98 protein-coding genes, 2 tRNA genes, 2 rRNA genes, 2 pseudogenes, 3 riboswitches and 1 other annotated feature (2 of these 108 cut by a window edge) are annotated in these 115343 nt (G+C 46.2%); of the genes and pseudogenes, 77 read left to right on the top strand and 27 right to left on the bottom strand.

The genetic code is table 11. The annotated features are described in order from the left end of the window. Positions 1-821 carry the 5' portion of a DUF72 domain-containing protein gene (locus MKY16_RS19145; RefSeq protein WP_340956631.1) on the bottom strand. 58 nt of this gene lie to the left of the window's left edge, so only the first 821 of its 879 coding nucleotides appear in the window; it begins with the start codon at positions 819-821; its stop codon lies beyond the left edge, outside the window. 254 nt (positions 822-1075) lie between these two features. On the opposite strand from MKY16_RS19145, the gene MKY16_RS19140 reads away from it, so the two are divergent. From MKY16_RS19140 to MKY16_RS19120, 5 genes are all read left to right on the top strand, one after another. Continuing rightward, the gene (locus MKY16_RS19140; RefSeq protein ID WP_029518353.1) at positions 1076-1861 is read left to right on the top strand and encodes a class I SAM-dependent methyltransferase; all 786 of its coding nucleotides are present in this window, start codon (positions 1076-1078) and stop codon (positions 1859-1861) included. Positions 1862-1883: 22 nt separating this feature from the next. Continuing rightward, the gene (locus MKY16_RS19135) at positions 1884-2894 is read left to right on the top strand and encodes an MBL fold metallo-hydrolase (RefSeq protein WP_340886261.1); all 1011 of its coding nucleotides are present in this window, start codon (positions 1884-1886) and stop codon (positions 2892-2894) included. A 75-nt stretch (positions 2895-2969) separates the two neighbouring features. Next, positions 2970-3605, top strand: coding sequence for an NAD(P)-dependent oxidoreductase (locus tag MKY16_RS19130; RefSeq protein ID WP_340956629.1), 636 nt, complete (start codon positions 2970-2972; stop codon positions 3603-3605). Between the two features lie 245 nt (positions 3606-3850). Beyond that, a complete protein-coding gene (locus MKY16_RS19125; protein WP_029518356.1) occupies positions 3851-4489 on the top strand; it encodes a TetR/AcrR family transcriptional regulator in 639 nt (212 codons plus the stop codon). A gap of 105 nt (positions 4490-4594) precedes the next feature. Further along, on the top strand, positions 4595-5386 hold the full coding sequence (locus tag MKY16_RS19120; RefSeq protein ID WP_165148718.1) for an SDR family NAD(P)-dependent oxidoreductase: 792 nt from the start codon (positions 4595-4597) through the stop codon (positions 5384-5386). A gap of 142 nt (positions 5387-5528) precedes the next feature. Here the strand turns inward: MKY16_RS19120 and MKY16_RS19115 are convergent, their stop codons facing one another. Together MKY16_RS19115 and MKY16_RS19110 are read right to left on the bottom strand one after the other, a co-directional pair. Beyond that, complete coding sequence (locus tag MKY16_RS19115; RefSeq protein WP_069011036.1) at positions 5529-5966, bottom strand: GNAT family N-acetyltransferase; 438 nt, start codon at positions 5964-5966, stop codon at positions 5529-5531. 69 nt (positions 5967-6035) lie between these two features. Then, positions 6036-6593 carry a phosphatidylglycerophosphatase A family protein gene (locus MKY16_RS19110; RefSeq protein WP_069011037.1) on the bottom strand — a complete coding sequence of 186 codons (558 nt, stop codon included), beginning with the start codon at positions 6591-6593 and terminating at the stop codon, positions 6036-6038. Between the two features lie 152 nt (positions 6594-6745). Here MKY16_RS19110 and MKY16_RS19105 point away from each other — a divergent pair, with 152 nt between their 5' ends. The 3 genes from MKY16_RS19105 (at position 6746) to MKY16_RS19095 (ending at position 9473) form a co-directional block, all read left to right on the top strand. Next, complete coding sequence (locus MKY16_RS19105; RefSeq protein WP_069011038.1) at positions 6746-7804, top strand: GerMN domain-containing protein; 1059 nt, start codon at positions 6746-6748, stop codon at positions 7802-7804. A 275-nt stretch (positions 7805-8079) separates the two neighbouring features. Further along, entirely contained in the window at positions 8080-8841 is a 762-nt protein-coding gene (rph, locus tag MKY16_RS19100) for a ribonuclease PH (protein WP_013311675.1), read from the top strand. After that, positions 8841-9473 (top strand): XTP/dITP diphosphatase, encoded by a 633-nt coding sequence (locus MKY16_RS19095; RefSeq protein WP_165148721.1) that lies wholly within the window; start codon positions 8841-8843, stop codon positions 9471-9473. Before rph ends, MKY16_RS19095 begins: the two co-directional genes overlap by 1 nt. A 95-nt stretch (positions 9474-9568) precedes the next feature. On the opposite strand, the gene asnB is transcribed toward MKY16_RS19095, so the two are convergent. After that, positions 9569-11413, bottom strand: coding sequence for an asparagine synthase (glutamine-hydrolyzing) (gene asnB, locus MKY16_RS19090; RefSeq protein WP_340886259.1), 1845 nt, complete (start codon positions 11411-11413; stop codon positions 9569-9571). 163 nt (positions 11414-11576) lie between these two features. Here asnB and MKY16_RS19085 point away from each other — a divergent pair, with 163 nt between their 5' ends. Next, a complete protein-coding gene (locus MKY16_RS19085; protein WP_013311672.1) occupies positions 11577-11936 on the top strand; it encodes a hypothetical protein in 360 nt (119 codons plus the stop codon). A gap of 324 nt (positions 11937-12260) precedes the next feature. Here the strand turns inward: MKY16_RS19085 and MKY16_RS19080 are convergent, their stop codons facing one another. Further along, complete coding sequence (locus MKY16_RS19080; protein WP_016324668.1) at positions 12261-12554, bottom strand: DUF4870 domain-containing protein; 294 nt, start codon at positions 12552-12554, stop codon at positions 12261-12263. Between the two features lie 175 nt (positions 12555-12729). Here MKY16_RS19080 and MKY16_RS19075 point away from each other — a divergent pair. The 3 genes and pseudogenes from MKY16_RS19075 to MKY16_RS19065 all read left to right on the top strand — a co-directional run bounded on the left by MKY16_RS19075 (position 12730) and on the right by MKY16_RS19065 (position 15527). Next, a tRNA-Arg gene (locus MKY16_RS19075) sits at positions 12730-12803 on the top strand. A gap of 417 nt (positions 12804-13220) precedes the next feature. Beyond that, a pseudogene (locus MKY16_RS19070) lies at positions 13221-14356 on the top strand (IS4 family transposase); the annotation flags it as partial. Between the two features lie 268 nt (positions 14357-14624). Then, positions 14625-15527 (top strand): PhzF family isomerase, encoded by a 903-nt coding sequence (locus MKY16_RS19065; protein WP_069290241.1) that lies wholly within the window; start codon positions 14625-14627, stop codon positions 15525-15527. A 149-nt stretch (positions 15528-15676) separates the two neighbouring features. Here the strand turns inward: MKY16_RS19065 and MKY16_RS19060 are convergent, their stop codons facing one another. Further along, positions 15677-17020, bottom strand: a complete 1344-nt coding sequence (locus MKY16_RS19060) for a 6-phospho-beta-glucosidase (RefSeq protein ID WP_340956623.1) — start codon at positions 17018-17020, stop codon at positions 15677-15679. A 171-nt stretch (positions 17021-17191) separates the two neighbouring features. On the opposite strand from MKY16_RS19060, the gene MKY16_RS19055 reads away from it, so the two are divergent. From MKY16_RS19055 to MKY16_RS19045, 3 genes are all read left to right on the top strand, one after another. Then, complete coding sequence (locus tag MKY16_RS19055; RefSeq protein ID WP_340956621.1) at positions 17192-18166, top strand: LacI family DNA-binding transcriptional regulator; 975 nt, start codon at positions 17192-17194, stop codon at positions 18164-18166. A 158-nt stretch (positions 18167-18324) separates the two neighbouring features. After that, positions 18325-19749 carry a helix-turn-helix domain-containing protein gene (locus MKY16_RS19050; RefSeq protein ID WP_340956618.1) on the top strand — a complete coding sequence of 475 codons (1425 nt, stop codon included), beginning with the start codon at positions 18325-18327 and terminating at the stop codon, positions 19747-19749. 587 nt (positions 19750-20336) lie between these two features. After that, positions 20337-20504 carry an aspartyl-phosphate phosphatase Spo0E family protein gene (locus MKY16_RS19045; protein WP_071558335.1) on the top strand — a complete coding sequence of 56 codons (168 nt, stop codon included), beginning with the start codon at positions 20337-20339 and terminating at the stop codon, positions 20502-20504. Here MKY16_RS19045 and thiE read toward each other — a convergent pair. The 6 genes from thiE to MKY16_RS19015 all read right to left on the bottom strand — a co-directional run bounded on the left by thiE (position 20449) and on the right by MKY16_RS19015 (position 26759). Beyond that, entirely contained in the window at positions 20449-21162 is a 714-nt protein-coding gene (gene thiE / locus MKY16_RS19040) for a thiamine phosphate synthase (RefSeq protein ID WP_340956616.1), read from the bottom strand. The genes MKY16_RS19045 and thiE overlap by 56 nt on opposite strands. After that, positions 21159-21989 carry a bifunctional hydroxymethylpyrimidine kinase/phosphomethylpyrimidine kinase gene (thiD, locus tag MKY16_RS19035; protein ID WP_069011045.1) on the bottom strand — a complete coding sequence of 277 codons (831 nt, stop codon included), beginning with the start codon at positions 21987-21989 and terminating at the stop codon, positions 21159-21161. The genes thiE and thiD overlap by 4 nt, the downstream gene beginning before the upstream one ends. Beyond that, positions 21986-22828 carry a hydroxyethylthiazole kinase gene (gene thiM, locus MKY16_RS19030; RefSeq protein ID WP_340957597.1) on the bottom strand — a complete coding sequence of 281 codons (843 nt, stop codon included), beginning with the start codon at positions 22826-22828 and terminating at the stop codon, positions 21986-21988. The genes thiD and thiM overlap by 4 nt, the downstream gene beginning before the upstream one ends. 74 nt (positions 22829-22902) lie before the next feature. Next, on the bottom strand, positions 22903-23592 hold the full coding sequence (tenA, locus tag MKY16_RS19025; RefSeq protein ID WP_340956614.1) for a thiaminase II: 690 nt from the start codon (positions 23590-23592) through the stop codon (positions 22903-22905). A 137-nt stretch (positions 23593-23729) separates the two neighbouring features. Further along, positions 23730-23832: riboswitch (TPP riboswitch) on the bottom strand. Between the two features lie 178 nt (positions 23833-24010). Next, the gene (locus tag MKY16_RS19020; RefSeq protein WP_029518371.1) at positions 24011-24964 is read right to left on the bottom strand and encodes an AEC family transporter; all 954 of its coding nucleotides are present in this window, start codon (positions 24962-24964) and stop codon (positions 24011-24013) included. 73 nt (positions 24965-25037) lie between these two features. Then, a complete protein-coding gene (locus MKY16_RS19015; protein WP_340956612.1) occupies positions 25038-26759 on the bottom strand; it encodes an NAD-dependent malic enzyme in 1722 nt (573 codons plus the stop codon). 397 nt (positions 26760-27156) lie between these two features. On the opposite strand from MKY16_RS19015, the gene MKY16_RS19010 reads away from it, so the two are divergent. The 4 genes from MKY16_RS19010 to MKY16_RS18995 are packed head-to-tail and all read left to right on the top strand — an operon-like array spanning position 27157 to position 31629. Continuing rightward, complete coding sequence (locus tag MKY16_RS19010) at positions 27157-28278, top strand: glycosyltransferase (protein WP_340956610.1); 1122 nt, start codon at positions 27157-27159, stop codon at positions 28276-28278. A gap of 4 nt (positions 28279-28282) precedes the next feature. Beyond that, positions 28283-29548 (top strand): transporter, encoded by a 1266-nt coding sequence (locus MKY16_RS19005; RefSeq protein WP_340956608.1) that lies wholly within the window; start codon positions 28283-28285, stop codon positions 29546-29548. Further along, the gene (locus MKY16_RS19000) at positions 29532-30758 is read left to right on the top strand and encodes a glycosyltransferase family 4 protein (protein WP_029518375.1); all 1227 of its coding nucleotides are present in this window, start codon (positions 29532-29534) and stop codon (positions 30756-30758) included. Before MKY16_RS19005 ends, MKY16_RS19000 begins: the two co-directional genes overlap by 17 nt. Next, positions 30718-31629, top strand: coding sequence for a glycosyltransferase family 2 protein (locus MKY16_RS18995; protein WP_029518376.1), 912 nt, complete (start codon positions 30718-30720; stop codon positions 31627-31629). The genes MKY16_RS19000 and MKY16_RS18995 overlap by 41 nt, the downstream gene beginning before the upstream one ends. Here the strand turns inward: MKY16_RS18995 and MKY16_RS18990 are convergent. Continuing rightward, positions 31597-32304, bottom strand: a complete 708-nt coding sequence (locus MKY16_RS18990; protein WP_029518377.1) for a response regulator — start codon at positions 32302-32304, stop codon at positions 31597-31599. The two genes, MKY16_RS18995 and MKY16_RS18990, sit on opposite strands and share 33 nt — an antisense overlap. Before the next feature lie 45 nt (positions 32305-32349). Between MKY16_RS18990 and MKY16_RS18985 the strand changes: the two genes are divergently transcribed. From MKY16_RS18985 to MKY16_RS18975, 3 genes are read left to right on the top strand one after another with little or no spacing between them, the layout of a single operon-like run. Further along, a complete protein-coding gene (locus tag MKY16_RS18985; RefSeq protein ID WP_029518378.1) occupies positions 32350-32799 on the top strand; it encodes a hypothetical protein in 450 nt (149 codons plus the stop codon). Further along, positions 32796-34529 carry an ATP-binding protein gene (locus MKY16_RS18980; RefSeq protein WP_340956606.1) on the top strand — a complete coding sequence of 578 codons (1734 nt, stop codon included), beginning with the start codon at positions 32796-32798 and terminating at the stop codon, positions 34527-34529. Before MKY16_RS18985 ends, MKY16_RS18980 begins: the two co-directional genes overlap by 4 nt. A 50-nt stretch (positions 34530-34579) precedes the next feature. After that, positions 34580-39010 (top strand): hypothetical protein, encoded by a 4431-nt coding sequence (locus MKY16_RS18975; protein WP_340956604.1) that lies wholly within the window; start codon positions 34580-34582, stop codon positions 39008-39010. 42 nt (positions 39011-39052) lie between these two features. Here the strand turns inward: MKY16_RS18975 and MKY16_RS18970 are convergent, their stop codons facing one another. Beyond that, positions 39053-39748, bottom strand: coding sequence for a response regulator transcription factor (locus tag MKY16_RS18970; RefSeq protein ID WP_340956602.1), 696 nt, complete (start codon positions 39746-39748; stop codon positions 39053-39055). 160 nt (positions 39749-39908) lie between these two features. Between MKY16_RS18970 and MKY16_RS18965 the strand changes: the two genes are divergently transcribed. Beyond that, complete coding sequence (locus tag MKY16_RS18965; RefSeq protein WP_340957594.1) at positions 39909-41282, top strand: sugar phosphate nucleotidyltransferase; 1374 nt, start codon at positions 39909-39911, stop codon at positions 41280-41282. A gap of 178 nt (positions 41283-41460) precedes the next feature. Here the strand turns inward: MKY16_RS18965 and MKY16_RS18960 are convergent, their stop codons facing one another. The 4 genes from MKY16_RS18960 to MKY16_RS18945 all read right to left on the bottom strand — a co-directional run bounded on the left by MKY16_RS18960 (position 41461) and on the right by MKY16_RS18945 (position 46294). Continuing rightward, the gene (locus MKY16_RS18960) at positions 41461-41979 is read right to left on the bottom strand and encodes a thioredoxin family protein (protein ID WP_039272589.1); all 519 of its coding nucleotides are present in this window, start codon (positions 41977-41979) and stop codon (positions 41461-41463) included. A gap of 177 nt (positions 41980-42156) precedes the next feature. After that, entirely contained in the window at positions 42157-44013 is a 1857-nt protein-coding gene (locus MKY16_RS18955) for a beta-glucoside-specific PTS transporter subunit IIABC (RefSeq protein WP_340956600.1), read from the bottom strand. Between the two features lie 233 nt (positions 44014-44246). Continuing rightward, entirely contained in the window at positions 44247-45089 is an 843-nt protein-coding gene (gene licT, locus MKY16_RS18950; RefSeq protein ID WP_023990001.1) for a BglG family transcription antiterminator LicT, read from the bottom strand. A gap of 233 nt (positions 45090-45322) precedes the next feature. Beyond that, on the bottom strand, positions 45323-46294 hold the full coding sequence (locus MKY16_RS18945) for a LacI family DNA-binding transcriptional regulator (RefSeq protein WP_029518387.1): 972 nt from the start codon (positions 46292-46294) through the stop codon (positions 45323-45325). Between the two features lie 221 nt (positions 46295-46515). On the opposite strand from MKY16_RS18945, the pseudogene MKY16_RS18940 reads away from it, so the two are divergent. Together MKY16_RS18940 and MKY16_RS18935 are read left to right on the top strand one after the other, a co-directional pair. Beyond that, positions 46516-46989, top strand: a pseudogene (locus MKY16_RS18940) (family 1 glycosylhydrolase); the annotation flags it as partial. Between the two features lie 168 nt (positions 46990-47157). Beyond that, a riboswitch (glycine riboswitch) is annotated at positions 47158-47234 on the top strand. 18 nt (positions 47235-47252) lie between these two features. Next, positions 47253-47347: riboswitch (glycine riboswitch) on the top strand. Positions 47348-47507: 160 nt separating this feature from the next. After that, on the top strand, positions 47508-48926 hold the full coding sequence (locus tag MKY16_RS18935) for an alanine/glycine:cation symporter family protein (RefSeq protein ID WP_340956598.1): 1419 nt from the start codon (positions 47508-47510) through the stop codon (positions 48924-48926). Positions 48927-48983: 57 nt separating this feature from the next. Here the strand turns inward: MKY16_RS18935 and MKY16_RS18930 are convergent, their stop codons facing one another. From MKY16_RS18930 to MKY16_RS18910, 5 genes are all read right to left on the bottom strand, one after another. Beyond that, positions 48984-50156 carry an iron-containing alcohol dehydrogenase gene (locus tag MKY16_RS18930; protein ID WP_340956596.1) on the bottom strand — a complete coding sequence of 391 codons (1173 nt, stop codon included), beginning with the start codon at positions 50154-50156 and terminating at the stop codon, positions 48984-48986. A gap of 148 nt (positions 50157-50304) precedes the next feature. Then, a complete protein-coding gene (locus MKY16_RS18925; protein WP_250240135.1) occupies positions 50305-51132 on the bottom strand; it encodes a carbohydrate ABC transporter permease in 828 nt (275 codons plus the stop codon). Positions 51133-51154: 22 nt separating this feature from the next. Then, positions 51155-52030: a carbohydrate ABC transporter permease gene (locus MKY16_RS18920; RefSeq protein WP_340956590.1), complete on the bottom strand. Its 876-nt coding sequence runs from the start codon at positions 52028-52030 to the stop codon at positions 51155-51157. A 33-nt stretch (positions 52031-52063) separates the two neighbouring features. Continuing rightward, positions 52064-53347 (bottom strand): ABC transporter substrate-binding protein, encoded by a 1284-nt coding sequence (locus MKY16_RS18915; protein WP_340956588.1) that lies wholly within the window; start codon positions 53345-53347, stop codon positions 52064-52066. A 197-nt stretch (positions 53348-53544) separates the two neighbouring features. Next, positions 53545-55026, bottom strand: coding sequence for a PTS transporter subunit EIIC (locus tag MKY16_RS18910; protein ID WP_029518394.1), 1482 nt, complete (start codon positions 55024-55026; stop codon positions 53545-53547). A 318-nt stretch (positions 55027-55344) separates the two neighbouring features. Between MKY16_RS18910 and MKY16_RS18905 the strand changes: the two genes are divergently transcribed. Both MKY16_RS18905 and glpK read left to right on the top strand, forming a co-directional pair. Then, complete coding sequence (locus MKY16_RS18905; RefSeq protein ID WP_340956585.1) at positions 55345-56169, top strand: MIP/aquaporin family protein; 825 nt, start codon at positions 55345-55347, stop codon at positions 56167-56169. A 32-nt stretch (positions 56170-56201) separates the two neighbouring features. Continuing rightward, a complete protein-coding gene (glpK, locus tag MKY16_RS18900; protein ID WP_340956583.1) occupies positions 56202-57695 on the top strand; it encodes a glycerol kinase GlpK in 1494 nt (497 codons plus the stop codon). Positions 57696-57780: 85 nt separating this feature from the next. Here the strand turns inward: glpK and MKY16_RS18895 are convergent, their stop codons facing one another. After that, positions 57781-58821 carry a LacI family DNA-binding transcriptional regulator gene (locus MKY16_RS18895; protein ID WP_029518397.1) on the bottom strand — a complete coding sequence of 347 codons (1041 nt, stop codon included), beginning with the start codon at positions 58819-58821 and terminating at the stop codon, positions 57781-57783. Between the two features lie 311 nt (positions 58822-59132). On the opposite strand from MKY16_RS18895, the gene MKY16_RS18890 reads away from it, so the two are divergent. The 3 genes from MKY16_RS18890 to MKY16_RS18880 are packed head-to-tail and all read left to right on the top strand — an operon-like array spanning position 59133 to position 61126. Then, entirely contained in the window at positions 59133-60479 is a 1347-nt protein-coding gene (locus tag MKY16_RS18890; RefSeq protein WP_340956582.1) for a GH1 family beta-glucosidase, read from the top strand. A gap of 18 nt (positions 60480-60497) precedes the next feature. Further along, the gene (locus tag MKY16_RS18885) at positions 60498-60776 is read left to right on the top strand and encodes a hypothetical protein (RefSeq protein WP_029518399.1); all 279 of its coding nucleotides are present in this window, start codon (positions 60498-60500) and stop codon (positions 60774-60776) included. Between the two features lie 26 nt (positions 60777-60802). Then, positions 60803-61126 carry a hypothetical protein gene (locus tag MKY16_RS18880; RefSeq protein WP_238437838.1) on the top strand — a complete coding sequence of 108 codons (324 nt, stop codon included), beginning with the start codon at positions 60803-60805 and terminating at the stop codon, positions 61124-61126. A gap of 86 nt (positions 61127-61212) precedes the next feature. On the opposite strand, the gene MKY16_RS18875 is transcribed toward MKY16_RS18880, so the two are convergent. The 3 genes from MKY16_RS18875 to MKY16_RS18865 all read right to left on the bottom strand — a co-directional run bounded on the left by MKY16_RS18875 (position 61213) and on the right by MKY16_RS18865 (position 63458). Next, on the bottom strand, positions 61213-61977 hold the full coding sequence (locus tag MKY16_RS18875) for an exodeoxyribonuclease III (protein WP_165148785.1): 765 nt from the start codon (positions 61975-61977) through the stop codon (positions 61213-61215). Between the two features lie 16 nt (positions 61978-61993). Beyond that, the gene (locus MKY16_RS18870) at positions 61994-63073 is read right to left on the bottom strand and encodes a hypothetical protein (RefSeq protein ID WP_069011259.1); all 1080 of its coding nucleotides are present in this window, start codon (positions 63071-63073) and stop codon (positions 61994-61996) included. Positions 63074-63384: 311 nt separating this feature from the next. Further along, positions 63385-63458 (bottom strand) — tRNA-Arg (locus tag MKY16_RS18865). A 257-nt stretch (positions 63459-63715) separates the two neighbouring features. Between MKY16_RS18865 and MKY16_RS18860 the strand changes: the two genes are divergently transcribed. The 47 genes from MKY16_RS18860 to MKY16_RS18630 form a co-directional block, all read left to right on the top strand. After that, the gene (locus MKY16_RS18860; protein WP_185156363.1) at positions 63716-64624 is read left to right on the top strand and encodes a hypothetical protein; all 909 of its coding nucleotides are present in this window, start codon (positions 63716-63718) and stop codon (positions 64622-64624) included. Positions 64625-64767: 143 nt separating this feature from the next. Then, positions 64768-66081, top strand: coding sequence for a trigger factor (gene tig / locus MKY16_RS18855; protein WP_028541569.1), 1314 nt, complete (start codon positions 64768-64770; stop codon positions 66079-66081). 411 nt (positions 66082-66492) lie between these two features. Further along, positions 66493-67083, top strand: coding sequence for an ATP-dependent Clp endopeptidase proteolytic subunit ClpP (clpP, locus tag MKY16_RS18850; RefSeq protein WP_016324659.1), 591 nt, complete (start codon positions 66493-66495; stop codon positions 67081-67083). A 12-nt stretch (positions 67084-67095) separates the two neighbouring features. Then, positions 67096-68352, top strand: coding sequence for an ATP-dependent protease ATP-binding subunit ClpX (gene clpX, locus MKY16_RS18845; protein WP_013311623.1), 1257 nt, complete (start codon positions 67096-67098; stop codon positions 68350-68352). Between the two features lie 110 nt (positions 68353-68462). Further along, positions 68463-69581 carry a flavodoxin-dependent (E)-4-hydroxy-3-methylbut-2-enyl-diphosphate synthase gene (gene ispG, locus MKY16_RS18840; protein ID WP_025718670.1) on the top strand — a complete coding sequence of 373 codons (1119 nt, stop codon included), beginning with the start codon at positions 68463-68465 and terminating at the stop codon, positions 69579-69581. Between the two features lie 218 nt (positions 69582-69799). After that, positions 69800-71527 (top strand): ATP-dependent protease LonB, encoded by a 1728-nt coding sequence (lonB, locus tag MKY16_RS18835; protein ID WP_029518404.1) that lies wholly within the window; start codon positions 69800-69802, stop codon positions 71525-71527. A gap of 110 nt (positions 71528-71637) precedes the next feature. Then, a complete protein-coding gene (lon, locus tag MKY16_RS18830) occupies positions 71638-73974 on the top strand; it encodes an endopeptidase La (protein WP_023989969.1) in 2337 nt (778 codons plus the stop codon). An 18-nt stretch (positions 73975-73992) separates the two neighbouring features. Beyond that, a complete protein-coding gene (gene yihA / locus MKY16_RS18825) occupies positions 73993-74604 on the top strand; it encodes a ribosome biogenesis GTP-binding protein YihA/YsxC (protein WP_029518405.1) in 612 nt (203 codons plus the stop codon). Between the two features lie 287 nt (positions 74605-74891). Continuing rightward, positions 74892-75479, top strand: a complete 588-nt coding sequence (locus MKY16_RS18820; RefSeq protein ID WP_029518406.1) for a hypothetical protein — start codon at positions 74892-74894, stop codon at positions 75477-75479. Between the two features lie 268 nt (positions 75480-75747). Further along, positions 75748-76146, top strand: a complete 399-nt coding sequence (gene speD, locus MKY16_RS18815; RefSeq protein WP_025365654.1) for an adenosylmethionine decarboxylase — start codon at positions 75748-75750, stop codon at positions 76144-76146. A 246-nt stretch (positions 76147-76392) separates the two neighbouring features. Next, a complete protein-coding gene (gene hemA / locus MKY16_RS18810) occupies positions 76393-77787 on the top strand; it encodes a glutamyl-tRNA reductase (protein WP_029518407.1) in 1395 nt (464 codons plus the stop codon). 16 nt (positions 77788-77803) lie between these two features. After that, the gene (gene ccsA / locus MKY16_RS18805; protein WP_029518408.1) at positions 77804-78631 is read left to right on the top strand and encodes a cytochrome c biogenesis protein CcsA; all 828 of its coding nucleotides are present in this window, start codon (positions 77804-77806) and stop codon (positions 78629-78631) included. 8 nt (positions 78632-78639) lie between these two features. Beyond that, positions 78640-79287: a precorrin-2 dehydrogenase/sirohydrochlorin ferrochelatase family protein gene (locus MKY16_RS18800; protein WP_069011260.1), complete on the top strand. Its 648-nt coding sequence runs from the start codon at positions 78640-78642 to the stop codon at positions 79285-79287. A gap of 1 nt (position 79288) precedes the next feature. Further along, positions 79289-80215: a hydroxymethylbilane synthase gene (gene hemC / locus MKY16_RS18795; protein ID WP_209950328.1), complete on the top strand. Its 927-nt coding sequence runs from the start codon at positions 79289-79291 to the stop codon at positions 80213-80215. 4 nt (positions 80216-80219) lie between these two features. After that, positions 80220-81776, top strand: a complete 1557-nt coding sequence (gene cobA / locus MKY16_RS18790) for a uroporphyrinogen-III C-methyltransferase (protein WP_069011261.1) — start codon at positions 80220-80222, stop codon at positions 81774-81776. Between the two features lie 48 nt (positions 81777-81824). Beyond that, complete coding sequence (gene hemB, locus MKY16_RS18785) at positions 81825-82823, top strand: porphobilinogen synthase (RefSeq protein WP_069011262.1); 999 nt, start codon at positions 81825-81827, stop codon at positions 82821-82823. A 30-nt stretch (positions 82824-82853) separates the two neighbouring features. Beyond that, positions 82854-84158 carry a glutamate-1-semialdehyde 2,1-aminomutase gene (gene hemL / locus MKY16_RS18780; RefSeq protein WP_165148793.1) on the top strand — a complete coding sequence of 435 codons (1305 nt, stop codon included), beginning with the start codon at positions 82854-82856 and terminating at the stop codon, positions 84156-84158. Further along, positions 84155-85069 (top strand): RluA family pseudouridine synthase, encoded by a 915-nt coding sequence (locus tag MKY16_RS18775; RefSeq protein ID WP_340956578.1) that lies wholly within the window; start codon positions 84155-84157, stop codon positions 85067-85069. Before hemL ends, MKY16_RS18775 begins: the two co-directional genes overlap by 4 nt. A 126-nt stretch (positions 85070-85195) precedes the next feature. Further along, positions 85196-86521, top strand: a complete 1326-nt coding sequence (locus MKY16_RS18770; protein ID WP_069011265.1) for a LysM peptidoglycan-binding domain-containing protein — start codon at positions 85196-85198, stop codon at positions 86519-86521. 409 nt (positions 86522-86930) lie between these two features. After that, entirely contained in the window at positions 86931-89597 is a 2667-nt protein-coding gene (locus MKY16_RS18765; protein WP_340956576.1) for a valine--tRNA ligase, read from the top strand. A 36-nt stretch (positions 89598-89633) separates the two neighbouring features. Further along, positions 89634-91010, top strand: coding sequence for a bifunctional folylpolyglutamate synthase/dihydrofolate synthase (locus tag MKY16_RS18760; protein WP_029518417.1), 1377 nt, complete (start codon positions 89634-89636; stop codon positions 91008-91010). A 6-nt stretch (positions 91011-91016) separates the two neighbouring features. Beyond that, the gene (murC, locus tag MKY16_RS18755) at positions 91017-92396 is read left to right on the top strand and encodes a UDP-N-acetylmuramate--L-alanine ligase (protein ID WP_013311605.1); all 1380 of its coding nucleotides are present in this window, start codon (positions 91017-91019) and stop codon (positions 92394-92396) included. A gap of 163 nt (positions 92397-92559) precedes the next feature. Further along, positions 92560-93780 (top strand): SPOR domain-containing protein, encoded by a 1221-nt coding sequence (locus MKY16_RS18750; RefSeq protein WP_340956574.1) that lies wholly within the window; start codon positions 92560-92562, stop codon positions 93778-93780. A gap of 121 nt (positions 93781-93901) precedes the next feature. Further along, positions 93902-94144, top strand: coding sequence for a DUF4321 domain-containing protein (locus tag MKY16_RS18745; RefSeq protein ID WP_023989955.1), 243 nt, complete (start codon positions 93902-93904; stop codon positions 94142-94144). A 22-nt stretch (positions 94145-94166) separates the two neighbouring features. Next, complete coding sequence (locus MKY16_RS18740) at positions 94167-94775, top strand: Maf family protein (RefSeq protein WP_039272577.1); 609 nt, start codon at positions 94167-94169, stop codon at positions 94773-94775. 13 nt (positions 94776-94788) lie between these two features. Continuing rightward, the gene (gene radC, locus MKY16_RS18735; RefSeq protein WP_103050169.1) at positions 94789-95481 is read left to right on the top strand and encodes a RadC family protein; all 693 of its coding nucleotides are present in this window, start codon (positions 94789-94791) and stop codon (positions 95479-95481) included. Positions 95482-95587: 106 nt separating this feature from the next. Next, the gene (locus MKY16_RS18730) at positions 95588-96622 is read left to right on the top strand and encodes a rod shape-determining protein (RefSeq protein WP_013311600.1); all 1035 of its coding nucleotides are present in this window, start codon (positions 95588-95590) and stop codon (positions 96620-96622) included. A gap of 55 nt (positions 96623-96677) precedes the next feature. Further along, positions 96678-97499, top strand: coding sequence for a rod shape-determining protein MreC (gene mreC / locus MKY16_RS18725; protein ID WP_029518420.1), 822 nt, complete (start codon positions 96678-96680; stop codon positions 97497-97499). Beyond that, positions 97499-98029, top strand: coding sequence for a rod shape-determining protein MreD (mreD, locus tag MKY16_RS18720; RefSeq protein WP_029518421.1), 531 nt, complete (start codon positions 97499-97501; stop codon positions 98027-98029). Before mreC ends, mreD begins: the two co-directional genes overlap by 1 nt. An 82-nt stretch (positions 98030-98111) precedes the next feature. After that, complete coding sequence (locus tag MKY16_RS18715; protein ID WP_029518422.1) at positions 98112-98774, top strand: septum site-determining protein MinC; 663 nt, start codon at positions 98112-98114, stop codon at positions 98772-98774. Between the two features lie 3 nt (positions 98775-98777). Further along, on the top strand, positions 98778-99575 hold the full coding sequence (gene minD, locus MKY16_RS18710) for a septum site-determining protein MinD (protein WP_013311596.1): 798 nt from the start codon (positions 98778-98780) through the stop codon (positions 99573-99575). 340 nt (positions 99576-99915) lie between these two features. Next, complete coding sequence (locus tag MKY16_RS18705) at positions 99916-100761, top strand: M23 family metallopeptidase (protein WP_340956573.1); 846 nt, start codon at positions 99916-99918, stop codon at positions 100759-100761. Then, positions 100754-101632 carry a M50 family metallopeptidase gene (locus MKY16_RS18700; protein WP_029518424.1) on the top strand — a complete coding sequence of 293 codons (879 nt, stop codon included), beginning with the start codon at positions 100754-100756 and terminating at the stop codon, positions 101630-101632. The genes MKY16_RS18705 and MKY16_RS18700 overlap by 8 nt, the downstream gene beginning before the upstream one ends. Positions 101633-101679: 47 nt before the next feature. Beyond that, complete coding sequence (locus tag MKY16_RS18695) at positions 101680-102864, top strand: Rne/Rng family ribonuclease (protein ID WP_340932982.1); 1185 nt, start codon at positions 101680-101682, stop codon at positions 102862-102864. A 98-nt stretch (positions 102865-102962) separates the two neighbouring features. Next, positions 102963-103050 (top strand) — a sequence feature (ribosomal protein L21 leader region). 13 nt (positions 103051-103063) lie between these two features. Further along, positions 103064-103375, top strand: coding sequence for a 50S ribosomal protein L21 (rplU, locus tag MKY16_RS18690; RefSeq protein WP_013311592.1), 312 nt, complete (start codon positions 103064-103066; stop codon positions 103373-103375). 13 nt (positions 103376-103388) lie between these two features. Continuing rightward, entirely contained in the window at positions 103389-103727 is a 339-nt protein-coding gene (locus MKY16_RS18685) for a ribosomal-processing cysteine protease Prp (protein WP_013311591.1), read from the top strand. A 5-nt stretch (positions 103728-103732) separates the two neighbouring features. After that, the gene (gene rpmA, locus MKY16_RS18680) at positions 103733-104050 is read left to right on the top strand and encodes a 50S ribosomal protein L27 (protein ID WP_039272574.1); all 318 of its coding nucleotides are present in this window, start codon (positions 103733-103735) and stop codon (positions 104048-104050) included. Between the two features lie 146 nt (positions 104051-104196). Further along, positions 104197-104934, top strand: a complete 738-nt coding sequence (locus tag MKY16_RS18675) for a Spo0B domain-containing protein (RefSeq protein ID WP_029518427.1) — start codon at positions 104197-104199, stop codon at positions 104932-104934. Between the two features lie 13 nt (positions 104935-104947). After that, complete coding sequence (gene obgE / locus MKY16_RS18670; protein ID WP_039272573.1) at positions 104948-106258, top strand: GTPase ObgE; 1311 nt, start codon at positions 104948-104950, stop codon at positions 106256-106258. Positions 106259-106415: 157 nt separating this feature from the next. Beyond that, positions 106416-106853, top strand: a complete 438-nt coding sequence (locus MKY16_RS18665) for an ACT domain-containing protein (RefSeq protein WP_013311587.1) — start codon at positions 106416-106418, stop codon at positions 106851-106853. 43 nt (positions 106854-106896) lie between these two features. Then, positions 106897-108183, top strand: a complete 1287-nt coding sequence (locus MKY16_RS18660) for a homoserine dehydrogenase (protein WP_029518429.1) — start codon at positions 106897-106899, stop codon at positions 108181-108183. A gap of 27 nt (positions 108184-108210) precedes the next feature. Further along, positions 108211-109179 carry a homoserine kinase gene (gene thrB / locus MKY16_RS18655; protein ID WP_307353465.1) on the top strand — a complete coding sequence of 323 codons (969 nt, stop codon included), beginning with the start codon at positions 108211-108213 and terminating at the stop codon, positions 109177-109179. Then, entirely contained in the window at positions 109176-110075 is a 900-nt protein-coding gene (gene pheA / locus MKY16_RS18650; protein ID WP_340956568.1) for a prephenate dehydratase, read from the top strand. The genes thrB and pheA overlap by 4 nt, the downstream gene beginning before the upstream one ends. Positions 110076-110092: 17 nt before the next feature. Further along, entirely contained in the window at positions 110093-110977 is an 885-nt protein-coding gene (gene ilvE, locus MKY16_RS18645) for a branched-chain-amino-acid transaminase (protein WP_165148833.1), read from the top strand. A 159-nt stretch (positions 110978-111136) separates the two neighbouring features. Next, positions 111137-112735 carry a LysM peptidoglycan-binding domain-containing protein gene (locus tag MKY16_RS18640; RefSeq protein WP_340956565.1) on the top strand — a complete coding sequence of 533 codons (1599 nt, stop codon included), beginning with the start codon at positions 111137-111139 and terminating at the stop codon, positions 112733-112735. A 492-nt stretch (positions 112736-113227) separates the two neighbouring features. Next, positions 113228-114783: ribosomal RNA gene (locus MKY16_RS18635) — 16S ribosomal RNA — on the top strand. 394 nt (positions 114784-115177) lie between these two features. Then, positions 115178-115343: ribosomal RNA gene (locus MKY16_RS18630) — 23S ribosomal RNA — on the top strand (it continues 2760 nt past the right edge of the window). Together the 16S and 23S rRNA genes form the textbook arrangement of a ribosomal RNA operon.

Here is a 115343-nt window from a genome sequence, read left to right as displayed (position 1 = left end):
AAAGGTTTAGGGTCCATGCCAAGCATGGTCATGAGTTGCTTGGCATTAGCAGCGGCGTCTCCACCTGAGTTGTTGTTGAAAATAACACACACCTCGCGGCTTTGCTGCTCCAGCTCCAGCAACCTGTCTCTCCATTCGGTCAACTCTTGTTCATTGTACCGATACAGATAACGAACCTCCCGCCAATTCGGTGCAGAGCTTTGATTCCAACCGGAAATGTTCCGTCCGTGGAGACGTACGATTGTCAGATTGCTGTCTGTAGCCAACGGCACAATGGGAACCGATCCTGGTCCTGCCTGCGGCTCGTCGCATACGCTGTGTATCCAGCCTTCTTCACGCATGAATGCCAGCGTTTGTTTCCGAAAATCGGGTGTGAACCAGCTTTGATGTCTGAATTCAAGTACGGATGGGACCTCTCCCATCCTATTTTTTGTGTCTCGCAGTATGGCGACATTCTCACGTGTACAGTCGAACCAGGGTGGGTACTGAAACAGCACGGCTTTGAGCTTGCCCGCTTCGTGAAGAGGCTGTATCGATGCATGCAGTGCTTCGTACATGGCATCTATTGTTTTGAAGTAAGGCTGCTTGCCGCGGGTATGTCCAGTCATGCCTTGGTAGGCTTTGACGAGAAATGAAAAAGAGTCAGGGGTTTCCGCCGCCCAGCGTGCCATACGATCTGTGGGCTGCACCGCATAGAAAGAGCTATCCATTTCTACTACCGGAAAATGGCTTCCATAGATACTTAGTTTTTGGTTAGCTTTGGTACCCGTCGGATACAAGTCATCGTGATCGCCCCAACCCGTAAGTCCAATTTGAATCATAACTTCCCCGCTCCTTTCCTTCATGAAAACTTCTAAAGGCGTTCCCATGAATCATTTTAATGATAAAATGGGGTGAATCACATGAAGTTGGTATGAAGTTCCTATGAATATTTAAGCTCAAATACGGTTATTGTAACATGTTTCCTTATTCAGGATTTTGCAAAACCCTTATTCGTAATGCTTTTGAGTTTCCAGTTTGAAAAAGCTAATATAGTATGTAATAGAGCGAAATGAGTTCATGGAGGAGAAACGATATGGCAGAATGGTACGAGCAAAGCTTTGGGGAAGATTATTTATTGGTATACAAGCATCGCGACTTTCAGGGAGCCTATCAGGAAGTGCAAAAAATGATCTCCTGGCTCAAATTACCGCAAGGCTCCAGCGTATTAGATTTATGCTGTGGGATGGGACGTCATTCGCTTGCGCTCGCAGATGCAGGTTATCAGGTGACAGGTGTGGACCTTTCCAATGTGCTGCTGAGAGAGGCTCGTGCAGCTGATTCCGAAGGGCGGGTAAGTTGGCATCAAGGGGATATGAGAGAGGTGCCGCTGGATGAAAGCTATGACGCGGTGATGAATTTGTTCACCTCCTTTGGTTATTTTGAACAGGATGAGGAGCAGCTTAAAGTGCTAAAGGAAATATATCGGCTGTTGAAGCCGGGAGGACGCTTTATCATAGATTATTTGAACCCTGCTTACGTAGCCGCTCATTTGGTACCGCATTCGTCGCGGGAGGATGAAGGGAATTGGATTGAGGAGCATCGGGTCATTGAAGATGGATTTGTGAAAAAGCAAATTGCGATTCGGTCAGCTGCATCCGTTACGGGCACTGAGGCAGCCTCTGCTCTGGGCACGACTCCTACTGAGGGAGAACCTGCGCGCGTGTATCATGAACGAGTGAAGCTATATCCATATGAGAAGTTTCGTGGATTGCTAGAGCAAGCCGGACTATCTGTAGAGCAGGTACACGGAAGCTATAATGAAGATCAATATATTGAAGATGCTTCGCCTCGAATGATTTTTGTCGGCGTGCGGGCTTGAAACAGAAAGGCGGGTGGAAGCCATGAAAATGCCAGAGCTTACACCGTGTGAGCGAATAGACGGAGGCTTTCAGGTCAAAATATCCATGTCCTTTCCGCTGCGCTGGGTGAATAGCTATGTGCTCAAGGGAGAGCACGGTTTTACAATTGTAGACCCGGGGCCGCGCAATATGGACACCGAGGCAGAATGGGCGCATGTCTTCCACCAGCTGGGAATGTCCTTTGGGGATATTTCGGACATTGTGGTCACTCATCATCACCCCGATCATTACGGATTGGCGGGCTGGATGCAGCAGCAAAGTCAGGCTCGTGTACATATGTCAGCCCGAAGCCATAAGGAAGCGATGATGATGTGGGACGCTCCAGAATCGACGGTCGCTATGGAGAACAGGCTTCCCAGCTTTTTTGTCCAGCATGGTTTTCCTTTGGAGCAAGTGCCGGCCTTGGAATTACATATGCGGCAGGCTTATTTGCAAGTGAATCCACAGCCTGAGATTACCGTTATTCCTACCGGCATAGACGCTCGTCTGGAATGGGGTGGACGCAGTTGGCTGCCCGTCGAGACGGGAGGGCATGCGCCCGGACATATGTCCTTATATGACCCGAATAGCGGTGTTATCCTCTGCGGTGACGCAGTTTTGCCGCAGATTTCTCCTAATATCAGTCTGCTGCCGGGCAGTGATGCCCAGCCGTTGAAGTCTTATGTAGACGGCTTGCAGCGTCTAGGCGAGCTGGAGGTAGCGTGGGCATATCCGGGGCACCGCAATCCGTTTGGTTATTTTCGGGAGCGGACGCAAGCGTTGCTGGCACATCATGAAGAACGACTGGAGAAATTTCAGCAGCTGATCCAACCGGAGGGAAGCACAGCCTATGAGCTGTGCATTGCCATGTTCGGTGGCAAGCTGGGTATTCACCAGCTAAGGTTTGCCATGTCCGAGACGCTGGCTCATCTGGTGGAGCTGGTGCGCCGTGAACGGGCCTCTATGAGCGAGACGAACCCAATCACGCGCTTCTATCCCTTTTGCCGTCAATAGTCACGGAAAGTTGACCAACAAGTGACATAACGAAACAACATGACAAGCGGCATGCATGCCGGAAAAGAGGACTTTATGAATTTGCTGCTGCTGGGAGCTACCGGACGCGTAGGACGGTATATATTAGATTATGCGTTAGCGGACGGTCATACCGTTACGGTCCTTGTTCGTTCACCGGACAAGTTGGAGGATTACATACCTGGATATGGGAATCAGCTGCAAATCGTACAAGGCGATGCCACTAATGGAGAGGACGTAGCACAGGCGCTGAAGGGTGGGGCGACGACTGTGATCAGTGCGCTGAATACGGATGGAACGACTACCTTATCCGTTAATATAGCCCTGCTGATCCGGCTCATGCAGGAACAGTCCATTTCTCGGCTCATTACGGTAGGAACGGCAGGAATTTTGCAAAGCCGGACCGAACCGGACCTGTATCGTTACGATTCCTACGATACCCGACGACGCAGCACTCGTGCGGCCCAGGAACATCGGCGAGTGTACGAATTGCTGCGTGAATCGGCACTAGACTGGACAATCGTATGTCCAACCTATCTACCGGATGGAGCGCGGACAGGTATTTATCGCGTGGAAAAAGATTTTTTGCCTGAAGGTGGCTCACAAATTACCACCGCGGATACGGCTGATTTTACCTATCGGCAATGCAAGAGTTACGGATTTATCCGTACACGGGTAGGCATTGCCTATTGATCGTGGAACACCCAACATAGCTTCATTTTTAAGCAATCAACCAGAGCACGGTAAGTGTATCTACTTATTGTGTTTCTTTTTTTATTTGACAAATACTCAGGCTTAGAATACTATGATTCTTAACGGAAACACCGTTTCCCGAAAGTCTTGTGTAGTTCTTTAATTTATTATAGTAGCAACAAGCAACAGTTTTTAATAAGCCAGGATTTTGCAAAATCCTCAAGCAAAAGGAAGTGCATTCAATCATGTCCGAGCCATCGCCTCCCTATAAAACCTATTCGGAAGTGAAGCAACAGCAGCAGCAATTGCTACGTAAAAATGTCATCGATGCCGCATGCATCCTTCTTGTGGAAGAAGGGCCTGAGGCTGTGACCGTACGGCGAGTTGCGCAGAAATTAAGCTGTTCCACCAAGATCATTTACAATATTTTTGGCAGTAAGGATGGTCTTGCCAATGAGATGTACCTGGATGGATGTCGGCTATTGGCTGAAACCTTTCAGCAAGTACCTGTTACCGAAAGCGTACTCGCTGATCTGGAAGCTCTATGCTGGGCGTACTGGGAATTTGCACAGCTCCATTCAGCCTATTATAAAATGATGTTTGGCGGGGCATTGTCTGATTTCAAGCCCGATGAACAGAGCTTGGAGGGGACCACAACGGCACTGTCACGAATTCTGCAAACCGTCATACACGCTATGGAGCAGGGAGCATTGAAAGAGCATGATCCGTTGCTGGTTGTCCGGATGTTTTGGTCTGCTTTACATGGGGTCATACATCTTCAGTTTGCAGGTCATTTTTCAGATGTAGATATGGCTCAAGGGGTGTATGCATTTACACTGAAGAATACGCTCGTAGCATTTAAAACATCCTCATCCCCATCGTAAAAATGAAGTGTACTGAGGTCGTCATAGTAGATGACTTCAGTTCATTATAGAGTAATGGTAACAATGTTTCTAAAATAAAACAACGATACTATGGAGGTTATCATCATGTTTATGTACGCAAACAAAACAGCTCTGATCACAGGGGCATCATCCGGTATTGGCGAGGCATTTGCCTATTCGCTCGCAGCTAAGAAATGTGACCTCATTTTGGTAGCTCGGAATGAAACCAAATTAGAAGCGCTGGCCAAGGAGCTCATAGCTAAATATAACGTAAAAGCAACAGTGATTGCGCTGGATCTTTCCACACCCGGAGCATCCCAGACATTGCATCAGGAGGTTCAAAAACAACAGCTAAAGGTAGATCTCCTGATTAACAACGCGGGTTTTGCCACCTATGGATACTTTGAGCAGGTTTCAGGAGAACGACAGCATGAGGAAGTGATGCTCAATGTGGCTGCTTTAGTCGACATCACACATGCATTTATGCCTGATTTATTGCGTAAGCGGGATGGGGGACTCATCAATGTTTCTTCCACAGCCGCATTTCAGCCCGATCCATATATGGCCGTATATGGAGCAACCAAAGCATTTGTGCTTTCTTTTACTGAAGCGCTATGGGCCGAAAATCGGAAACGGGGGCTTAAAGTTCTGGCCCTTTGTCCAGGCTCAACAGAAACGCCGTTTTTTGATATTGTTGGCGCAAGTGAAGCGTCAATTGGAATTAGGGAAACTCCCCAAACCGTTGTGAAGAACGCGTTGAGAGCATTTGAAAAGGGACGTAGTCACATCATTTCCGGTCGCCAAAACTATTGGGTAGCTCAGGTGTCCCGGTTCTTCTCTCGTCAATCCACGCTGGGAATTGTAGAACGTGCACTGCGTCCACAAAATGGATTGTAATTTATGAATGAAGGTAATCTGAGCTTGAAATGTTAGAATGGCAATGAATAAGCTGTGAGTATTATGCACCGGGTCTGATCGTTTATAGCTCGACTTGAATCAGACCCGGTGTTCCTATTTGTATAGATCAAGCGCTTAGATCCTATTCTAGTCCTCGGGAATATAGTAAAATTCCATCCCGTTTCTCCCAGCCATTAGCTGACCAGAAGCGTTGACCCCCTGCGTTATGCTCCATCACAAACAGATGACATTTATCAATGCCTTCTCTCAGCAAAGCAGATAACGCTTTATCCACCAATCTGGGCGCGATCCCTTGACCACGATGTGCTGCAGCTACACCCAGATGATACAGAAACCCCCTGCGACTATCGTGGCCCGCTAAAATCGTGCCTATGATGTTTCCGTTGTACTCACAGACAAAGCTAAGTCCTTCGTTCCGTTGTAAAAAGCGTGCAATTCGCTCCGGTGAGTCGGCCTCGCTTAATCCCAATCCGTCCAAGCCATTCCACAGCTCAATGGCTTGATCATAATCATTAGCCTGCATCGTACGGAATGCATACCCTTCAGTAATGTTTGCCATGTCTAGTTCTCCTCTAACCCTTATATATCTGTTATATTCCCACGCGTTGTTTGTTATTTAGCATGTTGTTTAACGTGTTGTATTCGGTGCGCTTTCTTCCCCAAGCTCCTGCTCACGCTCTGCCTGTTTGCGATGGGCGATACGGCTGCTGGCCGAAGCTGCGATAGCGCCCACAATGTCGTCCAGGAACGTATGGATCGGCCCGAGGCTTTTATCATTCAGGCGTTCCAGCACACCTGGTTTGAGTTTATCGACATAACCGTAATTGGTGAATCCAATGCTGCCGTACACATTTACAATGGAAAAGGCCAGAATTTCATCCACCCCGTATAATCCCTCATCATTTTCAATCATATCCTGCAATGGGGGAAGAAGAGCGCCCTGTTCTGCAAGGATATCCAGTTGGATGCCCGTGAGCACGGCATTTTGAACCTCGCGCTTCATCAGTACCTTGTCCACATTCTCCATACATTCTTCCATCGTTAGGGTTGGGTAATATTTTTTCTGTAAAAGCATGACCAGTTCTGCGATTTCAGTCATGTTAACGCCACGCTTGTGCAGCCACTCGCGGGTGGCATCAGCTACCTTTTTACTGTTCAGGCTGTAAGGTACTTTTTTCTTGTCCATAAAATTGAAGTTACCCTCCTCGTATAGATCCTGATTTCTACTGCAATTATGACCAGTGTGTCCAGTCTGCTGAAAAAGTAGTTATTTTTTACGCGAGGCTTGTATACATATTAGTACAATCTGTACAAAATTGTTAGGGAGGAACTTCACTTATGAATATAAAACACCCATGGCGTATGACCTCTGTAGCTGGACTGCTATCCCTACCCCTGTTGTTGTCAGGCTGCAGCCTTTTCGGCAACGAATCGGCATCCATTGACCCCCCGCCGTCCACGACAGAGCAGTCCATGATTAAGGCTGTAACCGGAAAAGCACCTGCCAGTACAGGGCAACTGAGGGCTGTTTTTTTGCAAGATCATAACGGTTTGCTGGCCCCGGTATCTTTACCGATGGCTACAGGGGATGTACAGGCAGATGCCAAGTCGGCGCTGGAAGCCCTGGTTGAGGGGGGGCCGTATGCCGGATTATTGCCAGAGGGATTTAAAGGTGTAATTCCCCAAGGCACGGAAGTGAAAAGTGTGACAGTGGACAAGAACAACAAGCTGGCTGTTGTCGAATTCAACAAATCTTTCGCCAACTATAAGCCACAGGATGAACGAAAATTAATGGAGAGCTTGACCTGGACCCTGACCGACCGTCCTGATATTGAGAGCGTACAGATCTGGGTGGAGGGCAAAAAGCTGAACGAAATGCCTGTTGGCGGCACACCGCTGGATCATCCGTTGACACGTGCAGTAGGTATTAACTTGGAGATTGGTCATGGCGTAACACCACTGGATTCTAGTCCAGTCACTGTGTATTTCTCTTCATCTTCTCCTGCTGGAGTTCAATACTATGTACCTGTAACACGGTTGGTCAGCCCTGAAAAAGATCGTGTCCAGTCAGCACTGCATCAATTGATTCAAGGGCCGCAGACCAAAGATGGGTTACAAGAAGTGATGACAGGAGAGACGGCACTGAAATCAGTAGAACGCTCCAAAGACAACGTCATTACGGTATCGCTCTCGGATGATATGTTTGCTAAGGGAGAAGCCGTGCCTGCTGAATTTTTGGAATCGGTTGTGCTGACAGCGGCAGACAATTCAGATGATGCAGTCAAAACAAAAATTCGGATTGAACTGAATGGTGAAAAAAGCGTGATTGGACAAAATAATCAAAATTATGGAGAGCCTGTAGCCAAGCCGCAGCATATTAACGAAATCCCTCTTTAAGGGCGTATTCAAAAGTCGGCTTTTCAGGACCGAGAAGATTGGATGAAGCTAGGGACTGAGTAGCGGAGCGTAGACAGATCTACGTGAGCAACGGAAGGCCCGGCTGAATTCAAGATTCGACGTTGAATCCGCTTCTTGATTAGCTTCGTCATGGAAAGACGACTTTTTGAACAACCTCTTTAAGGGCGGGAATCGTCCTTGGGGTGCTTTTGCCTGCACACTTTGGTAAAATAAACATATAAGAACAGGTTGCATACGACGTAGGAGGAAAAAGCATGAGTAGATCTAACGGACGAAACGGTGATGAGCTGCGCCCGATGAAATTGACAGCAGGAGTAAATAAATACGCGGAGGGCTCTGTTTTTATAGAGGTTGGCGAGACGAAAGTCATTTGCACGGCTACTGTAGAAGAACGCGTCCCCCCCTTTATGAAGGGACAAGGAAAAGGCTGGGTAACCGCAGAGTATTCCATGCTTCCGCGTGCGACTCATAGCCGTAATCAGCGTGAAGCTGCGCGTGGCAAGCTGACAGGCCGTACCATGGAAATTCAGCGTCTGATTGGAAGAGCATTGCGTTCGGTGGTCAATTTGCAGGCGCTTGGTGAACGGACGATTACGTTGGATTGTGATGTCATTCAGGCGGACGGCGGAACACGTACAACCTCAATTACCGGTTCTTTCGTAGCGTTGGCGATTGCGGTCAATAAAATTGCTACCCAGCACAAGCTGCCTGTTTTTCCAATTACCGATTTTCTGGCTTCCGTCAGCGTAGGGGTTGTAGGTGAAAAAGCGTTGCTGGATCTGAACTATGAAGAGGATTCCAAGGCCAAAGTGGACATGAATCTTGTCATGACTGGCAGTGGAAAATATGTCGAGCTGCAAGGTACAGGTGAAGAAAGCCCATTTGACCGTAACGAATTGGATCAACTGCTTAGCTTGGGCGAACAAGGGATTCTGCAAATGATTGAGCGCCAAAAAGAAGTACTTGGACCGATTGCTGATAAGATCGGTGCTGGACGTACAGGAGCTGGCGCCTAATGCAGCTGGATGGCCCGGTCGTCATTGTAGCTACGAAAAACAAAGGAAAAGTGCGGGAATTTGCGCATGCTTTTGCGCCGTTTGGCAAGGAAGTCAGAAGCATGTACGATTATCCCGACATTCCTGATGTCGTTGAAGATGGCAAAACCTTTGCCGAAAATGCACTGAAAAAAGCTAAAGCGGTTGGAGATGTGCTCGGATTGCCCGTGCTGGCCGATGATTCAGGCCTCTGCGTGGACTTGCTGGACGGTGCACCGGGGGTATACTCTGCCCGTTATGCTGGAGAAGGTGCCAGCGATCACGAAAACAATATTAAGCTGCTCGACGTTCTGGAATCGAAGCAGCTGGGTGATGATACGGGACAGCCTTTGCTAAGCCCGGCTCAATTCGTCTGTACCTTGATTCTGTATAATCCGCAGACTGGCGAGACGCTGGAATCGACAGGTTCTGTGGAAGGCTGGATTACTACTGAAACCGCCGGCAGCGGTGGGTTTGGGTATGATCCGCTGTTTTATTTGCCAGAGTTTGAGAAGACAATGGCCGAGCTGACGTTGGAACAAAAGCAGGCTATCAGTCACCGAGGGATAGCTCTGCGTAATTTGGCAACAAAGCTGGGTAATCCACAGGCATAGCTTGGTAACAGGGGCGAAATTATCCCCCATTCACATAACGAAAAAAGGCTATCCGTCAGTCATGAGTTGCGGATAGCCTTTTTTGTATTTTTAGCTTATCGAATCGCAACCTTGTAAGTGCGCAACCAGTTATCCACTTGGGCCAAATAGGCAAACAACTGCGGACCCGACATCAGTTGACCAAACCAAGGCAGATTGGTGGATGCCTCCGGTGAGGCGGCAATATCGCGTACCTTTTGCGCATCAATCAGCTTGAGCAGTGGGGAAGAGGAGTCATCCAGCAGCTGCAGCGCCTGCTTTTTCACAGCCTCAAGGTAGGAAGGGTTATGCGTTTTTGGATATGGGCTTTTTTTGCGATACAGCACATCATCCGGCAATACGCCTTCAAGCGCCTTGCGCAAAATACCTTTTTCACGTCCGCCTGTCATCTTGATGCTCCACGGAATGTTCCATACATATTGCACCAATCGATGATCGCAATACGGCACCCGCACTTCGAGTCCGGCTCCCATACTCATCCGATCCTTGCGGTCCAGCAGAGTAGGCATAAAGCGGGTGATGTTCAAATAGGACATAACGCGCATTTGTGCAGCTTTTCCTGTTTCTCCTGGTAGCTTCGGCACTTCTCCTACCGCTTCGGAGTAGCGGTCGTTCAAATACTCCAGCGGCTTGATCCAGTCCCGCACTTCGGGAGACAACAGACTGGCTCTCATGTCGGGTGCAACTGCCCACGGGAATGTACCCGAATTCAGCATATCCTCCCGGTGGAACCATGGATATCCGCCAAAAACTTCATCCGCAGCCTCGCCGGAAATAGCGACCGTAGCCCCTTTTTTAATCTCCCGGCAAAAGAGATACAGCGACGAATCCACGTCCGCCATTCCGGGTAAATCCCGCGTTAGCGTGGAGTTGTTCAGAGCTGCTACGACTTCTGGCGTATCGAATTCAATCCAGTGATGATTTGTCCCTAATTCATCCACCATCCGCTGAATCCAGGGGGCATCGGCTCCTGGTTGAAACGCATGGGCTTTAAAATGCTTGTCGTTATCCACATAATCGACCGAATACGTATGAACTTGTCCCTGCCCGGTACGTTTGTAATAATTGACAGCTAATGCGGATAGAGCGCTTGAATCCAACCCGCCAGACAATAAGGTACACACCGGAACATCCGAAATGAGCTGCCGCTCCACCGTATCCAGCAACAGTTCTCGTACCTTAAGCGCCGTTTCTTCGGTGTTATCCTCATGCGCAATGCTTTCCAGTGTCCAGTAGGCTTGAATGCGCACGCCGTCGCGGCTGTAAGTTAGCGTATGCCCGGGGCGTAGCTCCTTCATAGACGAATAGACGCCGTGTCCGGGGGTACGTGCAGGCCCGATGATAAAAATTTCAGCCAATCCCTCGGCGTCCACTGCTGCTTCTACCGCTGGATGCTGAAGCAGTGCTTTGGGTTCTGAGCCAAATACGAATACTTCTTCGGTCTGGCTATAAAATAGCGGCTTCACTCCCAGCCGATCCCGTGCCAGAAATACCTGCTCCCGCTCACTATCCCAGACTGCAAACGCAAAAATGCCGTTTAACCGATTCACACATTCGGGGCCCCATTCGATATAGGATTCGAGCAGCACCTCCGTGTCGCATTGTGTACGGAAAAAATGCCCGCGCTGTTGCAGCTCTTTTTTCAACTCAGGCGCGTTATATATTTCCCCGTTATATACAATCGTATAAGTGATATCCTCCAGCTGCCGGATCATGGGTTGAGCTCCATTTTCTGGGTCCATAACGCTCAGTCTTCGGTGTCCGAAGGCACACGGATTGGATATCCAGGTACCCGCAGCATCTGGTCCGCGATCGGAGAGCGTTTGTGTCATATTCAGCAGCAGCTCAGATTGATGCATTAAGTCTCCGTTCCACTGTATGAAACCTGTAATTCCGCACATGTCTGTTCATCCTCTCTTTGTCGTGTTCATCCAGTGTTGGAATGAATCAAAAACTAAATCCCCAGTTCAACAGTATATATGCCGAAAAGAAGCATAAAATGTCTGTCCGTTCCGAAAACTACTGATGGGGCAACCCGTCTACTCGCAAGGAAGGAGGAAGACCATGTACTACATCAAGGATGCCAAAATACGCCGCTTCACTGAACTGGACGGAGTGCGCTGCGCTGAGGTAGAGGTGCGGCCCGGTGCCGCAGATGACCCGGAACTACTGGTCTATATTACAGCCAAGGATCAGACGGATGGTCAGCATGACTATGACATGGTACGGATCATCCGTAATGACGCCGATCTGGAGCTGGATTGGTACGACAATAATCTGCATTCGGCATTTGAGGAAGTGACAGACAAGGCTTTTACCGACTCTACACACATTACTGCTGGTGAGGAGCGAGAGAAGTTCAAAAAAGAATTGCTCTCGTATGGGCAACTCAGTACAGAGTTCGCCAAGGAGTTCGGGGCATGAGGATATGGTGTGCTATGCCTCGGCTTTTGTTGATTTGGGCCCCGGCGCCATCGCCGGATCAGCGTGAAAGGAGGGGGAAATCATAGACGGCAAAGCGAATTATAAGAAAAATAAAGGCAGCAGTTATATTCATAACAATGAGTTTGCAGAAGAAGTACTGGAGAAAAACGTAAGACATGAGGTACGTAGAAGCCCTAAACGCTTTGGGAATAAATAAGTAGCCATAGCCATTGAACTAAATAGCAACAGCAACTCATCAAAAATAACCCTAAAGAAGCCTCTGTATCCCGCCAAATTTGCGGAATATAGGAGGCTTCTTTTGAACTAAGCCGCTTCACGCAGCGTCATAATTCCTTTGTAGATGTTATACACAAAAACCCCGAGATAGACCACTACGAATAGCAGTACAAACCCGATCACTGAACCTGCATGATTCGCCGTTATAATAAAATACACTAGCGGAATCGCCGCAATAATGGGGAAAATATGCGATAAAATAGCTTTTTTTGCATGTCCCTGAACATATTCGTCCCGTACTGCAATCCACACAATGACAGGCACTAGAAAAGGTGCGAAGAAAATGCTGAAATAACAAAGTGACGACAAAAGACCTCTCACGGATTAACCCCTCCTTTATGCATGGTTCTTTGTACATAATACCCCGTTAGCGTCCAAATGATTCCTTTTGCTGCCCACTTCCCTACAATCATAAAAAAATGCTTTTGACAGTTGCCCGAAATGTGATATAATAATCAATGCGCTGAATACATAAGGTTTTATTGATCACCATCTTGTCCCAGTAGCTCAGCTGGATAGAGCAACGGCCTTCTAAGCCGTCGGTCGGGGGTTCGAATCCCTCCTGGGACGTCGAAGCGTTCAGATATGTAAAGTTTGAACGAAATTTAAAATGCTTCAAATCCTTGATATATAAGGGTTTGGGGCGTTTTTTATTTTATTGGGGTTACGATAGAAAACGTTAGAATAAGGTGTGATTAATACACCTGTTTACTCAAATTATACACACGATTTTTACACGCTATATAAACGTTCAAAAATGTCTGTTGTTTGTTTTGAATCCTGTTCACGTAGCTCTTTCATAAGGTGGGCATATGTAGAGGTAGTGATATCTAATGAGGCGTGACCAAGCCGCTCCGAAACATACAGTAAACTAATACCTTTATATAGTAGCACGCCTATTGAATAACCACAAAATGGTAGAAAAAAGATCGTCTTTTCTGTAGAATCGTTGGTACCATCCAAACGAATCCGAAAGAAGACGATCTCATGAAAAATTCTATCACGATTACATCTATCCTTCAATCCATGCTGACTCCTGAAGAAGTTCAAAGGGTTGTGAAGTTAATAGGTTATGAAGACAAAGCCCGCAAGTTTACGGTGTACCATTTACTCCAATACTGGTGCATGGCTGCGTTGGAACAATGGGGTAGCTATCGATCTAGCGTAGATTATGCGGCTCTCTGTGGCTTGCCCGTCGTCCACTACTCACGCTTTTCAACCAAAGCCGCCGAAGTCCCGTTTTCCGTATTTAAGGAACTTTTCCATCTACTTGTTTGCAAATGTAACCGGGAAGCACGTCGGAAACTGACTTTCCCAAAAGAATTATTACTCATCGATTCAACCACGATGACGGTGGGAAAAACGCGTTTGCCTTGGGCTCCTTATCATGGGGAGCGTGCAGGTATTAAACTTCAAGTCGCTTTACGAGCAGAAAATGGGCAACCCCTTCAGGTGGTCGAAACGCTGGGCTCCAAGCATGATGGCCCCATGAGTGAAGCGTTGGCTCAACCGGACTACATTTTGGTGATGGACCGTGCTTATGGGAAACTGGAGCGTCTGGATCACTTCAAAACCCATGGACAATCGTTTGTCATTCGGCTTCGCGACAACGTCCATTTGGAAAAGCCTCATGCGCTACGTCGCCTTACGAAGCCAGATTCATCCGTCATTCGGGATATCACTTGCCAGTTGGGAACCCCTCAGTGTCGTTCCAGACAACGTCATCGTGTGGTGATGTTTCGGGATTTTGAAGGTCGGGAAATTCGGGTGGTTACCGATTTAATGCAGGTGACCGCAGAACAAATCGCACAGATCTATAAGGCTCGATGGCAGATTGAAGTCTTCTTTCGTTGGATCAAGCAACATTTGAATATTCCAACGCTGTTTGGTACGACTGAAAATGCGGTCTATGGGCAATTATTCTGTGCTCTAATCGTCTATGTCCTGCTCAATTGGCTATTTGTTGCTGCTCAGACTTCATGGCCCCAATATGCCGTTCTTTCCTTTGCGCGATTTTCTCGTCTATTTCTTCTTCAAAACTACCTGTTGAATGGCTGATTCAGATTCAGCGCGTTCTTCTTCAGTGCACCTCTTGTTTCATGAATTGGGTTACTTATTTTGGTTATTCAACAGGCGTGACAGAATCTAAAAGTATCTATAATCATAAAAGATTTATTCCACTTTTAGATAAGGATTGAGAAGACCATTTCAGCTAACTGCAGCTTTAGTTTAATAACAATCTTCCATAAAAGAGCGCGATTCTATAATAAGGATCAGTTCGTTTTCATTAAAGGGCCATATTATATCTTTTAATTTAAGTGAAACTGCCTAAAAAGTATGTTAATATCAGATTTAACAGACAGACAAACTGGTATTTATAGAGGCGAAATTATGAAAAAATATAGAATATATCAAGTAGACTCATTTACAAAAAATAGATTTCATGGTAACCCTGCTGGGGTTGTTCCAAATGCAAATGGACTTACAGATGAGCAGATGCAGAGAATTGCAAGAGAATTAAATAATTCGGAAACTGCATTTATTTTTGAAACAGATTCTTCAAATTATGATGTTGAAGTAAGATTTTTTACTCCAACAACAGAGGTTCCAATTTGTGGTCATGCAACAGTAGCAGCGCATTATATTTATGCAATTGAGAGAAAAGCTGAAACTGGAAGAATTATTCAAAAAACAAAAGCAGGTATATTGCCTGTTGATGTTATAAAGTATGAAGATGACTATTCTATTGTAATGACACAGGGAGAACCTTCTGTATCAGAGCCTTTAAATGATGAAATAAGAAGTCAGATTGCAAATGCGTTAGGTATTTCTTGTAAAGATATTTGCATGGAATATCCAGTTGCAATATCTTCAACAGGTCATTCTAAGGTAATGGTTCCGATTTACTCCAATGAAATACTACATAGTTTAAAACCTGATTTGCAGAAGCTTACAGAAATCAGCAAGCATATTGGATGTAATGGATATTATGTTTTTACATTAAATCCACAAGAGGATATATTGGTTCACGGAAGAATGTTTGCTCCTGCAATTGGAATAGCTGAAGACCCGGTGACAGGAAATGCAAACGGACCGCTTGGAGCCTATTTGGTACACTATAACATTTTGCAAAATGAGAATGAGCAGTCTTTTGATTTTGATATTTTACAAGGTGAGGCAATCAAAAGAGAGGGAACAATGCATGTTCATGTGAAAAAGGAACAGGGAAAACCCGTATTAGTTCAAATTACGGGGAAAGCGGTTATTGCTTTTTCAACGGAGATCATACTTTAAAAAAGTTATCAATAATCTTAATGACGGATTGTCAAGCCAAGTACAAACCAATAACACCAATGTCCCAGCAAGTACTCCTGGGACGTATAGCAAAGCTTCCTACATGTAGGAAGCTTTTTTGTGTTCCAGCAGGATGATTGCTGCTAGCTTTATACCGTCGCCTTCTCCTTATGAGCAAAGAATTGAGGTAGATGCTCTTTGTGTGCTTCTAGTAATTCATCCAGTACGGTTTGAGCAATGTCACCACTTGGTACGAGCGGATTCAGGGTGAAGGCTTGCAGTGCTGTTGCATAGTCACCGGTGACCGCTGCTTCAATTGTCAGCTCTTCCATTGCCTTCATCACTTGCAGCAAGCCCCGCTGTGCAGGTGGGAATTTGCCAAAGTTGACAGGTTCGGCACCATGAGCGCGAATGACACTGGTCACTTCGATGGCGCTATCATAGGGAACATCATCAATCGCACCATTGTTACGTGTACTAACCACCATCAATGTGCCTTTGTTGTTATAAATGGAATTAATGATTTCGCAGGCTGCATCGCTGTAATGCGCACCACCGCGTTTGGATAGTTCCTCTGGTTTGTAATCCAGATTTGGATCTTTATACAATTCAAACAGACTTTCTTCCAGACGTTTGACCACTTGGCCCCGAGTTCCTTCGTTTTTGGCTTCCTCTAATTCTTCCTTGAGCATGTTATCCGTCATATAGTAATACCGATGGTAAGGACAAGGCAGCATTTTCAATTGACGAACTTGATCATACAGGAAGCGCATATTCTTAATATTTTCAACGACTTTCTCTGGCTTTGCGCCCGGAGCGTACAGTCCTTCAATAACTTGCTCTGTTAATTCGACCCCTGTTTTGTCATAAACTTTGTGCCAATGAAGGTGGTTAATGCCTGCAAATTTAAAGAATAGCTCTTCTTCCGGTTTGTCCAGCACAGCCGATGCACTCTTGATCGCGCCGATTGGAACATTACATAATCCGATGACTTTATCCCACTGACCATAACGAAGCACGGCTTCGGTAACCATTCCCGCAGGGTTGGTAAAATTAATTAACCATGCATTCGGACACAGTTCTTTCATATCTTCGACGATACTGAGGATAACAGGGATGGTACGAAAAGCTTTGAACATCCCACCGGCCCCATTAGTTTCCTGACCGATCATGCCGTGCTTTAACGGAATACTTTCATCCTTAATCCGCGCTTCCAGCAGGCCTACCCGAAATTGGGTCGTTACAAAATCAGCGTCCTTCAACGCTTCCCGGCGATCCAGGGTCAAATGTACCTCACAATCAATGCCTGCTGCCTTTACCATCCGTTTGGCCATGGCGCCTACGATCTCCAGTTTTTCACGACCTGCCTCAATATCTACCAGCCATAATTCCCGAATGGGAAGCTCTGCATAACGTTTGATGAAACCTTCTACTAATTCCGGTGTATAGCTGGAGCCTCCGCCAATGGTTGCAATCTTTATGCCTTTTTTCATAGTTAGTGCCTCCTAAGTATGTTTTGTAAACCGCTTTCTTAAGCACAAATTCACTGTAATCCCTGTAATGCATTACAGGTCAAGCGCTTTTGAAAAACTTATTTTGGGAAGGTGACAATTATAGGGCGGACACCACGAACATGCTAAAATAGAAAGAACGAGGTGAGAAAAATGGCGAATATTCATGAAATTGCAAAGCTGGCGGGGGTATCCTCGGCTACGGTGTCCCGTGTCATTAACAACCATCCGTACGTAAGTGAACCGACAAGACAGCGTGTGCAGGAGGTCATAGATCGACTGGATTATGTTCCTAATCTTAATGCGGTATCTTTAAAAAAAGGGATGACCAAGCTCATAGGGATTATTTCACTTTCTTTTAATGATTCATTGGGTTTATTTGTGCGCGGATTTACAATGTATGCCCAGGAGCATGGCTTTAATATAGCGCTGTTTATTACCAATGGGGAGAAGGAACAGGAGCTTGAAGCGCTGGAAATGTTGCGGAGAAAGCAACTGGACGCCTTGGTCTGTATGATTCGCGTTAATGAGTGGAGTGTGATTGAGCATTATACAAAATATGGTCCGATTGTGACCTGGCAGCGTGTAAACATTGAGGCAATCCCGTCTGTATTTATGGATCAGTATCAGGGCTATACGCTGGCATTGGAACATTTGTACACCCGAGGATATCGGAAAATTGTGAATGTGTACGGCAGCATGCGGGGGTTGAATACAAAAGAACGCATTCGAGCTTATCATGACTTTTGCGAAAAATATGATTTGGACGCTGGGGCCTTCCCGCATTTTTATGATTTAAATTCAATAGAAGCTGGTGAACAAATAGCTCATTGGTGGGCAGAACGAGCACCAACAGACAGGCCGGACGCCTTCGCCTGTTCTACCGATTATTTGGCAGCAGGTCTTTTGACTGAAGCGCGTAGGCTAGGTGTTTCTGTACCGAGTGATTTTGCAGTAGTAGGCTTTGATAACACCGAAATCTCGCATTTGCTTGATTTAACTACGATTCATTACCCGATAGACAAGCAAGCTGAGAATGCGTTCATTATGATTCGAAATGCCCTCGAAGGGCTGGAAGAAACGATACATCATCTGGAATTCAAATTAGTAGAGCGAGCGACCACCTGATTCCAAAAGAGACTTCTTGTTAGTGGTTATTAATTACCATATTCAAGTTTATATAGTAGGAATAATGGAAGAAAAATGTTGACACATGTTAAAAATTGGTGAATAATTTGAGGTGAAAGTATAAAATTTGGATTTTTTGTATGAAGGGTGGTTATGACTTGGGACATACACCTACGATTTTGGCGAAGTTAGAGGATTATTTAGGGGAAAATAATTTGACGCTGGCACAATTTGCCGAACATTCAGGTGTTCATCAAAGAACACTTAATAATTGGATTGCCAAGCATCGTCCTGTTGCTATACATCAGCTAGATCGAATCACTTGGGCTATGGGACTACCAGAAGGTTTTTTTTACGAACTATACATAGATAACTACATCATTGAGCGTTCCCCGGATTGGAGGCGAATTGAGCCGTTGTTGTTTCGCTGTGCGGAACTGGACAAGTTGGATGCTATCCAGCTTGTAGTGGGACATATTATGGACAACCTTCTATATTCCCCAAAGTTATTTGATGCAGCAGAAAAATTATTCGCACAAGGTCAGCACAATGCTGCATTGTTGCTCTACGAAGGGATTGCGGAAGGCGAGAAGTACCAGCATTCTGAACGTTTGGCTGTCTGTCAGTATCGTCTGTTTACCATTCAGGTGGGTAACAATCAGATCCGAAATCTCAAGGCGGCTACACGATTTGAACCCTTTGTCGAACGTCTGAATGAAATAGATCAACTCGATGCGTTAAAAGATTTGGCGAATGTGTACCGTTCTCTGCGTGAATGGGACATGCTTTATGAGACGGCTCGAAAAATGCGAGATAAAGCGGAAACTCAATATACTATGAAACATCAACAGAAAATCAGAAAGCGTGAGGAAGCTGCCGAGAAGCTGAGTCGCCCCTTGTTTGTGTATATCACTTATGCCGATTTACTATGTGCGAGTGTCTGTGAAGCCCAAGGAGATTATCAACAAGCTTTACAATTTACGTACGCCTACGCTGATTTAGATTGGGTCATAGAAACGGACGAGAATACTCAATACTGGGTTAGTTTGTATCAACATTGGGCAGAAGGTAATACTTTTGTAAATAAACTTCACTCTGGAGATACAAGCGTGCTTCCCAATTATGTTGAATATATTACAGCTACATCAATCACTGACGAAAACGAAAACGAAAAGCTCTCAAAGCTGTTGAACGTTGTGATAGCAGCTAACCGATATACAATAGATATCGATAATATCCTCTCAAAATTTGAAAAAGACATTGATTCCTTTACTCAATTGCCAACATCTACTGATATGTACACTCAACAGGTCTTACCGAATTACTTTGCATATTTTGGTTATGAATTGGCTTATTACTATTTATATAAAAGGATGTATAGTGACGGATTTAAATATTTGAAGTCTGCGACGCTAAAAGCGATTAGACTAAATAACGAAACTTATTTTATAAACTGCATGGGATTATTCGAACATTTTAAAGCATACGCAATGGATGAAATAAAACTAGAGTTTTCAAATATCATCGAAAAGGTGTGGTTAAATAATGTTAAAAAAAATGATACTACTGATCGTCGCGACTAGCTTTTTGTTTATTTTACCTGTTCAGTCTTATAGTCATAATCATAGTATCCAACCTCAAGTACAAATTGGGGGCTCTTAAACTGACAGAAACAAAGAAATCCTCGACAACCAGTTAAGGTTAGTGGAGATTTTTTCTTCGGTAATTAAGGAAGCACACTGAAATAGGAACTCTTAAAGTATCAGTACCTTTTGGAGGATGTGTTATTTTTGACTACGGCGGTCATTTTACTTATAGCGAATATTCTACTTGTTCTTCTTTTAATTGTTGGTATTATTCTGCTCATAGGAATTTGTACAGAGGGTACACTTTGCTAGGATTGCTTATTGCTGAGAAAAAGAATAATGAGGTCAAACAACATAAGGTTAATCACTAAGTTGAATTTGGCTTACATGCTCTATATTCATTGGATTTCTTTATAAAAAGAGCCTCTATTCCACTTAATTAGTGGAAACAGAGGCTCTTTTAACGTGGATTTAGGGGCATTCTTGTTTATGCAAACTTTTGGGATGTTCTTTTTTGTTAGGCGCATCATTTGAAAATCCAAAAAACGTCTTTTTGTCATAAAATATGACATATAGGAGGGATCATGCTGATGAACCAAGGTGTGACTTTACTTTGTGTCGAACGAGCTAGGAAGAAATTGTATCAGGTCCAGAAAAAGTATGGATTTTTAACACATCCCAAAGTAATAGAACAATCTAAAAAGCTGGATGATCTGTTGAATCATTATCAAACATGTAGATCGGATCATTGAGAAATGAGACCATATTTTTTTTGAATTCCTTGACCGTACCTCTAACCTGCTTTGTCTGTGTCACGGCTGAAATCACCGCTACACCATCTGCACCTGCACGTGCGACTTCCTCAACACGGTCGACTGTAATACCTCCGATCCCAACAATTGGCACATCAATTCCCGCTTTACGCATCTCATATAAAATTGCTGGCCCATGTACAGCATGGGCATCATCCTTCGAGAGGGTGGGATAGATTGGCCCGACGCCGAGATAATCAGCACCTTGCAGAATGGCTCGACGTGCTTCCTCAATGGTATGGGCAGAGACGCCTAGAATTCGATTTCCGATTCGCTCGCGGACGGTTTCGGCAGATTCATCGTCCTGACCGATGTGAACACCGTCAGCGTCGATTTCAAGAGCCAGCTCCACATCGTCATTGATGATGAAGGGGACACCAGCGTGGCGGCACAGTTCCTGTAGCTGTCGCGCAAGTTCGAACATAGGGATACCCGTTAATGCGCCATGGCCTTTTTCCCGGAACTGGACCATGGTTGCCCCGCCAGCCAGAGCCTCCTGCACGACCCAGCCTGGTTCCGCTAGGCAATTCACGCTTCCAAGCACCAGGTACATCTGTAGCTGGCGGCGCACCACCTCTGACAACATTCTGCCGCTCATAGAAGCATCTCCTGACGACGACGGAAGGCCCAATGATTGGTGGGCCCATGTCCCTGTCCAAGCTGCAAAGATTCCTCAATCGCCGCCTGGATGAAGGCTTTGCCATTCGAGATAGCCTCCGGTACAGACATCCCTTTCCCTAATTCCGCGGTAATCGCTGCCGAGAAGGTGCACCCAGTTCCGTGTGTATGGACAGTCCGTACTCGCTTGCCGCTCAGCTCTGTAAAGGCGGTTCCGTCAAAGAGCAGGTCAACAATCTGTTCGCTGCTCTCGCTCTCGTCAGCGTGGCCACCCTTGATCACAACGAATTCTGATCCCATACTGCTAATATGTCTTGCAGCCTCGCGGCGATCCTCCATCGTACGGATGCTGATCCCTGTCAGGGCTTCCGCCTCCGGGATATTCGGTGTAACGACCAGGGCCAAGGGGAGCAGTTCGTCCTTCAAAGCCTGCACCGCTTCCAATTGCAGCAGTTCAGCGCCCCCCTTCGCAATCATCACGGGATCGACGACGACCTTTTTCCAGCCGAACTTTCGGATCTGCTCACTCACAAGACGGATGATACCCGCATTAAACAGCATGCCAGTCTTCAGGGCATCCACTCCAAGGTCTAATCCTACAGCTTCGATCTGTTCCGCTGTTGCTTCCTGTGGCAGCGGATATACGCCGTGGACCCCTAAGGTGTTCTGTACAGTAATGGCCGTAATAGCTGACATGCCGTATACGCCAAGCTCTTGAAAGGTTTTGAGATCGGCTTGAATTCCGGCCCCGCCGCCACTGTCTGAGCCGGCAATCGTCAGTGCTCTGGGTACACGAGTGTCTGTCATCGCGCACCACCTGCTGTAGTTGTTCCAGCTTCACGGATCGTGACATGCCCCTCTAGCGAACCAGTATGTAGTTTGGCGAGCTCGTCGAGAAAGGCAATCTGGAAGCTGCCTGGCCCTAGCTCTGCGGTCCGTGCTGCGGCTCGGGAAGCTGCTGCACTGTAAAATGCCAAGCCTGCTGTACCTGCGAGCAGCAGGTTGGGTTCAACAGCTGCAAAGGCACCTAACACAGAGGTCAGCAGGCAGCCTGCTCCGGTTACCTTCGTGAGCAGTACGTCTCCGCCGCTTATCATTCGTGCTTCGGCCCCATCGGTGATGACGTCTTCTTTTCCAGTGATGACAACCATTGTATTGAGCACTCGAGCAGCCCGAATTGCCAGATCGACATGGCCGCTGTCAGCACTGTCACCAGCATCTACGCCTTTAATCTCACGCGCTTCTCCGACAAGATGGGCAACTTCGGCTGCGTTGCCCCGTACCAATGAGATTTTGACTTTACTCAGGATTCGCAGTGCCGATTCAGTTCTAAAGCTCGTTGCTCCCGCACCGACCGGGTCTAGCAGGACCGGAACACCGTGTGCATTCGCCGATTGTCCAGCAATGATCATGGCATCCACCAGTTCGCGGTTCAGCGTACCGATGTTTAACACGACGGCGCCTGCTATTTTGGCCATATCTGCTACTTCCTCGGGTGCATAGGCCATCACCGGGGAGGCTCCCAATGCATACAGGCCGTTGGCGGTAAAGTTGGTGACTACCACATTGGTGATATTGTGAACGAGGGGTTTGCTATTTTGTACCTTCGTTAGGAGATCCGAATAACTTTTTTCCCATGTACTCATCATGATTATCCTCTCTATAGTTGGTGGTTCAACAGGACATTAACCGTACTTCACGCATCGAATTGACAGGCTGACTATTCCAAGACCGCTGCCTGCATCTGGACCGGCCATTCTTCCTGCTTATAAGCCATGTCCCAGAACTTATATTCCAGCTGGCAGCTCAGTATAAAATGCTCAATCATCCGCTCCCGCTCAGCAGCCGTTGCCCCTTCCGCCCAAGCATCTACACGTTCTCGGAACTTGAGTGTTGTATCATCAAGCTGGTCTCCATAAAAGCCAATCCATTCATAGAACGGATGGGACTTATCCGGCTTTACTTCATCTAGCAGCCTGCGGCCAATCTCGGCATACGTCCACATACATGGCAGCAGCACAGCCAAGATCTCGCCCAGGTTGCCCTCATGCGCAACCGTCAGCATATGATGGATATAGTGATGAGCCGACGGAGCGAGCGGATATCCCTGCAATTCTTCATAGGTCACCCCTGCGACAGCACAGAAATTTTGATGCGGGTGAACCTCGCTGTGGAGAATAAAAGAGATTTGTTCATTAAATACAGCCATGTCCTCCCGATTCGTGCATTTGGAGATTGCGATGCCGTATATCCGCATGTAGGCGTTCAAATATTCAAAGTCCTGTTTTACATAGTGAATCAGCTGTCCCCTTGTCAAACTTCCTTCAGCAATACCTCTCACAAAGGGATGCTCAAAAATCGCTTGAAAAATGCCGTCCGCCTGCCGACGGAGTTCTTGTGTGAAACTCAATTTCGCCACCTCCATAAAATTGAAGAGCAAGAAGTCCTGTAAGAATATAATTCCGGAACAACGCTAAAAAGCCGCCCCGGAAAACTGGAGCGGCTTCAACAATAGGCACAATGCGCAAAAAAACGCTTGAAACCTTATATATAAAGGCTCCACTTTCCTACGCTAGTACGAACTAGATCAGGTTCAAAGGGTCCAAGATACGTTCTTGTCTCAGCCATAGCGGCTCCCCTAGTGGACTTCTATTCTTTTGACTATTACTGTACATACGTTCATACGCTATGTCAAACATGTCTATCTGGTCAAGGGCCAAACGACAGAGCTGAAGTTCGCTTCCGAGAGGGAAAAAGGCGCTGGAGAAGATCAGTTCCGTCTACACGAAGGAATTCGCGGCAGGCTCCAATGTCTAAATAATCAGCATTTATACCAATAGAGAAATCAGTACTGGGAGTGTAACGAGCGATATGACAGCACTGATGACAAAGGAGGAGGCTGTTTCTGATTCCAGGCTTTCAAAACGGGTGGCGATCATAGCAGCGACTGCTGAACCCGGGAAGGAAACGAGCAGAACTGCCTTCACAGTATCTGCAGACGACAGACCGCACAGGTAGGCGATCAGCAGCATTAATAAAGGCTGTACAATTGTTTTTAACAGTGCGATGGCAAAGGCACTTACACTAAAACTAATGTTGCGTACGCCAATGGTCACTCCGACAGCGAATAAAGCGGCCCCGGACGTAATGTCTCCGATTTGATTCAACGATTTGTTCAACAAATCCGGTGAATGGAAGCCGAACAAGGTCAAAATTACACCAATCAGTGGAACCAGCGCCAGCGGTTCTTTTAATCCATGAAGAATGGAGTCCCAGATTAACCTTCCGAGGTGACCGTTCCGTTCTTTGCCTGAATTCCTGCTGGCTACGGTAGCTATAATGGTAGCCGCCGGGTCAAGGACGGCATTGACTACGATCCCGGTAAGCGCAATCGGAATGGCGACAGCAGCGGAACCGTAGATGGCTCCAAGCACAGGAATGCCCATAAAAGCAAAGGTCGGCTGTGCCGAGTTCAAAGCAAACATGGCGGCATCCTTGACCGACTGCTTCCCCGCAAAGCGGGACAGTAGAAGGAGAACGGTAAAAAAGCCGACAATGCCAATGAACAGGGCCAGCAGGAATGGCCATTGCTCGATGAGCGCTTTCCTGTCCGTTGTCGTAATACCGATGAATAGATGCGCAGGTAGTGCAAATTTGGTAACGAGCGCATTTAGGGTTTTGGAGGAAGAGGCATCAAAGCTTTTGTAATGCCCCGCTAACCACCCTAAAATAATAACGAAAAAAATCGGCACCAAAATGTACAAGATATGTCCGACACTCATAGATTGATTCTCCTTGCTTGAACTGACGTATTCTGCCTGTCTGAACAAGGCAATCTCTTTCTTAAATGGAGCATTAGTGAGGGTGATGTATTACGCTTTCCACTGCTTTGACCTTGACATATTCCGGTTTCCACATTGCATCCCGTATAGCTTGTTCAACATTTGAAATGTGTGCCTGAGCTACCTGATCCTGAATCGCTGCTTTCGCTACCGCAACCGCAACAACGTACGAAACATCACGTAATTTTTGGATATGAGGGAGCAACGCACCGCCAGGCTTATTCGAATCTACGCCATTGGCAACGGCATCTGCTGCGGCTGTAAACATCGCAGGGGTAATCCTTTTGGCTTTAACCACAATCGCACCCAGACCCAGTCCCGGGAACACAAAGGCATTGTTCGCCTGTCCAATTTCAAATTTCGTACCGTTATAAGTGACGGGGTCAAAAGGGCTTCCGGTAGCAATTAATGCCTTGCCATCGGTCCACCGTATTAGATCCTCAGGTATAGCTTCTGCAAGATTTGTAGGATTGGACATGGGCATAATGATCGGGCGTTCTACATGCTTCGCCATCTCTTTGATGATCTCTTCAGAAAAGGCACCTGCTACTCCAGAAGTTCCGATTAATATGGTAGGCTTCACCTGACGGATGACCTCCAGCAGCGGTATTTTGCCGTCATCCGACCGCGTCCATGAGCTGACTTCCTCTTTTTTACGTACATACGGTTTCTGATATTCCAGTACATCTTCCATATCGTCCGTTAACAGCCCACGGTAATCAAAGGCCCAAAAGGACTTGAATGAATCTTCCGCGGAAAGGCCGTCCTCGATCATAGCGCCCCGAATTTGGTCAGCGTTACCGATCCCTGCTGCTCCTGGGCCGAAGACAAGTACCTTTTGCTCACGCAGCGGAGTCTTGGTGACACCTACCGCCGAAAGAATTGCAGCCAAGGTCACCGCTCCTGTACCTTGTATATCATCGTTGAAGGTGAGTATACTTTGACCGTATTTTCCTATAATATGGCGTGCATTTACGCTACCCACATCTTCCCAATGTAAAAGCGCCTTCGGGAATTGCGCTAACGTTTTGCTGATAAAAGTATCAATAAACTGGTTATAGGCTTCTCCGCGAACCCGTTTATGGCGGTTTCCGATGTACAGTGGATCATTCAGCAACTTTTCATTATTCGTACCTACATCCAGTACAATGGGCAGCACCCGCCCGGGATGAATGCCTGCCGCAGCCGTATACACTGCAAGTTTGCCAATAGCAATGTTAATCCCCCCGACACCCCAGTCCCCAATCCCCAAAATACTTTCGGAATCCGTCACGACGATCAGGTCCACATCCTCGCCGCTCAAACCGGAATTATAGAATGCTTGTCCAATACCGTTCGGATTATCTATCGACAAATATACGCCCCCAGGACGGTTGTACTCGTGACTGTATTCTTGAATCGCAGTTCCGACGGTCGGTGTATAGACTACGGGTAGCATTTCACTTAAATGATCGGTTAGTAGCCGATAGTAGAGGACGACATTTCGGTTGTGGAGGTCGTTGAGAGAAGCATTTTTACGTAGCATGGTAGGTTGTGCGAGAAATTGCTGATATGCTCGTATGCTCTGTTTCTCTAATGAAAGGACGGTGGGAGGAAGGATTCCTTCCAAACCCAGTTCTTTGCGTTCTTCTTCTGTAAAAGCGACACCTTTGTTCAAAAGGGGATTTGCTAACACATCCTTTCCCCGCAATGGAGTAGATAATGACCCATCGCGATTGACATAAAAAGCTTCCATAGAAAGACCTTCTTTCTTTTCATTTTCATGATTATTCATGACGAAAGATCACATGTTGTCCATAGTATAGACATGCGAATCTGGTTTATTCATCTATCTTTCTATGACAAAATAACCATATTCATTTCTTTCTATTGATCTAAAAGGACCAACTTTCGATATGGATTCGCTAACTAATACTAAGGATTTTGGTTCTAATGAATCAGGTCTAAATACTCTGTTTTTATCAAATATGAAAATCAGTTTTTCTTCTCTTATTCTCTTATATATCATGGAGTGTCAGCTATTTCGTTAAGAAAATATGAAGTATTTGGACATTAATTTAATCCCTATAAACAAACATTCTTAATTCTTTTTCAACAAAATAGAACTATTCGGAGGAAAAGGAGAGGTTTGTGTGCAGGGACCTATAGCCATTTTTAGCGATAACGACAGGGCTATTGATTATCCCAATGTAATTTATTTTTACCAATATATACAGTGCAAGGACACGGAGGCAGCCTCAGTCTACGAGAACGCATGTTGCTGCTTGATTGATTATAGGGAGCCGGGGCAGGCGGTGCGGAAAGCCAATCAGATCCGCAGCCAATTTCCGCAAATGCCATTGTTACTGGTGACGGATGTAACATTTCCGTTCAGTGATCAGCATATGGTGCAAATCACCGGAGTAGGCCGTTTGCGGCTGCTATTTTGGCAAGCCAATGACACCGAAGAAATACTTTCGGAAATTCAAAGCTTGCTCTATCCCGAGTATTCGACCAAAAGCCAACATATTGCATTTATCTTGTCTGTATATAACGAAGAGCAACGTTTTGTTCATGTCAAAACCTTTGCTGAACGACTGCAAGCCTTTATCCGTAGCCATATTATTGAAGGTTCGATTTATCTCATTGATGATGGCAGCCACGATGGCACCCATGCCTTGATTAAAGCGCTGGAGGCAGCAACGGACTTATCCGTAAACCGGATTAATCAGAATCTTAGTCCGCTGCTTCAAACAAGGGAATTGGGACGCAATACACGTAAGGCAGGGACGTATCTGGAAGGGATGCGGACCATTGGTGCGGATTACTACGTATTTGTGGACGCGGACGACTCCTTTTTTATTGAGGATATTGCCAGAATGATTAATGTTGTTCAGCAGGGCTATTATGATGTCGTGATCGGAACCAAGGATATGACCGCCGAGAATCGGTCTTTATTGCGATCTGTTGTCAGCTTTGGTAAGCGGGTCATTTCCCGTCCTTTTTTACCCACAGGTGTGGTGGATTCCCAGACTGGGCTTAAAGTGATGAGTTCGGTTGCAGTGAAACGGATGTTTCCGCATTTAAAGGAACAGCTCGGATTGGCGCTGGATCTAGAAATGATGTTTATTGCCAAGCGACTCCAGCTTCGTGTGCTGCAATTACCCGTCAAATGTATTGACCGCGATGGATCGCACATCCATGTCTGGAAGGATTCCATTCGTTTTTTACGCTCTGTCATTGATATTTGGCGACTGGATCGGCGGGTGAGATAACAACGTGAACAACCGATTGCGTTCGTTGATGTTTCCTCTCTTTAATGTGCTGCTTAACGGGTTTAATTTTTTCTTCCACATTGCAGCGAGCTGGTATCTTACCGGACAAGCCTATGGTCAAGCGAATGCGCTGCTGGCCCTCTTTGCACTGTTGTCCGTTTTGGGCTTATCCATCCAGCTATTGACCGCCAAGCTGGTATCCAAGGGTGGCAAGATGCTTGCGCTACGTAGCTTACCGCTCGGTTCTCTATTACTAAAAGCACCATTGGTGCTAACTGTGCTTGCCATGATCATTTTACTCATCATTCATCCGTTATTGCGCTCGCTTTTAGGCGTCGATTCCGCCCCGCTATTCATGCTGTATGGCTTGATCGGCCTACATATTTTGGTGAGTTCGTGCCGTGGAGATTTACAGGGTAGGGAACGCATGTTGGCGCTCAATGTGAACTATTACATTGAAGTAATAGGGAAGCTGAGCTTGTTTTTTGTTCTGGCTGCACTGGGGTTAAAGCTGGAAGCCCTACTATTGGCGAGCTGTGGGGGAATGTTGCTGTCGCTACTCCACGGCTGGATCGTTTCGGCTCGTGGCTTGTCCTTATTCACAACCAGTGGAGAACATATCCCTTCTGGGCTATGGAAGTCATTGGGTCAGGATTTCACCGATAGCCTTATGACGAATTTATTCATTTTGTTTTGTATCTCTATCGACATGTTGTATGTACAGCATTACTTTCCCGAGCAGGCCAGCAGCTATGCCATTGCGCTGAAGTACAGCCAGTTGGTCTATTACGTTTCGTATAGCCTGATTGCTGCCTTTATTCCAAAGCTCGGTGCGCAGGGGCATGACCGCCAAGCTTTGGGCAAGTTGATTGCCGTCTATGCCGGATTAATGGCTGTAGCTGCGATCTGTGTATATGTGGGCACGACCTTTGTGTTCCCATCCTCTATACCCATATTATTCGGAGCCTCTTACCAATCGGCCGAGGTCTATATTCCATGGGGGGGATGGGTGTACTGGTTATTTTCCATCGTGCTGTTTTTTGTGCATGTGCACGTATTGGTGGGCAGACGCAAATTTATGTTCAGTCTGATGGCAGGAGCCGCGGCTTTATTAGTAGCCTTTCATATTGCCCACACAGAGCCGGTAGATTTCTTGCTATCTGAGTTCATGGTTTACGGAGCTATGGCTCTCTACTTTGTGATAGACGCCTATGTGCATTTGTTCAAAATAAAGATAAAGGGGGATGTACCCCATGAATACCATACATGAACAGGACGGTAAAACCGTAGTTCTATTGCTGTCCTGGCGTGACATACGTTCACCTAAAAGCGGAGGAGCAGAAATTTTCACCCACGAAATGCTTAAACGCTCACAACAAGGCCGCTTCCAGTTCATTCATTTTTCACCCCAATTTGAGGGGATGCCTGAGCATGAAATTATCGACGGTATTACGTATATTCGAAAAGGAAACATATACAGTGTTATTTATTATGCGATGCGCTATTACCGTCGTCATCGAAGGAAGATCGACTATGTGATTAACCAGGCGAATACGCATCAATTCTTTACCCGATTTTGGGTGGAGGCATCCAAGCGGATTTTTTTCATACATCAGCTAACAAGGGAAATATGGTTTGAGAACGCCAAATTCCCGCTAAATGTTATTGGGTTTCATATGGAACCCTTGATGCTTAAGCTGGCTCGTAAGGATCGAACGCTTACGGTATCTCCGTCTACTCGGTATGATCTACTTAAGCTGGGCTTTCACCCGGATCGTGTTCATCTTTTACCGGAAGGCATTGAGTTTGATCATTGGCCGCGCGAACAATTTTTAACGAAGGAACCTAATCCGACCTTCATGTACGCTGGGCGCTTCGTCAAATATAAAGGCATTGATCTGGTCGTTGAGGCCTTTGGGCAGCTCAAGGAAAAGTTCCCTCAGGCTATGTTATGGATTGCCGGAAAAACCGATAAAACCTATGTGGCAGAACAATTGTTGCCGATTATGAAACGGTATGGATTAACATACGGAGAACCGGATGAACAGGGGCAATCGCAAGCTGATATTACCTTTTACGGATTTGTTTCAGCAGAGCATAAGCTGGAGCTGATGAGTCGTGCCCACGCGCTGGTGTTTCCTTCCTTGCGTGAAGGTTGGGGGTTGACAATTACCGAAGCGGCAGCGGTTGGAACGCCCAGCATTGTCAGCAATTCACCGGGTCTGGTGGATGCAACGGATTTTGGGAAGAGCGGATATCTATGCTTTCACGGCGACATCCGGGGATTATCTGAACAAATGGAAAGAGCAGCGAAGGGCGGCGAAGATTACATGGCCATCCGTGAGCGGGCGTATCAATATGCGTTAAGATTCCATTTTGATCATACGGCTGCTGCGTTTGAGCAGTTGATGGAAGATTGGATAGAGGAGGCGGAACAGAGTGGACAAAGTGGTCATTCTCTTCTCCACGTACAACAATGAACGGACGATAGAGCCTTGTTTGCGAAGCTGTATGGGGCAAAATTACAAGGATCTGCATATTGTAATTGCTGATGATGGCTCCAGTGACCGGACCGTCGAGACGATTCGTATGCTGTCGGCAGGGAGCGCAGTACCCGTAACGGTATTGGAGCTTCCCCATGGGGAGCGGGGAGTCGCTAGGGTTAGAGCGGTTGAGGAAGCGAAACGCTTGGGTGCCGAATACATATTTGTATTGGATTCCGATATGATTTTAGCCGAACATCTGATTCAGCAGAGCATCGACTTTTTTGATGATCATCAGGATATTGGCGCTTTGGTCGTTCCGGAGGAGGCGTATTCGGAAGCGGACAATTTTTTTTCCAAAGTGAAAGTTTTTGAGCGAAATGTGATTAATAACGCGGGTGAGACCTTGGGAAAACGCTCCATTGAAGCGGCACGCTTCTGGCGAATGAGCGCTTATGAATCGACGGGCGGGTTTAATGCGGAGCAGATTGCTTTTGAAGAAATACAGCCGACCTTACGTTATATAGAGTCTGGTGGAGTCATTCGCCGGGCGGTATTTACACGGGTATATCATGATGAAAAACAGGTCTATCTGCACGATGTATTACGTAAAAAAGCCTACTACTTTTCAGTGATGGATCGTACGATGTCATCTGAAGAGGGCGGATTACGAAAGGCACTGGAACGTTGGTATTTCTTCCGTCCGGTGCTGTATACGTGGGGGAATTTGAAAAACTATATCCGTCACCCGTTGCTGACGATGGGGATGTTGTGGATGTATGTATGCCTAACTGTGATTGGGGTAGCCGCCGTGTTAAAGGGCGGCACCCGTCACTCAGGCGATCTCGCTAAGGCGGATAAGGCGTAACGATGAATGTCCGAGGGTCAGCGTATCCAGCGTGTACAGGTCGGGATCGGAAGATTCCGACTCCTCATACGGTATGTATAATGAATGCGTGGTTAACTGAATACCTTCCCCGTCAGGATGACGTAGTGAGCGCCCAATAGGATACAGCTCAGCAAGTGCAATGTGTACAGCGGTTACGATATCTTGTTCATTCAGCAGCACATAGGGTCGGTACGGAGCATTCAAAATGCTGTCTATAAATACTGACAGGTCGGAAGCTACGTTCTGGTCTGCTGCATGCAGGCTGTTTCGATTGAGTTTGGCTTGATCAAGCGCCTCATACAGTATTTTTTTTAGCGTATCATCATCCAGCTCCAGCGGTTTCGTCAAAAAACGGAACACACCGACTTGATTAATCGCCGATAAAATGGACTGCGTATGCAGGTGACCAGACAAAATGATTCGTACGATATGTGGATAATCTTTCTTAATCATGCGAAGGAAGGTAATCCCATCCAGACCAGGCATGAGCAGATCGGAAACGACCACATCAATCGGGTGCTGTTCCAGCACTTGTAGGGCTTCTTTGGGCGTGTGAGCGGTATGTAAGGTGAATGCTTCTTGCGTCAGGGTCCGTTCAAGCAGGGACAGAACCATAGGGCTGTCGTCAACAAATAGAATGTTTTGGGGTGTCATAAGAACTGCGCAACTCCAATCAGGAAGTAAGAAATGAGGAACTACATGTATAATATCAGCGTTTTGGCATTTTTGAAAGATGTCAATACAGAACGGGCGTTGCGTCTTTTTTGTGAACGATTTGATTCGGCTGAGCATGCCCTCTGGGAAAAAGGTATGCGTCTCCTTCATCAGTATCATGCTGCACGGCATACAGGGGTGACCCTGGTTGTCTCCAGCGCACTTCAGCATATGGACGATCGTCATGATATTTACGTTGTTGATCTGCGGGAATACGGCGAGGAAGAGTTGGATCGCTTATATATCGCAAAAACATGCGAGTTGATCCTACTGACGGACGGGGCAACGGAAACCGCTGCGAGGTTTGCTGCCCTCCAGCGCCGCACTCCCCGTTTGCTGTGCGCACGGCTACCGCTGGTCAGCTACGAGCTGGAATGCCTGATGCAGGCTATTTTGAGCCGTCGTGAACAAAATGGAGGGGACAGGGAAGCATGAAACAATGGGCTTTGTTGAAACCAGGTTGGCAAAAGCTGATCCTGTACCTGATCGTACTGGGTGTGACCGTGTTTTTGGCCGCTGTGCTTCAATGGTTTGTCGTGCGACAATTCAGTGTTCACTTGGCGGAGATTCAGAATGAACAGCTCCAGTATGAGGTACAGGAACTTTCTAGCAGCATAACCGAGCGTTATGCCGCATGGCAGGCTGAATTGAAGGAGCTGTCGTCCAGTCTGGGCAGAGATATGCTGAATCAGGGAACACGCCAGTATCCTGAGGGGTTTAAGCGTGAAAGCGGGGCCTTTTATGTGCTGGATGAACAGTATCATGTGAGGGTCGGACGAGATAATCGTGAGATGAAAAGTGCGGTCCAGCAGATTAAGTGGCTGCAAAATGGTTGTGCAGTAAGCTCTTTTGTGACAGAGGATCATCAGCCTGCCCAGTATATCGCATGCAGGATTCAAGGAGCGCAGATGGGCGGTTTTATGGTGCGCAAGGTTGACGCTGATATGCTCAGCGGAATTATTAAAAGTAAACCGGTTAACCAGTATGAGACTTTATTTTATAACGGTCAATTTAAAGTTGTAGCTTCCCGAAGTAATCCGGATATTAACCGAACGGACATCACGGGCGTCACCCGTAGGCTGCTGGAGGGCAATACAGGTGTCATTGAAGATGACGGTGAAAAATACGGGATAGGATTTAGCCGCATTGGGGAAGAAGCCCTTTACATATCGGTTAAGGATGTCAGCGAGGATACAGCACAGCGAATCAGCTCCTTCGGCAAACAGTTGTGGATGGTCATGGTTCTAATATTGTTCATTCTGTGGGCCATGCTCGTACAGTTCCGCAAAAGGATTGTGAAGGATGCCATCGTGAACAACCAGGTGCGTGATCAACGGCGAGATGAAGATATGCGACAGCAGCAGGACACGTATTATTTGCCGTTAATGCAGACGATTGAGCAGCAGCTACAAGAGCTGCAAGAGCAGACTGGCCGTCTCACAGGCGGTGATGATTTGAAGCTGCTGGGATTCTATCATGATCTAGCAAACCGCTTTGAAGCGGCATCCAGTCAGGGAAAAGGAGCCTCTCATGAGGAACTGGAGTATTTTCGCGAGTTGAATGAAAATTTTATCCAGGGTCGTCTCAGACAGGAATCCTCACTGGGAGAGTTACTGACGGGAGTTCGTAGCTTGCGCGATGAGCTGGAAGAGAAGATGCATGATAATAGTGGAATTAGCTTTACAGATATGAATGAAGTATTGTCTGAGTCGCTGAAATGGGCGAACCGTTCATTGAACATAAAGAACATTCAAGTGATCTTGCGGCAAGAGCCTGTTCCATCGATTGCAGTACAAGCACCCATGCTGTACAAAACGATTCAGGGACTGCTGGAAAATGCAGTTCAGGCCATGGGCCAAGGCGGAGAATTGCCTGAGGATCAGGAACAGGGCCGAACAGGTCTGCGGTCCAAGCGGAAATCTCAAGTGCTTAAGGTTAGTTCACGGCTGGAAGAAGGAGAAATTGTTATTATCATTGAGGACACAGGCGGCGGGATTGATGATAAAATGCGTTGGAGCTATTTCCAGCCAGACTATTCCCAAAACTCGCAGGAGCATGCGTTCAGCCTGTACCATATGGATGCATACCTGAAGACCATAGGCGGCCGTTTAAAGCTGCGTAATACCGATCAGGGCTTGCAGGCAATCGTTCGTTTGAGAAGATAGGCCCAAGATAACCGACGGATATACGAGAAGTTCAAGAGAGGGGGACAAGCATGAAAAAATGGGTATTTCGCTATCGTTACGATATGGCGGCAATGATGTTGATGCTGATTGCGATTGTTGCATATCTTGCACCCATCTATGGACCAGGGCAAATTGTGTTTAGCGACATTGCTTTTGGAGCCACCTCTCATCGGTATCTGGAGGAAATAACCGGGGTATGGAACGAGCGATGGTCTACCTCGACCTTGTTCAATGCTCCACGTATCCTGTACATCTTGCCCTTCTATGGACTGTCACTCTTATTTGACGAAAGCGGACCGGTCTTGCTCAAGTCGTTTATTACAGGCTTGTTATTTGTTTCGGCATTTTCGATGTATGCCTTTGCCAAACGATTGGTTAGCGTGTATTATTCACCAAGCTTTACGAAGACCCGTATTTTTGCCATCATGGTCGGCTCGTTGTTTTATGCGTTGAATCCGTGGGTTATTTTCCGCATTCAGCATATTTATTTGCTCTGTGGATATAGTTTATTTCCGTTAATGCTGCGATTCTTTTTCAGTGCGGTGGACCCCAAGTTTCAAATTCAACAAATTAAAAACTATCATCCCCACAAGTTGTATCAGCGGAACTGGATCGACCTGTTTCTGTTGGCTGCGGTATTCACCGTTAGTGCTGCGGCAATTCACTATTTTTTCTTCGGCATGATTTATTTGGGCTTGTTCACCATGTTGCTATTGATCAAGCTGACCTGGACCCACCGTAAGGCTGGTCGCACCTATTTGCAGCCGTTATACGACAATTTTTTGCGTAAAGGGATCATTTTTGGCATGTTTTTCGGTCTGCTCAGTTTTTATTGGTTGTCTCTATATGTCGGTAGCATGTTGATGGACGCTCAAGCGTCTCAGCATAATATCAATGTCGTGGATACGTTGTCTCTGTTCAGCCGCAACAGCAGTTTAAATAATGTGGGTTATTTACTGAGCTATTGGTGGCCCATGTTTTCCTTGTCCTCACTGCCTGTCATGTTTTATGTAGGAGGGGGATTTTTGTTGCTATTGATCGGGTATGCGATGGTGACACGTTCACATAAAAATCCGATCATTCTGATCTTCTCGCTACTTACGCTGCTGTTTCTGGTTGCAGCTACCGGGACGACGTTCCCATCGATTGCCAAGTGGTTTGTCATTCTGGTTACGAAAACCCCTGTGATTGGTTCGGTTTTCCGTGATCCTAACAAATTTATTGGACTGATTGCCCTTAATTGCGGGGTGTTGCTGACCTTTGGTGTCATTCAATTTATGGAATGGTTCGGATCATCGCCGCTACAGCGTGTATATAAAAAGCTGGCGGTCGTTATCGTCGTCCTGTGTCTGGGGGTATATTTTGCTCCCTTGCGCACTCAGTTCATTGAGGGGTACTACAAGCCAGTACAAGTGCCGGAGGCTTATGGTCAAATGGCTGAAAAGCTGACTGATCCGGATCGTTTCGATAGCAAGGCATTATACTTTCCGATTGCTGACAATATGATTCAGAGCTATAACGGAGTAGCCACGCCCAAATGGAATAAAGGGAAGACCGCAAACGAAAAGGCAACCGGAGATTTTCAGGTATACTCTTCTCCTAAAAATACGGTCTTTCATCATGAGGGCAATGATCCCGGTATTACATACTATATGAATTTTCTACAGTATGTCATGGACAACGGATTAAGCTCCCGATTAGGTTGGCTGTTCTCTACCTTTGGTGTTAACCAGTTGGTCTACCATGATGAATATGTGGGACAGGAGAAGCGTCAGGATTTCCACCTCTCTCAGCTGGAAGGTCAGACCGGGCTGAAACGTACGTACCAGAACGGGCTATTTTCCATATTCAATCTCGACCAGACACCACCCTATATGAACATCCTTGCGAGTAAAATTGTAACACCTTACGGTTTTAGCCGGCTGGAGAGCTACAGCCATCTGCCTGGTTTTGATTTTAGCCGCTTTGGAGTGCTGTTCAGTGCGTTAAAGCCTGAGCTAAAAATCGTCCAGACGATTAACAAAGGGGATTATGTGGAAGCGGTGTCCTTTAATGACTTGCTATTGTCACAGCTTCCAGCAGAGGATTACTTACGGCCTTTTGATGCCATTGAGGATGGTAATGCCTTTTTAAAATGGTCCAAAACCTTTGCCTCGACCAACGATTGGTTGTGGTATTTATCCTCCCAAAATATACGGAACTTTCCGTTCGATATGGAAATGGATGCAGGGATTGCGGTCACCTTTGCCAGTAAGAAGCTGGATGTGGCCCCGTATCAGATGAGCAGCATCGAAGGGAAGACGGTTGTGGACTTTGATTCCATGTTGCGGACCGAAACCTTCTTCAAGCCGGATAACCCGCAGTTGTTCAGTGTGCAGGCTAATCCCCGTGAGGAATTGAATGATGTGCCAACTCTGCATGGCGAAATTATGAAGGGTGACCCGAGTAATATATGGCAGGTCGCTCGATCGGGTTTGCTGGAAGCCAAGGAAAATAATCCGTATCAGTTCCAAATTACTGTTTCCGGTCGCGGAACGAACAAAATGCATGTGAAAATGAGATTTTACGATAAGCAAATGCGTGAACTGGGGGTTAGCTATGTCGTGGCGCCTTCGGAGGGATATAATTTTGACAGTGTGAAATTTTACGGGGAATACGTGTCGCCGCCCGGCAGCTATTGGATGCGAATGGATTTGTTAACCCTGCAGCGTCCACAGCAAAAAAATTACTGGTGGATTCATGATATCCAGCTACGTGATTTGGGGCAATACAGTAAGCCTAACACGTTTACGATGCACAAAAAACTGGATCAACCTCAAACCTCGCATGTATATGCCAGAGTGTTTATGAATAAGGCAGGCGGGAAATTACAAGTCACGTTACCGGACAAAGTGGTTAGTATCAAGACCCAGGATGATGGTTTAAACCAATTTCAATGGGTCGATCTGGGAGAACATGTTTTTCCAAAAGGAGATACTCCAGTCACGGTTAATAACCTGCAAGGTTTTAATGCGGTCAATCAATTTGCGATTGTGCCTGTGGATCAGCTAGATCGGTTATCTTTTCCAGTGGAGCAGGCATTGAAGCGGGGCAAGCTCTTTTTCACCTTGGAGGCAGAGAACGATTTTAACGCCCAAGGGAATGTGCAGACGGAGCGTGCTTTGCCAAGACTTAGTATGGGGCGAGGGATCAGCTATCAGAAGGGGACGTTAAGCAGGGATGTGGAAGTCGCCAAAACGGGAACCTATGCCACAGCTATTTTGGCTAATCTACCTGCAGGATACCATGGGTCATTAACGATGAAGTGGGTGAATGAAGAGACGGGAGAGGTGCTGACCAGAACGATTCGTACGGAAGAGTCGTATAAGCGGTTACCCGCTACCTCTTTATCTGAAAAGCAGGTTATTGAAACGGTGCCCGATCAGGATGGTTTTGCCAAGAAAATCATACAAATTCCCGGTCTGCTGAACGACTATGGCCGAGTCGAATTTAAAAATCTGTTCCTAACCAAGGGAAAGTATCGCTTAACCCTTGTCCTGGATAGTCAGGTGCCTTCATTGAGCCGTTTTGGAGATATTCATCGAATGGGTGGCCAGGAAGTGACGGTGATGCCGCGGGAGGATACGAAGGAATCATTGAGCACGACGGATGTCGGATGTGTAGCGGATATACGACCTGGACAGACGAAGCTATCAATCATGGACGAAGGGCTCTCTATCCGTTACGCACCTAGCTATTCCTGTGACTGGAATATTTATGCGTCCAAGAAAATGAAGGCCGAGCCGCTGCAAGAGTATGCCGTGCAGTTGGATGCGCGATCCGAACAAGTTGGAAGTCGGCACATGAAGGTCATTTTTTTGAATAAAGCGTCCCAGGTTCTTCAAACCTCCTATATTGATGAGGTGGAGGAGAGAGATAAGGAACAATGGAATCATTATGATCAAATTGTGAAGGCACCGGCAGGAACCGCCATGATGCAGTTTCAAATTTTAGCGCATGCGCACAAGAAGCAGTCAGGCTTATTTCAAATGAAGGAATATTCCATTATCCCTTATCAAGCCATGATTACAGTGGATCAATTTACGTTGTTTGAGGGAACGGATATGGATACCTTTTTTATGGTTCCACATACTTCGGAAAGCATTCAGGCTACTCGTGAAAATTCCATGGAACGCAGTTTTACGCTATATAATCCAACGCATCAGCAGGTGCTGATCCGGGAGACCGAATCACCTAATCCACTGTGGGAGTTCAGACTGGGTAACGAAAATCAGCGAGCCCGTCTGTCCGTCAATGGAGTGACTACCGGATTCATTACCAATGGTAACGGGAACGGGAAAGTCGTCGTTATTCTGGCTTCCGCCTACCGTTTCGGCTGGGTGCTGTTCCTCATAGGGATATTGGGTGGAGCAGCTTGTTTTCTTCCTTATCGGCGATGGAAGAAGCGAAATCTTCCATAAAAAGCAAGCTGCTCAGTGGGGAAATGGGTAGCCATGATACGACTACATCTCATATTTGTAGCCTCTGCCCCATACAGTACGGATGTGCTTAGGATTTTTAGGGTCACGTTCTATTTTTTTGCGGAGGCTGGAAATATGTACGTCGATAGTGCGATCCAGATAAGCGCCATCTCCGCCTTTGATCCGATCCATCAGCTCACTGCGGGTAAAGACTTTACCTGGATTGCAGGACATTTCTTTTATAATAGAAAATTCGATTTGAGTGACTTCTATTTCTTGGTCATCGACTAACAGACAATGACGGTAATCATTCACCCAAACCCTTACCTTTTTAATCTTTTGAGTTACCGTTTGCGATTCAGTGAGCATGTTGCGGCCGCAGCGGCGCAGCAGGGCTTTGATGCGGGCATTTAACTCTATCAGACTGAACGGCTTGCATAAGAAGTCATCTGCTCCGTCATCCAGAGCCTTTATTCTTATATTCAGCACGGTGTTATTAGAGATGACCAGCATAGGGACTGTGGTAAATTGACGGATTTGGCTGATCAGCGCACATTCGACTTTACCGGAAAACATTAGAGCGGTCACAATAATATCCGGCTTAAAACGCATAAGTGTAGGAATTGCAAGTTTAGAGTCATAAATAAGCTCGGTATGATAGCCTTCCTCCTGAAGGTGAAGAGCAATCATATCTGCCAAACTTTTTTGATCTTCAATGATGAGTATTTTTATGGGCATGACTGACATCTCCTGTACAGACAAAGATACAATAGCATTGCATAATCATGTATTTGCCACGATAATACATACTTATGTATTCGGCAGAAATGCGAAAAATGAACAGTCTTATAATGTAAGAAAAATATTAATTTACAGGAAGAAGGTTGCATCTTTGCGAATGATTTTATTATCTGGAGGTTCGGGTAAACGTCTGTGGCCCTTATCCAATGTGAACCGTCCCAAGCAGTTTCTTTCCATACTACGTCACGACGAACGGCCCGAAAGTATGCTGCAACGAATATGGAGGCAATTAGATGAGGCGAATTTGGCAGATGAGGCCTATTTTTCGACGAGTGGAACTCAGGCCGAGCTGATTCGAGGACAAATTGGCGGAGATGCTGTAGTGATTGAGGAGCCGACTCAGCGAGATACTTTCCCGGCCATTTCCCTGGCTACGGCCTACTTGCATGACGTTGCAGGCGCATCACTCGACGAGATCGTAGGGGTCATGCCTGTGGACGGGTATGCGGGAGATGAATTTTTTGAGCATCTGCGCAGGCTTCCTTCCATATTAGAGCAATCAGGAAGCCATATCGCATTAATGGGGGCTGCTCCGACGGAACCCTCTGATAAATACGGATATATTGTGCCTTCAGCCTCTCCTTCACTTGACCAGCCATATTATAGGGTTAGTTCATTTGTAGAAAAGCCGGATCTGATTCGTTCAGAAGCGTTGATCCGTGAAGGGGCCTTATGGAATTGCGGGGTGTTTGCTTTTAGACTGGGCTTTTTATTGGATATTCTGAAGCAAATGGGTATACCAGCCGACTATGAATCTCTTTCGACAAATTATGCAGACTTGCCTAAAACTAGCTTCGATATCGCGGTAGTAGAGCATACTCATAAGCTCTCTGTGCTTCCATATCATGGAGAGTGGAGAGACTTGGGCACATGGGATTCGTTGGTGAGAGAAGTAAGCTCGAAGCTGAGTGGTCCAGGATATATTTCAGAAGCTTCACATGACTCGCATATCATCAATGAACTGGAGATTCCGGTCAGTATCTGGAATGTCCCGGACATTATCGTCGTTGCCGGGCCGGATGGCGTGCTGGTTACGGATCGGCAGTCATCCACAGGAATTAAGGATATGGTGGCGGAAATTGAAATCGGACCACGTTTTGAGGAGCGCTTCTGGGGAAAGCAAACGGTGTTATCCCATCAAGCGGCAGCAAGTGGATTGCAGACAGTGACCAAACGCGTGGTCATTTCAAACGGGAGATTTATCAGCTATCATGAGCATCAGTTTCGTAAAGAAGTTTGGACTATAGTTTCTGGAACCGGGAGTGTCTCTATCAATGGCGTGATACAGACAGTCAGCCCCGGTGAGGTCATCGTCATTGAACCCGGTACAAAGCATTTTATAGGGGCAGTAGAAGGAGATTTAGAATTCATTGAGTCACAAATCGGACATATCGTATCCGAAACGGATATTATCCGTTATGAATTTCCTGATTCGATTGACGACCATACTCATGAAGTGTCTACAATATAGGGACTGATAGATACGAACGAGGTTTATCAGAAGGCAGTGAAGAGTAGTAGGAACTATTTTTTATTAGAGCTTAAATGCCTGTGCATTCCTAAAAAGGTATTCATGCGTTATACGAATGAATACCTTTTTTTGCATAAACAGTTCTCTGTGTTTGTAATGAATTGAATAGAAAAGAGACTTATAAAATAATAATTTTCTTGGAAGTCAGCCACTCTTTTACAGCATCCGTACTGAGGTCTCTTTTGGGCGTCCATTCTATTTTATCAACCAGCTTGCCGTTTCTGAATTCTGCAATAGTGGGGGTGTATTTAACGTTGTAATCCTCTTTGAATTTATTCCATTGAGGCTTGTCCTTATGGATTTTGTGAACGTTCAAAAAAGTAATTTTAGAGCCTAGATTATACTGTTCGATCATCTTGTTAAAGTTAGGCTCAAACCGATTGCAGTCGCCACAACTCGGTCTGCCGATATAGACAAATACACTTTGATCCTGTTGAATCAAACGCTTAAAACCATCAACTGTAACCGCATTCAAGTGGTCATATATTTCGGGGTAATTGCTTTTGCTCGCTTGGATTTCTTTGTCTTTTTGTTGAACAACCTGCTCCAGATCCTGAAATTTAACTACAGCTGAAATAGCGATAGCAATGACAAGCAACACAATGACACTTAACCCGGCGATATATCCTTTTTTCACAGAAATCCTCCTTTTTTTACATTCTTACGCTTACAATAAATGATATTTCCATTTTTCACTGTAACACTTGTCTCATTATGTATAAAAAAAGAAGCTTTCCATTGGGAAAGCTTCTTTAGTCAGCATTGAAAACGCTCCTGGGATTTATGCAAAATGCCCTAGTCTGATAATTAAATGTTAGACCACAACAGTCAACAAGTAATCCTCACGCTTCACTTCAGTTTCCATTGTGTTCAATACGTCCAGGTATTGAGCGGAATTTGTTACGATAATCGGCGTAGTCGTTGTATAGCCTGCCGCCTTAATTTGTTCGATATCAAATTCGAGCAACAATTGCCCTTGCTTCACTACATCACCCTCTTTGACGCGCTTGTCAAAGAATTGTCCTTTCAGCTTCACTGTATTCACACCAACGTGAATCAGAATTTCTGCTCCGTCATTGGAAGTAATACCGATGGCATGTCCGGTTGGGAATACGGTCGTAATCGTTCCATTGACAGGAGATGTCAGCACACCCTCTGTAGGATCAATAAGGATTCCTTTCCCCATAGCACCTGAAGCAAAAGCAACATCAGAAGATTGTTCCAAAGGCAATACTTTACCTTGCAGTGGGCTTACGAGAATTTCTTTCTCGATTGTCACTTCTTTCTTTATAGGCGCAGCTTCTGTTTTGGCAGTTTCTTCTTTTGGATCATCAAAGCCCAAAATCATAACCAACACAACTGCGAGTACAAAGGCAACGAGCAAACCGATGACTACCCACAAGAATCCAGTTCCAAAATAAGTTGGCAGCGCCAGTAAACTAGGTAGGGAGAAGGATTTTGCAGTCGCTCCGCCAGAAGCGATAATAGCGCCCCCAATACCACCGGATATACAAGCATAAATGAAAGGTTTTTTCAATTTCAAAGTTACACCATAAATCGTTGGTTCAGTAATCCCGAATACAGCTGCCAGTGTAGATGAACCAGCCAAAGCCTTCATCTGGGTGTTCCGTGATTTCAGGAATACCCCCAGTGTTGCACCGGCTTGAGAAAGTACAGCTGCTGTAAGCATCGGAAGCATCGTGTCATAACCCAATGTAGCAATATTGGATAGCATGATAGGAACGAAACCCCAATGCACGCCGAAAATAACAAACACTTGCCAGAACGCTCCAGCAACAGCACCGGCGATCAATGGGCTTAAATTGTATACCCATGTAAAACCGTTCGCCAAGCCCTGACTGATCAGGTTACCGACTGGACCAAAGGCCAAAAACGTCAACGGAACAACGACCAGCAGAGACAGCATAGGTACGATAATGTTTTTAACTGATTGATGGATAAAGGAATTGAACCAGCGTTCCACATAGGACTGTACCCATACCGCGAGAATAATTGGGATTACGCTGGAACTGTATTTTATCAGAATGATTGGAATCCCGAGAAAAGCCAGTTTTGCCGGATGGTCCACCGCTGCAATAACATCCGGGTACACGAGTGCTCCAGCAACTGCGACCGATACAAAGGCATTTGTCTTAAATTTACGGGACGAAGTAATAGCTAGGAATATAGGCAAGAAATAAAATACGCTGTCCGAAGCGGCGTTCAAAATGAGATACGTACCGCTTATAGTATCAATCCAATGAAGCGACGCAATTAAGGCCATAATCCCTTTGAGCAAACCTGCTCCGGCAAGAGCACCCAAGAGAGGTGAGAAAATGCTGGAAATGATATCGACCGCTTTGCCAAGAACATTTGTTTTTTCGGAAGATTCTCCCTTTTTGGCATTAGGATTGTCTGCATCCTGCAAATTCGTTTCTGCCATCATATGCTCAAATACTTGACCTACATTGTTGCCGATGACCACTTGGAACTGGCCGCTGCTTTCCACCACTGTAATGACACCAGGTGTTGCTTCCAGTGCAGCTTTGTCTGCTTTTGTGCGATCTTTTAATTTAAATCTCAAGCGTGTAGCGCAATGGAATACGGAATTGACATTCTCTTCGCCGCCAACGAGAGTCACTATTTTTTTAGATAGTTCTTTATCACTCATATTTAGAACTCCTTATGGGTTATTCTTGCTACTGATAGGGTTTACTGTTTACATTTGTTGCTAAGATGCGCCGGCATGCATCTTTTTAACCTTGTAAACAAGAAAAACCTAAACTCGTGGTGAAAACTGCGCACTCTCTCCTATAGAGGAACGTCGATTTCACCATCAGTTTAGGTTTTGCCTGCCTTACCAGTCACAATCCATGAACGATGAGGGGTATGAAGTTGTTAGTCTTATATGTTATTACGCTCAGTAACCCGATGAATATGGATAGTTAGATATACGTATTCATCCTTGCTTAAATATTGATCGTATGTTTTTTCCAGATACTCATTGATCTTTTGGGCACAAGCAAAAGCTTCGGTATACGTCTGCTTCACCTGGTTGTACAAAAATTCTTCACCACTGTGAATGACTTCTTTACGAATCACTCGCATCGCAAAATATTGCAAATGTGTCAAAAATCTCGAATAGCTAAAAGAAGACTCATCCAGCACAATCCCGTAATGGTACGTAATAATGTTCAATATATGTTGGACAATTTCAGTCATTTTCAGTGTAGATTTCATTTCGTTACCGTCAATCCGTGCATTCACCATATGCAATGCAATAAATCCCGCTTCATCTTCGCCCAATTTTACTCCGAGCGTATTTTCAATTTTTTGGAGAGCATCCAGTCCAACTGCAAATTCCTTTTTGTAAAAGCGTTTAATTTCATACAGCATCGCGTTTTGGAGTGCCAGTCCTTTTTCTTGCCGTTGTATGGCAAAATGAATATGGTCGGTCAACGTTAAATAAATATTATCGCTTAACTCCGTATCCAACACTTCTGTTGCATGGGTTACGATTTCATTCACGACCTCCAGATGAGATACAGGAATATCGTTCAGCAGCTCGGTTAGTTTGGCCGTGAACTCGTTTTCATTTAACATGAAAATCTTATCTATTTTATCATCATCGACTTGATCGCCAGCCACCTTTTTGAAGGAAATACCTCTTCCCATCACGATGACCTCTTTGCCTTTATCGTTTTTAGTCAATAGGACGTTGTTATTGAGCACCTTCTCAATAATCATTGAAGTTCCCCCTCCCATCCTTTACCAATAAAAAATGCCTAAGCACAATTCAATACTATTGTTAGCAATAGTACTCAATTGAACTCAGGCATTGCCCGCATCACCGGTCACAATCCTTCGATATAGTGCTATTGTAGCACAAAAAAAAGCGATTTCAACATTTTTTATTCTGTTTCGACAAAAAACATTTTATATCAAGGCCCTTTTGCCTAATTTGCAAGTAAAGCGTTACCTTATGTGGTCGTACGTTCAATGAGGCTGTACTCTAGCGAATGAAGCTCCATTTGGCGTCCAATCAGCTGGGGGGAAAGCATGAAAAAAGCATTTTGTGCTTGAGCCATGATGGGATTTTGAATCGTTGTAATCCCCAACGTATGCGACAGCTCCGTGTTATCGAATCCAACAATCGCCAGATCTCCCGGTACGTTCAGCCGTTGTCTGCGTGCTTCGCAGAGAATGCCCACGGCTACATAATCGTTAGCACATAAAATAGCCTCTGGGAATTCCCCCCGATGCTGTAACAAATCCCGTACGACCTGTTCGCCATCACGGATATTATAAATAGAAGAGTGATTCCAGTGTTGCAACACTGGCAGATTGTGCTCACTCATGATCTGCTCATAGGCTCGCTGTCTGCTGTGGGTATTAATGCTGCTTGGACGACCAAAAGCATTGGCTATACGAGTATAGCCTTTTTGTATCAAATGCTTTAGTGCTAGCATGTAACCTTCATATTGATCCATTGCCACGGAGCGAATATCGGTATGCTCCATTCGTTGCCAGGCTACGATTGGGCCATATTTACAATAGGTACTCAAAAAATCAGTGTCATTCACGCAGGAAATGATGACCAGCGCGTCGACTCTTTTTCTTTTTAAATCTTCAAAAGCTTGAAGCTCTTTCTTTTTGTCTTCTCCCGAAGTATAAATAATGGTCTGGAATTCATATTGTCCGGCGATTTCTACAAAGCTGTCCAGAAAAGCAAGAACAATTTCATTAATCGTTGAAGTGATGATACCAATCTGAAGCGTCTGACCCTTGGATAGGGAAATGGCATTCCGATTAGGAACATAATCTAATTCCTGCATGATTTTCAAAATCTTAGCTCTTGTTTCATGACTGACATGGGGGGACTGATTTAATACTCTGGATACCGTAGCCTTGGAAAAGCCCGCCAGTTTTGCAATTTGATCAAGATTCGACATGGAGCTTCTCCTCACATAAGAAAAAAATACTTGACATGAAACGCGTTACAACAATTAGGATGCTTATGAGGGCATTACGTCTATTTTAAAGCATCTGTCAATGCATTTCAAAGGAGAACGGTTACCGTTAGGTATGGATTCACATTTGCAGCATTTGATGGGGTTACTTAGGCCAAAGTAAAAATCTTATATACGGAAAGAGGTCTTTATACCATGACGATGTATCGGCAGGTCCAGAAGGCGAGAAAGCAGCAGGAAACCTGATTGGTGGCGTGAAAAATCCGTATCTGCAGTCCTCCGACTGGGGATGGCAGATCGATCCGATCGGCCTGCGTGTTACACTGAATACGTTTTATGATCGCTATCAAAAGCCGCTGTTCATCGTGGAAAATGGCTTGGGTGCATATGATAAGGTGGAGGAAGATGGCTCTGTGCATGACACATATCGCATTGATTACTTGCGTCAGCATATTGCCCAAATGAAGGAAGCGATTGCCGACGGTGTTGATCTGATTGGTTACACCAGCTGGGGCCCTATCGACCTTGTGAGCATGTCTACTTCCGAAATGTCCAAGCGCTACGGATTTATTTACGTTGATCTGGATGATGACGGTAACGGAACGCTCAAACGCTCCAAAAAAGACTCTTTTAATTGGTATAAAAATGTGATAGCAACCAACGGTGAAGAATTGTAATTCCATATCATCTCGGGCGGGTATAGCAGGGGACATCCTAAGGATGCGATCTGCTGTACCCGCTTTTTTGATAGACTCAATAATAATATTTCAGAGGGCTTCACAAACTTTTCACTTGTAATAAGCTGAAAGTTTTCTGTATAATGAATAAAAATTTCATATGTCTGGTTGATGTTTGCGGGAGATGGAACGAAGGTTCCGACCGAAGGGGCAAAACTCTCAGGTGCTTAGGCTGTTTACAGCCACAAGCGGGGACCGTAAACGGACAGAACTCTGGAGAGACCCTTAATTGGGCGCCGAAGGTGCACCGCAGAGAACATCTGCTTAAACTCTCAGGCAAAAGGACAGAGACGCGAATAACCTGTGACAGGGAATACCCTAGGCTTTTTTATGAGCTATTAGAGGTAGAAACCTGCACAAGATGGTTGTATTTTTTCGTGCCTTTAACCTCTCCAGGAGTCGAATCAGCTGATTTGACTCTTTTTTGTTTTCTAATATGTTGGAGGAGCGGGTTGAAAATGAATTTGGTACATGTGTTAGAAACGATTGACAGCTGGATATGGGGAGCGCCGCTTCTTATTCTCGTGATGGGCACGGGGTTGTGGCTAACGATCCGCTTGAAGCTGCTTCAGGTTATTCGATTGCCTTTGGCGCTCAAGCTAATTGGTAAAGCGCCGGACGAAGGTAGCGGAGATGTAAGCAGCTTCGGTGCATTGAGTACGGCACTGGCAGCTACTGTAGGTACAGGAAGTATTGTTGGCGTGGCGACAGCGATCAAGCTGGGTGGGCCCGGTTCATTATTCTGGATGCTGGTTGCAGCTTTTTTCGGGATGGCAACCAAATATGCGGAAGGATTATTATCCGTTAAATACCGTGTTAAAGACCGGAACGGACAATTTTCGGGTGGTCCGATGTATTATATTGAAAACGGACTTGGCCGCCGTTTCAAGCCGCTGGCGATGTTGTTTGCCTTTTCTGGTGTTCTTGTAGCCCTATTTGGAATCGGTACTTTTCCGCAAGTAAAGGCTATCGTTTCTTCGACGGAAAGTAGCTTTGGAGTGCCAACGGTAGTTACAGCGATCATTATTTCCGTGTTAACTGCTGTTGTTACGATTGGAGGACTCAAAAGTATTGCCAAGGTATCCACAAAGATTGTTCCATTCATGTCGGGGCTCTATATCGTAGTTTGCTTAATTGTACTCATTAAGTTTGCAGGAGAGCTTCCTCATGCGATTGCTTTAGTATTACAAGGGGCCTTCTCGACCACATCTGCAACGGGTGGATTTGCCGGAGCGACGATTATGTTGGCGATGCGAAGTGGAGTTGCCAGAGGTATTTTTGCTAATGAAGCCGGTTTGGGAAGTGCGCCAATTGCAGCAGCTGCTGCTAAGACGAAATGGCCTGCAGAACAAGGGTTGATATCCATGACAGGCGTATTTATCGATACGATGATTATTTGTAATCTGACGGGATTTACGTTGCTGGTTACGGGAATATGGAGTGGAAATGACGATGGAGGTCTGATGACCCAGCATGCGTTTTCCAGTGCCTTTCCGGCTGGTGCAGAACTCGTGACGATTAGCCTTATTTTATTTGCATTCACAACGATACTGGGCTGGAATTACTACGGGGAACGTTGTGTTGAATATTTACTGGGTGTCAAATGGATTAAACCATACCGTTATTTGTTCATCGCACTTGTGGCAGGAGGTGCGTTCATCAAGTTGGAAGCCATTTGGCTGCTGGCAGATATCTTTAACGCAATGATGGCTTTCCCGAACCTGATTGCACTGCTTGGTTTGTCAGGCATTGTCGTTGCAGAAACCCGAATCTATATGGATTCTCTGAATTCTAGTAAGAAAAAGGGCATTCTTGCAGGTGCCAGTGTAGGGGCAGCTATTCAAGTAGAAGAAAAGGGACACACGGTTAATTCATAAATTCCAAAAGGGAGTGCCTTCAGCCATCACAGGCTTGAGGACACTCCCTTTTGAATGTTATAACGATGCACGCAAAATAGCTAAAATATCTTCTTGATTCAGCTTTTTATAATTACCGAAGCCTCCATATTCCATTTCACGGGCTGCAATGGTTGCGATTTTTTCCAATTGCTCATCATTAATATTGTAATCGGCCAGGGTGGAAGGGGCACCGAGACTTGTCCAGAATGCACTAAGACGGTCAATACCCTCCAAAGCGATTTCTCTATCTGTTTTATCTACGGTGTCTAAGTCAAACATGCTGAGCATCAGCCGTTTCATGCGTGCAGCATCCTGATCGACCGTATGTCTCATCCAGTTGGGGAATAGGATCGCCAGACCGCCAGCATGAGGAATATCATATACAGCAGATAATGCATGTTCAATCGTATGCGAAGCCCAGTCCCCGAAGTAGCCCATTTGCAGTGTTCCGTTAAGAGCAATCGTTCCGGCATATAAAATCGTTTCACGATGCTCGTAGTTGTGCAAATCCTCCAGCAGTTTAGGTGCAGTTTCGATCACGGTTTGCAGCACGGAAAAGCACATACGATCTTGCAACGGTGTATTTTTAACATTGTGAAAATACTGTTCAAACACATGGCTCATCATATCCACCATGCCATATACCGTCTGATCACGTGGCACAGAGAAGGTGTTTTTTGGGTCCAGAATCGAAAACTTCGGATGCGTCACCGCGCTGCCCCATACGTATTTTTCGTTCGTTTCCCAGTTGGTGATGACAGAATCCGGATTCATTTCTGAACCGGTGGCGGCGAGTGTGAGGATGGTGCCGAATGGTAGAGCCTCGGTCGGCATGTGCTTTTTGTTGATAATATCCCACACATCGCCGTCATATTTAGCCCCTGCTGCGATGGCTTTGGTGCAATCAATAACGCTTCCGCCGCCTACTGCAAGTAAGAAGTCGATGTTTTCATTTCGGCAAATGTCGATGCCCTTCTTAACGGTGGACAAGCGCGGATTCGGCTCTACGCCGGACAATTCATGAATGTTAAGATGTAGCGGCTCTAACGCGTTTAATACCTGGTCATACAGACCATTTCGCTTGGCACTTCCGCCTCCGTATATCAGTAAAATATTTTTGCCGTAATTCAGCAGCTCCTGCTGCAGTTCTTCAATTTGATTGTCTCCAAATATTAATTTGGTGGGGTTATAATATGTGAATTTGTTCATCTGGAAAGTTCCCCTCAGTTCATAGTTCATGTTCAAATCGTAAATCGCTTAACCTGATTGCCTGTTGAATACCTAACTTTACCATGTAAGCTATTTGAAATGACGATTAACTATTATACATGAAATGAATAAGGGAATTCAAATAAATCTAATCTTTGACCGCTCCGGCGGCAAGATCGGAAATAAACTGGCGGCTAATGAAAAGAAATAAAATTATAAGTGGCAGTACAGCAAGCAGGGTGCCCGCAATGACCATCGCATAATCCGTATTGTATATCCCGTTTAATTGTGACAGTGCAATCTGGAGTGTGAATTTACGCTCATCCGTTAAGACGATTAACGGCCATAAATAATCATTCCAGGCTCCTATAAAGGTAAACGCGCCGAGAAAAGCGAACGCAGGACGTAGAATAGGCAGTGCTACATTCAAGTACAGCCGAAAAAAGCTGCATCCGTCCATCCGCCCCGCATCCAGCAGCTCCTTTGGAATGGATTCTTCCGCATATTGACGAATCCAGAAAATGCCGAAGGCATTTACCATCCCCGGGATAATAAGCGCTTTGAACGTACCTACCCATCCAAAGGTGGCCATCATGACAAAGGAGGGGACAAGCGAAAGTTGTGAAGGGACCATCATTGTAGCTAGCAGAACGATAAATAGCACTTTTTTGCCCGGAAAATCAAACTTGGCGAATGCAAAACCTGCCAGTGAATCGAAAAACAGAACCAATAGGGTAACAGAACCGGCTACAAAAAGGGTATTAAAAAAGGCTCCGGCAAAATTAATCTGCTGCAATACTCTCGTTATGTTATCCAAGAAGTGGCTACCAAACCACAATTGCGGTGGAAAACGATAGATGTCTGAAGTTGTACGGGTTGCCATGACGATCAGCCAGTAAAATGGAAACATCGACAGGATGATTCCCACCAACAATCCGGCATATAAAACAAAGGATTTTGCACGTGTCTGCATCATGTTGTGAAGCTCCTTCCCATCGTTATTTTTTACCTCGAACAAGTTTCCAGTTGATGATGGAGAATAGAGCAATGATGAGGAACATGCCCCATCCGACGGCTGCACCATATCCAAAATAGTTGTTAATGAACGACTCGCGGTACAGGTATAAAACGATGGTCATGCCACTTGCCCCGGAACCGCCGTCATTACCGACCAGGACCTGTGGCTCGGTGAAGAGTTGCATACCGCCGATGGTGGACGTAATGACCGTAAACAGAATGACTGGGCGCAGCATGGGGATAGTGATGCGGAAAAAAGCTTGCGCTCCGGTTGCTCCGTCTATTTTGGCGGCCTCATACAGCACATGCGGAATACTCTGAAGTCCGGCCAGATAGATGATTGCGTTATAGCCCATCCATCTCCATACGACCATAGAAGAAATGGCAATTTGGATACCCCATGGCACATTCAGCCATTGAACCATGGGCAGTCCCAAGAGTTGCAGAAGGTAGTTGAGAAATCCGAAATTGTTGGCAAATAAGGCACCAAATATGATGGCAACAGCCACAATAGACGTCACATTGGGCAGGAAGAATCCAACTCGCCATAAGGTGCGCATTTTCACAAAAGGGGCATAAAGCAGGAAGGCAATAATCAGTGCGAAGAATAGCATTGGAATCGTTGCATACACCCAGATCACAAAGGTGTTGCCTACAGCCTGCCAAAATTCATGATCTGTTACAAGGTAGCGAAAGTTGCCCCAGCCGTTGTAGGTCATGTCTCCGATTCCGTCCCATTTGTGAAACGCCAGGTATAATGAAAAACCAATCGGAAACAGTCCAAAGATGCCAAACAGCAGATAAAACGGCGAGATCGCAGCATAAACGGCACGGTGCTTCCAGATTTCTCTCAGCATATTGTCCACACGCCTTTTTTGAATTTTGTTTTTTTATCGCTGTAATTCCCGTTCGATTCGTTCCATGGTTTCCGTCCATAATACATCGGAATTGGCATCCTGTTTGGCGACATTAGCAAGGCGACGGGTCACAATGCCGTGGATGACAGGATAGCGCTCGCCGAAATAGCTGCTTTTCACATTTTGTGCGGAGGCGGCGAAGATGAGTCCGGTGGCCTGACCTCCAAAGAAAGGCTCGGGTGTTCCCATGATAGGATCGTCAAAGACACCGGGAGTGGACGGGAACAGTCCGATTTTGTGGTAGGCTTCCAACTGGTGTTCCGGGTTTTGCAGCCAGGTCAGGACTTCAAAGGCTTCTTTGGGATGTTTGCTGGATTTGAGGATAGAAATGAAAGAACCACCCAGGTTGCCGTCTCCTCCAGGAGCACGGGCGACTCTCCATTTGCCCGCTGTATCCGGCGCGGCCTCTGTGAGAACTTGCTTCATCCAAACAGCCCCTACAAAAGAGGCAATTTTGCCGTTATTGACCGAAGCGTTCCATTCGGGAGTCCAGCCATCCGCATTGGCGAGCAGATGCTTCTTGTGGAAATCGACAGCGGTTTTCCAGCCCAGACGGATGTCAGGAGATTGATTGCCAATATAGCTGCCATCCGGCTTGAAGTAGAGGTTTGTATGCTGAGCGAGCACTTGATTGTAAACGTTTACAATATTATCGGCCAAAAACGAACGGCTTCCGAATTTCTGCTGAAGTTGTTCTCCGGCTGCCATGTAATCATCCCATGTGCGGATCGAGGCACTAACCTTTTCAGGATCACTAGGCAAGCCTGCTTGCTTAAATAGATCGCTTCGATAGAAGAGGGCAGTAGGCCCAGTATCCATGGGAAATGCAATCATTTTACCATCAGGAGTGATCCCCTGATTCCATTTCCATTCCAAATATTGAGCTTTTAGGCGGTCTGCTCCGAGCTCCCTTAAATCATAAAAACGATCCGCACTTGGAAATAGCTCCACCATCCAGTCGTTCAGAGCTACGATGTCTGGTTCACCAGAACGAGCTGCGAGCGTTGTCTTCAGTTTAGCTTTGAAGTCACCACCTATTTTTTGAGTTTTTAATTCAATGTTGGGAAAGTGTTTTTCCGCTTGGGCGAGTAGTTCATCATCAATGGAACGGTTCCAATACCACAATGTAAGCGTTATCTTTTTTCCATTTGACAAATTAGTTTCAGATGATTGACTTTCAGAGAACGAGGGTCCACTACAAGCACTGAACATAGTGAGAAAAGTAAGACATAATACCAACCATTGTACTGTCTTCACATCATTTCCCTCCTTGCTGTCTGAGATAATCTGCCTGCTAAACAAGTTGTAAATGGTTTAGCTCCATCATATGAAGCTGTTACCCATTTATGTGCATTGCCTTAACCAAAAACAAAAAATTTGAAACGTTTATCCATAAAAAAAAGCACGTGCGTCTGTTATATGAAGAACGCACGTACTTAAGTTAGGGATTCAGCTCATGACATCAACCGCAGTATTTCATCTTTCAGAATTTCGGACCGAGTCCCGAAAATAACCTGCAGGGTACCGTTACCAAGCCTGATGATTCCCGACGCTCCGAGCTGCCTGAGAGCTTGATCGTTAACTGCTTTGTCGTCTTTGACGACAAGACGCAGCCGTGTGATGCAGGCATCAATGCTTAGGATATTGTCCGAACCGCCGAGATAGGTTAGTACCCTGCCTGCCTGACTGGACGGAGTGTCGGATGTAGCGTTTGCTTTTTTATTGGGTACAGATTCGTTAGCCTCAGACAGGAGACTGTCTTCTCCATCATCTTCACGCCCAGGAGTTTTTAGGTTGAATTTGAGAATGATAAATCGGAACAGAAAGTAATAGATGAGGGCGAAGACAAGCCCGACCGGGATCATTCGCAATGGGTGAGTGGAGAGTTTCATATTGACCAAATAGTCAATGAGTCCTGCTGAAAAGGAAAAGCCCAGTTTGACATCCAATAGGTATACGACCAGGCCGCTCAGGCCTGTCAGCAGAGCATGAACGCCGTAAAGCAATGGTGCAATGAACATAAACGAAAATTCGAGGGGCTCGGTAATTCCGGTCAGGAACGATGCCAGCGCAGAACCGATGAAAATGGAAGCGACGGCTTTACGTTTTTCCGGTTTAGCCGTATGGATGAATGCGAGAGCGGCTGCCGGGAGAGCAAACATCATAATAGGGAAGAAACCGGACATGAATAGACCAGCTGATTTATCGCCTGCAAAGAAACGGGTCAGGTCACCATGAACAACTTCGCCAGCTGCATTCGTATAGTTACCAATCTGAAACCACGCGATTGAGTTTAGTACATGATGCAAACCGAGCGGGATCAGCAGCCGATTGGCAATCATGAATACCATTGATCCGATTCCGCCAAACCCGACAATCCAGTTGCCGAAGGCTGCAATCCCATCTTGTACCGGACTCCAGATCATTCCGAGCAGAATGGCCAGAATCATGGTCGTGAAGGCGGTAATCATGGGGACAAAACGTTTGCCTGAGAAGAAGCCAAGCCAATCCGGGAGCTGAATATTATGATATTTTTTAAACAGAAAAGCAGACCATCCACCGATAAAAATACCACCCAATACGCCCATGTCCAGCTTGACGTCGTCTGGAATATATGCAAATATACCCGGCACTGCCGCCAAAATACGGGTCAACACCATATAGGCAATGACTGCCGATAATGCGGCTACTGCGTCGCCTGCCAGACCAATGGCAACACCAATGGAGAAAATGAGCGCAAGGTTACCGAAGATAGCCCCCGCCCCCTCGTTCAGAAAAGGAGTGACATAATGATTCAGAAATCCGCCAACTACGGGACCAAACGGTATATCCGTTTCATAATTAATCAGAGCTAATCCTTGCAAAATCCCTGCGGCGGGTAGAGTAGCTACTGGAAGCATTAACGACTTGCCGATTTTTTGCAGAAATTTCAGCATAACATTCTTCCCTTCTTCATCGAGTTTGGGAGTGTCGTATTCATCCTGAAATCCTTACTTGTGCCCATTTTTTTACATCATAAATCGGGGGATCTAACATGGTCAACGATTATTTTAAGCTATGAAATGACGTAAATCCGCAGTTGACATCGCTTACATGCTTATATAGTATCAAATTTAAGTTAATAATCGTGACGGAGACAAGAGAGCCACGCAGACATCCCATGGTACAGCACAGGGTTGATTTGTGATGGCTTTTCTTTTTTTTGTGCGATGAAAGCGATCAAAATCGGGTGATCTATTGAGGAGGTAGGTTGTATGTCGCCATACGCAGCCGAATTCATAGGGACAATGATTCTTATTGCCCTAGGTGGCGGAGTGTGCGCAGGGGTGTCCCTGAAAAAGTCATTTGCCCACGCTTCCGGCTGGATTGTGGTCGGAATGGGTTGGGGGCTTGCGGTAGCTATTGCGGTGTATGCAGTGGGTCAAATCAGCGGAGCGCATTTGAATCCGGCAGTTACACTCGCGTTGGCATTTCAGGGTAGTTTTCCATGGCAAGATGTATCCGGCTATATTGTGGCTCAGCTTCTTGGGGCCATGGCGGGTGCGATCATCGTCGTTTTGCATTATTGGCCCCACTGGAAAGAGACGGAGGACACAGCAGCCAAACTCAGTGTATTCGCGACAGGACCAGCTATTGATCATCCGTTTGCCAACGTGCTTAGTGAAATGATAGGTACTTTCATCTTTGTTCTTGCTTTACTGTCGTTTGGTGCCAATTCATTTACAGACGGCCTGAAACCGCTGATTGTTGGTTTTTTAGTTGTCAGTATCGGTTTATCCCTTGGAGGCACAACGGGCTATGCCATCAATCCAGCGAGGGATTTTGGGCCGCGTCTGATGCATTATTTACTACCGATTCCCGGTAAGGGGGCGTCCAACTGGAAATATGCATGGGTGCCCATTATAGGACCGCTATTGGGGGGATCTTTCGCAGGGCCATTTTATCAGGCTGTTTTTAAGGGGAGTGTGACTCCAGCTTTCTGGATTTTACTAGGGATCATCGTGATTGTACTCTTGATTACCTTCCGTATGAGTCGTACTTATAAAAATCATAAAACGGATCACAAACTTACAGCGTAAAAACGATGGATTTACACGGGGAGAGATGAACAATGGGAAAATATATTTTGTCACTAGATCAGGGAACGACAAGCTCAAGAGCGATTTTGTTCAATAGCGAGGGAGATGTAGTGTACTCGGCTCAGCGAGAATTTCCGCAATATTTTCCTCATCCCGGCTGGGTAGAGCAGAATGCGAATGAAATCTGGAGTTCTATTCTCGGAGTCATTGCCTCCTGTCTTTCCGAATCCGGTGTAAAAGCAAATCAAGTGGCTGCCATCGGCATTACCAATCAGCGAGAATCGGTGGCTGTGTGGGACAAAAATACAGGAGTGCCCGTATATAATGTACTCGTATGGCAATCACGCCAAACCTCGGACATCTGTGATGAATTGAAGCGACAAGGGCACGAGGAACTGTTTCACAGCAAAACAGGGCTGCTGATCGACCCGTATTTTTCAGGCACTAAAGTAAAGTGGATACTGGACCATGTAGAGGGCGCGCGGGAAAAGGCGGAACGAGGTGACCTGTTATTCGGTACGATTGACTCGTGGCTGATCTGGAAACTATCCGGCGGAAAGGCACATGTGACGGACTACTCGAATGCAGCCAGGACGCTCATGTACAACATTTATGAGCTAAAGTGGGACGAAGAGCTGCTGGACATTCTGGGTGTTCCGAAAATCATGCTGCCTGAGGTAAGGCCTTCTTCTGAGGTATATGCGCACACCGTGGATTATCATTTCTTCGGTCAGAATGTACCGATCGCCGGTGCAGCAGGTGACCAGCAAGCAGCCTTGTTCGGTCAGGCATGTTACGAAAAAGGGATGATCAAAAATACTTACGGCACAGGCTGCTTTATGCTAATGAATACGGGGGATCAGCCTGTTGAATCTAAACACGGCCTGATTACGACCATCGCTTGGGGACTGGAGGAAGGCAAAGTGCAATACGCACTCGAGGGGAGTGTGTTTGTAGCGGGGTCGGCGATCCAGTGGCTGCGAGACGGGCTGCGTATGTTCCGTGAAGCGAAGGACAGTGAGCCTTATGCCGCTCGTGTTTCGTCTACGGAAGGAGTGTATCTTGTCCCCGCTTTTGTCGGACTGGGGAGCCCCTACTGGGATAGCGAGGTGCGCGGAGCGATGTTCGGCCTAACACGAGGGACCACGAAGGAGCATTTTATCCGCGCCACATTGGAGTCACTCGCTTATCAGACCAAAGATGTGCTTACAGCCATGGAGATCGATTCAGGTATTGCGGTGAAGACGCTGCGGGTGGATGGAGGAGCTGTATTGAACAATTTTCTGATGCAATTCCAGAGCGATATTTTAGATGCAACGGTGGAGCGGCCAGTGATCCATGAGACGACGGCACTGGGGGCTGCATGTCTGGCAGGTTTGGCTATTGGATATTGGAAGAGTACGGATGAACTTCGTAAGCGGGTGAGGGTGGAAACCTCTTTTGCCACGAATATGGATGAATCAACACGTGCAGGCTTGTATGAAGGCTGGAAAAAGGCTGTGAATGCGACGATGGCCTACAAGTAATGATTAAGCGCTGGGTCTCTGAATATTAAACTGCAAAAAGATGACTTCTGAATCTTATCAGGAGTCATCTTTTTTAAGGCATGAGCTAACCTTTGACCTTCGTATGGTTCCAATGTTGGCCGGCTCCGCAGGAACTACGAATGACCAGTTCCGGCTCGACTTTAATACATTTGGTATCCATTTGTTTATTCATCAGGTCAAACAGCACCATAGCAGCTAGACGGCCTATTTTTTGCTTGTCTTGTTTTACAGTCGTCAGTGGAGGTTCGGTATAACGACAGGCTTCTATATCATCACATCCCACTACAGCAATATCCTCGGGTACCCTCAAGCCGCTTTCCTTGAAAGCACGTATGGCACCAAAGGCAAGCAGGTCGGTCGCCGCAAAAATAGCTTTTGGTAAATTTCCTTGCTGTATCCACGCCTTCGCGACCTGGTATCCATCTTCTGCCGCGTAGTCCTTACCATACACGACCCATTCAGGTCTAACATCAAGACTAAACCGTTTTAGTGAAGCAATAAAGGCCTCCTCTCTCTCTTTAATAACCAAGGAGGGGCGTTCAATGCCTATAAACCCCATGTCGCGGTATCCATTCATGTAAAAGTGCTCAACAACCTTCATTGAAATCTTCTGATTGTCGGACATAATGTAGCAAGAACTGGCTCCGGTTAGTTCAATATCGACACCGATACAGGGGATAGGGCTGGCATCGAGATCAAAAACACTCTTCTCCACTTCATCTCCAGCAATAATAATGCACCCGTCCACTGAAAAATATTTCGAGCGAGCCAAATAGTCCTCTCCATTATCCAGAAATTTCTCATTTGAAAAAAACAATAGGTCGTAACCAAGCAAGCCAATCTGTTTTTTGAAGACATTAATGATATCTACAAAAAAAGGATGACTAAAATCAACATTCAGCTTACCAGCGAATATAACGCCTACCAGATTAGATTTTTTGGTAGCAAGCGTTTTAGCCGAGGAGGAGGGTCTATAGCCTGTTTCCTCCATGATTTTAAGTACCCGCTGCCGGGTTTCCTCACTGATGTCTGTGTAATTGTTAATGATTTTCGAAACCGTTGCTACTGAAACGCCTGCCATGCTAGCTATTGTTTTTATATTCATGGAATCCTCCGCAACTAAACTGATTTAGTTAAATTGACTTTGTTTTTCAAAATTAATGATTACTCGTATTCTATGCTACCTCATAGAAGTGAGTCAACCGTGCTAATAAAGGATGACTCCTAATATTTTAAGGAGTAATAACGGTGATTTGTGTTTTATTTGATAATTTACAAATCTCTATTTACAAATACAGGCTATCCGATACATAATAGTAGCTGTAATTAACTAAACCGCTTTCGTAAAGGTAAGTGTATTTATTCTAAGATAGCCGGAGCTGTGAAGTCTTGATTCCTGAAAGGATGATACCAAGTATGAATGAGAATACCTATACATTCCCCACCACGTTTATGTGGGGAACTTCGACCTCTTCTTATCAAATTGAAGGTGGCGTGGATGAGGAAGGAAGAACGCCTTCTATTTGGGATACTTTCTGTCAAGTACCCGGGAAGGTGATCGGAGGGGACTGCGGAGATGTGGCTTGTGACCATTTTCACCGCTTTAAGGAAGACGTGCAATTAATGAAGCAACTTGGCTTTTTACATTACCGTTTTTCCGTGGCCTGGCCGCGCATTATTCCCGCACCTGGCGTGGTTAACGAACAGGGGCTACTCTTCTATGAGCGTCTGCTGGATGAGATTGAGTCGGCTGGGCTGATTCCAATGCTGACGCTGTATCATTGGGATCTGCCGCAGTGGATTGAGGACGAGGGTGGCTGGACGCAGCGAGAGACTATCCAACATTTTAAAACGTATGCCTCTGTAATCATGGATCGATTTGGACAGCGTATAAGCTGGTGGAATACGATAAATGAGCCCTACTGCGCCTCTATTTTGGGCTATGGTACAGGCGAGCATGCCCCCGGCCATAAGAACTGGAGGGAAGCTCTTGCTGCCGCTCATCATATTCTGATGTGTCACGGGATAGCCATGAACTTACACAAGGAAAAGGGCCTGACGGGCAATATCGGTATTACGCTGAACATGGAGCATGTCGATGCAGCCTCTGAACACTCCGAGGATGTAGCCGCTGCTGTCCGGCGGGATGGCTTTATTAATCGTTGGTTTGCCGAGCCATTGTTTAACGGGAAATACCCTGAGGATATGGTGGAATGGTACGGGGAGCACTTGAACGGATTGGATTTTGTACAGCCTGGTGATATGGAGCTGATTCAGCAGCCAGGGGATTTTTTGGGCATCAACTACTACGCCCGCAGTATCATTCGAGCGACTACAGACGCTTCGTTGCTTCAGGTCGAGCAGATTTCCATAGAAGAACCGGTAACGGATATGGGATGGGAGATTCACCCTGAATCCTTTTATAAGCTGCTGACACGGATTGAGAAGGATTTTACCAGAGGATTACCCATCCTGATTACAGAAAACGGAGCAGCGATGAAGGACGAACTGGTGAATGGAAAGATTGAAGACATTGGGCGTCAGCATTACATTGAGGAACATTTAAAGGCATGCCATCGCTTTATTGGGGAGGGAGGTCAGCTTAAGGGCTATTTTGTATGGTCATTCCTCGATAACTTCGAATGGGCCTGGGGATACAGCAAACGTTTTGGGATTATACACATCAATTACGACACGCAGGAACGGACACCCAAACAAAGTGCGCTGTGGTTCAAGCAAGTGATGGCGAATAACGGGTTTTAAAAAGAAAAGGGGTGCACGATGCAGCAGTATTATTTTGACGATCAAGGACGTTTTGTGATTGAGAATTTTGCGCAGGCCAAGCCCTTTTCCAGTTTTCTACCCGGTATTGCTGGGGTTCAGGGAATTCCTCTGTGGGCGTATTATGTTAATCGTGGACAAGGAATTGCGAGCTTTGGTGTGGAGGATAAGAATGGAGCCATCATGGAGTTTTTTCCGGCCAACCGAACAGCTCCTTTATTGCTAGCAGTGCTAATCCTGATGCAAGTTTGCATGGAACGGGATATATCGCGAGGCTGAGCGGATCTACGGCAGAATTTATTCATATGTGGATATGGATGATGACGGGCGGGCAGCCGTTTGGCTATGATCATAGGGGCCTATCCTTGAAGCTGGAGCCCAAGCTGCCAGGCTGGCTGTTCACAGCTACAGGTGAGCTATCTTTCTGTTTTCTCGGAAGCTGTCAGGTGACTTATTTTAATACGGATCGCAAGGATACTTATCCACCGGAATGCATAGTGACCCAGTATGTACTGCATTACGCTAGTGGCGAAAAGAAGACGATAAGACAGGCTATATTAGATCATAAAGAGGCACAAGATGTGAGAGAGCGGTTGTTTTCCCGTATCGAGGTATATTTGGGGACATAGCTCCATTCATTAAAGCGGTCATGCTGCAATAACAGAGCATGACCGCTTTTTAAAGTTTCATAAATCCTTGTGTCAGGGCAGGGGACTTATGCTGAAATATCTTGCAACTCCAATATCACAGGACAGTGGTCACTGCCTGTAATATGACAATCAATGTTCGCATCCATCAATAGCGAACGAAGTCTCTCCGAGACGAGGAAGTAATCGATCCGCCAGCCAATATTCCTTTCTCTCACCTTTGGCATGTAGGACCACCAGGAATAAACATCCGTCCGGTCAGGATAAAAGGTTCTGAAGGTATCTATAAATCCGACGTCTAGCAGCTGTGACATGCGTTCCCGTTCCTCAGGCGTAAAACCGGCATTTCCGTAGTTAGCTTTGGCGTTTTTGAGATCGATCTCCTGATGAGCTACGTTCAAGTCTCCACACACGATGACAGGCTTCAAAGCATCCAGTTGTTGCAGGTAGCTGCGAAAACGGTCTTCCCATTCCAGTCTGTAGGGCAGTCGGGATAAGTCCCGTTTGGTATTCGGTGTGTACACATTGACGAGATAAAATTTTTCGAATTCCAAAGTGATGGTTCGGCCCTCCGGTTCTTCATTTTCTTCAAGTCCATAATGCACAGAGAGCGGCTTGATTTTGGTGAAAATAGCCGTGCCGGAATACCCTTTTTTCTCAGCATAATTCCAGTATTGTGTGTATTCCTCCATGTTTTCCATGAGGATCTGCCCTTCTTGAAGCTTCGTTTCCTGTACGCAAAAAATATCGGCATTCGTTTCTTTTAAATAAGTATAAAACCCTTTGGTCACACAGGCTCTTAAGCCATTTACATTCCAAGATATTAATTTCATTTGATTAATCTCCTTGCTACTTCACGCGGTCAAGCGATGTGATTTGTATATCCTTTGTTGACATAAGCTTATAAATGTCTTCTATCTTGACTTCATAGGTCTTTTCATCAAAATGGTCCTGACCAAACATATAATCGTTTAGTTCTATTGCCTTAAGGTTTCGGTTGGTATTCATAGCCGAAGGGAAGTATTCGATGTCTAATGAGGCTTTATTTCCGGCCAACACTGTTTTGAGAACTTTTGCAGTTTGTAATACCCGTTCTTTTTCCAATGACAATCCTGAGTCAGTTAGATCCTCGAATACAATTATACGAATATATTGATCGCCGACCGCTTCGGGATTCAGTTTAAAATCGTCGTATTCTTTGATCATTTTATCTGTTTCCCCTTCTTGCACCCCAGAATGAACAGCGGCTGCATCATTGTACAGCTTCTGTATAACAGGTTTGAGCTTCATGTCCAGTTGGCTCTCCCAAAGGGCGTTAAGATATTTTTCTCTAAATGGGACATCCTCATAAGGACGCTTGGTCATGTTAAAGAGGACGGAAGGATGACGATTAGAGATCGCCTCCATGGTATATTCAGTGAAGGGAATACTATGATAGCTAATATTTTGAATTTGAAAGTCCTCTCCGTATTTCTGCTCCAGATATTGCTCTGATTCTGCGGCTACGTTGCGTTTATTTTCACCTGTTTGTGTAAAAGGTTCTATAATATCTACGTATTTCATTGTGACTGCAAGAAGTAGAAGTGTAGCTCCCACAGTGAGACTGAGCAACATGCGCCATTTGGAAGGCAACGATGCACTTGTCGGCGCGCTACCCACATTGCTTGTAATTTGAAAAGATCGTATTGTAAAAATAATGCCTAAAATGTGGAGAATAATGGCCAGCGGTCCCGAAATAATAAGCAGGTATCCGAGAGAAAATAATGTAAAATAGATCAGAATTCCCTGTGTGATGATCAGAGCCGCTCCTCCAATCATATAGGAAGGAATGGCGAGATAAAACATACCCAATCCAGTACCTAATATAGAAAGCAAAGTGGCAACAAAACGATGAATTTCCCGCGACTTTTGGAGTTTATTCGTAGTCAAGGGAGTCAGCCAACCTCCTTTACTTCAAAATGGTGTAACATGATAGATGATAGCAATATCTGCGTTTTATTGAAAGAGTAGTGACTTGAAACCAGCGCCTAAAGTAGCGTGGCAGACTATTCTTTCTACATTATTTATCATCAAAAAAAGCTCCCTTGCGGAAGCTTTTTTTGATGTAATTTATCAAGAGAGATACTCTCCCTATAGTTGACTGCGAAGTATAGGCTAACGATGCCGATGGGCCGACGTTCCCCTGTGAGTTATCTCATGAGAACAAAAAAAGCCTCCATTATGGAAGCTTCTTGTTATGACGTCCCAGGAGGGATTCGAACCCCCGACCGACGGCTTAGAAGGCCGTTGCTCTATCCAGCTGAGCTACTGGGACATAAAATTCAAGCGAATATTAATATATCATATGGATAAAAGAAATTCAAGTCTTATTTTGCATATATCGCTTATTTAGGCTTTATACAGCATAAATTCTGAGTAGACGTAGTTTTTTTTGCCTTATAAAAGGGTATGTTAGAATACAGGTGAATATGTGTAAGACGAGTGGTTGGACTTCGGCTACTGTTTCTCATATAATCTACAAATACTTGAGCTTGTGAAGGAGAGGGGGTGCCTTGAATAAAGGACTCCAAGGTGACGACAAAAGAAAATAATATTGTATTGTTTCCGAAGACACTGGACTATTATCAAATCCAACTTACTGTGATGCTTGAAAACGAACGTTACGGAGAGGCGATGGCGATGCTGCGTTTTTTAATGCAGTGTCAGGGACAGGAGCAGAAGCAATACGATGAATGGAACGCTCTATTACAATGGCTGGAAGCTGCATTTCCACAGTACGCTGACAGCGGGGCGGTAACGGACGCTGTGGAAGAAGAGGTCAGTGAAGTAGAGTTAGCTCGCCGTCATGCACGCTTTAAGCAGGAGCAGGATGCGGGCTACGGCAACAAGCTGTTGCGGATGGCTATGGATGAACCCTTATCCGAACAGACGATTTTAGCGTTGGAGCAGTTGTCCTATTTGGAACTGCCAGAAATCGACGATGCCTTGCTTCGCTGGATTACGGACCGGGAAATCCATCCTTTACTTCAATTCCGTGTTCTACAGACAATGCGACGACGCGGAATGGAAGGGACGATAGAAATCAGACGGGGTGATGAACAAGCGGAAATCGACATTGAAACGGTTCCGTTACAGCCTGGTGATTTTCCAGAGTCGATTATGCGTATTTTGGAACGGGTGGCTGATCAGACTGAGGTGCACGAGCCTACACTATTCTATTTTGCACAGGAGTTGTGGTCACAGTTTGTGATGGCAGTATACGGTACGAATGATTATAGATCCATGTTGGTGGAAGAGGACGGAATGCCGGATATTTGGGCTGCAGCACTCCATCAGACCGTTTCGGAAAGTTTGAACGGTAATAATAATGAGGAAGAAACCCGTGCTATATATGGTATTACAGATGCGTTGCGCTTCCGTTTTGAGCAGGCGTATCGGTCGATGCGACTATTCGTAGCGGCGGGAATGCACACTCCTTAGTGACCGGAAACGTTTACCTGTGAAGCATTCAAAGGGCTGCTCTTGAAAAAGACAGTAATGTTAGATATACTATAGTGGTTATTTTGTGTGCGTTGATTGTAATGAAAACTAAGTGAAGATTTTGTTGGAGGGGAAAGCATAAAATGAAAGCAACTTGGGAGAAAATAGAGAAGAACCTTGGGGTTCTTGAAGTTGAGGTTGACGCGGATCGTGTAGCCGCTGCACTCGACAAAGCTTTTAATAAAGTGGCAAAACAAGTAAGTGTACCAGGATTCCGTAAAGGTAAAGTACCACGTCCTATCTTTGAAAAACGCTATGGTATTGAAAGTCTGTACCAAGATGCAATTGACATCCTGTTGCCAGAAGCTTACAGCCAAGCTGTAGAGCAAACGGACATCTTCCCGGTTGACAGCCCTGACGTTGAAATTGATCAATTTGCTAAAGGCGAATCTTTCAAGTTCAAAGCAAAGGTTACTGTTAAACCTGAAGTGACTTTGGGCGATTACAAAGGCGTAGAAGTGCCTGTAAGCAAACTCGAAGTAAGCGACGAAGAACTGGCTCAAGAACTGGAGCGCCTGCAACAACGTCATGCTGAACTGGTTGTCGTTGATGAAGATGCTGCTCAATCCGGTGATACAGCTATTATTGACTTCGACGGTTCCGTGGACGGTGTACCATTCGAAGGCGGACAAGCTGAGAAGTATTCTTTGGAACTGGGATCTAACACATTCATCCCTGGTTTTGAAGAGCAAGTGGTTGGTTTGCACACTGGCGATTCCAAGGACGTTGAAGTAACGTTCCCTGAGAACTACCATTCTGCTGACCTCGCTGGCAAACAAGCGGTATTCAAAGTGAAAGTTCACGAACTGAAACGCAAAGTTCTTCCTGAGCTGGACGATGAATTTGCTAAAGATGTAAGCGAATTTGACACACTGGCTGAATTCAAGGAAGACTTGAAAAAGCAATTGTTGGATCGTAAGGAAAACGAAGCTAAAGCAGCTCGCGAGGGTGCTGTAGTGGAGAAGGTTGCTGAGAATGCAACAATCGACATTCCTGAAGCAATGGTGAAGAGCGAAGTGCAAAACATGGTTCGCGATTTCGACAACCGTTTGCGTAGCCAAGGTATGAACCTTGAAATGTTCCTTGGATTCTCTGGTCAAAGCAAGGAAGACCTGGAAGAGCAAATGAAAGCTGATGCTGAGAAGCGCGTACGTAACAACCTCGTGCTGGAGCAAGTGGCTAAAGCAGAAAACATCGAAGTTTCCGAAGCGGAAATTGATGAAGAACTGAAAAACATGGCTGAAGCTTACAAACGTTCAGTTGAAGAAATCCGTAGCATTCTGGAAGGTAACGGCTCGTTCGCTAACCTGAAAGAAGAAATTTCACTGCGCAAAACCATTGCTTTGTTGGTGGAAAACAGCAAAGAAGTAGAAGCGCCAGTTGAAGCTGCTGAGTAATTCAGACGATAAAATATACGGAGTATGCTGTAACAAGCTGAAACGTAGTAATTAGATAGGGATAAGGCACGTAGTGAAAGTTACGTGCCTTATTTTTACCTTTGATAACCCAAATTTTAGTCGTTTATGGAAAGTGCTGTGAGTCGCGTTTTCTTGTTTTACATAAGTCACTACCGTATATTTGCACATACATACGAAACATGGTTAAATATGAGAAGGTCTCGGCAGAGTGTACTGTAAATAGCCCGCACTGCATATATGAGCGCATGCAAATATGACACGAGACTCTGAACATGTTAAAATATTTTGTAAGGTGTTCACGTTTCATGCTTGCTGCTTCCGTTTTAATGGGACATAAGGAAGCGGATGAATACAGGTGTTCATTTTAATAAAGAAAAGAGGTTGGTCGTGATGAGTCTCGTCCCTATGGTTGTGGAACAAACGAATCGAGGAGAACGATCTTACGATATTTACTCGCGGTTGCTTAAGGATCGTATTATTTTCCTAAGTGGCCCGATTGATGACGATGTCGCCAATCTCGTCATTGCACAGCTATTGTTCCTTTCTGCGGAAGATCCAGAGAAGGATATTAATTTGTACATTAACTCGCCAGGCGGTTCTGTAACTGCGGGCATGGGTATATATGATACAATGCAATTCATTAAGCCGGACGTATCGACGATCTGTGTAGGCATGGCTGCAAGTATGGGTTCGTTGCTGCTAACAGCGGGTGCGCCAGGTAAGAGATACGCGCTTACCAATAGTGAAGTCATGATTCATCAGCCACTTGGTGGCATTCAGGGGCAAGCCTCCGATATGCTGATTCATGCGGACTGGATTATCAAAACACGTGCTAAGCTGAATCAAATCTATGTAGAGCGTACGGGTCAGCCCCTCGAAAAAATCGAACGTGATACTGACCGGGATTTCTTCATGGAAGCGGAAGAGGCAAAAGCATACGGTATCATTGACCAGGTGCTGTCTAAACCGATTAATCTGTAAAGGGGTGGCTCTATGTTTAAATTTAATGATGAAAAAGGACAATTGAAATGTTCTTTCTGCGGTAAATCTCAGGATCAGGTTCGCAAGCTTGTTGCCGGACCGGGCGTATATATATGTGACGAATGCATTGAGTTGTGTACGGAGATTGTAGAAGAGGAATTGGGTCATGAAGAAGAAGTAGATCTGAAAGACATTCCGAAACCAATGCAAATCCGTGACATTCTGGACCAATATGTTATTGGTCAGGATCAAGCGAAAAAATCGTTGTCTGTAGCGGTATATAATCACTACAAACGAATTAATACTCAAAACAAAATTGATGATGTGGAACTGCAAAAAAGTAACATCTTGATGCTTGGACCTACAGGTTCGGGTAAAACGTTGCTTGCGCAAACCATGGCTAAAATTTTGAACGTTCCTTTTGCTATCGCAGATGCCACTTCCCTTACGGAAGCAGGTTATGTGGGTGAAGACGTTGAAAATATTTTGCTGAAACTGATTCAAGCTGCCGATTATGATGTAGAAAAAGCCGAACGCGGCATTATCTACATTGACGAAATTGATAAAGTAGCCCGCAAATCCGAAAACCCGTCCATTACGCGTGACGTTTCGGGTGAAGGTGTACAGCAGGCGTTGCTTAAAATTTTGGAAGGCACGGTTGCTTCTGTACCACCTCAAGGCGGTCGCAAGCATCCACATCAAGAGTTTATTCAAATTGACACCACGAATATCCTGTTCATTTGCGGTGGTGCCTTTGATGGTCTGGAGCAAATGATCAAACGTCGTATCGGTAAAAAGGTTATCGGCTTCAACGCTACGAGCGAACAAAAAGACCTGAAACCAGGCGAATATACTTCAATGGTATTGCCTGAGGATCTTTTGAAATTCGGTCTGATACCGGAATTTGTAGGACGCTTGCCAGTAATTTCTACGCTGGAGCCGCTTGATGAGAACACATTGGTTCGTATTCTGTCCGAACCGAAAAATGCGTTAACCAAGCAATACCAGAAGCTGCTTGAGCTGGATAATGTGCAACTGGAGTTTAAGCAAGATGCTCTGGAAGCCATTGCTCGTGAAGCGATCAAGCGTAACACGGGTGCCCGTGGCCTTCGTGCGATCATCGAAGGTATTATGCTGGACGTAATGTATGAGGTTCCTTCCCGTGAGGATGTGACTACTTGCGTCATCAATGAGCAGGTTGTAAAAGACAAAATCGCACCGGAACTCGGTGGTACAGATAAGGATAAAAAACAAGAAGAGAGCGCCTAAGGATTGATACTTCGCGATCTCTAAAACATGAGAAGCCGGATCTCCACTTCACTAAACCTGTATGAGGTTTTAAGGGGTGGAGGTTTGGCGTTAATGGGAGAGAAAAGTACATGTTCTTAAGACAAGACACACGTCCCGTTAAAGTCGGGAATCTGACGATTGGCGGCAGCAATGAAGTCATCATCCAAAGCATGTGTACAACTAAAACAGCAGATGTGGAAGCAACTGTAGCCGAGATTCTTCGCTTGGAAGAAGCCGGATGTCAACTGGTGCGGGTTACCGTCAACAATGAGGAAGCTGCCGCAGCCATTAAGGAAATTAAAAAACGGATTCATATTCCGCTAGTTGCAGATATTCACTTTAATCACAAGCTGGCTCTACTGGCAATTGAAAATGGGATTGATAAAGTTCGCATTAATCCAGGTAACATAGGACGACGTGAAAAAGTAGAAGCTGTCGTGAAGGCATGTAAGGAAAAAGGGATTCCGATTCGAATTGGTGTGAATGCCGGGTCATTGGAACAGCATTTACTTGATAAGTATGGCTACCCTACGCCAGAAGCGATGGTAGAAAGTGCGCTGTATCATATCGGGATACTGGAAGAACTTGATTTCCATGACATTATCGTGTCACTGAAGGCGTCTGATGTTCCTATGGCGATTGCTGCTTATACGAAGGCCGCTGAAATTATTAAGTATCCGCTCCATCTGGGTATTACCGAAGCGGGTACACTCTTTACGGGTACAGTTAAAAGCGCGGCAGGTATGGGCGCTTTGCTAGCATCAGGCATCGGCTCCACAATGCGTATTTCACTTAGTGCTGATCCGGTGGAAGAAGTGAAGGTAGCCCGTGAGTTGCTCAAGACGTTTGGATTAATCACAAACGCAGCTACATTGATTTCTTGTCCGACTTGCGGACGTCTGGATATTGATCTGTTCTCTATTGCCAACGAGGTAGAAGACTACATTGCAAAACTCAAGGTACCGATTAAAGTATCAGTACTGGGTTGTGCAGTAAATGGCCCGGGTGAAGCGAAGGAAGCTGATATTGGAATTGCCGGAGCGCGCGGTGAAGGCCTTTTGTTCCGTTATGGAAAAATGATTCGCAAAGTACCTGAGGCTGATATGGTGGACGAATTGAAAAAAGAAATTGATATCATCGTCAAAGCATATGAGGAAACAGGGAAAATACCTGGACGTGAAGAACGTCATACCGCCGAGAAGGTGTAGGCAAAAAGCAGTTATTATAAAGAGGCATAGTCATAATCTATTGTCATCATTTAAACGCCGTGGAGAGCAGCTCTGCTACAGAACTGTTCTTCGCGGTGTTTTTGTATTTCTCTCTGATCTTTTGAAAGACCGCCGTTTAGCTATCGCGGAAAAGGAAATACTGTTTTTCATAGAGCGGCATTTTTAAAATTGCTGAGATGAGAAACGGAGGAAATACGATGGACTTGACTATGATTTTGTTATTGGTGCAAATGTTTTTCGGGATTGTTATTGGTCTGTATTTCTGGAACCTCCTGCGGAGCCAGAAAACGAACCGTAGTGCGGTGGATCGGGAATCCCGCAAGGAATTGGATAAGCTACGCAAATTGCGTTCTATTTCACTTACCAAGCCGTTGGCTGAACGCACACGTCCTGCCACATTACAGGATATCGTGGGTCAGAAGGATGGACTGCGCGCGCTCAAGGCTGCGTTATGTAGTGCGAATCCGCAGCATGTCATTATTTATGGCCCGCCGGGTGTAGGGAAGACAGCTGCTGCACGCGTTGTGCTGGAAGAGGCTAAGAAGAATCTGTCCTCTCCGTTCAAGGGAGACGCCAAATTCACGGAGATTGATGCTACGACGGCCCGCTTTGATGAGCGCGGTATTGCGGACCCGCTGATAGGTTCAGTGCATGATCCAATCTATCAAGGGGCAGGAGCGATGGGGGTAGCGGGTATCCCACAACCTAAACCCGGAGCTGTGACGAAGGCGCATGGGGGGATGCTGTTCATTGATGAGATTGGTGAGCTGCATCCAACGCAGATGAATAAACTCTTGAAAGTACTGGAGGATCGCAAGGTATTTTTGGAGAGTGCGTATTACAACTCGGAAGATTCGAATACTCCTGCTTATATCCACGATATTTTCCAAAACGGTTTGCCAGCCGATTTTCGTTTGGTGGGTGCGACGACCCGTTCGCCGCATGAACTGCCACCTGCGATTCGCTCCCGGTGCATGGAGATTTATTTCCGTGCCTTGCAGCCACAGGAGATTGCTCGTATTGCAGAGGATGCCGTCCACAAGCTAGGCTTTGGCCCTTGTCCTGAGGCGGTAGAAGTTGTACAGCGTTACGCAACGAACGGTCGGGAGGCGGTCAATATGATCCAGCTGGCTGCTGGTTTGGCACTTACCGAGAAAAGGGAATGTCTCAATGCTTCCGACGTCGAATGGGTAGCGGGCAGTAGTCAAATTCAACCGCGTCCTGACCGAAAAATACCAGGCTTGCCGCAAATCGGATTCGTTAACGGATTAGCTGTATATGGCCCGAACATGGGGATGCTGCTTGAAATTGAAGTTACAGCAGTTCCGGTTCCTGAGGGAAAGGGCAGCTATAATATTACGGGGGTTGTGGATGAGGAAGAAATCGGAGGCGGGTCCCGTACACTGCGCCGTAAGAGCATGGCTAAAGGTTCTGTAGAAAATGTTCTAACCGTTTTGCGTACGCTCGGATTGTCTCCGTCGAATTACGATTTGCATATCAATTTTCCTGGGGGTACGCCGGTAGATGGCCCGTCCGCAGGAATTGCGATGGCAACAGCCATTGCTTCCGCGATGCGGGGAATTCCGGTGGATCATGAAATTGCAATGACTGGCGAAATTAGCATCCATGGTCGTGTCAAACCGATTGGTGGTGTATTAGCCAAGGTTGAAGCCGCTTTTCAGGCAGGAGCCAAAAAAGTGATCATTCCGCAGGACAACTGGCAAGCTCTTTTTGACAGCATTGAGGGTTTAAAAGTGATTCCCGTACAGTCGGTTACCGAAGTGTTCCGACATGTGTTCGGGGAAGAGATAACGTCGGATTCGCCTGTACATGCGCCAATTGAGACTTTTCGCCCATCCCAATCTTCCTTGTTACAGGCTGATGGAACGCATAACGGGACGATATCAGATACAGGATCTTGCTGATGAACCACCCTTTCATTGGTTTTTTCATAAAACATTTGATAAAATATGAAAGATAACAACTTGAGGATTGTAAAATCCGGAACCTGAGAATCACTGGAGGTGCGAAAGCGATGGGACCCACCAAGACAAAAGGTCGTCGTTTTCCTTTGCTGCCTTTAAGAGGGCTTCTGGTCTACCCGAGTATGGTTCTGCATCTCGATGTGGGCCGGGAAAAATCGGTCAAGGCTTTGGAAAAAGCGATGGTTGAAGACAATTTGATTCTCCTGTGTTCTCAATCAGAAGTAAATATTGAAGAACCTACACAAGAGGACATCTTTCGAGTCGGCACGGTAGCCAAGGTACGCCAGATGCTCAAACTTCCTAATGGAACCATTCGAGTATTGGTGGAAGGGCTGGAACGGGCCGAGATTATTCAATATACGGACAATGAAGAATATTACGAGGTAATGGCGAAGGAGCTGCACGAGGCAGAAAACGTACAGCCTGAGACGGATGCGCTAATGCGCACTGTATTAACTCAGTTCGAGCATTATATCAACTTGTCCAAAAAGGTAACACCGGAGACTCTCGCTGCGGTATCGGATATTGAGGAGCCGGGACGGCTAGCAGACGTAATCACAAGTCATTTGACGCTCAAAATTAAGGAAAAGCAGGATATACTGGAGACGATCGACGTTACTCAGCGTCTGGAGAAGCTTCTGGATATTTTGAACAATGAGCGTGAAGTACTGGAGCTGGAACGTAAAATCAACCAGCGTGTGAAGAAGCAGATGGAAAAGACGCAGAAGGAGTATTATCTGCGTGAACAAATGAAGGCAATTCAGAAGGAACTTGGCGAGAAGGAAGGTCGCGCGGGAGAAGTTGAAGAACTGCGCAACCAGCTAAGTGAACTGGAGTTGCCTGTTCCGGTGAAGGAGAAGGTCGAAAAGGAAATCGATCGTCTGGAAAAAATGCCGGCAAGCTCTGCCGAGGGTGGCGTCATCCGTAATTATGTGGATTGGTTGTTAAGCTTGCCATGGAACAAGTTTACCGATGATGATCTGGATATTGTCAAAGCTGAAGAGGTACTTAATAACGACCACTACGGATTGGATAAACCCAAGGAGCGTGTATTGGAGTATTTGGCTGTACGCAAGCTGGTGAAGACCATTAAGGGACCGATTCTGTGTCTCGTGGGTCCGCCAGGGGTCGGCAAGACCTCGTTGGCCCGTTCGATTGCCAAATCCATGGGTCGGGAATTTGTCCGCATCTCTCTCGGAGGTGTGCGGGATGAAGCGGAAATCCGTGGTCACCGTCGGACTTATGTTGGTGCGATGCCAGGGCGGATCATTCAGGGGATGAAGACCGCAGGAACGTCTAATCCAGTATTTTTGCTGGATGAGATTGATAAAATGGCTTCCGATTTTCGAGGAGATCCATCGGCGGCATTGCTCGAAGTGCTTGATCCTGAACAAAACAATACGTTCAGTGACCATTTTGTTGAGCTGCCGTTTGACCTGTCCAATGTGATGTTTGTAACGACAGCCAATGCTGCACACAACATCCCGCGTCCGCTAATGGACCGCATGGAGACGCTCTATATTCCTGGCTACACCGAACTGGAGAAGCTGGAAATCGCCAATCGGTACCTATTGCCCAAGCAGAAGAGAGAGCATGGCTTGGACGAGGAACAACTGGTTATCGGGGAGGATACGCTACTGCGTGTCATTCGCGAATATACGCGTGAATCTGGTGTGCGGAATCTTGAGCAGCAAATGGCTTCTCTGTGCCGCAAGGCGGCGAAGTCCGTTGTATCTGGTGGCGAAGGACCAATTCAAATCACACCGGATAATCTGAAGGATTATCTGGGTATCGCTAAATTCCGTTACGGTGTTGCAGAACTGGAGGATCAGATCGGTACGGTTACAGGCTTGGCATGGACAGAGGTCGGTGGTGAAACACTGATGATTGAAGTGACGGTCGTACCTGGTAGTGGTAAACTGATTCTTACGGGTAAACTGGGAGACGTTATGAAGGAATCTGCACAGGCGGCATTCAGCTACACCCGTTCCAAAGCAGTTGATCTGGGCATTGAACTAGACTTTTATGAGAAAAATGATATCCACATTCATATTCCTGAGGGTGCGATTCCGAAGGATGGTCCATCTGCGGGAATTACTATTGCTACCGCGTTAATTTCAGCTTTGACCAACCGTCATGTATCCAAGGATGTGGCTATGACGGGCGAAATTACTCTACGCGGCCGTGTATTGCCGATTGGTGGTTTAAAAGAGAAGTCGCTGGCTGCCCACCGGGCAGGCTACAAAAAAATTCTGCTTCCCAAAGATAATGAACGGGATTTAAAGGATATTCCCGACAGTATCCGGCAGGATGTTGAATTTGTCCCCGTTGCCCATATGGATCAGGTGCTAAAGCATGCTTTGGTTGAGCAGGCAAGGGTACATTAGAGAGGAATTAAGGACACAATGAAAGTAACAAAAGCAGAATTTATAATAAGTGCGGTTGGTCCCGATCAGTTTCCTGTGGACGCTTTGCCAGAGATTGCTCTGGCGGGGCGCTCCAATGTAGGAAAGTCTTCATTGATTAATCGGTTGATTAACCGTAAAAATTTGGCGCGTACCAGTTCTACGCCAGGTAAAACCCAGCAACTCAATTATTACCGGATTAATGATGATCTCTATTTTGTCGATTTTCCCGGTTACGGTTACGCCAAGGTATCCAAAACGTCCCGCAAGGCTTGGGGGCAGATGATTGAGTCTTATTTGCTGGAGCGTGAGCCACTCAAACTGGTGCTTCAAATGGTAGATTTGCGCCATCCGCCGTCCAAGGACGATATCATGATGTATGATTGGCTGCGTCATAACGGGCTTCCCGTATGTGTTGTAGGCACGAAGGCAGATAAAATCCCTAAAACGCGGCGAGAAAAGCATTACAAGGTAATCAAGCAGGAACTCGGAATACTTCCCGGGGGATTGTTTATCCCCTTTTCATCCGAAGAAGGTATGGGCAAGGAAGAGCTGTGGTCTGTCATCTCCAGCTATATAGAGAATGACGAAGAAGAGCAGACGGAATTGTAAGGCTAGGGACGTCCTTGAGGACGTCCTTTTTTCATGGTTCGGGCTTCAAAAAAATAAACTTACTAAATAGGTGGGAATAATATATAATAACAAAAAGAACTCGTGGATTTTAAGCCGAAAAGTGAGTATATGGGGGATAATGCAGTCTCAACCCCATCATTTTCCGTTTATTTCCGATGTATGGCGGGAATTTATGATTTGATGTGCAAGAAAAGCACTTTAGGTCTGATGTATAATAAATTTAAAGCTTAAACTTATAGGTTCAGGAAAGAATTGAGGAGATGGGTATGGCTCAGCGGTTAGCCACAGAGTATGTTAAAACCACTTTGACCTTGTCGGAAACCCAAATGGACGAATTTTTGCGGGCAGTGGATGATCCCCAGGTGCATTACTATATTAAAGTTCTAGATAACGGAAGACAGGAAATCGTTCTGGAGCATAGTGCGGGTGAGGAAGTTCATTTGTTTTTTGAAGCCAAAGAGGGAGCGTTTGTGTGTGAATTGACTTGTCGCTTAATTCATCCGCAACTAACCCTGTTTATACGCAAACTTTTTGTTCGTTTTAAGGGCGAAGGCATCGTTTACCGAATGTATCAAGGATTCACTATGGTGTATTTTTATAATGAAGGTACGGTTCGTAAAATTATGGAGAAGAATGCCGGAGGTTCCAGGCTGGTATTCGAATATAAAAATACGGTGCAGGAATTGCAACAGCTTTTTCAGCATCAGAACGTCGAAAATGAAATATCTGACGTATATCATCTCATTAATTCGTTGCTTGACCAGCGGAATTTGGCGCGTACTTTCTCGGAGTTGGAACAGATTGACCACAAGCTTCGAATGAGTTGCTCAAAATTATTTGCACTGGAAGCTTAATAAGGCATGAATATATGGAATGAATCGTTATGCCATGTAGTCCCTTTCTTTACCGAAATAGGCTTTTTTATTCTTAAAAAATGATTGCATTTGCTGCACATAGATGTTATTTTTAATCTCGTTGAAAATGAAATATAGGAACCAGGATTCACTCAGGACATTGAATGTTGCGAGAGGTTATTCCCTCGGGAAGTGAATGACGTAGGTCCTAGCGGATGAAATTTTTCCAAACATTTTATTCCTAGGAAGGGGGAACCGAAAGATGGAATTGGAGTACTCAACTTTCGGAAGACACGTTGCCGTAGATACTTGGGGTGTTGAGTTTGAATTACTGAATGATGCGCAGTTTTTGGAGGCTCAATTAGTTGAAGCAGCTGAAGCTTGCGGAGCAACGGTGATGTCCGTTCAATCCAAGCAGTTCGAACCACAGGGAGCTACCGTGCTTGTACTGTTGTCGGAGAGTCATCTCTCTATTCATACGTATCCTGAGAGAGGGTTTGCCGCTATTGATTGTTATACTTGCGGTGAGACTGTCGATCCGCAGCTGGCTATTGATTACCTGGTATCCGTTCTAAAACCGAAAAAAACATATGCGAAAAAGCTGATTCGCGGCTTGGGAGAACTTCAGGTGGAATCACCAGAGTGCAAGCTGGCTGAGTTAGTGTAAATCGTTTTTTATGGAGCCGTTTGTGCGTCCTATATTATAGCCATGGAACATTTCCATGGTTATTTGTTTTAAAAGTGGTCTACACTAAATCAAATCATACAGAACGTGCTGGTTTCATGAAAGCTATTCAATTTTCATAAACAATTCATAAAACAGCCGGAGGAGATTCGGACTTCTGTGATATAATTAACATAGTTTATGATAACAGTGGTTATTCTTATTACAGTTTAGGCAGGTGAATTTGCAATGCACATCGTCGTTGTTGGGTTGAATTATCGTACGGCGCCTGTGGAAGTCAGAGAGCGTTTTACATTTGCAGAACAAGATTTGCCAAAAGCGCTGGAGCAACTCAAACTTACCAAAAGTGTGTTGGAAGGCGTAGTTGTCGCAACCTGCAATCGGACTGAAATATATGTTGTAGTGGACCGCCTTCACATGTGCGGCTATTTTATACGCAGTTTTATGGAGCAATGGTTTGGCATTCCGCGTGATCAATTTACACAACATTTATATATATATGAGGACGAGCAGGCGATTCGGCATTTGTTCCGTGTGACTTGTGGTCTTGATTCTATGGTAATCGGAGAAACACAAATTTTGGGACAGGTAAAGAACGCTTTTCTTCAGGCTCAATCCCAGAAAATTACGGCAACGTGGTTTAATATGTTGTTTAAGCAGGCCGTCACATTGGGCAAGCGTGCCCATTCAGAGACATCTATTGGAGAAAGTGCCGTATCTGTCAGCTATGCAGCAGTTGAGCTAGGCAAACGGATTTTCGGGATGTTTACCGATAAAAAGGTACTGATTCTCGGTGCTGGTAAAATGAGTGAACTTACGGTTAAGCATTTGTACAGCGGCGGAGCAGCCGAGGTTATTGTAGCCAACCGAACCTTGTCCCGTGCGGAAGACCTTGCCTCCAAGTTCCATGGAACGCCGGTTACGATGGAGGAAGGCATGAATCGGTTGGCGGACGTGGATATTGTTATTAGCTCGACAGGTGCCCAGGGGTATATTCTGGATCGGACTCGGGTTGAAGCAAGTATGAAACGTCGACAGTCCCGTCCTTTGTTTATGATTGATATTGCGGTTCCGCGTGATCTCGACCCGGCTATTGGTGAATTACAGAATGTTTTCCTGTACGATATTGATGATCTGGAAGGGATCGTGGAGAGCAATTTGGAAATGCGCCGTACCGAAGCTACAAAAATCGAGCATATGATCGAAGATGAGCTTAGCGAGTTTTATCAATGGTTGAAAACGATGGGAGTGCGTCCGGTGATTCGTGCATTACAGGAAAAAGCGGAGTCTGTACATCAGGATACGTTGGAAAGCTTGTTCAATAAGCTTCCCGAGCTGGATGAACGGCAACGCAAAGTGATTAGCCGTTTGACGAAGAGCATGCTGAACCAGATGATGCATGATCCGATCAATCGGGTAAAGGAACTGGCTGTCCAAAAACAGGGGAATGAGGCCCTGGACATGTTTAGCCACATTTTTGCTCTGGAGGATCGTTTGGATGACGCCGCTCAGAAAGTAGATAAAAGCGATGCATCTGCGTTAATAAAACCGGAAGCCGGTGTTCATGAAAAAACCGTTCAGGCTCAGGCTTTGCCAGCGTCGTTTGCGCCGGCCAGCCTGTAAAAGTGGGTGAACAGACGTGGCTTCAGGCATGCTTATATATGATTCAATGATTTATGTTTTTGCCCTGAGCCTTCTGTTTGTATTCTCGGATGGGATTCGTCGCAATGCGAATGCTAAACGGACAGGTACAGGGCTTCTTGTTGTCGTTCTGGTGCTCCAGCTTGCTTATATGGGGATAAGAACCTGGAATGAAGGGCACCTTCCTATTTTCGTGACCTACGATTTTCTATTTCTGTTTTCAGTTATTTTAGTGCTGATTTCTTTGATTTTGACACGTTATCAGCGTTCCGAATTTGCGGTATTGCTGCTTAATATTATTAGTTTTGCAGTGCTGGTGCTCAACAATATATGGATGGAGCCTCTCGACAATCCACTTGGAAATTGGCATACCGTGCATGGGCTGCTCCTGATTCATATTGCGCTGGCTAATCTTGGTTTTGTAGCGATGACGGTAGCAGCTGTATTTTCGGGGTTATATCTGTTTTTGCATCGTAAATTGAAAGTAAAGAAATGGAATGACACGATCAGACGCCTGCCGAGTCTGGAAATGATGGATCGGTATACGCATATGGCGCTGTTGATTGGTACTCCTTTGCTGGGAGTCTCTATTGTAGTTGCCGTTATTTCTATTATTGCTGAGGAACGCTGGCTTCTCTTGCTAGATACCAAGGTGCTGATGACAGCGATTGCCCTGTGTGTGTATATTATATTTTTAGTGAGCAAAAGATTGAATCAGCGTTCAGGGCTTGTGATGGCAAAGTGGGCATTGGTGGGCTACACGCTATTGATTCTTAATTTTTTGCTGAATTCCTGGTCTGTATTTCATCAGTGGACGGGAGAGTGAAAAGCCATTTGCAGCATTTTGTCCCGATTTCGTTGAATTGTAACAATAAGATCTGTTGTATTGTAGGCGGCGGCAGGATTGCGGAACGAAAGGTTAAGGGGATGATGGAAAGTGGGGCGTCCATTACCCTCATTAGCCCGAATATAACGCCGGATTTACAGGTCCTGGCCGATCACAAGCAGCTCCACTGGGTAAATCGCGTATATCGCGAGGGTGACCTCCAGGGAGCCTTTCTTGTATATGCCGCTACGAACCAGAGAGAAGTGAATAATAAGGTTGCGCATGAGGCCAGACAAAGGGGTATACTGGTAAATGTGGCGGATCGCTCGGAAGAGGGAGATTTTATAACGCCGGGCATCATCCGACGAGGGAGACTGACGATTAGTATCTCTACAGAAGGGGCAGGCCCCGCTGTGACCGCTGATATTACATCAGCCTTGGATACGTTGTTTGGTAGCGAATACGAGCCATATCTGGATTTCATGCACGATATGCGACAGATCATCAAACGTAAGATAAGTTCCCCACAGCAAAGGACTAAACTACTGAGGCGCTTGGCGAGTAGCGGAATTTTGGATCAAATACGCCGTCATGAATTTATGGCTTGGACCGAACAACAAATAGACCTGTGGATTGCGCAAAATCAGGAGGAATAACATGCGAACAATTGTGGTAGGCAGCAGACAGAGTGCGCTGGCGTTAACTCAGACCGGGCATGTCATTGAAGATTTGAACGCGCTATGCGCGGAGCATGGAATGGATTTGCAATTTGTCGTAAAGAAAATCCTGACCAAGGGTGATCGAATATTGGATGTAACCTTGTCCAAAGTGGGTGGCAAAGGGCTTTTTGTCAAAGAGATTGAACAGGCCATGCTGGCTGGTGAGATTGATATGGCAGTACATAGTATGAAGGATATGCCTTCCGAATTGCCGGAAGGGCTTGTCAACGGCGCTGTACCGCGTCGTGAGGATCCACGTGATTGCCTGATCACATTGGGCGCCGAGAGCCTGGAGGATTTGCCTCAAGGGGCAAAGGTGGGCACGAGTAGCCTGCGCAGAGCCAGTCAAATCAAGTCCATGCGACCTGATCTACAATTGGAGCCTGTGCGTGGGAATATTGATTCCCGTCTGAAAAAGCTGGAGACGGAAGGTTTTGACGCTATCATTTTGGCGGCAGCAGGTTTGCATCGGATGGGCTGGAAAGATCGAATTACATCCTATATACCGGAAGAAGACTGTTTGCCGGCGGTTGGGCAGGGAGCGCTGGGTATTGAATGTCGCGCGAGTGATGAAGAGCTATTGGCCTTGCTGCGCCTTTACAACGACCGGGATACCTCGGCTACCGTTGCGGCAGAACGAACCTTTTTGGGCGTGTTAAATGGGGGGTGCCAAGTGCCGATCGGGGCTCATGCCGTCTGGGCTGGTCAAGAAATCAGCCTTACGGGCATGGTAGGCTCGCCAGATGGCGAGGTTATTTTGAAGGAAACGCTCCAGGGAAATGATCCGCAAAAGCTGGGAGAAGCGGTGGCGGCCAGTTTGATAGCCAAAGGAGCAGAACAGATTCTGGCGCAGGTGAGGGGATGATAGCATGGCAGGAAAAGTATATTTGGTAGGTGCAGGACCCGGAGACGCAAGATTAATTACGGTCAAGGGTTGGGAATGCATTCAATTGGGCGATGTCATTGTGTACGACAGACTGGCAAGCCCGCGCCTTTTGGGATTGATGAAGCCAGAGGCCCAAAAAATATATGTTGGAAAGTTGCCAGATCGTCACACTATGAAGCAAGAGGAAATTAATCAGCTGTTGGTGGATTTGGCCTTGGAAGGAAAAACAGTTGTTCGTCTTAAAGGGGGAGACCCTACTATATTTGGACGAGTCGGCGAGGAAGCCGGGCTACTGCGTAAACATGGTATTTCCTATGAAATTATACCCGGCATCACATCAGCAATCAGTGTGCCCGCCTATGCGGGGATTCCAGTCACACACCGGGATATGGCCTCATCGCTATCTATCATTACAGGTCATGAAAGTCCGGATAAACTCGACAAAAGTATTCATTGGGATAAAGTGACGAACGCAACGGGCACACTGATCTTTATGATGGGTGTAGCAAAGATTGGCTATATCAGTGAACAGCTGATAAAACACGGCAAGCCATCAAATACTCCTGTTGCCTTGATCCGCTGGGGAACCCGTGCCGAGCAGGATACGCTGGTGGGTACGCTTGCGGATATTGAAGCTAAGGTGAAGGCTGCGAATTTTCAGCCTCCCGCCGTCATCGTTGTTGGAGAAGTGGTCAATCAACGTGAACAGTTAAAATGGGCTGAGGACATGCCTTTGTTTGGCAAGCGAATTTTGGTTACTCGCGCGCGTGCGCAGGCCAGCAGTCTGGTCCATCGGATAGAAGAGCTTGGTGGCGAGCCTTATGAATTTCCAGTTATTCAGACGGTCGCCCCTTCGGACGAGCCAACCAAACAGGAAATTAAAGAGGCATTTGCGCGACTGCCAGAATATGATTGGGTGTTTTTTACCAGCGTTAATGGAGTGGAATACTTTTTCACGCACTTAAAGGAACAGGGCAAGGACGTACGTATGCTGTTCAAAGCGCGTATTGCCGCAGTCGGACCGGCTACAGCAGCCGCGCTTCGGACACACGGAATTGTGGCAGAACAGATCGAGGGCCCATTTCAGGCAGAGGGCTTGCTCGAAGGATTTGAGCAGGATTTGCAGGCAGGGCAGAACGTATTTCTCCCAAGAGGTGATCTAGCTCGGCCGTGGCTGCCAGAAAAGCTGAGGGAGATGGGACTTCATGTGACCGAGGCTGATTTGTATCAAACGGTGCTAGCAGCCAACACACAGGATGATGAACTTCTCAAGCTGCTTGAGGAGCGTGCCATTCATGCGATTACGTTTACCAGTTCCTCAACTGTAACCTTTTTCTTAGAAGCCCTCAGACAAATGGGGATCCATGATCCGGTGTCGCTGCTGGAGGGAGTTACGATTGCTGTGATAGGTCCTTTGACCGGTGAGACAGCTACCCAAGCCGGCTTGACTGTAAGTTTTATGTCAGAGAAGGCGACCATTGAAAGTCTGATCCAATCGTTGTGTGAGTGGAAACGTTCAAGTACTGTTATGACATTATAATTTTTTTGTTTTTACTAATGAATGTATAAAAAATGGAGGTTTGTAATCATGAGTGTTCCTTTTACCAGACATCGCCGTTTGCGCCAGTCGGCTGCAATCCGCAGTATGGTGCGTGAGACCGTATTGAATCCCACTGATTTTATCCAACCGATCTACGTAACATTTGGCACTGGGGTGAAACAGGAAATTAGCTCTATGCCAGGTGTATACCGTTTTTCTCTGGATCGGCTGGAGGAAGAACTGAAAGAGATTAGTGAGCTCGGCATTCCCGCTGTGCTCCTATTTGGCATCCCAGAAACCAAAGACAGCGTAGGGACTTCGGCTTTTGTGGACGATGGTATTGTTCAGGAAGCTACTCGTCTGATCAAGTCGCGTTATCCCGAACTGCTGGTTGTGGCTGACACTTGTTTGTGTGAGTTTACGGACCATGGACACTGCGGTATGGTGCACATGCATGAGCATGATGGTGAGGTATGCGGTGAGGTATTGAATGATGAATCTCTGGAGGTGCTGGTACGTACAGCTGTATCTCAGGCCAGAGCTGGTGCAGATATTATCGCGCCATCTAATATGATGGACGGTTTTGTACAGGCGATTCGGCAGGGGTTGGATCTAGAAGGCTTTTCACATATTCCAATTATGTCGTATTCCGTCAAATATGCGTCTGCTTTTTACGGTCCTTTCCGGGAGGCCGCAGATTCTGCGCCGCAGTTTGGTGACCGCAAATCCTATCAGATGGATCCTGCTAATGCACGTGAAGCATTGCGAGAAGCAGAATCTGATGTGCTGGAGGGGGCAGATATGCTGATGGTGAAGCCTTCCCTTTCTTATCTTGACGTAATGCGCACGATTAAGGATCAATTTGATCTGCCTATGGTGGCTTACAACGTTAGTGGTGAATATGCCATGGTCAAGGCAGCGGCTCTTCAAGGCTGGATTGATGAAAAAGCAATGGTGCTAGAGATTTTGACAAGTATGAAGCGTGCGGGTGCAGATATGATTATTACCTATTCGGCCAAGGATGCGGCAAGATGGTTGAAGCAATAAGTCTATTTTCAGAAGATAGGAGTGGTCAGAATGATCGACGAACAACGAACAGTGCGCAAGGATACGAACTCCAAAGTAGCCTTTGATGAGGCAAAACAATACATTCCGGGTGGCGTAAACAGCCCGGTACGGGCTTTTAAATCTGTTGGAATTACACCTGTGTATATCGACCATGGCGAAGGATCGCGCGTATATGATATTGATGGTCAATCCTATTTAGACTATGTATGTTCATGGGGACCGCTTATTATGGGCCATGCACATCCCGAAGTGGTTAAAGCTTTACAGGCTGCTGTTGTAAAAGGAACCAGCTTCGGCGCACCAACGTTGGCAGAAACCGAAATGGCCAAGCTCGTATGTGAGCGTGTTCCTTCTATGGACATTGTACGTATGGTTAACTCCGGTACTGAGGCGACTATGAGTGCGATTCGACTCGCACGCGGATTTACGAGCCGTAGTAAAATTCTTAAATTTGAGGGATCATATCACGGTCATGCGGACAGCTTGCTGATTAAAGCAGGCTCTGGTGTTGCCACATTAGGCTTGCCCGATAGTCCCGGTGTGCCTGAAGTTGTGGCCACCCATACAATCACTGTCCCTTATAATGATCTAGCTTCGGTGAAGCTAGCTTTTGAGAAATTTGGCGAAGAGATTGCCGCAATTATTGTCGAGCCAGTAGCAGGCAATATGGGAGTTGTACCGCCACAGCCTGGATTTTTGGAAGGTTTGCGTGAGGTAACCCAGCAGTACGGAAGTCTGCTGATTTTTGATGAAGTGATGACTGGATTCCGGGTTGGACTTCATTCGGCTCAAGGTCGCTTTGGTGTGACACCGGATCTTACCTGTTTGGGTAAAGTGATTGGTGGTGGACTCCCTGTAGGTGCTTACGGCGGACGTCGTGATATTCTGGAGCGGATTGCTCCATCGGGGCCCATTTATCAAGCGGGTACGCTTAGCGGAAATCCGCTGGCTATGGCAGCAGGTTATTCGACACTTAAATTGCTGACGCCAGAAGTATACGATCGCTTGGAAGAGCGGGCAGCACGACTTCAAGCCGGATTCGAACGTAATGCGAACGAGCTAGGTATCCCTGTCATGATCAATCGCGTGGGTTCCATGGTTTGTCCATTTTTTACAGAAGAAAAGGTTGTCAATTTTGATACAGCTAAAACGAGTAATCAGGACCACTTCCGTCGTTACTTTACTGAAATGGTGAATGAGGGAGTCAGTGTAGCACCATCTCAATTTGAGGGTATGTTTGTATCGGGCGTGCATACGGTAGAGGATATTGATGCCACCATTGAGGCGAACTATCGCGCGCTCAAACGTCTATGAGCTGGCAAGGTGGCTGGAAAAGAAGAGGACCGTGGCTGGAAGTCACGCCAGGACGGGAAATCACAGACGAGGAAAAAAACAGCGCTGATGCTGTAGATCAGTGGTTGCTGAATCGTTTGGAATTACCGGAAAAGCTGTGGCGCAGACTGCGCCATGATAAAGAGATTGAACTTACAGGGGACCGGCTACGGCTGGCCCTTTTTCCTGTAATGAACCTTGGCATCACCCCTCGCTGGTATGATTTGAAGGTACTGTATGAAGATGATTTTTGTCTGGTAGTACATAAACCAGCAGGTATGGCAGTACATCCGGACGGTGGTGTGCAGGATGGTCCGCTGACGTTGGATCATGCTGTCGCATCCTACTATGAGATGAATGGCATTCATGCGGTGGTACGGCATGTACATCGTCTGGATGTGGATACGACGGGCCCAGTGCTATATGCCAAAAATGAGTTTGCGTTGCTCAAGCTGGACGAGCAAATGAGAGCTAAGGATATCGACCGCCGGTATGTAGCTTTGGTACGAGGGAAAGTACCTCCATCGCTGCGAACGTTGGATTGGCCGATTGGCAAGGACAGGCATCATAAGCAGCGCCGTCGTGTATCTCCGACTGGGCAGAAGGCGGTTACCCATATTGAACTCGGGGAAGTATGGGGAAGCGGTTCAAGTGCAGTGAGTCTCGTATATCTGACGCTGGAGACAGGACGGACGCACCAGATTCGCGTACATCTTAGTCATGCTGGCTACCCGTTGCTTGGGGATGTATTATACGGGGGGCGTGCTACTGATTTTGGCAGGCAGGCGCTACACGGAGAGCGTCTTACCTTCTGTCATCCGCTGAGTGGCGAAACGATTACTGTGGAGGATGCTTGGCCGGATGATTTTCAAAAGCTGCACAAACAGCTATAAAAGATGGCATGCCTTCTATTTTGGCGCATATACTTGAACCTAGAAACGGTTTGCAATATGGAGTTTCCGTGCGCCTGACCAGAAGTCAGAGGATGTGCGGAGACTGCCCAAAGGAGGATGCCATCCTTGAACAAACAACAGAATGATCAGCCGCAAGGCTTGCGTTTTGATATTTATGAACGCATTCATTTGACGGAGGAAGCTGCCGGGATTGCTGAGTTGGAGGAAATCGAGCTTCTGCCACGCATTCAGGTTGTAACCCACGGCGACCATGCCGCTTTGCGAGGGCATTTGCTGCTGGAGGGCGTGTACCGCACACCTGAACAGTTCACGAGCGAGCTTCATCATTTGATCCCTGTGGAAATTACCATTCCGCTAAACCGCGTAGGGAGATTGGAAGATATCTCTGTCGAGATTGAAAATTTTGATGTGGACCTGCTTTCTTTACGTAGTCTAAACATTACAGGCGTTCTTTCTTTGCATGGTGTGGAAAGCTCGCACGCGGAAGAGACGGCGGTCTGGTTGGATGAAGAATTTACCGTAGTGCATGCACCTGAGCATCCGGTTCAATCCCTTTCCGCCGATGAAGAGTATCGTCAGGCAGAGGCCTATTCTACCAATGACTCGACCTCTGATTACGTTACAGATCCTGAAACCTCCTACAGTGTGCCAGTACAACAGGAGTCCATTTCCTGGGAACAGCTGTCTGAGGACCAAGGGGAACAGCAATCATCGTCGGAACAGCAAGCTTATGAGCCAGCAGTAGATCCTAACCGATTCTATGAGCCTTGGACGGGCAAAGCAGTTGAAGATAACTCTCCCGAGGTCAAACATGAGCATGGGTCTCCGGAAGTGTGGGGATTTCAGCAAAAGGAAGCATGGGCAGGGGGAAATGAGTCCAAAGTATCTTCCGCATCTCCTAATGTAAATTATGACCCTTTGCTGTCTGAACCGCATCCTGCTACGGAGTCCGAGGTCTATCTGGAGCCACAGTTGGAAGCGAGTCAAGTAGATAGCTTCGACTTCAGGCCTGAAGCGTCAGAACAGGTGAATCACGAGGCCCATGACACTTTTACTGAGGATAAGCCAGAGATGCGTGTGGCGCTTAACAGTAAAAAGGATGAAGAGGCAGACGAGCCAGACCCGGTTGTCTACTCATCATTGCTCCAATCCAGCCGTTCGGTGAAAGAAGCGGAATACCAGCAGCAATTGGAGCAGGAGCCGCAGGATCAGAAAGCCGAAGAAGAGCGGGAGAATGCCAAGTGGAAGAACCTTTTTTTTCATACACAAGATGAAACACCTTTTCGTAAGGTGCGGTTATGCATAGTACAGCGCGAGGATACACTGGAAACCATAGCTGACCGTTATCAGCTCAGCACGCGTGAGCTTCAACTGTATAACAGATTGGCGGAGCATCATGTGGAAGAAGGACAGGTATTGTACATCCCTTGATCCGGTTGCTGAAAAATGCACAGCGGGTGTTGACTATAGTCAATGGGAAATGTATGATGTGGTATAGTTATTGAAAGACTGAGATCGGGAAGAGTAGGCAGCAAGCCCTTCAGAGAGTGGAATTGCAGCGCTGTGAGGTTCCGCAGGAAGCTACTGGCCGAAGTCACCCGGGAGTCGCCTGTTTGAACGGTTCCTCATTTAATTCCTACGGAAGATAAGAGGTTCACGGTAGAATAAGGCCGGTCCGCAACCGTTATCTGCATAAAGTGTCACACCATGTGTAATGGATCAGTGGATACATACACTAGGGGTGAAACAAAGGTGGTACCGCGAGAGAACAGCCTTTCGTCCTTTGAGGATGAAGGGCTTTTTTTATTTGCCAATTGAAAAATCATGGAGGTATCCTGATATGTCAGAACAAGACAACAAGACAACCTTGGAAATGCCAACAACGTACGATCCAAAATCAGCAGAACAAAAATGGTACAAAACGTGGATGGAGAAGGGCTATTTCCGCGCTGGGCAACATCCAGAGGCAGAGCCTTTTACAATCGTTATTCCACCACCGAATGTTACAGGTATGTTGCATATTGGACATGCTCTTGACTTTACTTTGCAGGATATTATTATTCGCGCCAAGCGGATGCAGGGCTATGATGCCTTGTGGCTGCCAGGGGCAGACCATGCGGGTATTGCTACCCAAACAAAGGTAGAGCAAAAGCTGCGTGAAGAAGGCCTGACACGTTATGATTTGGGCCGCGAGAAGTTTTTGGAGAAAGTGTGGGAGTGGAAGGATCTTTACCTAGATAATATCCATAACCAATGGGAAAAGATGGGTTTTTCTCTCGATTATTCTCGTGAGCGTTTTACGCTGGATGAGGGACTGTCCCAAGCGGTACGCGAGGTATTCGTTAAACTGTACAAGAAGGGTCTGATTTATCGCGGTAAACGCATCATAAACTGGGACCCTGCTGCACGTACTGCATTATCGGACATTGAGGTGGAATACAAAGAGGTGAACGGAAATCTGTATCACCTGCAATATCCACTGAAAGACGGTAGCGGATTTATTACGGTAGCCACTACACGTCCTGAAACGATGCTGGGCGATACAGCTGTAGCTGTACACCCGGAAGATGAACGCTACAAGCAAATGATCGGCAAAACGCTTGTGCTCCCAATCATCGGACGGGAAATTCCGGTCATTGCGGATGATTATGTTGATAAAGATTTCGGTAGCGGCGCGGTTAAAATTACACCGGCTCACGACCCGAATGACTTTGAAATGGGACAACGTCACCAGCTGCCACAAATTACAGTGATGGACGAAACGGGAACGATGAATGCCGAAGCAGGCAAATATCAGGGCCTTGATCGTAGCGATTGCCGTAAGCAAATCGTCGCTGATCTGAAAGAGCAGGGCGTACTGATTCGTATTGAAGAGCACGTACATCAAGTAGGCCACAGCGAGCGTACAGGTGTAGTTGTAGAACCTTATCTGTCCACACAATGGTTTGTGGAAATGAAGCCTCTGGCAGCTAAAGCCATTGAAGTGCAGAAGGCTGGCAACGGGGTAAACTTTGTACCGGATCGCTTTGAACGTACTTATCTGCATTGGATTGAAAATGTGCGTGACTGGTGTATTTCCCGTCAATTATGGTGGGGACACCGTATTCCGGCTTGGTACGATGAGGATACCGGAGAAGTGATTGTATCGGCGGAGGACCCTACAACTTTGCCTGTGTATGCTGGCAGAAAGCTAAAACAGGATGAGGATGTGCTGGATACTTGGTTCAGCTCGGCTTTGTGGCCGTTTTCGACACTGGGCTGGCCTGAGCAGACAGAGGACCTCAAACGCTACTATCCGACTAATGTCTTGGTTACAGGCTATGACATTATTTATTTCTGGGTATCGCGTATGATTTTTACAGCACTCGAGTTTACGGAAGAGATTCCGTTCAAGGACGTACTTATGCACGGGTTGGTTCGTGATGCGGACGGTAGAAAAATGTCCAAATCCCTCGGCAACGGTGTTGATCCGCTCGACGTGATTGACCAATATGGTACCGATGCCATGCGTTATATGATTTCCACCAGTAGCACGCCTGGGCAAGACCTTCGTTTCCGCTGGGAGCGGGTGGAGCAGGCCCGCAACTTTGCCAATAAAATCTGGAATGCGTCACGCTTTGCGCTGATGAATCTGGAAGGCGTCACTTCGGCAGATATAGACATTACTGGTGACCTGAGCACCGCTGATCGTTGGATTCTGCATCGTCTAAACGAAACTTCACGCGACATCACGCGTCTAATAGATGCTTATGAATTTGGCGAGACAGGCCGCCTTCTGTATAACTTTATTTGGGATGATTTGTGCGACTGGTACATTGAGTTTGCGAAGCTTTCCCTATATGGCGACAACGCAGATGCGAAAAAGAAAACGCAGTCCGTACTTGCATATGTATTGGACCGGACGCTGCGCATGATTCATCCGTTCATGCCGTTTATCTCTGAGGAAATATGGCAGCATCTTCCACATGAGGGAGAAACGATTACACTGGCCGCTTGGCCTGTTTATGATCCGGCTTTTGAGGATAAGGATGCAGTTGCAGAAATGAATTTGCTGATCGACGTAATTCGCGCTGTGCGCAATATCCGTGCTGAAGTCAATGTGCCGATGAGTAAAAAAATTGAGTTGCTCATAAAACCCGGCGATCAAGCCGTTCTCGATATCATTAACCGCAATGGGGAATATGTGCGTAGATTCTGTAATACGTCTGAATTCGACGCGGGATTAGAGTTCACCGTTCCAGATAAAGCGATGACATCTATAGTTAGCGGCGCAGAGTTGTACCTGCCGCTGGCCGGACTGCTTGATATTGCCCAGGAAATTAGCAGACTGGAAAAAGAACTTCAGCATTTGAACAGTGAAGTGGAGCGCGTGGAGAAAAAGTTATCTAACCAAGGCTTTGTGGCGAAGGCACCAGCTAAAGTCATCGAGGAAGAGAAGGCCAAGCAAGCCGATTACTCAGATAAGCGCGCTAAAGTTATCGCACGTATTGAAGAACTCAAGGGATAATTTCACTCACAATAAAATGACCTGAAGGTGAAGAGGATGTCAGATACGATCAGGGGCGGAGATACGGCTCCTTTACAAAGCTATGATGAGGCAGTGGAATGGATTAACGGCTTGATTCCGTTTGGTATCAGACCTGGACTGGAACGAATTGAACAACTAATGAGTAAATTGGGTGATCCGCAACGACATCTGAAATTTGTGCATATTGCGGGAACCAACGGTAAAGGCTCGACTTGTGCCTTTCTGACCTCTGTGCTACTTAAATGTGGGTACGATGTCGGGACTTTTACGTCTCCGTACATCACCCGATTTACGAACCGCTTTCAATTCAATGGGACCGATATTCCCGATGAAACGCTGGTTTTGCTTGCCAATCGCTTGTATCCGTTGGTGAAAGAAATCGCAGATAGTGAATTGGGATCACCTACAATGTTTGAGGTATCGACAGCGTTGGCTATTTTATACTATGCTACGGTATCTTTCCCAGATGTTGTGGTATGGGAGACAGGTCTTGGGGGAAGGATGGATGTAACTAATATCGTGAATCCAATCCTCTCGGTTATTACAAATGTCGGCTATGACCATACGGATATTTTGGGAGATACGCTCGAACAGATTGCAAGGGAAAAAGCCGGTATCATCAAACCGGGTGTACCTGTCGTCAGTTGTGTTTCCCAACCCGAGGCTATTCAGGTCATACGTGAAACGGCGACAAAGCAAGGAGCTACCTTGTACCTGGCAGGAGAACAATTTACGTATGAACGGCTAAACGGAGATGAAACAGCTCAAACCTTTTCATTCGCGGGGCCCTTCCGACATATGGAAATTGACATCACGTTGTTAGGCGAGCACCAATGTTCTAATGCGGCAGGAGCTATGATGGCACTTGAGGTCCTACGTCAGTATATGGCTTTTGTGTTGGATGATGCAGAACTGCTGGAGGGCTTTAGGCAAACTGCCTGGGCAGGGCGTCTCGAACAAGTCAGTACATCACCGAGAATTGTTCTTGACGGGGCTCATAATCCAGAAGGAGCACAGACGCTGGCCAAGAGTCTTCCTCAAGTGTATTCGTACAAAAAATTGGTTTTAATGATGGGGATGCTGTCAAACAAGCATCATGAAGCATACTTGCAGCATATACTGCCACTAGTGGATACGCTTATCCTGACCGAGCCCGATTTTCGGCGCAAAATGAATGCCGCTGAATTGGCTCATCTCGTGGAGAAGCTGCGGCCGTCTTATGCCAAAACGGATTTAAAAATAATTGTAGAAGGTGACTGGAAAAAGGCTCTTGGCCTGTTTCAATCACATACGGAAGCGGAAGATCTGGGGGTGGTGTCCGGCACGCTGTACCTTATTGCGGATGTACGGGCTACCCTTATGTATCAAACCGATTCGGAAAAAGGTTGGTGAAATTTGTTGATTACTTCGGAACATGTTCATTTTATCGGTATCGGCGGCTACGGGATGAGCGCGATTGCTCGAGTCATGCTGGAGATGGGTTATACCGTGACTGGCTCAGATGTGGCATCACAGGAGCTGACAGAAAAACTGGCGGCAAAAGGCGCAAAAATATATATTGGACACACGCCTGAGCATATTGCAGGCGCGGATATCGTCGTCTATTCAACAGCATTGTCACGTGACAATGTGGAGCGGGTGGCAGCGGAGGAATTGAATATTCCAACTCTGCACCGTTCGCAGATGCTGGCTCGCTTGCTTAACGAACGTAAGGGAATAGCTGTTGCGGGTGCGCACGGTAAAACGACAACCTCTTCCATGATCGCTCTGGTTATGGAGAGATGTAACGTTGATCCAACGTATATTATTGGCGGCGAAATCACGAATTTGGGGACGAATGCCAAAGCAGGTAAAAGCGAGTTTGTCGTTGCTGAGGCGGATGAGAGTGATGGTTCTTTCCTGCAATATCATCCTTGGCAAGGCATCGTAACCAATATTGAAGCAGATCATTTGGAAAATTACGATGGCGACTTTAATCGTCTGAAAAGTGCTTATGTACAGTTTTTGAGTCAAATTCGACCGGATGGAGCGGCTATTGTATGCGCAGATGATCAGAACATCCGGGAAATGCTGCCTCAACTCCAGACTCGGGTCATTACTTATGGAGTGGAGCATGAAGCGGATTATATGGCGACAGATATCCAATTAGGTGACCGTCGATTAAGCTTCACTATGAGCCGTAAGGGAACAGCACTCGGAACAATCGAACTATCAGTGCCGGGTAAACATAACATGTATAATGCGATGGCAACTGTAATTTCATGTTTGGAAGCAGGGATTCCATTCGATCAAATCGCTGCTACAATTGTGGAATTTCACGGAGCGAAGCGTCGGTTTCAAGTACTAGGTGAAAGCAATGACATACTGATTATTGATGACTATGCGCATCACCCAACAGAGATTGAGGCTACGATTAGCGCAGCGAGAGCGACTGGCAAGCGTATTATTGCTGTATTCCAGCCGCAACGCTATAGCCGCACCTTTTTCCTGCTCGATGCGTTCAGCCGCGCGTTTAGCGAGGCTAGTGAAGTCATCATTACCGATATTTATTCACCAGCGGGAGAAAAACAGATTGAAGGCGTGCATTCTTCCAAGCTCGTGGATTTAATCGTCCAAAACAGCAATGCTAATGCAATCTATTTGCCGACCAAAGAAGCTGTGATCGAGGAGTTGAAAGATCGATTACAGCCGGGTGATCTTGTGCTGACGATGGGAGCAGGAGATATCTGGAAAGCAGGTGACGCGTTAGCGCGCCATCTTCGCGGACAGCAAGTGTAAACCGTATAAAAATGAGCTGTTGCACCAATGAATTACAAAAAAAGGGTATTCCGAACACGACTGTGTTTCGGGATACCCTTTTTTGTAATGCTGGGGCATATATTCTTAGCTTAACTCATACAACAGACTATGAGGAAGTATGGGACAAGGAGGGAGTGCATCCATGAACAAGACCAAGATGACATTCCGGTTCGACCAACAGTTGCCGGAGACAAGCCGGGAGGATAAGCTACAGGTGCTTCCGTACAAAAACGAGTCGATTACGAACGAACAGCGTGAAACTGATAACCCGCATAAAGGAACGGAACGGAACAGAGGAATGGAGAAAAATACTGCAACTACACAAGAATCAAAGATCAATGAGCCTGAGGATCGGAATAAACGCATTTCAAGTCGGCGTTTTGCTCCGACATTAAGAGTACAAGAGGGATGGGATGACCCCTTTGGTCGTTCGGCGGCTTCCTGGTCAGATGCGGAAGTTCTACCGGATAGCCTGGAAGAGGATGAGGAAGCTTATCATTCTGGCCAAGAGTACAGAAGACGTCCGCCCAACCCTTCTAGATGGAAACTGGTTGGCTCTGTAGCCAGCGCACTGGTGACCGGAGGCATGTTTGGATATATTATGTTGTTACTGTTTAACGGAGGAGGCATGGTTCCGGGATCAGATCCTTCAGTAGAGGAGGCTGTACCGGTCTTTAAAGAATCTGTTGGTGTGGATGCAATATCTGCAAAAGAGAATTCTGTCCCTGTCACTGTCATAGAGGCTCAGGTACCACCTCAAACCTACTATTTGTTGCAATATGGGGTTTTCAGCACCCCAGAACGGGCCTTACAAGCAAAAGAAGAACTATTAAAGGCAGGTATTGCAGCAGGAGGGGATACCGAGGACCAAAACCGGGTATATGCAGGAATATCACCGGATAGGGAGCAAGCCAAGTTGCTCAGCAATCAGTTGAAAACACAAGGAGTCGAATTGTATGTTCGTGAGCTTGAATTGCCTGGATTTGAAAAAGCGGCTTACGGAGGCGAAGGTGATAAACTCACTAGCTTTTTTCAGTTAAGTAGCTCATTGGTGGGTAAGTTGAGCGGACTTTCCTCAAACTTGCTCGGAGAAGGAGGTCCGAATACGGTGCCAGCCTCCGACATGAAGGAGCTGAACGACCTGCATCAGCAGTGGACACAAAATATCACTGTACTTCCCAGTGCTCTTCCGAAGGAAGCGGTTGCCTCCGCAACCTCACTTGAAAAGGCGATGAACAGCGCGATCTCTGCACTTGGGGAATATAATAAGAATACAGCCAAGGAACACATTTGGGAGATTCAGTCCTCCATGATGGAATATGTTTTGCGTGAGAGGGAATTTATCCAATTCATAAAACAATAGGCTAACCATATTTTCCGGCAAGGAACTGGAAATAGTTCCCCATGCCGGATTTCTGTTTGTATTGCAGTACAAATCACCGTATAATAATGAAGGTGTCAAAAAATGGCGAGGGAAGATCAGGATGAAAAAAAATGTAGGAATGCTTATACTGTTTTTATTGCTCGGTTGGCTCTTGGGTGCATGGATTGCCAAAGCCCTTCAATCGATCAAATTCCTTTCTTTTCTGACCCACCCCACTAGGATATCTTGGTCGCCGAGAGCGGACCTGGATATTATCAGCTACAACATAACAATAAATTTTGAATTGAGCCTGCTTAGTCTGATCGGCATCATTGCCGCGTTCTGGCTGTACCGCAGGCTCTAACTGATGAAAAGGAGCTTCCCTTATGGACGGGAAAATTACGCCCCGCATTATTTTGGCATCGACTTCACCAAGAAGGAAGGAATTGCTCGCATTTTTGAGACTCCCCTTTGAGGTGGTGCCAAGTCATGCGGATGAGAGCACGCCTGAGAGCTGGACGCCTCAGCAAATCGTGGAGACCCTTGCGGCACGCAAAGCCCAAGCGGTCGTGAACACCGTCACTCAGTCGAAGGAAGCCGGACTGGTGATTGGCAGTGATACCATTGTCGTGCTGGATGGTTCGGTATTGGGCAAGCCAGCCGACCATGCGGACGCAGTTCGCATGCTGACTGCATTGCAGGGAAGGACACACCGCGTGTACACCGGGGTAGCCTGCATACATACCGGAACCGGCGAAGTGCTTGTCAGACATCGCCAAACGGAGGTTACAATGAAGCCTCTGAGTCAAGAGCAAATTGTGGCATACGTGAATACTGGTGAACCGTCTGACAAGGCAGGAGCGTATGGCATTCAAGGCATGGGTGCTACGCTGGTGGAATCTATTCAGGGTTGTTATTTTAACGTCGTAGGATTGCCGCTTTCCTTGCTGTCGGACATGCTGTCCGATTTTGGAGTGAATGTGTTGCGTCCATAAAGGGGATAAACATATGCTGGAGTCGCCAATACTGATGCTTCGCGACCTCCCCCATGAAGAACGACCAAGAGAGCGCATGATGACATATGGGGCGGATGCCTTAAGCAACGCGGAGTTGCTGGCAATATTGCTGCGTACAGGAACGCAAAATGAGTCTTCGGTGCATTTAGCGCAGCGTATTTTGCAGCAGGCAGGAAATTTGCGTCAACTGGTGGATATGAGCTTGAACGAGTTGACCCAGATTAAGGGCATTGGGGATGCTAAAGCGATACAGCTAAAAGCGGGTATCGAACTGGGGCGTCGATTAGCTTTGTCTCGCCATTTGGAGACCCCGGTGATTAGTTGCCCGCGGGATGTGGCAGATCTGTTGTTTGAGCAGCTTCGTTATTTGCAGAAAGAGCATTTTGTATGCTTGTTCCTTAACACTAAAAATCATGTCATTGCTCAGGAAACACTATCTATGGGTAGCCTGAATTCTGCCATCGTGCATCCACGTGAAGTATTTCGGGCAGCAATCAAATGCAGCAGTGCTTCAATAATTTGCGCTCATAACCATCCGAGCGGTGATCCGAAGCCAAGCCCGGAAGATGTCCAGTTGACTCGCCGCCTGATGGAAGCGGGCAACATCGTGGGTATCGACGTGCTTGATCATATAGTGATCGGGGACGGGACCTTTGTAAGTTTGAAGGAACAAGGTCTGATATAATATAATATTTAAATCAAACATTTAAACACGACCGGATAATCCGGCCTGAATAAACCGCTTATACATTGGATAACAGATTTCAGGGAAGAGAAAAGGAGATTACATCATGCTGGGTGGCTTTACAAAAGATTTGGGAATAGATTTGGGGACGGCAAACACGCTTGTATACGTAAGAGGTAAAGGAATTGTGGTTCGTGAACCATCTGTAGTCGCTTTGCGTACAGATACAAAAACCATTGAGGCTGTTGGTGAATCTGCGAAAAAAATGATCGGTCGCACACCGGGAAATATCCGTGCGATTCGTCCGATGAAGGACGGTGTCATTGCTGATTTTGATACGACAGCAACGATGATCAAATATTTTATCCGTCAGGCGCAAGCCCAACGCTCTTTGTTTCCACGCCATCCGAACGTGATGGTTTGTGTGCCTTCGGGCATTACTGCGGTGGAGCAGCGTGCTGTTGAAGATGCGACGAAGCAAGCAGGCGCAAGAGAGGCATATACGATAGAGGAGCCGTTTGCAGCAGCAATTGGCGCTGATCTTCCTGTATGGGAGCCTACAGGCAGTATGGTTGTCGATATCGGTGGAGGTACAACCGAGGTGGCAGTCATTTCCCTGGGTGGGATTGTAACAAGCCGCTCCGTGCGTGTCGCTGGCGATGAAATGGACGAGTCCATCATCCAATACGTGAAGCGCCAATACAATCTGATGATTGGTGAACGGACTTCAGAGCAACTGAAAATGGAAGTGGGTTCAGCTATGCCATTAGAGCAAGTGGAAACCTCGGAAATCCGCGGACGTGATCTGGTAACAGGTTTGCCGAAGACGATCACGATTACTTCTGATGAAATTAGTGAAGCATTATCGGATACAGTCAATGCAATCGTGGATGCGGTTAAAGTAACACTGGAAAAATGCCCTCCCGAATTGGCAGCGGATATCATGGATAGAGGTATTGTACTTACTGGCGGTGGAGCACTTCTACGTAACCTGGACAAGCTGTTGGCAGGTGAAACCGGAATGCCGGTGATCGTAGCAGAAAATCCTCTAGATTGTGTGGCAATCGGCACAGGCAGAGCGTTGGAAAATATTCATTTGTTCAAATCGCGCAGCAGTTCTGCCGTCCGTTCCAAACGTTGAATCGGGGGTGTAGGAACTGTTTAAGCTGCTTGGCAATAAAAGACTATTTGTTCTATTGATTGGAATCGTTCTGTTTATTGCCCTTATGGGGATTACACTTGGACAGAGGAATTCCTTAACCTGGCCCGAGAAGTTCGCCAGAGATTCGATTGGCTTTGTGCAAGGTATCTTTTACAGGCCCGCTTCTGCAATAGCGGGCTTCTTTGAAGATATCGGGAATATGCGCAGTATCTACGAAGAAAATGAACGGTTAAAAATTGCTGTGGCAAAGCTGACTCGTGACCAAATTCAGACCCATAATTATGTTGAAACAAATGCCAGACTGCAGAATGAACTGAAGTTCACCCAAACGCAAAAGGCGAAAAATAATTATGATTATCGTGTTGCTCAAGTGAACAGCGTCAGCAATGATTCCAAAACGCTTGTGATCGATATTGGTGAGAAGGACGGAGCGAAGGTTGGTCAGGAAGTCAGTTCGCTTGAAGGATTTGTAGGAGTCATTAGTCAAACGGGGAATTTTACGTCCACCGTTACCCTATTGACTACATTGGATCCTAAAAATCCGAATTCTTATGCTATTGCAGCGACAGTCTTGGGCAAGGAAAATCAATCGTTTGGTATGATTGAAAGCTATGATCCGGGTACGAACAGATTTCAAATGACTCGCATTGAGGAAAAAGATCCAATCGCAAAGGGTGATCAGATTATTACATCTGGCGCAGGTGGTAAATTCCGCAAAAACCTAATGGTTGGAACGGTAGAGAAGATTCAGGTTGGGGAGTTTGGCAAAACACGGACAGCGATTATTAAACCGGCAGCCAGCTTTGTGGATTGGAAAGAACTGCTCATCCTCTACACTCCTGAGGTACCGGAATAATGAAGATGCGCGGTCAGGTTCTAATACTGCTGCTGTTTGTACTGTTTATAGCTGAAGGGACGATTCTTCCATGGCTTCTTCCGGATAGTTGGCATTCAAGAATGGTTCCGAATTTTGTGTATGTCGTGATCTTGTTTGTGTCTGTGTATTACAGCCGTCATACAGCATTGGTGCTAGGTATTGTTTTTGGACTTATTCATGATGTAGTGTTCTATGGGTTTATCATTGGGCCTTATTCTTTTGCAATGGGGTTGTCTGCATACTTATTGGGGCTTGTTTTTACAGCTCGACGTGCGCAGATGCCCATTATGATGGCAGCCGTGTTGATTGGTAGTTTCCTCTTGGATTCTATGCTTTTTGCCATTGACCAGCTGTTCCAGCTGAATCATCAGACTTTCAATTGGGCACTTGCTCAGTATATAATTCCTGATTTATTTATCCATTTTCTGTTCGCCCTCATCATTTATGTCCCAGTTCGCAAGCAGTTGCAGCGTTTGGGTACCCGTGTGAAAAAGGAAGAGGCTGTCTAGGTCTTTTTACACACATTTTGTCCGGGTTAGCAGGGATTTGACGTCCCGGGGACGAAATGATTGAGATAGGAGGGACAGGCTAATGGCGGTGAAATCGAATCATGTCACGATTAAAGGCATCAAAGATGGCCTGGTATTCCTGCTGGACGATCAATGCGAGTTTGAGAATTTGCTGGGTGAGCTGCGTTTTAAGCTGGAGCACAGTCATCAAAATATTTTAACAGGCCCGATCATTCATGTGGATATTAAGCTGGGAAGCCGAGAAGTGACAGAGGAACAGAAGGAAAGTATTCTGGAGATTTTGAAGCAAAAGGGGAATCTGCTCATCAGGTCTGTAGAATCACCTGGACTGCCTGTGGAAGTGCAGGGAAAGCCCCCTATTCATACGGTGACAGGGATTATCCGATCTGGTCAAGTGCTTCATCACAATGGGAACCTACTCTTTTTGGGAGATGTAAACCCGGGTGGAATTATAACATGTACTGGTGATATTTATGTCCTCGGCGCTCTGCGAGGCATGGCGCATGCAGGGATGGAGGGAAATAGTGAAGCGATTATAGCGGCTTCCTATTTTGCACCGACACAGTTGCGAATTTCCGAAATGATCAGCCGTCCACCAGACGAATGGGAGACACGTGAATCCGGTATGGAATTTGCGTATCTCAAGGATGGCGCTATGCAAATAGATAAAATGAGCAATATTGTGCGTCTGGGCCGCGATTTTAACGTGTTCAAAGGGGTGTAGCACATGGGAGAGGCTATCGTCGTCACTTCAGGAAAAGGCGGCGTCGGCAAAACGACGACGTCAGCCAATATAGGAACAGCGCTTGCACTACTCGGCAAAAAGGTATGTTTGGTGGATACGGATATCGGTTTGCGTAATCTAGACGTTGTGATGGGTCTGGAAAACCGAATTATTTACGACCTTGTTGATGTAGCGGAAGGTCGTTGCCGTTTAAATCAGGCACTGGTTAAGGACAAGCGTTTTGAGGAGCTGTATATGCTGCCAGCCGCTCAAACCAAGGACAAGAGTGCTGTTACGCCGGAGCAGGTTAAGGATATTATTTTGGAGCTTAAAAAGGATTTTGAATATATATTGATCGATTGCCCTGCGGGTATTGAACAAGGCTTTAAAAATGCCATTGCTGGGGCGGATCAGGCTATTGTTGTGACTACTCCGGAAAATGCAGCCGTACGCGATGCAGACCGGGTAATTGGTTTACTGGAAAGCTCACATGTGATATCACCCAAGTTGGTGGTTAACCGCATTCGCAATAGCATGGTTAAATCCGGAGATATGTTGGATATTGATGGAATTTTACAAGTGCTTAGCATAGACCTTATTGGGATTGTGCCGGATGATGAAATGGTAATTAAAGCAGCTAATACAGGGGAGCCTACCGTTATGAATCCAGATTCACAGGCCGCGATTGCTTACCGTAACATTGCGAGACGGATTTTGGGCGATACAGTGCCCCTCATGCAGCTAGACCAGAAGAAAAGCGTGATGACACGTTTTAAGAAGTTTTTTGGTATGGGTGGATGAGGAAAACCGGAAGTTATGGCTGGTAAATTGCTTCCACGCTTCCTAAGTGATTTTCTATTGGTTCTAAGGTAGGAGCTGTAGTAGTATTCATTTGTAATACTAGACACTTAAATAAGTAATAATCTTATTTAAGTGTTTTTGGTTTGTCTTTTTAAATTCCTATAATACGGCTTCACAAAATTTAGGGTCACTACATAAATATTATAAACACAAAACAAATCCGGTGCGTTAGCGCCGGTTTTTTTGATTTTTAGGTACTTATTCCCGAGCGGGACAACATAAGTTGAAGCCCGTCCTCATAAGATGTATCAAACATACCTCGCTGAGGGGGCTGAACAGGATGAATAAAAATTCCGGAATCAAGCAGCGCAGAGAAGAACGTATACAGCAGCTAATCGCGGGAAGCAAAGCGGAGACGTATCCCTCTGGCATATATCAGTACAGGCACGGGGATAAAGATATGAGGTCGATGCCTATAGTCAGTGCCAACTCGTCCAGAGACCCAGAAACGGAGTGGAAAAATGAGCGGCAACACTGGCAGCAATCTTTTGGGGCGAATCGTGCTCCGTCTTTTTGGACTTCCTTTTGGCGAAGATCAGTCATAGCAACGGTGTTATTTGGAATGGTATGGGGAATGTTTCGTTGGGATATTCCCTATGCAGTGAATTTGAGAATGTTTATTGCGGATGCCTTGAATAAGGATATGGATTTTGCAGCCGTCGGACAATGGTATGAAACTTATTTTGACGGAGCTCCTTCCTTTTTGCCGATTTTTGGCGAGGAGCATGAAACGCACAAGGTAGCCGCAAATCGAAAGGGCTCTCCACCGATCGAAGGCACTATAACACAGCCTTTTGTACTGAGCCTGAAAGGGGTAGAAATTACGCCGAATGTCACTGACAACGGGCCAATCGTTGTTAAAAGTATAGATGCAGGACGAGTATTAGACATATTAAATCATCCCAAAAGCGGGATTTCGGTTACAGTTCGACACACTGGCGGTATCACAGCAACTTACGGGAGGCTTTCCCGCTCTACCTTAAAAGTGAACGACTGGGTTCAGGAGGGAGATGAGATCGGTGTACTGCCAGCAAGTCGCAGCGGCAGCGAGGGGGCAACTTTATTTTTGGCAGTTCAGAGAGGGGATCACTACATTGACCCGTCGGAAGTGGTAGCCCTTGATTAATGTCCGAGGGGTGACCTTATCACTACATCCACTGTTTGTATTGGTTATGCTGACCTCCATAATAACGGGACATTTTATCGAGATCATCACTTTATTTACATTGGTGTTTATTCATGAGCTAGGTCATGCGACAGCTGCTTCGTTGTTAGGCGCGCGGGTGCTTTCCATACAGATGCTACCCTTTGGAGGAGTTGCGGTCATTGAGGATCAGGGGAAGCTCAATGCGTGGAAGGAGATTGTCATTGCGCTAGCGGGGCCCCTGCAAAACGGAATCATGATCATCATCCTTTTATGGTTCAAAAATGTGAGTGGACCGGAGTATGATTATGTAAATTATATAATTCAGGGGAATGCAGTTATTGCACTGTTTAATTTGCTGCCCATTTTACCACTTGATGGTGGGAAAATATTGCAGGCAATGATTAGCTTATCCTTTTCTTATCACCGCACATTAGTGTGGACCTTTAGGGCCAGTATCGTAACGAGTCTGCTATTTTGTATGTATGGTATTTCACCGTTGTTAAGGCAAAATGGGCCTATGCATTTAAATCTGCTGGCGGTAGGGATTTTTTTGCTTTATTCTAATATTGTGGATTATCGGAATATCCCTTACCGTTTTATACGGTTTTTGCTGGGGAGGGACGAGCTTTTTTACCGCGAAATAGCTAAGGGAAGTATTGCCTTACCTATTGTATCCCTGCCAATGAAACATTTGGAGCCTATTTTGCGTCTTTTCAGAAGAGATCGGTATCATATGGTTTATGTTATGAATGAACAGGGACGAATTGTAGCCGTACTGCCGGAGCAACGCCTTATTCGCTCTTATTTTGCGACACGCCCGCCAGATGGTGGAGAACCCAAGCCTAAATAATGTTTTATGAGTAAGAAAGAGGCTGTATCCAGAGAGGTTGAAAAACCATGAAGCAAATGATTGTACAATGCCAGCAGCAGATGACCCAAATGGCGCTGTTGGAAGAGGGACGATTGGTTGAATATGCGGCTGAACTACCGCGAAAACGGGGGATTCTAGGTTCTTTTTTCAAAGCGAGGGTGGTCAATGTGCTACCAGGTATGCAAGCCGCCTTTGTTGACATTGGACAGCGAAAGAATGCCTTTTTGTACGTAGATGACGTACTTCATGCTCATTTGGACAAGCAGCCGGAGGTAAAGCCATCCATTTCTGAAGTGTTAAAGGTGGGGCAGGAAATTGTAGTACAGGTATTAAAAGAGGCAGTTGGTAGCAAAGGAGCCAGGGTCACCACTCATTTTTCACTTCCGGGTCGCTGGATCGTATATATGCCCCGTGCTGATTATGTGGCCGTATCCAAGAAGATCGAACGTGAGGGCGAGCGCACCCGTTTGAAAGCAATGGGAGAGCAGCTACGCACAAGTGAGGAAGGACTCATAATCCGTACCGTTTCGGAGGACATGAGTATAGATGCGATTGAAAATGATCTGAATCAACTGCGTAAGCAGTGGACGGCTATTCAGCGTAAAGCGGGTGAATACTCGGCTCCGTGCGAATTACACCGGGATTTAAGTATTGTTCAGCGATTGATTCGGGATGTGTTTACACCTGAACAGGATGAACTGGTTATTGACAGTGAAGAGCAAGCAAAGGATGCAGAAATCATGCTGCAACAGATTGGTCCTGCGAAAGCTCATGTAAGTATATTTCGTGGTGCAGAAGAAACGATTTTTAAAGCTTATGGCATTCATGAGCAGCTGGAACGCGATTTTGCGCGAAAGGTATGGCTGCAGGGCGGTGGATACATTGTCATTGATCATACAGAGGCATTAACCGTTATTGATGTGAATACGGGAAAGTTTACGGGAGGCAGTAATCTGGAAGAAACGGTAACCCGGACTAACATTGAAGCAGCTGAAGAGATTGCCCGCCTGGTACGTGTGCGTGATATTGGTGGTATCATCATCATTGATTTTATTGACATGGAACAAGAGGAGAACCGTCGGGAAGTATCCTCTGTGCTGGAAGCAAGATTGAAGAAGGATCGGACCAAATCTTATGTTGTCGGTTGGACGCGGTTAGGTTTGCTGGAAATGACCCGCAAAAAAGTGCGTGAAGAAAAGACGCTCGTGTAGAGCGATGCGTAACCCAAAATCATTTTAAAACTAAAGGTTGAATGTGTATAAAGCTTGTGCTACAATCATTTAGTATGTGTGATGCGTAAGATTGGCTGCACATGCTGTAACCGCTCCAATCAGGTACTGAAGTGCAGTATCCTAAGGGAATCTGCCACCTGCTATTAGGCGAGTCTGAGACATAAGGAGGTGCAAGCAAATGTACGCAATTATCGAAACAGGTGGTAAGCAATACAAAGTTCAAGAGGGCGACGTATTGTTCATCGAGAAGTTGGAAGCTAATGATGGTGAAACTGTAACGTTCGATCGTGTTCTGGCAGTGTCCGGCGACAATGGCTTGACAGCAGGTACACCGCTTCTTTCTGGAGCTTCTGTAACAGCTAAAGTTGAGAAGCATGGTCAAGGTCAAAAGGTCATCGTATACAAATACAAACCTAAAAAGAACTACCATGTGAAGCAAGGTCATCGTCAACCGTACACGAAAGTGACGATTGAAAAAATCCAAGCGTAAGAGGGTGCGATAAGTGATTATCGTGCGTATTACACGACTGGAGGATGGCAGCATACAGGGGTTTTCCGTTAAAGGACATGCAAATTTCGCTAAATCTGGCGAGGATATCGTATGTGCTGGCGTTTCGGCGGTAACAGTAGGAACTGTCAATTCGATTGGAGCTCTTACGGACGTTGAGATGGAAACGGAAATGGAAAACGGCTTTTTAAGCGCGTATCTTTCTCCTGAAAGTTATCATGATGCGAACGCACAGGTTCAACTGTTGCTGGAGTCCATGGTGATTATGCTGACAAGCATTGCTGAATCATACGGTAAGTATATTCAAATAGAAAATAATCAAAGAAGGAGGTAGACATCATGTTGAAATTGACATTGGATCTTCAATTATTCGCATCGAAAAAAGGTGTAGGTTCCACAAAAAACGGACGTGACAGTAAATCGAAACGTCTTGGAGTGAAACGTGCTGACGGTCAAGCAGTTACCGGCGGTAGCATCCTGGTTCGTCAACGCGGAACGAAAATTCACCCGGGCACGAACGTGGGCATCGGTAAGGACGACACCCTGTTCGCGAAAGTGGACGGCGTTGTGAAGTTCGAACGTTGGGGCCGTGATCGCAAAAAGGTGAGCATCTACCCGATCGACGTTGCTCCAGTAGCAGCTACTGTAGAAGCTTAATAGCGGCTTAGACACGCTGAAAAGCCTCCGGCACTTTTGTCGGAGGCTTTTTTGCATGATGGTAATGAACTGGAAAGTTAGTCTGTGCTATACTGGATTAAGGTTCTTTAATAATCCATTTAATTATCGCAGAACGGAGAGAAGCCATGTTCCAGCGGATAAGAGCGCCTTATCTGGCGTTGGGTTCCATTCTGATTCCTTTGGTTTTTTCACTGCTCTATCCCGAAGTATTAACGATTATCTTATTAGCAGTATGGTCTGTAGTTGCTGCATGTTTTGGTATGTGGTATACGAATAGACAGGTTGAGTATGAGCGGAAAGCTGCTTTGCGTTCTTTTGAGCGTACAGCGATTGCAATGCTTAACCATCATCGGCATGACTGGATGAATGACTTGCAGGTGCTTTATGGATATATTCGCATGAATAAGCATGATAAATCTGTTGCTTATGTGGAAACAATAAAAGGGCGCGTGGCGGAAGACAGTAAAATATCTAAGTTGGGTATTCCCTCACTGGTGTTTTATTTACAGTCTTTTCGCGTGAACGCCGGTAATTTACAGTTGTCGGTACAGGTTGAGGAGCAGTTAAAGTTAGACGCTGTCATGTCTCCCGAAGACGGCGAGTCGCTTGCCTCGGCCGTCATAGAAACGGTGCGTGCGTATCAATATGGCGGGGGCCGGTCGTCCTGGGGAGAAGTGCGCAGATTGACACTTTATTTCGGTATGGATCAGAATGATGTTATCGTCCGTTTTGAAGGAAGTGACATACCTGCGGATTTGAATATCCTTAAGCGGGTCAGATCCGTACCCGGAAGTGAACGCATTCGAACAGAGAAGCTCCCTACGGGCGAAATGTTTCAAATTCGGATGCAGTGCCAGACATAAGGAAGGTGTAACCATGTTTGTAGATAAAGCGAAGATTTTTGTTAAAGGCGGAGACGGCGGAGACGGATTAATTGCGTTTCGTCGTGAGAAATACGTTCCTGAAGGTGGCCCAGGTGGTGGTGACGGAGGGAACGGTGGAGATGTAATTTTCCGTGTAGATGAGGGTTTGCGTACCTTGATGGATTTTCGGTACCAACGACATTTTAAAGCCCAGCGTGGAGTGAAAGGTCGTAACAAAAGTCAACACGGAGCCAATGCGGAGCACATGATCGTACGTATACCACCGGGAACGGTCATCATAGATGATGATACTGGTGAAGTAGTAGCAGATATGACACGTCATGGTCAACAAGTCGTCGTAGCTAAAGGAGGACGCGGAGGACGCGGGAACATCCGTTTTGCTACGCCGAGTAATCCAGCGCCTGAGTTGGCTGAGAATGGCGCAGAAGGACAAGAACGTTATATCACGCTTGAGTTAAAAGTGATGGCTGACGTAGGTTTGGTCGGGTTCCCTAGTGTAGGAAAGTCTACCTTGTTGTCTGTTGTATCTTCCGCGAAACCGAAAATTGGGGCATACCACTTTACAACGATTACTCCGAATTTGGGCGTTGTAGATGTGGGTGATCATCGTAACTTTGTGATGGCGGATTTGCCTGGTTTGATTGAAGGAGCTCATGAAGGTATTGGGCTGGGACATGAATTTCTGCGGCACATTGAGCGGACGCGTATTATTATCCATGTCGTGGATATGGCGGGCTCCGAAGGACGTGACCCGTTTGAAGATTGGACTAAAATTAACGACGAATTGAAACAATATAATGCAGCATTGGCTGAGCGTCCACAAATTGTGGCGGCCAATAAAATGGATATGCCGGAAGCGGAAGAAAACCTGGCTCACTTCAAAGAGCAGATTGCTTCTATACGTCCTGATCTTGAAATCATGCCTATTTCCTCACTGACACGTCAAGGTGTGAAGGAACTGCTCTACCGGGCTGCTGATTTGCTGGATCAAATACCAGACGAGCCGGTTGTTGAGGAAGTAGCAGAAGTCAATGAACGTAAGGTATTTAAGCTGGATACAGCAGAAGACGAGGGCTTTACAATTGTACGTGAAAACGATACATTCGTGGTGCAGAGCCCTAAAATTGAGCGCATGATGAAGCGCATGCAGTTGAACTCGCATGATGCTATTTTGAAATTAGCAAGAACGTTACGCCACATGGGTGTGGATGCTGAGTTACGCAAGCGTGGTGCCAAAGATGGTACATCTGTACGCATTGCTGATTTCGAGTTCGAATTTGTTGAAGGCAGCAGCTACTACTAAATTTTAAATTAAGGTCTAAAACCTGAACGGTTACTGTACTATAGGAAACTCTATAGAAGGCAGTAGCCGTTTTTTGCATTGTTTGCTTGCCGATTTTCATGAGTTTCGATATAATGTCCTCTATACAAAAACATAAGTCTTTGAGGAGAGGACGTTCTTGAAAGAGCGCTATTACTTGGTACGGGAAGATATTTTGCCTGAAGCTATTGTTAAGACCATACAGGTGAAACTGCTGCTGGCTTCAGGAGATGTTAAAACCGTGCATGATGCCGTCGAGCAAGTTGGGCTAAGCCGAAGCGCCTTTTATAAATATAAGGATGGCATACATTTGGTTAACCAGCTGGAGCGTGAGCGAATTGTTAATATCTCTATTGATTTGGAGCATCAATCCGGAATGTTGTCCAGGGTGCTTGGCAGAGTGGCAGATTTCGGAGGCAATGTGCTGACGATCCAGCAAAGTATTCCACTGCAAGGCAGAGCCAACGTAGTCATCTCGGTAGAAATGTCCAGACTCAGTGAAGAGTTGGGTGTTCTACTGGAGGGCTTGGAAGATATCTCTGGAGTCAAACGTGTTCGCCTGATTGGGCAAGGTTAAGGCAATACAGTTCATTAGATAAAAGTTAGCAGGAGGGGAATGGATGAAACCGGTCAAAGTAGGATTGTTAGGTTTGGGGACGGTAGGAACGGGAGTCGTTCGAATCGTAGAAGGCAATCAGGAAGACTTGAGCAGACAAGTCGGTTCACCGATCATCATTGAAAAAATAGCTGTAAAAAACATAGAAAAATATCGTTCCATTGAAGTGGAGACGAGCAAGCTTACTGAGGACCCATGGGAAGTTATTCGGGACCCTGAAATTGATGTAATTATCGAAGTCATGGGCGGCGTTGATCAGACGAAGGAGTACATTCTGGAAGCGCTGGAGCGGGGTAAACACATCGTAACAGCAAATAAGGACTTAATGGCTTTGCACGGTTCTGAAGTATTAGCAAAGGCGCAGGAAAAGCAGTGTGATATTTTTTATGAAGCGAGTGTAGCAGGTGGTATCCCGATCATTCGTACATTAATTGAAGGTTTCTCCTCCGACCGCATTACCCGCATTATGGGGATTGTGAACGGTACGACAAACTTTATTTTAACCAAAATGAGTCAGGAAGGGGCCTCGTACGAGGAAGTTCTCAAGGAAGCGCAGGAGCTTGGGTATGCTGAATCCGATCCGACCTCAGACGTGGAAGGACTGGATGCAGCCCGTAAAATGGCAATTCTCGGCACGCTGGGTTTCCGCTCTAATGTAGAGCTCAAGGATGTAAGTGTCAGCGGCATTTCAAAGGTAACCAGTGAAGATATTGCTTTTGCTAAAAAACTAGGATATGAAATGAAATTACTCGGCATTGCAGAGAGACAAGGTGATGAATTTACGATTAACGTTCAGCCGACTATGGTACGAAAGCAACATCCATTGGCTTCGGTGAACGGGGTATTCAACGCGGTATATGTGCATGGTGAAGCAGTGGGTGAAACCATGTTTTATGGTGCGGGTGCAGGTGAAATGCCAACGGCAACATCGGTTGTAGCCGATTTAGTAGCTGTAGTGAAAAATCTCAAACTTGGTGTCAATGGGCTTAAAGCCATCGTTCCTTACAACCCTAAAAAAATTAGTAACGACGAAGATGTGTATTTCAAAAACTTCGTGCTTCTGCATGTGGATGATAAAGCAGGGGTGTTGGCACGGATTACGCAAGTATTTGCTGAATTTGATGTCAGTCTGGCATCTGTTGTGCAGCAACCGAATGAGGTTAACCCCGATGCTGAAATTATTATCGTGACTCATTTAGCCAGTAAAGCAAGTATGAAAAAGGTTTTGGAGCATTTTGAAACTTTGGACGTCATCCGTCGGATCAAGAGCGTATATCGAGTAGAGGGATAGTCAATAAAAGCAGGAGGAATTGTCTGTATGACCGTTTTAAAAACAGCAAGAGTGCGTGTGCCTGCGAGTACGGCCAACTTGGGTCCCGGCTTTGATACATTGGGCATGGCATTGTCCTTATATGCATGGATTGAAATGAAGGAGGCCGAACAGACGGCTTTTCATTTATACGGAGATGAAATGAATGGTGTTCCCCAAGATAAAACTAATCTGATTTTCAAGGTAGCACAAATGGTTTTTCGGGAAGCAGGTGTATCAGTTCCTGAGCTCGATATTTCGATGTACTCAGATATTCCACTCACTCGTGGTTTGGGCAGCAGTGCTTCTGCCATTGTGGGCGCCTTGGTCGCTGCAAATACGTTGATTGGCTCGCCTCTACCGGGTTCCAAGCTGTTCGATATGGCAAGCGCCATTGAAAAACATCCGGATAATGTTGGAGCTTCCCTGTTTGGTGGTATTATTACAGCGATGTGGGACGGCGAGCATGCTAGGCATTTACGGCTTGAACCGGATGCCAATTTGGAGGTTATGGTAGTTATTCCAGATTTTCAGCTGTCCACGTCGAAAGCCAGAGAGGTTCTACCCGCGCACGTATCATTGAAGGATGCTGTATATAATATAAGTCATGCTTCCATGCTGGTAGCAGCATTGGCATCGGGAAGAACCGACTTAATCGCCGAAGCGATGCGTGATCAGCTCCATCAGCCTTACCGCGCGGCGCTTGTGCCGGGTATGACAGAGATCTTGCAGGATGCACACCATTATGGTGCCTTGGGTGTGGCTCTCAGTGGGGCTGGACCGACGCTGCTGGCATTGACGGATCAACGGGAGAATCGGAAAGCGGAGCTGGAGCAATATTTAACGGATACCATGAACAAAGAGGGGATCACTGCGTCTGTTTTAAAATTGCGCCCAGAGAATGAAGGAGTTAAAGTATATACAGAAGGGAATACTCTCCCTTTTATGGATATGATTAAAGGGGAACTTACGATATGAAACGAATTGCACTTCTTCCTGAGGGTACCGTTTCTCATGAAGCGATTAAGTATTTGTTAGGAGATACGCCCCATAAATTACTGTTTTACAAGCATATTGCGGACGTATTTCAGGCAGTAGACAAGGGACAGGCAGACTATAGTGTAATTCCCATTGAAAATACGATTGATGGCTCTGTAAGTTTGCATATGGATTGGCTTGTACATGAAGTAGACATTCAAATGCAGGCGGAATGGGTATATCCTTCAATTCAAAATCTTATTGGACATCGTAGCGAATTTACGAAGGATTTGGACAAGCTGGATTTGAGCAAAGTGGTCAAAATTATGTCTCATCCTGTAGCGCTTCCTCAGTGTAAAGAATTCATACAGGCTTTCGCTCCTCAGGCCGAGCTGGAGAGTGCAGGAAGTACGGCGGAAGCCGTCGAAATTGTTAAACATAACCCCGGTAAAGGCTGGACCGCTCTCGGAACCAAGCTTGCGGCTGCCAAACACGGATTGGATATTTTGGCCAGCAAAGTGACGGATCACGATAACAACTTTACCCGCTTTGTCTTGATCGGTCATCAACCTATAAGTCTCCCGGGTGTGCCTGAAGGTCAGCGCACCAGTATTTTGGTCACGCCGCCGCAGGACTTCCCGGGAGCGCTGCATCAGGTTTTATCCGCATTTGCATGGCGCAGGTTAAATCTGTCCCGTATTGAATCGCGTCCGACCAAAAAGCAATTGGGGAATTATTATTTTTACATTGAAGTTTTGGAATCTCTGCATTCCGTTCTGCTTCCAGCAGCCTTTGCAGAGATCGAGGCTTTGGGGTGCCGTGTACGTATTCTTGGCTCTTATCCAAGCTACAAGTATGTTGAAGCAGCGATCGAACCTACTTTAAAGGAACATTAATCGGAGGTGTGATTTTAATGGCAGAACAATGGATCTATCTGGATGGGCAGCATGTGACTAAGGAAAACGCAAAGGTTTCCGTATATGATCATGGATTCTTGTACGGAGACGGTATATTTGAAGGCATTCGTATTTATAACGGGAATATTTTTAAATGTAAGGAGCACTTGGAGCGCCTGTATGATTCTGCGAAATCCATTCAATTAAACATTCCGTTGTCTTCTGATGAAATGTTGGAAGCAATGGCTGAAACGATTCGTCTTAACGAAATGCGTAACGGATATATCCGTCTAGTTGTATCCCGAGGTGCAGGAAATCTAGGTTTAGACCCTCTTCGTTGTGCGAAGGCGAGTGTCATCATTATCGTGGAGCAGCTCGCCATTTACCCAGAAGAAGCTTACTTGACTGGCCTGAAGACAATTTCTGTCTCTCAGCGTCGCAACATCCCGGATGCTTTGAATCCGAAGATTAAATCATTGAACTATCTCAACAATATCCTCGTGAAGATCCAGTCTAACTATGCTGGTGTAGGTGAGGCTATTATGCTCAATTCCCAAGGATATGTGACGGAAGGCTCTGCAGACAACATTTTCATTGTCAAAAACGGAGTGTTGTATACACCTCCTTGCTATTTGGGAGCTCTTGAAGGAATTACTCGTAATGCTATTATCGATTTGTGTGCTAAGCTTGGGTACTCCCTTAAGGAACAACCTTTTACACTGCATGATGTATATGTTGCGGACGAGGTGTTTTTTACAGGAACTGCGGCAGAAGTTATTGCAGCTTATGAGGTGGATGGTCGTACGATCGGCTCCGGCGTTGCTGGCCCAGTGACTTTGGAGCTCCTGACTGAATTCCGGAAGATCGTGGATCAGGATGGCTACAAAGTGTGGCAGGACTAAAATAAAACCGAATCCTTTTAACTGAATGCTCGCGAGAGTATTTAGTTAAAAGGATTTTTTTGTTTGTATGGGGTCATTCGCCCGGTAGGTGCATAGGATGTAATAACAGAAGCCGGGCGTTTATCCCGCCCGAACGAAAGTCTAGGAGGTTTGTGACCTGTGAAAATACACATCGTCAAAAAAGGTGACACTCTATACTTGCTGGCACAGAAGTATAATGTGACGCTGGAGAAAGTTATTGCCGCCAATCCCCAATTGGCAGACCCTAATCAGTTGAGCATCGGAGAGAAAATTAAAATTCCGACAGAGCCTGTCACGATGGAAACACAGCCGTCAACGGTATATCAACACAAGGTTAAGCAAGGAGATTCATTGTGGAAATTGTCCAAGGCGTGGAATGTACCGCTCAAGCTAATTATTGATGCCAATTCCCAGCTTAAAAACCCGAATGCACTACTGGTTGGAGAAACAGTTAATATTCCACACTACAAAGAAGAGAATTCTGATTTTACTGAGAATAAAAAAAATACCGCAGTCAAAGAAGAGATGACACAGCCTAAAACCGAATCCCCGACCAAGGAAGAACTTACCCAGCCCAAGGCGGAATTAATACAGCCTAAACTGGAGAATATGCCTAGCCCTAAAGAAGAGATGACACAGCCGAAAGAAACAGTGAATCCTCCTAAGCTTCCTGAATTAAAACTGCCTGAAGTTCCTATGGCACCCGTAAATCCCGCTCCACCTCAAATGCAGCCCATAGTTACACCACCTGCTCCACCTCAAATGCAACCTATAGTTACCCAACCGATTGCATCTAAGCCACAGCTTCCTACAACTGTTGTGAAGCAACCTGTAGCTGAAAAGTTTTGCGGCTGCACAAAATCGGAGTCGATGGTAAATTCCGAGTGGTCGATACAACAGCCGACATCTGATTATAGCCCACAAATAAATGCAATGCCGAACTCGTGGTATCCGGGGATTGGGTCTCCTCAAGCGCCTATAAATACCTCCTTAACAGAATATGCCTCTCCTATTGTAGTTTCTGATCAGGGCTATCATCATGACTGTGAGCATCCATGGTGCTGGGGGCCTGTGCAGACACCAATTATAAATGCCTATCCAACACCTTATCCTGCCTATTCAGATTGCTGCGCCCCCGGATATTATCCGAGCCATGAAGTGTCTGAAAATGCATCCTATCCTGTCTATCCTCCATTTATCCATCAAGGGCATCCGCCGCAGTATTCAGAGAGTACAGTCCAGAGCAGTCAATGGAGCCAGGCATGGGGAGGACCTCCATATGGTTTGCCTGCGGCTGGACACGTATCCGACTATAGCCAACTACAAGGACAACAATCTGCGAATTCCCCTTATCATCCGTTTGCGCATGGGAATGCACCTATGTATCCATTAGAGGGATATACAACACCCTATATGTTTATGCCAGACTGTGGATGCCGGGAAGAGAACGTCCAGTCGGCACCAGCAATTCCAGGAACGCAGGAGGTAGGTAACAATCTGACTATAGCATCCCAAAATGAAATTGATTCTTCTTCTAAAACAAAGGATCGTAGCGTGAGTAAAGGTAAATCAAAAGACAGCTCTGGCAGCACATCCAAAGAAGAGACGTCCAAAGTCAAGGTTTCCAGTAAAAATGCTACTCATAAGAAGCAAAAATCCCGTAATTCAACTGGAGGAGAAACTCGTTCCTCATCCTTTAGTGCTCGTTCGCGTAAAAATCCATGGATTAGGGACTGACGTGGCTAAAAGTAAAAGAAGAGAGACTCCTAGTAGTGCCCTGGCTTTATTAGTCATTAAGAGAAAGAAATGAATGTTAAAGAGACTGTTATTCTGCTTGAGGGAATAATGGTCTCTTTATTTAAATGCAGTGATTTTAAAGATGAGAAAATAATTTTTTGAAAAAGGTGTTGCTACTAAGCTTATATATGTGGTATATTCTTATAGCTGTCTTTTACAAGATAGTTAGCAACACGAAAACAAAGCAGAGTTGATTATAAAATTCTCTTAAAAAAAGTGTTGCAAAGACGCAGAAAACATGATATATTATTTAAGTCGCCGCTGAGATGCGGTGGTGAAACAAAGTGAGATATGATGTAGGTTTGATCTTTGAAAACTGAACAACGAGTGAGTAAAACGATTTTGTTCGCAAAATCAAACAAGAGATATTTTTATCTCGTCAGTTTCAACATGAGCTTATCGCTCTTTCTATAAACCAGCTTCGGTTGGTCTTTAATGGAGAGTTTGATCCTGGCTCAGGACGAACGCTGGCGGCGTGCCTAATACATGCAAGTCGAGCGGGGTTGTGTAGAAGCTTGCTTCTACACAACCTAGCGGCGGACGGGTGAGTAACACGTAGGCAACCTGCCCACAAGACAGGGATAACTACCGGAAACGGTAGCTAATACCCGATACATCCTTTACCTGCATGGGCGAAGGAGGAAAGACGGAGCAATCTGTCACTTGTGGATGGGCCTGCGGCGCATTAGCTAGTTGGTGGGGTAAAGGCCTACCAAGGCGACGATGCGTAGCCGACCTGAGAGGGTGATCGGCCACACTGGGACTGAGACACGGCCCAGACTCCTACGGGAGGCAGCAGTAGGGAATCTTCCGCAATGGGCGAAAGCCTGACGGAGCAACGCCGCGTGAGTGATGAAGGTTTTCGGATCGTAAAGCTCTGTTGCCAGGGAAGAACGTCTTGTAGAGTAACTGCTACAAGAGTGACGGTACCTGAGAAGAAAGCCCCGGCTAACTACGTGCCAGCAGCCGCGGTAATACGTAGGGGGCAAGCGTTGTCCGGAATTATTGGGCGTAAAGCGCGCGCAGGCGGCTCTTTAAGTCTGGTGTTTAATCCCGAGGCTCAACTTCGGGTCGCACTGGAAACTGGGGAGCTTGAGTGCAGAAGAGGAGAGTGGAATTCCACGTGTAGCGGTGAAATGCGTAGAGATGTGGAGGAACACCAGTGGCGAAGGCGACTCTCTGGGCTGTAACTGACGCTGAGGCGCGAAAGCGTGGGGAGCAAACAGGATTAGATACCCTGGTAGTCCACGCCGTAAACGATGAATGCTAGGTGTTAGGGGTTTCGATACCCTTGGTGCCGAAGTTAACACATTAAGCATTCCGCCTGGGGAGTACGGTCGCAAGACTGAAACTCAAAGGAATTGACGGGGACCCGCACAAGCAGTGGAGTATGTGGTTTAATTCGAAGCAACGCGAAGAACCTTACCAGGTCTTGACATCCCTCTGACCGCTGTAGAGATATGGCTTTCCTTCGGGACAGAGGAGACAGGTGGTGCATGGTTGTCGTCAGCTCGTGTCGTGAGATGTTGGGTTAAGTCCCGCAACGAGCGCAACCCTTATGCTTAGTTGCCAGCAGGTCAAGCTGGGCACTCTAAGCAGACTGCCGGTGACAAACCGGAGGAAGGTGGGGATGACGTCAAATCATCATGCCCCTTATGACCTGGGCTACACACGTACTACAATGGCCGGTACAACGGGAAGCGAAATCGCGAGGTGGAGCCAATCCTAGAAAAGCCGGTCTCAGTTCGGATTGTAGGCTGCAACTCGCCTACATGAAGTCGGAATTGCTAGTAATCGCGGATCAGCATGCCGCGGTGAATACGTTCCCGGGTCTTGTACACACCGCCCGTCACACCACGAGAGTTTACAACACCCGAAGTCGGTGGGGTAACCCGCAAGGGAGCCAGCCGCCGAAGGTGGGGTAGATGATTGGGGTGAAGTCGTAACAAGGTAGCCGTATCGGAAGGTGCGGCTGGATCACCTCCTTTCTATGGAGAATCGTTTCCTGCGATGGAAACATTCAAATTAGCAGGTACATGTACCTGCGACCGGATATTCAATTCGGTTCATCACAATCGTGTGAATGAAATGAATATCCTGAACTTACTCACTCGTTGCTCAGTTTTGAGAGTTCAAACTCTCAAGCTTCGACGAATACTTCATTCACACATTCGTGTGGAACCGAAATATTCATCGGGTTTCGCTTCGATGAAGCGAATTGCACCTTGAAAACTGGATACCGAAACGAAATTGCGTTTTAGAATATTCCTTTAAGCTGATCTTGTGTAAACAAGTGAAATAAAGGTAGCTGCCTTGAATTTCATTCACACGTAAGTGTTGAACCGAAATTCAAAGCAAATCGTATTTACGATGTAAATACTAGGTTAAGCTACAAAGAGCACACGGAGGATGCCTAGGCGCCAGGAGCCGACGAAGGACGTGGCGAACAACGATAAGGCCTCGGGGAGCTGTAAGCAAGCTTTGATCCGGGGATGTCCGAATGGGGAAACCCGGCTGTCTTCATCGACAGTCACTTTCTGCTGAATAC

Source organism: Paenibacillus sp. FSL L8-0641, assembly GCF_038006265.1.
GTDB lineage: Bacteria > Bacillota > Bacilli > Paenibacillales > Paenibacillaceae > Paenibacillus > Paenibacillus polymyxa_D.
This window is presented reverse-complemented; position numbering and strand designations above follow the sequence as displayed.

Coding starts and splice junctions, on each gene's coding strand:
- MKY16_RS19140 (WP_029518353.1), top strand. CDS start 1,076: ATGGCAGAATGGTACGAGCAAAGCTTTGGGGAAGATTATTTATTGGTA.
- MKY16_RS19135 (WP_340886261.1), top strand. CDS start 1,884: ATGAAAATGCCAGAGCTTACACCGTGTGAGCGAATAGACGGAGGCTTT.
- MKY16_RS19130 (WP_340956629.1), top strand. CDS start 2,970: ATGAATTTGCTGCTGCTGGGAGCTACCGGACGCGTAGGACGGTATATA.
- MKY16_RS19125 (WP_029518356.1), top strand. CDS start 3,851: ATGTCCGAGCCATCGCCTCCCTATAAAACCTATTCGGAAGTGAAGCAA.
- MKY16_RS19120 (WP_165148718.1), top strand. CDS start 4,595: ATGTTTATGTACGCAAACAAAACAGCTCTGATCACAGGGGCATCATCC.
- MKY16_RS19115 (WP_069011036.1), bottom strand. CDS start 5,966: ATGGCAAACATTACTGAAGGGTATGCATTCCGTACGATGCAGGCTAAT.
- MKY16_RS19110 (WP_069011037.1), bottom strand. CDS start 6,593: ATGGACAAGAAAAAAGTACCTTACAGCCTGAACAGTAAAAAGGTAGCT.
- MKY16_RS19105 (WP_069011038.1), top strand. CDS start 6,746: ATGAATATAAAACACCCATGGCGTATGACCTCTGTAGCTGGACTGCTA.
- rph (WP_013311675.1), top strand. CDS start 8,080: ATGAGTAGATCTAACGGACGAAACGGTGATGAGCTGCGCCCGATGAAA.
- MKY16_RS19095 (WP_165148721.1), top strand. CDS start 8,841: ATGCAGCTGGATGGCCCGGTCGTCATTGTAGCTACGAAAAACAAAGGA.
- asnB (WP_340886259.1), bottom strand. CDS start 11,413: ATGTGCGGAATTACAGGTTTCATACAGTGGAACGGAGACTTAATGCAT.
- MKY16_RS19085 (WP_013311672.1), top strand. CDS start 11,577: ATGTACTACATCAAGGATGCCAAAATACGCCGCTTCACTGAACTGGAC.
- MKY16_RS19065 (WP_069290241.1), top strand. CDS start 14,625: ATGAAAAAATATAGAATATATCAAGTAGACTCATTTACAAAAAATAGA.
- MKY16_RS19060 (WP_340956623.1), bottom strand. CDS start 17,020: ATGAAAAAAGGCATAAAGATTGCAACCATTGGCGGAGGCTCCAGCTAT.
- MKY16_RS19055 (WP_340956621.1), top strand. CDS start 17,192: ATGGCGAATATTCATGAAATTGCAAAGCTGGCGGGGGTATCCTCGGCT.
- MKY16_RS19045 (WP_071558335.1), top strand. CDS start 20,337: ATGCTGATGAACCAAGGTGTGACTTTACTTTGTGTCGAACGAGCTAGG.
- thiE (WP_340956616.1), bottom strand. CDS start 21,162: ATGAGCGGCAGAATGTTGTCAGAGGTGGTGCGCCGCCAGCTACAGATG.
- thiD (WP_069011045.1), bottom strand. CDS start 21,989: ATGACAGACACTCGTGTACCCAGAGCACTGACGATTGCCGGCTCAGAC.
- thiM (WP_340957597.1), bottom strand. CDS start 22,828: ATGAGTACATGGGAAAAAAGTTATTCGGATCTCCTAACGAAGGTACAA.
- MKY16_RS19020 (WP_029518371.1), bottom strand. CDS start 24,964: ATGAGTGTCGGACATATCTTGTACATTTTGGTGCCGATTTTTTTCGTT.
- MKY16_RS19015 (WP_340956612.1), bottom strand. CDS start 26,759: ATGGAAGCTTTTTATGTCAATCGCGATGGGTCATTATCTACTCCATTG.
- MKY16_RS19000 (WP_029518375.1), top strand. CDS start 29,532: ATGAATACCATACATGAACAGGACGGTAAAACCGTAGTTCTATTGCTG.
- MKY16_RS18990 (WP_029518377.1), bottom strand. CDS start 32,304: ATGACACCCCAAAACATTCTATTTGTTGACGACAGCCCTATGGTTCTG.
- MKY16_RS18985 (WP_029518378.1), top strand. CDS start 32,350: ATGTATAATATCAGCGTTTTGGCATTTTTGAAAGATGTCAATACAGAA.
- MKY16_RS18980 (WP_340956606.1), top strand. CDS start 32,796: ATGAAACAATGGGCTTTGTTGAAACCAGGTTGGCAAAAGCTGATCCTG.
- MKY16_RS18975 (WP_340956604.1), top strand. CDS start 34,580: ATGAAAAAATGGGTATTTCGCTATCGTTACGATATGGCGGCAATGATG.
- MKY16_RS18970 (WP_340956602.1), bottom strand. CDS start 39,748: ATGCCCATAAAAATACTCATCATTGAAGATCAAAAAAGTTTGGCAGAT.
- MKY16_RS18965 (WP_340957594.1), top strand. CDS start 39,909: ATGATTTTATTATCTGGAGGTTCGGGTAAACGTCTGTGGCCCTTATCC.
- MKY16_RS18955 (WP_340956600.1), bottom strand. CDS start 44,013: ATGAGTGATAAAGAACTATCTAAAAAAATAGTGACTCTCGTTGGCGGC.
- licT (WP_023990001.1), bottom strand. CDS start 45,089: ATGATTATTGAGAAGGTGCTCAATAACAACGTCCTATTGACTAAAAAC.
- MKY16_RS18945 (WP_029518387.1), bottom strand. CDS start 46,294: ATGTCGAATCTTGATCAAATTGCAAAACTGGCGGGCTTTTCCAAGGCT.
- MKY16_RS18935 (WP_340956598.1), top strand. CDS start 47,508: ATGAATTTGGTACATGTGTTAGAAACGATTGACAGCTGGATATGGGGA.
- MKY16_RS18930 (WP_340956596.1), bottom strand. CDS start 50,156: ATGAACAAATTCACATATTATAACCCCACCAAATTAATATTTGGAGAC.
- MKY16_RS18925 (WP_250240135.1), bottom strand. CDS start 51,132: ATGATGCAGACACGTGCAAAATCCTTTGTTTTATATGCCGGATTGTTG.
- MKY16_RS18920 (WP_340956590.1), bottom strand. CDS start 52,030: ATGCTGAGAGAAATCTGGAAGCACCGTGCCGTTTATGCTGCGATCTCG.
- MKY16_RS18910 (WP_029518394.1), bottom strand. CDS start 55,026: ATGCTGAAATTTCTGCAAAAAATCGGCAAGTCGTTAATGCTTCCAGTA.
- MKY16_RS18905 (WP_340956585.1), top strand. CDS start 55,345: ATGTCGCCATACGCAGCCGAATTCATAGGGACAATGATTCTTATTGCC.
- glpK (WP_340956583.1), top strand. CDS start 56,202: ATGGGAAAATATATTTTGTCACTAGATCAGGGAACGACAAGCTCAAGA.
- MKY16_RS18895 (WP_029518397.1), bottom strand. CDS start 58,821: ATGAATATAAAAACAATAGCTAGCATGGCAGGCGTTTCAGTAGCAACG.
- MKY16_RS18890 (WP_340956582.1), top strand. CDS start 59,133: ATGAATGAGAATACCTATACATTCCCCACCACGTTTATGTGGGGAACT.
- MKY16_RS18885 (WP_029518399.1), top strand. CDS start 60,498: ATGCAGCAGTATTATTTTGACGATCAAGGACGTTTTGTGATTGAGAAT.
- MKY16_RS18880 (WP_238437838.1), top strand. CDS start 60,803: ATGTGGATATGGATGATGACGGGCGGGCAGCCGTTTGGCTATGATCAT.
- MKY16_RS18875 (WP_165148785.1), bottom strand. CDS start 61,977: ATGAAATTAATATCTTGGAATGTAAATGGCTTAAGAGCCTGTGTGACC.
- tig (WP_028541569.1), top strand. CDS start 64,768: ATGAAAGCAACTTGGGAGAAAATAGAGAAGAACCTTGGGGTTCTTGAA.
- clpP (WP_016324659.1), top strand. CDS start 66,493: ATGAGTCTCGTCCCTATGGTTGTGGAACAAACGAATCGAGGAGAACGA.
- clpX (WP_013311623.1), top strand. CDS start 67,096: ATGTTTAAATTTAATGATGAAAAAGGACAATTGAAATGTTCTTTCTGC.
- ispG (WP_025718670.1), top strand. CDS start 68,463: ATGTTCTTAAGACAAGACACACGTCCCGTTAAAGTCGGGAATCTGACG.
- lonB (WP_029518404.1), top strand. CDS start 69,800: ATGGACTTGACTATGATTTTGTTATTGGTGCAAATGTTTTTCGGGATT.
- lon (WP_023989969.1), top strand. CDS start 71,638: ATGGGACCCACCAAGACAAAAGGTCGTCGTTTTCCTTTGCTGCCTTTA.
- yihA (WP_029518405.1), top strand. CDS start 73,993: ATGAAAGTAACAAAAGCAGAATTTATAATAAGTGCGGTTGGTCCCGAT.
- MKY16_RS18820 (WP_029518406.1), top strand. CDS start 74,892: ATGGCTCAGCGGTTAGCCACAGAGTATGTTAAAACCACTTTGACCTTG.
- hemA (WP_029518407.1), top strand. CDS start 76,393: ATGCACATCGTCGTTGTTGGGTTGAATTATCGTACGGCGCCTGTGGAA.
- hemC (WP_209950328.1), top strand. CDS start 79,289: ATGCGAACAATTGTGGTAGGCAGCAGACAGAGTGCGCTGGCGTTAACT.
- cobA (WP_069011261.1), top strand. CDS start 80,220: ATGGCAGGAAAAGTATATTTGGTAGGTGCAGGACCCGGAGACGCAAGA.
- hemB (WP_069011262.1), top strand. CDS start 81,825: ATGAGTGTTCCTTTTACCAGACATCGCCGTTTGCGCCAGTCGGCTGCA.
- hemL (WP_165148793.1), top strand. CDS start 82,854: ATGATCGACGAACAACGAACAGTGCGCAAGGATACGAACTCCAAAGTA.
- MKY16_RS18775 (WP_340956578.1), top strand. CDS start 84,155: ATGAGCTGGCAAGGTGGCTGGAAAAGAAGAGGACCGTGGCTGGAAGTC.
- MKY16_RS18765 (WP_340956576.1), top strand. CDS start 86,931: ATGTCAGAACAAGACAACAAGACAACCTTGGAAATGCCAACAACGTAC.
- MKY16_RS18760 (WP_029518417.1), top strand. CDS start 89,634: ATGTCAGATACGATCAGGGGCGGAGATACGGCTCCTTTACAAAGCTAT.
- MKY16_RS18750 (WP_340956574.1), top strand. CDS start 92,560: ATGAACAAGACCAAGATGACATTCCGGTTCGACCAACAGTTGCCGGAG.
- MKY16_RS18745 (WP_023989955.1), top strand. CDS start 93,902: ATGAAAAAAAATGTAGGAATGCTTATACTGTTTTTATTGCTCGGTTGG.
- MKY16_RS18740 (WP_039272577.1), top strand. CDS start 94,167: ATGGACGGGAAAATTACGCCCCGCATTATTTTGGCATCGACTTCACCA.
- radC (WP_103050169.1), top strand. CDS start 94,789: ATGCTGGAGTCGCCAATACTGATGCTTCGCGACCTCCCCCATGAAGAA.
- MKY16_RS18730 (WP_013311600.1), top strand. CDS start 95,588: ATGCTGGGTGGCTTTACAAAAGATTTGGGAATAGATTTGGGGACGGCA.
- mreD (WP_029518421.1), top strand. CDS start 97,499: ATGAAGATGCGCGGTCAGGTTCTAATACTGCTGCTGTTTGTACTGTTT.
- MKY16_RS18715 (WP_029518422.1), top strand. CDS start 98,112: ATGGCGGTGAAATCGAATCATGTCACGATTAAAGGCATCAAAGATGGC.
- minD (WP_013311596.1), top strand. CDS start 98,778: ATGGGAGAGGCTATCGTCGTCACTTCAGGAAAAGGCGGCGTCGGCAAA.
- MKY16_RS18705 (WP_340956573.1), top strand. CDS start 99,916: ATGAATAAAAATTCCGGAATCAAGCAGCGCAGAGAAGAACGTATACAG.
- MKY16_RS18695 (WP_340932982.1), top strand. CDS start 101,680: ATGAAGCAAATGATTGTACAATGCCAGCAGCAGATGACCCAAATGGCG.
- rplU (WP_013311592.1), top strand. CDS start 103,064: ATGTACGCAATTATCGAAACAGGTGGTAAGCAATACAAAGTTCAAGAG.
- rpmA (WP_039272574.1), top strand. CDS start 103,733: ATGTTGAAATTGACATTGGATCTTCAATTATTCGCATCGAAAAAAGGT.
- MKY16_RS18675 (WP_029518427.1), top strand. CDS start 104,197: ATGTTCCAGCGGATAAGAGCGCCTTATCTGGCGTTGGGTTCCATTCTG.
- obgE (WP_039272573.1), top strand. CDS start 104,948: ATGTTTGTAGATAAAGCGAAGATTTTTGTTAAAGGCGGAGACGGCGGA.
- MKY16_RS18660 (WP_029518429.1), top strand. CDS start 106,897: ATGAAACCGGTCAAAGTAGGATTGTTAGGTTTGGGGACGGTAGGAACG.
- thrB (WP_307353465.1), top strand. CDS start 108,211: ATGACCGTTTTAAAAACAGCAAGAGTGCGTGTGCCTGCGAGTACGGCC.
- pheA (WP_340956568.1), top strand. CDS start 109,176: ATGAAACGAATTGCACTTCTTCCTGAGGGTACCGTTTCTCATGAAGCG.
- ilvE (WP_165148833.1), top strand. CDS start 110,093: ATGGCAGAACAATGGATCTATCTGGATGGGCAGCATGTGACTAAGGAA.